The 89503-nt window shown below is 64.2% G+C and carries 79 protein-coding genes, 1 tRNA gene and 1 pseudogene; 39 read left to right on the forward strand and 42 right to left on the reverse strand.

The window, feature by feature from the left end:
• Positions 1 to 22 precede the first annotated feature (22 nt).
• Positions 23 to 940: an iron-sulfur-binding ferredoxin reductase gene (locus tag N5D48_RS04270; RefSeq protein ID WP_279881396.1), complete on the forward strand. Its 918-nt coding sequence runs from the start codon at positions 23 to 25 to the stop codon at positions 938 to 940.
• Positions 941 to 1080: 140 nt separating this feature from the next.
• On the opposite strand, the gene pyk is transcribed toward N5D48_RS04270, so the two are convergent.
• Positions 1081 to 2535: a pyruvate kinase gene (gene pyk / locus N5D48_RS04275; protein ID WP_279881398.1), complete on the reverse strand. Its 1455-nt coding sequence runs from the start codon at positions 2533 to 2535 to the stop codon at positions 1081 to 1083.
• Positions 2536 to 2847: 312 nt separating this feature from the next.
• On the opposite strand from pyk, the gene N5D48_RS04280 reads away from it, so the two are divergent.
• The 3 genes from N5D48_RS04280 (at position 2848) to sbcB (ending at position 5206) form a co-directional block, all read left to right on the forward strand.
• Complete coding sequence (locus tag N5D48_RS04280; protein WP_279881400.1) at positions 2848 to 3231, forward strand: tetratricopeptide repeat protein; 384 nt, start codon at positions 2848 to 2850, stop codon at positions 3229 to 3231.
• Positions 3232 to 3354: 123 nt separating this feature from the next.
• Positions 3355 to 3714 (forward strand): PilZ domain-containing protein, encoded by a 360-nt coding sequence (locus tag N5D48_RS04285; protein WP_279881402.1) that lies wholly within the window; start codon positions 3355 to 3357, stop codon positions 3712 to 3714.
• Between the two features lie 61 nt (positions 3715 to 3775).
• Positions 3776 to 5206: an exodeoxyribonuclease I gene (gene sbcB / locus N5D48_RS04290; protein ID WP_279881404.1), complete on the forward strand. Its 1431-nt coding sequence runs from the start codon at positions 3776 to 3778 to the stop codon at positions 5204 to 5206.
• A gap of 73 nt (positions 5207 to 5279) precedes the next feature.
• Here sbcB and mvaT read toward each other — a convergent pair whose 3' ends face one another.
• The gene (gene mvaT / locus N5D48_RS04295) at positions 5280 to 5657 is read right to left on the reverse strand and encodes a histone-like nucleoid-structuring protein MvaT (RefSeq protein WP_279807705.1); all 378 of its coding nucleotides are present in this window, start codon (positions 5655 to 5657) and stop codon (positions 5280 to 5282) included.
• A 295-nt stretch (positions 5658 to 5952) separates the two neighbouring features.
• On the opposite strand from mvaT, the gene purU reads away from it, so the two are divergent.
• Together purU and N5D48_RS04305 are read left to right on the forward strand one after the other, a co-directional pair.
• Complete coding sequence (gene purU, locus N5D48_RS04300; protein WP_279881406.1) at positions 5953 to 6804, forward strand: formyltetrahydrofolate deformylase; 852 nt, start codon at positions 5953 to 5955, stop codon at positions 6802 to 6804.
• Between the two features lie 15 nt (positions 6805 to 6819).
• Positions 6820 to 7053, forward strand: coding sequence for a hypothetical protein (locus N5D48_RS04305; protein WP_279881408.1), 234 nt, complete (start codon positions 6820 to 6822; stop codon positions 7051 to 7053).
• Here the strand turns inward: N5D48_RS04305 and N5D48_RS04310 are convergent.
• The 4 genes from N5D48_RS04310 to N5D48_RS04325 all read right to left on the reverse strand — a co-directional run bounded on the left by N5D48_RS04310 (position 6959) and on the right by N5D48_RS04325 (position 11956).
• Entirely contained in the window at positions 6959 to 7951 is a 993-nt protein-coding gene (locus tag N5D48_RS04310) for a lysylphosphatidylglycerol synthase transmembrane domain-containing protein (RefSeq protein WP_279881410.1), read from the reverse strand. The two genes, N5D48_RS04305 and N5D48_RS04310, sit on opposite strands and share 95 nt — an antisense overlap.
• Complete coding sequence (locus tag N5D48_RS04315) at positions 7948 to 8712, reverse strand: polysaccharide deacetylase family protein (RefSeq protein ID WP_279881412.1); 765 nt, start codon at positions 8710 to 8712, stop codon at positions 7948 to 7950. Before N5D48_RS04315 ends, N5D48_RS04310 begins: the two co-directional genes overlap by 4 nt.
• Positions 8705 to 9826: a glycosyltransferase family 1 protein gene (locus N5D48_RS04320; RefSeq protein WP_279881414.1), complete on the reverse strand. Its 1122-nt coding sequence runs from the start codon at positions 9824 to 9826 to the stop codon at positions 8705 to 8707. Before N5D48_RS04320 ends, N5D48_RS04315 begins: the two co-directional genes overlap by 8 nt.
• Before the next feature lie 255 nt (positions 9827 to 10081).
• The gene (locus tag N5D48_RS04325; protein ID WP_279881416.1) at positions 10082 to 11956 is read right to left on the reverse strand and encodes a methyl-accepting chemotaxis protein; all 1875 of its coding nucleotides are present in this window, start codon (positions 11954 to 11956) and stop codon (positions 10082 to 10084) included.
• 175 nt (positions 11957 to 12131) lie between these two features.
• Here N5D48_RS04325 and N5D48_RS04330 point away from each other — a divergent pair, with 175 nt between their 5' ends.
• A complete protein-coding gene (locus N5D48_RS04330; protein ID WP_279881418.1) occupies positions 12132 to 13607 on the forward strand; it encodes a helicase HerA-like domain-containing protein in 1476 nt (491 codons plus the stop codon).
• Positions 13608 to 13749: 142 nt separating this feature from the next.
• Here N5D48_RS04330 and N5D48_RS04335 read toward each other — a convergent pair whose 3' ends face one another.
• The gene (locus tag N5D48_RS04335; RefSeq protein WP_279881421.1) at positions 13750 to 15222 is read right to left on the reverse strand and encodes an inorganic phosphate transporter; all 1473 of its coding nucleotides are present in this window, start codon (positions 15220 to 15222) and stop codon (positions 13750 to 13752) included.
• A 47-nt stretch (positions 15223 to 15269) separates the two neighbouring features.
• Between N5D48_RS04335 and N5D48_RS04340 the strand changes: the two genes are divergently transcribed.
• The gene (locus tag N5D48_RS04340; protein ID WP_279881423.1) at positions 15270 to 15452 is read left to right on the forward strand and encodes a hypothetical protein; all 183 of its coding nucleotides are present in this window, start codon (positions 15270 to 15272) and stop codon (positions 15450 to 15452) included.
• A 79-nt stretch (positions 15453 to 15531) separates the two neighbouring features.
• Here N5D48_RS04340 and N5D48_RS04345 read toward each other — a convergent pair whose 3' ends face one another.
• The gene (locus N5D48_RS04345; protein WP_279881425.1) at positions 15532 to 15732 is read right to left on the reverse strand and encodes a hypothetical protein; all 201 of its coding nucleotides are present in this window, start codon (positions 15730 to 15732) and stop codon (positions 15532 to 15534) included.
• Positions 15733 to 16293: 561 nt separating this feature from the next.
• Here N5D48_RS04345 and pcaR point away from each other — a divergent pair.
• The 9 genes from pcaR to pcaC all read left to right on the forward strand — a co-directional run bounded on the left by pcaR (position 16294) and on the right by pcaC (position 26009).
• Positions 16294 to 17163, forward strand: a complete 870-nt coding sequence (gene pcaR / locus N5D48_RS04350; RefSeq protein ID WP_279881427.1) for a pca regulon transcriptional regulator PcaR — start codon at positions 16294 to 16296, stop codon at positions 17161 to 17163.
• 438 nt (positions 17164 to 17601) lie between these two features.
• Positions 17602 to 18948, forward strand: a complete 1347-nt coding sequence (locus N5D48_RS04355; RefSeq protein WP_279881429.1) for an MFS transporter — start codon at positions 17602 to 17604, stop codon at positions 18946 to 18948.
• Between the two features lie 168 nt (positions 18949 to 19116).
• On the forward strand, positions 19117 to 19977 hold the full coding sequence (locus N5D48_RS04360; RefSeq protein ID WP_279881431.1) for a CoA transferase subunit A: 861 nt from the start codon (positions 19117 to 19119) through the stop codon (positions 19975 to 19977).
• Positions 19974 to 20753 carry a CoA-transferase subunit beta gene (locus N5D48_RS04365; RefSeq protein WP_279881434.1) on the forward strand — a complete coding sequence of 260 codons (780 nt, stop codon included), beginning with the start codon at positions 19974 to 19976 and terminating at the stop codon, positions 20751 to 20753. Before N5D48_RS04360 ends, N5D48_RS04365 begins: the two co-directional genes overlap by 4 nt.
• Complete coding sequence (gene pcaF / locus N5D48_RS04370; protein ID WP_279881609.1) at positions 20750 to 21955, forward strand: 3-oxoadipyl-CoA thiolase; 1206 nt, start codon at positions 20750 to 20752, stop codon at positions 21953 to 21955. The genes N5D48_RS04365 and pcaF overlap by 4 nt, the downstream gene beginning before the upstream one ends.
• Before the next feature lie 186 nt (positions 21956 to 22141).
• Positions 22142 to 23431: an MFS family transporter gene (locus N5D48_RS04375; protein WP_279881437.1), complete on the forward strand. Its 1290-nt coding sequence runs from the start codon at positions 22142 to 22144 to the stop codon at positions 23429 to 23431.
• 9 nt (positions 23432 to 23440) lie between these two features.
• Positions 23441 to 24793, forward strand: a complete 1353-nt coding sequence (locus tag N5D48_RS04380; RefSeq protein WP_279881439.1) for a 3-carboxy-cis,cis-muconate cycloisomerase — start codon at positions 23441 to 23443, stop codon at positions 24791 to 24793.
• Positions 24794 to 24805: 12 nt separating this feature from the next.
• Positions 24806 to 25597: a 3-oxoadipate enol-lactonase gene (gene pcaD / locus N5D48_RS04385; protein ID WP_279881441.1), complete on the forward strand. Its 792-nt coding sequence runs from the start codon at positions 24806 to 24808 to the stop codon at positions 25595 to 25597.
• A gap of 10 nt (positions 25598 to 25607) precedes the next feature.
• Positions 25608 to 26009 (forward strand): 4-carboxymuconolactone decarboxylase, encoded by a 402-nt coding sequence (gene pcaC / locus N5D48_RS04390; protein WP_062572960.1) that lies wholly within the window; start codon positions 25608 to 25610, stop codon positions 26007 to 26009.
• A gap of 78 nt (positions 26010 to 26087) precedes the next feature.
• Here pcaC and N5D48_RS04395 read toward each other — a convergent pair whose 3' ends face one another.
• Positions 26088 to 26612, reverse strand: coding sequence for an Mpo1-like protein (locus N5D48_RS04395; protein WP_279881446.1), 525 nt, complete (start codon positions 26610 to 26612; stop codon positions 26088 to 26090).
• A gap of 92 nt (positions 26613 to 26704) precedes the next feature.
• Here N5D48_RS04395 and N5D48_RS04400 point away from each other — a divergent pair, with 92 nt between their 5' ends.
• On the forward strand, positions 26705 to 27391 hold the full coding sequence (locus N5D48_RS04400; RefSeq protein WP_279881475.1) for a Crp/Fnr family transcriptional regulator: 687 nt from the start codon (positions 26705 to 26707) through the stop codon (positions 27389 to 27391).
• Here N5D48_RS04400 and N5D48_RS04405 read toward each other — a convergent pair.
• From N5D48_RS04405 to ttgA, 5 genes are all read right to left on the reverse strand, one after another.
• Positions 27291 to 28274 (reverse strand): LysR family transcriptional regulator, encoded by a 984-nt coding sequence (locus N5D48_RS04405; RefSeq protein ID WP_279881478.1) that lies wholly within the window; start codon positions 28272 to 28274, stop codon positions 27291 to 27293. The genes N5D48_RS04400 and N5D48_RS04405 overlap by 101 nt on opposite strands.
• A gap of 203 nt (positions 28275 to 28477) precedes the next feature.
• Positions 28478 to 29731: an OprD family porin gene (locus N5D48_RS04410; RefSeq protein WP_279881480.1), complete on the reverse strand. Its 1254-nt coding sequence runs from the start codon at positions 29729 to 29731 to the stop codon at positions 28478 to 28480.
• A gap of 374 nt (positions 29732 to 30105) precedes the next feature.
• A complete protein-coding gene (locus N5D48_RS04415; protein ID WP_279881482.1) occupies positions 30106 to 31551 on the reverse strand; it encodes an AdeC/AdeK/OprM family multidrug efflux complex outer membrane factor in 1446 nt (481 codons plus the stop codon).
• On the reverse strand, positions 31548 to 34700 hold the full coding sequence (gene ttgB / locus N5D48_RS04420; protein WP_279881484.1) for a multidrug efflux RND transporter permease subunit TtgB: 3153 nt from the start codon (positions 34698 to 34700) through the stop codon (positions 31548 to 31550). The genes N5D48_RS04415 and ttgB overlap by 4 nt, the downstream gene beginning before the upstream one ends.
• 3 nt (positions 34701 to 34703) lie before the next feature.
• Positions 34704 to 35858 (reverse strand): toluene efflux RND transporter periplasmic adaptor subunit TtgA, encoded by a 1155-nt coding sequence (ttgA, locus tag N5D48_RS04425; RefSeq protein WP_279881487.1) that lies wholly within the window; start codon positions 35856 to 35858, stop codon positions 34704 to 34706.
• Positions 35859 to 36116: 258 nt separating this feature from the next.
• On the opposite strand from ttgA, the gene ttgR reads away from it, so the two are divergent.
• Positions 36117 to 36749, forward strand: coding sequence for an efflux transport transcriptional regulator TtgR (ttgR, locus tag N5D48_RS04430; RefSeq protein ID WP_279881489.1), 633 nt, complete (start codon positions 36117 to 36119; stop codon positions 36747 to 36749).
• Between the two features lie 242 nt (positions 36750 to 36991).
• On the opposite strand, the gene N5D48_RS04435 is transcribed toward ttgR, so the two are convergent.
• A complete protein-coding gene (locus tag N5D48_RS04435; protein WP_279881491.1) occupies positions 36992 to 38443 on the reverse strand; it encodes an MDR family MFS transporter in 1452 nt (483 codons plus the stop codon).
• A gap of 403 nt (positions 38444 to 38846) precedes the next feature.
• On the opposite strand from N5D48_RS04435, the gene N5D48_RS04440 reads away from it, so the two are divergent.
• A complete protein-coding gene (locus tag N5D48_RS04440) occupies positions 38847 to 39716 on the forward strand; it encodes an oxaloacetate decarboxylase (RefSeq protein WP_279881493.1) in 870 nt (289 codons plus the stop codon).
• A gap of 6 nt (positions 39717 to 39722) precedes the next feature.
• On the opposite strand, the gene N5D48_RS04445 is transcribed toward N5D48_RS04440, so the two are convergent.
• Entirely contained in the window at positions 39723 to 39896 is a 174-nt protein-coding gene (locus tag N5D48_RS04445; protein WP_279881495.1) for a hypothetical protein, read from the reverse strand.
• A gap of 69 nt (positions 39897 to 39965) precedes the next feature.
• The gene (locus tag N5D48_RS04450; RefSeq protein ID WP_279881497.1) at positions 39966 to 40877 is read right to left on the reverse strand and encodes a LysR family transcriptional regulator; all 912 of its coding nucleotides are present in this window, start codon (positions 40875 to 40877) and stop codon (positions 39966 to 39968) included.
• A gap of 103 nt (positions 40878 to 40980) precedes the next feature.
• On the opposite strand from N5D48_RS04450, the gene N5D48_RS04455 reads away from it, so the two are divergent.
• Both N5D48_RS04455 and N5D48_RS04460 read left to right on the forward strand, forming a co-directional pair.
• Positions 40981 to 41856: an MBL fold metallo-hydrolase gene (locus tag N5D48_RS04455; protein ID WP_279881499.1), complete on the forward strand. Its 876-nt coding sequence runs from the start codon at positions 40981 to 40983 to the stop codon at positions 41854 to 41856.
• 28 nt (positions 41857 to 41884) lie between these two features.
• Positions 41885 to 42499 carry an NAD(P)-dependent oxidoreductase gene (locus N5D48_RS04460; protein ID WP_279881501.1) on the forward strand — a complete coding sequence of 205 codons (615 nt, stop codon included), beginning with the start codon at positions 41885 to 41887 and terminating at the stop codon, positions 42497 to 42499.
• Positions 42500 to 42532: 33 nt separating this feature from the next.
• Here N5D48_RS04460 and N5D48_RS04465 read toward each other — a convergent pair.
• Positions 42533 to 43393, reverse strand: a pseudogene (locus tag N5D48_RS04465) (LysR substrate-binding domain-containing protein); the annotation flags it as partial.
• A gap of 112 nt (positions 43394 to 43505) precedes the next feature.
• On the opposite strand from N5D48_RS04465, the gene N5D48_RS04470 reads away from it, so the two are divergent.
• Positions 43506 to 45143 carry a 5-guanidino-2-oxopentanoate decarboxylase gene (locus tag N5D48_RS04470; RefSeq protein ID WP_279881504.1) on the forward strand — a complete coding sequence of 546 codons (1638 nt, stop codon included), beginning with the start codon at positions 43506 to 43508 and terminating at the stop codon, positions 45141 to 45143.
• A 100-nt stretch (positions 45144 to 45243) separates the two neighbouring features.
• On the opposite strand, the gene N5D48_RS04475 is transcribed toward N5D48_RS04470, so the two are convergent.
• Positions 45244 to 46164: an AraC family transcriptional regulator gene (locus N5D48_RS04475; protein ID WP_279881507.1), complete on the reverse strand. Its 921-nt coding sequence runs from the start codon at positions 46162 to 46164 to the stop codon at positions 45244 to 45246.
• A 202-nt stretch (positions 46165 to 46366) separates the two neighbouring features.
• Between N5D48_RS04475 and N5D48_RS04480 the strand changes: the two genes are divergently transcribed.
• Positions 46367 to 46660 carry an antibiotic biosynthesis monooxygenase gene (locus N5D48_RS04480; protein ID WP_279881510.1) on the forward strand — a complete coding sequence of 98 codons (294 nt, stop codon included), beginning with the start codon at positions 46367 to 46369 and terminating at the stop codon, positions 46658 to 46660.
• 42 nt (positions 46661 to 46702) lie between these two features.
• Positions 46703 to 46936 carry a hypothetical protein gene (locus N5D48_RS04485; protein ID WP_279881513.1) on the forward strand — a complete coding sequence of 78 codons (234 nt, stop codon included), beginning with the start codon at positions 46703 to 46705 and terminating at the stop codon, positions 46934 to 46936.
• Here the strand turns inward: N5D48_RS04485 and N5D48_RS04490 are convergent, their stop codons facing one another.
• The 7 genes from N5D48_RS04490 to bglX form a co-directional block, all read right to left on the reverse strand.
• Complete coding sequence (locus tag N5D48_RS04490) at positions 46937 to 47542, reverse strand: flavin reductase family protein (protein WP_279881516.1); 606 nt, start codon at positions 47540 to 47542, stop codon at positions 46937 to 46939.
• A gap of 118 nt (positions 47543 to 47660) precedes the next feature.
• Positions 47661 to 47948, reverse strand: a complete 288-nt coding sequence (locus N5D48_RS04495; protein WP_279881519.1) for a hypothetical protein — start codon at positions 47946 to 47948, stop codon at positions 47661 to 47663.
• A 354-nt stretch (positions 47949 to 48302) separates the two neighbouring features.
• Complete coding sequence (locus N5D48_RS04500; RefSeq protein WP_279881522.1) at positions 48303 to 49472, reverse strand: Fic family protein; 1170 nt, start codon at positions 49470 to 49472, stop codon at positions 48303 to 48305.
• Between the two features lie 106 nt (positions 49473 to 49578).
• On the reverse strand, positions 49579 to 50880 hold the full coding sequence (locus tag N5D48_RS04505) for an MFS transporter (protein WP_279881612.1): 1302 nt from the start codon (positions 50878 to 50880) through the stop codon (positions 49579 to 49581).
• Between the two features lie 276 nt (positions 50881 to 51156).
• On the reverse strand, positions 51157 to 52491 hold the full coding sequence (locus N5D48_RS04510) for a sigma-54 dependent transcriptional regulator (RefSeq protein ID WP_279881525.1): 1335 nt from the start codon (positions 52489 to 52491) through the stop codon (positions 51157 to 51159).
• Positions 52485 to 54242: an ATP-binding protein gene (locus N5D48_RS04515; protein ID WP_279881528.1), complete on the reverse strand. Its 1758-nt coding sequence runs from the start codon at positions 54240 to 54242 to the stop codon at positions 52485 to 52487. Before N5D48_RS04515 ends, N5D48_RS04510 begins: the two co-directional genes overlap by 7 nt.
• Before the next feature lie 118 nt (positions 54243 to 54360).
• Positions 54361 to 56652, reverse strand: coding sequence for a beta-glucosidase BglX (gene bglX, locus N5D48_RS04520; RefSeq protein WP_279881530.1), 2292 nt, complete (start codon positions 56650 to 56652; stop codon positions 54361 to 54363).
• Positions 56653 to 56852: 200 nt separating this feature from the next.
• Here bglX and N5D48_RS04525 point away from each other — a divergent pair, with 200 nt between their 5' ends.
• The 4 genes from N5D48_RS04525 to N5D48_RS04540 all read left to right on the forward strand — a co-directional run bounded on the left by N5D48_RS04525 (position 56853) and on the right by N5D48_RS04540 (position 59766).
• Positions 56853 to 57461, forward strand: coding sequence for a TPM domain-containing protein (locus N5D48_RS04525; protein WP_279881533.1), 609 nt, complete (start codon positions 56853 to 56855; stop codon positions 57459 to 57461).
• A gap of 151 nt (positions 57462 to 57612) precedes the next feature.
• Positions 57613 to 58833 (forward strand): SAM-dependent methyltransferase, encoded by a 1221-nt coding sequence (locus N5D48_RS04530; RefSeq protein WP_279881535.1) that lies wholly within the window; start codon positions 57613 to 57615, stop codon positions 58831 to 58833.
• A gap of 166 nt (positions 58834 to 58999) precedes the next feature.
• On the forward strand, positions 59000 to 59272 hold the full coding sequence (locus N5D48_RS04535) for a hypothetical protein (protein ID WP_279881537.1): 273 nt from the start codon (positions 59000 to 59002) through the stop codon (positions 59270 to 59272).
• Positions 59272 to 59766: a DNA-binding protein gene (locus N5D48_RS04540; RefSeq protein WP_279881539.1), complete on the forward strand. Its 495-nt coding sequence runs from the start codon at positions 59272 to 59274 to the stop codon at positions 59764 to 59766. Before N5D48_RS04535 ends, N5D48_RS04540 begins: the two co-directional genes overlap by 1 nt.
• Positions 59767 to 59799: 33 nt before the next feature.
• On the opposite strand, the gene N5D48_RS04545 is transcribed toward N5D48_RS04540, so the two are convergent.
• From N5D48_RS04545 to N5D48_RS04560, 4 genes are all read right to left on the reverse strand, one after another.
• Positions 59800 to 62352, reverse strand: a complete 2553-nt coding sequence (locus N5D48_RS04545; RefSeq protein ID WP_279881543.1) for a TonB-dependent hemoglobin/transferrin/lactoferrin family receptor — start codon at positions 62350 to 62352, stop codon at positions 59800 to 59802.
• A 112-nt stretch (positions 62353 to 62464) separates the two neighbouring features.
• Positions 62465 to 63418: a FecR domain-containing protein gene (locus N5D48_RS04550; protein ID WP_279881546.1), complete on the reverse strand. Its 954-nt coding sequence runs from the start codon at positions 63416 to 63418 to the stop codon at positions 62465 to 62467.
• Positions 63415 to 63951, reverse strand: coding sequence for an RNA polymerase sigma factor (locus N5D48_RS04555; protein ID WP_279881549.1), 537 nt, complete (start codon positions 63949 to 63951; stop codon positions 63415 to 63417). The genes N5D48_RS04550 and N5D48_RS04555 overlap by 4 nt, the downstream gene beginning before the upstream one ends.
• Positions 63952 to 64027: 76 nt before the next feature.
• Complete coding sequence (locus N5D48_RS04560; protein WP_279881551.1) at positions 64028 to 65044, reverse strand: DUF4917 family protein; 1017 nt, start codon at positions 65042 to 65044, stop codon at positions 64028 to 64030.
• 141 nt (positions 65045 to 65185) lie between these two features.
• Here N5D48_RS04560 and N5D48_RS04565 point away from each other — a divergent pair, with 141 nt between their 5' ends.
• The 5 genes from N5D48_RS04565 to N5D48_RS04585 all read left to right on the forward strand — a co-directional run bounded on the left by N5D48_RS04565 (position 65186) and on the right by N5D48_RS04585 (position 71870).
• The gene (locus N5D48_RS04565) at positions 65186 to 66259 is read left to right on the forward strand and encodes a glycerophosphodiester phosphodiesterase family protein (protein ID WP_279881554.1); all 1074 of its coding nucleotides are present in this window, start codon (positions 65186 to 65188) and stop codon (positions 66257 to 66259) included.
• A gap of 82 nt (positions 66260 to 66341) precedes the next feature.
• The gene (locus N5D48_RS04570) at positions 66342 to 66878 is read left to right on the forward strand and encodes an RNA polymerase sigma factor (RefSeq protein ID WP_279881556.1); all 537 of its coding nucleotides are present in this window, start codon (positions 66342 to 66344) and stop codon (positions 66876 to 66878) included.
• A complete protein-coding gene (locus tag N5D48_RS04575; RefSeq protein WP_279881558.1) occupies positions 66871 to 67851 on the forward strand; it encodes a FecR domain-containing protein in 981 nt (326 codons plus the stop codon). Before N5D48_RS04570 ends, N5D48_RS04575 begins: the two co-directional genes overlap by 8 nt.
• Before the next feature lie 52 nt (positions 67852 to 67903).
• On the forward strand, positions 67904 to 70267 hold the full coding sequence (locus N5D48_RS04580; RefSeq protein ID WP_279881560.1) for a TonB-dependent receptor: 2364 nt from the start codon (positions 67904 to 67906) through the stop codon (positions 70265 to 70267).
• Between the two features lie 7 nt (positions 70268 to 70274).
• Complete coding sequence (locus N5D48_RS04585; RefSeq protein WP_279881562.1) at positions 70275 to 71870, forward strand: alpha/beta hydrolase-fold protein; 1596 nt, start codon at positions 70275 to 70277, stop codon at positions 71868 to 71870.
• A gap of 8 nt (positions 71871 to 71878) precedes the next feature.
• On the opposite strand, the gene nadS is transcribed toward N5D48_RS04585, so the two are convergent.
• The 7 genes from nadS to N5D48_RS04620 all read right to left on the reverse strand — a co-directional run bounded on the left by nadS (position 71879) and on the right by N5D48_RS04620 (position 77015).
• Positions 71879 to 72166, reverse strand: a complete 288-nt coding sequence (nadS, locus tag N5D48_RS04590) for a NadS family protein (protein ID WP_279881565.1) — start codon at positions 72164 to 72166, stop codon at positions 71879 to 71881.
• Positions 72163 to 72483 (reverse strand): type II toxin-antitoxin system RelE/ParE family toxin, encoded by a 321-nt coding sequence (locus tag N5D48_RS04595; RefSeq protein ID WP_279881568.1) that lies wholly within the window; start codon positions 72481 to 72483, stop codon positions 72163 to 72165. Before N5D48_RS04595 ends, nadS begins: the two co-directional genes overlap by 4 nt.
• A gap of 129 nt (positions 72484 to 72612) precedes the next feature.
• Entirely contained in the window at positions 72613 to 74313 is a 1701-nt protein-coding gene (locus N5D48_RS04600; RefSeq protein ID WP_279881571.1) for a SulP family inorganic anion transporter, read from the reverse strand.
• A 209-nt stretch (positions 74314 to 74522) separates the two neighbouring features.
• Positions 74523 to 74596 (reverse strand) — tRNA-Gly (locus N5D48_RS04605).
• Positions 74597 to 74712: 116 nt separating this feature from the next.
• Positions 74713 to 75597, reverse strand: coding sequence for an alpha/beta hydrolase (locus N5D48_RS04610; protein ID WP_279881574.1), 885 nt, complete (start codon positions 75595 to 75597; stop codon positions 74713 to 74715).
• A gap of 471 nt (positions 75598 to 76068) precedes the next feature.
• A complete protein-coding gene (locus N5D48_RS04615; RefSeq protein ID WP_279881576.1) occupies positions 76069 to 76761 on the reverse strand; it encodes a pseudouridine synthase in 693 nt (230 codons plus the stop codon).
• 32 nt (positions 76762 to 76793) lie between these two features.
• Positions 76794 to 77015, reverse strand: a complete 222-nt coding sequence (locus N5D48_RS04620) for a cysteine-rich CWC family protein (protein ID WP_279881579.1) — start codon at positions 77013 to 77015, stop codon at positions 76794 to 76796.
• Positions 77016 to 77215: 200 nt separating this feature from the next.
• On the opposite strand from N5D48_RS04620, the gene N5D48_RS04625 reads away from it, so the two are divergent.
• Positions 77216 to 77626, forward strand: coding sequence for a hypothetical protein (locus tag N5D48_RS04625; protein WP_279881582.1), 411 nt, complete (start codon positions 77216 to 77218; stop codon positions 77624 to 77626).
• A 163-nt stretch (positions 77627 to 77789) separates the two neighbouring features.
• Here N5D48_RS04625 and N5D48_RS04630 read toward each other — a convergent pair whose 3' ends face one another.
• A complete protein-coding gene (locus N5D48_RS04630; RefSeq protein WP_279881585.1) occupies positions 77790 to 78896 on the reverse strand; it encodes an enoyl-CoA hydratase/isomerase family protein in 1107 nt (368 codons plus the stop codon).
• A 128-nt stretch (positions 78897 to 79024) separates the two neighbouring features.
• Between N5D48_RS04630 and ung the strand changes: the two genes are divergently transcribed.
• From ung to N5D48_RS04650, 4 genes are all read left to right on the forward strand, one after another.
• On the forward strand, positions 79025 to 79717 hold the full coding sequence (gene ung, locus N5D48_RS04635) for a uracil-DNA glycosylase (RefSeq protein ID WP_279881588.1): 693 nt from the start codon (positions 79025 to 79027) through the stop codon (positions 79715 to 79717).
• A gap of 101 nt (positions 79718 to 79818) precedes the next feature.
• Positions 79819 to 81417: a hypothetical protein gene (locus N5D48_RS04640; protein WP_279881591.1), complete on the forward strand. Its 1599-nt coding sequence runs from the start codon at positions 79819 to 79821 to the stop codon at positions 81415 to 81417.
• Positions 81418 to 81502: 85 nt separating this feature from the next.
• Positions 81503 to 83548: a hypothetical protein gene (locus tag N5D48_RS04645; RefSeq protein ID WP_279881594.1), complete on the forward strand. Its 2046-nt coding sequence runs from the start codon at positions 81503 to 81505 to the stop codon at positions 83546 to 83548.
• An 840-nt stretch (positions 83549 to 84388) separates the two neighbouring features.
• Positions 84389 to 86020 carry an autotransporter outer membrane beta-barrel domain-containing protein gene (locus N5D48_RS04650; protein WP_279881597.1) on the forward strand — a complete coding sequence of 544 codons (1632 nt, stop codon included), beginning with the start codon at positions 84389 to 84391 and terminating at the stop codon, positions 86018 to 86020.
• On the opposite strand, the gene N5D48_RS04655 is transcribed toward N5D48_RS04650, so the two are convergent.
• The 4 genes from N5D48_RS04655 to N5D48_RS04670 all read right to left on the reverse strand — a co-directional run bounded on the left by N5D48_RS04655 (position 86008) and on the right by N5D48_RS04670 (position 89485).
• A complete protein-coding gene (locus N5D48_RS04655; RefSeq protein ID WP_279881600.1) occupies positions 86008 to 86394 on the reverse strand; it encodes a thioredoxin family protein in 387 nt (128 codons plus the stop codon). The genes N5D48_RS04650 and N5D48_RS04655 overlap by 13 nt on opposite strands.
• 90 nt (positions 86395 to 86484) lie before the next feature.
• Positions 86485 to 87516 carry an AbrB family transcriptional regulator gene (locus N5D48_RS04660; protein WP_279881603.1) on the reverse strand — a complete coding sequence of 344 codons (1032 nt, stop codon included), beginning with the start codon at positions 87514 to 87516 and terminating at the stop codon, positions 86485 to 86487.
• Positions 87509 to 89023, reverse strand: coding sequence for a tripartite tricarboxylate transporter permease (locus N5D48_RS04665; RefSeq protein WP_279881606.1), 1515 nt, complete (start codon positions 89021 to 89023; stop codon positions 87509 to 87511). Before N5D48_RS04665 ends, N5D48_RS04660 begins: the two co-directional genes overlap by 8 nt.
• Before the next feature lie 3 nt (positions 89024 to 89026).
• Entirely contained in the window at positions 89027 to 89485 is a 459-nt protein-coding gene (locus N5D48_RS04670; protein WP_279881615.1) for a tripartite tricarboxylate transporter TctB family protein, read from the reverse strand.
• Between the last annotated feature and the right edge of the window lie 18 nt (positions 89486 to 89503).

Consider the following 89503-nt stretch of genomic DNA (forward strand, 5'->3'; position numbering starts at 1 on the left):
TTGCATTTGGAGATGAACTGACATGCCCGAACTTTGCGTGGGCGAACGCCGTTGGTGGGTGCCCGCCGACAGCAACCTGCTCGATGCGCTCAACGACGCCGGTTGCGCCGTGCCCTACAGCTGCCGCGCCGGCAGCTGCCACGCCTGTCTGGTGCGTTGCCTGGACGGTATGCCCGTCGACGCGAAACCCGAGGCGCTGGCGGCGGACAAGCGCGAGCAGGGCTGGCGCCTGGCCTGCCAGTGCTCGGTCGCCAGCGACCTGCGGGTGGCGCTGTTCGATCCCCGAAGCGATGGACTGCCGGCAACCGTGATCGGGTTGGACTGGTTCGCCGAGGTGCTGCGCCTGAGGCTGCGAGCGGAGCGGCCACTGCGCTACAAGGCCGGGCAGCACTTGGTGTTGTGGAGCGGCGGCGTCGCGCGACCCTACTCGTTGGCGAGCCTGCCGGGCGAGGACGACTTCCTGGAGTTCCACCTGGACTGCCACCGTCCCGGTGCGTTCTGCGATCAGGCAAGGCAGCTTCGCTTGGGCGATGTGCTGAGGCTGGGCGAGCTCAGGGGCGGGGCGTTGCACTACGATCCGGACTGGCAGACACGGCCGCTCTGGTTGCTGGCCGCAGGCACCGGGCTGGCGCCGTTGTGGGGCATCCTGCGCGAGGCGCTGCAGCAAGGGCACCTGGGGCCGATCAAGGTGCTGCATGTGGCTCGTGAGCATTACCTGGCCGAAGCTTTACAGGCGCTGGCTGGGGAACAGGTGAGTGTGGAACTGGTGGCGAGCGAGGATTTCGAGGAGGCGTTGGCGGGGTTGCGCTTGGCGTCGCGTCAGACGGTGGCGCTGGTGTGCGGGGCGCCGGGGCGGGTAGAGCAGTTTGCTCGGCGGCTATTTATAGCGGGGATGCCCAGGGGGCAGTTGTTTGCCGATGTGTTCAGTGAGCATGCCTGAGAGAACAGGGAGGGCTTTGCCCTCCTTTCGCGACGCAAGGCCGCTCCCACAGGTTCCCCGCAACCCTGGAGCTGCGCGGTAGTTGTGGAAGCGGCCTTGTGTCGCGATAGGGCCGCAAAGCGGCCCCAACGGGAGCAGGATCAACCGATCAGCGGATCACCCACGTGCAGGATCTTCATGCCGTTGGTGCCACCGATGGTGTGATAGCTGTCGCCCTTGGTCAGGATCACCCAGTCACCTTGCTCGACCAGACCGCGCTTGAGCAGCTCGTCGACCGCTGCCTGGCTCACCTTGTCGGCCGGCAGCGAGGCCGGGTCGAAGGCGATCGGGTAGACGCCGCGGAACATGTTGGCACGGGCCTGGGTGGCGCGGTGCGGCGACAGGGCGAAGATCGGCACGTGCGAGCGCAGGCGCGACATGATCAGCGGGGTGTAGCCACTTTCGGTGAGGGCGATGATCGCCTTGACGCCCGGGAAGTGGTTGGCGGTGTACATGGCCGCCAGGGCGATGGATTCGTCGCAGCGCTCGAAGGTGGTGTGCAGGCGGTGGCTGGACTTCTGGCTGGTCGGGTGCTTCTCGGCGCCCGAGCAGATTCGGGCCATGGCCTGTACGGCTTCGATCGGGTAGGCGCCGGCGGCGCTCTCGGCCGACAGCATCACCGCGTCGGTGTTGTCGAGCACGGCGTTGGCCACGTCGGACACTTCGGCGCGGGTCGGCATCGGGTTCTGGATCATCGACTCCATCATCTGGGTCGCGACGATCACTGCCTTGTTGTTGCGGCGGGCGTGCTGGATGATCTTCTTCTGGATGGCGATCAGCTCGGCGTCGCCGATTTCCACGCCCAGGTCGCCACGGGCGACCATCACCGCGTCGGAGGCGGCGATCAGCTTGTCCAGGGTCTCGTCGTCGGCGACCGCTTCGGCGCGTTCGATCTTGGCCACCAGCCAGGCGCTGCCGCCGGCTTCGTCACGCAGCTTGCGCGCGTATTCCATGTCGCTGGCGTCGCGCGGGAACGACACGGCCAGGTAGTCCAGGTCCATTTCCGCGGCCAGCTTGATGTCGGCCTTGTCCTTCTCGGTCAGGGCCGGGGCGGTCAGGCCGCCGCCTTTGCGGTTGATGCCTTTGTGGTCCGACAGCGGGCCACCGATGATCACCACGCAGTGCAGGGCGTCCGCCGTGGCGGTCTCGACGCGCATGACCACACGGCCGTCGTCGAGCAGCAGTTCGTCACCGACGCCGCAGTCCTTGACCAGGTCGGGGTAGTCGATGCCGACGATGTCCTGGGTGCCTTCGGTGAGCGGGTGGGCGGTGGAGAAGGTGAACTTGTCACCGATCTTCAATTCGATGCGCTTGTTGGCGAACTTGGCGATGCGGATCTTCGGACCCTGCAGATCGCCCAGCAGCGCGACGTGGCGGCCGTTCTTGGCGGCGATGTCGCGGATCAGGCGGGCGCGGGCCTTGTGCTCGTCCGGGGTGCCGTGGGAGAAGTTCAGACGTGCCACGTCCAGGCCGGCGAGGATCAGCTGTTCGATCACTTCCGGCGAGTTGCTGGCGGGGCCAAGGGTGGCGACGATTTTGGTACGGCGGATGGTCATGCACAGACTCCTATAGTGAAGCGCAGCGAAAGGCTACTCCTCAATTGCGCTGTAGTCATTGTTCCGTTGCACTACCGGCACGCAAGGCAGGGTTGCGTTTGAACGGTCGGCTCGGCGGCAGCGATAAGCTACAAGCGGCAAGCTACAAGCTACAAGTAAGGGGCGGCGTACAACCACTTGCAGCTTGCAGCTTGCAGCTTGGAGCTTGGAGCTTGCAGCTTGCAGCTTGCAGCTTGGAGCTTGGAGCTTGCAGCTTGCAGCTGAAGAAACCCGGCAATGCGCCGATACACTGCCCATCAAAGGAGAATTCCCATGCGCACCCTGATCGTTTTGACCATGGCGGCCAGTGTCGTCGGCTGCACCCGCTGGTCCATGGACCATCACCTGAACAATGCCTATCGGGCCTACGACCGTGGCGACTGTGCCAAGGTGATGCTGGAGCTGTCCCAGGTCGACCGCACCAGTCGCGCCCGTCCGTTCATCCATCCGGAGGTTTCGCTGCTGCGCGGCCAGTGCCTGGAGCGACAGAAGCTCTATGTCGACGCGGCACAGACCTACCAGTACCTGATCCAGCAATACCCGCGCAATGAGTATGCCTACCGCGCGCAGGCGCGCCTGCAGACGCTGGAGAAGCTTGGGCACCTGCGTGGCGAAGCGGCAATGGCCACGCCTGCGAACACTACACCTTGGCGTTAATGCCAAGGTGTCGATGATTTCATGTAGTCCGTCCGTCGGTTTGGACTAATCTGTTAAAGCGTTGTAACGATCATCGCCAGTACCTTGTCTTCCTGGCATCAGGTACAGGACCTCACTGCGACCATGTTCATCGAGCGACACATCGAACGCCATCAGTTGCCTTGCGTGCTCAAGGTGTTCAACCGCTTCACCGACCAGCAGATCGGCTATCTGGGCAATGCGTCCGAGGATGGGTTGATGCTGATCAGCCAACTGCCGGTGCTGGCAGGGCCTGATTTCGAGCTGCAATTGCGCGTGCCGTTGGCCGGAGGCGGGCTGCAGTTCATCAACCTGACCGCCAGTTGCCTGTGGTGCCGCGAAGACGAAACACCTGGGCACTACGATGCCGGCTTCATGCTGCTGCAGGCGCCGCAGGAATACGACGACTTCGTGCGTTCCCTACGCGATTTCTTCACTTTCCGCCCCGCGAACGCCTCGGTCTGAGGCTGGCCTGGGCAACGCTTGGACCGCTAGACTCTGGACGACCTTGTTACAGGACGACCCCGTGAGCTCCAGCATCTTCTGGCACGACTACGAAACCACCGGCATCAACCCGCGCTGCGACCGCCCATTGCAGATGGCCGGCGTGCGCACTGACCTCGATCTCAATGAGATCGAGGCGCCGATCAGCCTTTACTGCCGCCCCTCCGACGACATTCTTCCGCACCCGGCGGCTTGCCTGGTGACCGGCATCACCCCGCAGCAGCTGGCCAGCCATGGGCTGTGCGAAGGCGAGTTCATGACCCGGGTACATGAGCAGCTGGCCAGGCCTGGCACCTGTGGCGCTGGCTACAACACCCTGCGTTTCGATGACGAAGTCACCCGCTACAGCCTCTATCGGAACTTCTTCGACCCCTACGCCCGTGAATGGCAGGGCGGCAACAGCCGTTGGGACTTGATCGATGTGGTGCGCACCGCCTATGCCTTGCGTCCAGAGGGTATCCAGTGGCCGCAACAGGATGGGCGCACCAGCCTGCGCCTGGAGCTGCTGAGCAAGGCCAACGGCCTGGATCATGGCCAAGCCCACGAAGCGCTTTCCGACGTACGGGCGACGATCGCCCTGGCGCGTCTGATTCGCGAGAAACAGCCGAAGTTGTACGACTGGTTGTTCCAACTGCGCAGCAAGCACAAGGTCATGGAACAGGTTCGCTTGTTGCAACCGCTGGTGCATGTATCCGGTCGCTTCTCGGCCCAGCGCAACTATATCGGGGTGGTGCTGCCGTTGGCCTGGCACCCGCGCAATCGCAATGCATTGATTGTCTGTGATCTGCAGCAGGATACACAGCCACTGCTCCAGGAAAGTGCAGAAGCCTTGCGTCAGCGTTTATACACACGACGTGAAGACATGGCCGAAGGCCAACTACCAGTACCGCTCAAGTTGGTGCACATCAATCGCTGCCCGGTATTGGCGCCACTGTCGGTACTGCGCCCTGTCGATCAGCAACGCCTCGGCATCGACTTGTCGGCGTTGCAGTCAAGTGGCGAGCAATTGGCTAATCAGCAGGACCACTGGCGGGACAAGTTGCCTGTCATTTTCCAGGAGGAAGGGTTCGCGCCAAGTGAAGATCCGGAGCAACAGCTGTATGACGGATTCCTGGGTGATCGGGATAAGCGTCTGAGCGAGCAAGTGCGCGGCATGGACCCCGGACAATTGGGCAAGCAGCACTGGATGTTCGATGACGCGCGGCTGCCGGAGTTGTTGTTCCGTTACCGTGCGCGCAACTTCAGCGATACCCTGGATGAACAGGAGCGTGCGCGTTGGCATGGGTTCTGCCAGCAGCGCCTGATGGATCCTGGGTATGGCGCGCCGACGACGATCGCTGACTTCGAACTGGCATGCCAGAGCAGTTGGGACGCTGCGAGCGAGGCGGGGCGGCAGGTGCTGACGGCCTGGTCGGAACATATCAGGCAGTTGAAGGCGAACTACCAGCTTTGAAATGAGCGGAAAACAAAAAACGCCGGCAAGTGCCGGCGTTTTTCATCTTGAAACCAATGCGCAGTACGGCGAATCAGTCCAGCAGGGTAGCCCAGCTTTCGACGACGTCGCCGCCCCACTTGGCTTTCCACTCTTTCAGGGTCTTGTGGTTGCCGCCCTTGGTTTCAATGATCTCGCCATTGTGCGGATTCTTGTATTGCTTGACTTTGCGCGCACGCTTGGTGGCGGTGGTCTTGACAGCGCCGCGCGGTGCCTTGCTCAGTTTGCTTTCCGGATCGAGCAGGGCGATCACGTCACGCAGGGACTTGGAGTATTCACCCATCAGGGCGCGCAGCTTGCCTTCGAATTCCAGTTCTTTCTTCAGCTTGTCATCTTGCGACAGGTTGGCCAGACGGGCTTGAAGTTCCTTGATGGCTTCTTCGGTGGCGCGGTATTCGTTGATCAGGGACATGGTGTGTTCCTTAATGCATGTTCAGAGAGACAGTGCCGGCAATAATAGACAGGCCAAACTGGCAAGTAAACAATTAAAAGGCATGAGTCAATTAATAGCAGAGGGAAAATTCCTCGCTATTAGGTTAAAAAAAATTACATGTTGACGGGGCGCTGGCCACAGCCGCTTGAATCGAAGGGAATTTAGCAAGCCAAATTGCGCGTGCAAGCGACAGGGCACGGGCGTAGATGATTACTGCGTTTTTTCCGCCAGGCCGCTAGAATACGCGCCTTTGCGAAGTTCTGGAGTCTCTCTCATGCGCACCTATCGACTGGTGATTGCCTGCCCCGACCGCGTCGGCATCGTGGCGAAAGTCAGTAATTTCCTGGCCCTCTACAATGGCTGGATCAACGAAGCCAGCCACCACTCCGACGAGCAGAGTGGCTGGTTCTTCATGCGCCATGAAATTCGTGCCGAGTCGCTGCCGTTCGGTATCGAGGCTTTCCGCGAGGCGTTCGCGCCGATCGCCGAAGAGTTCTCCATGACCTGGCGGATCACCGACTCCGCCCAGAAGAAGCGTGTGGTGCTGATGGCCAGCCGCGAATCGCATTGCCTGGCCGACCTGCTGCACCGCTGGCACACCGATGAACTGGATTGCGAGATTCCCTGCGTGATCTCCAACCACAACGACCTGCGCAGCATGGTCGAGTGGCATGGCATTCCATTCCATCATGTCCCGGTCGATCCGAAGGACAAGCAGCCAGCCTTCGCCGAAGTGTCGCGCCTGGTCGAGGAATATGCTGCCGACGCGGTGGTACTGGCCCGTTACATGCAAATCCTGCCGCCACAGCTGTGCCAGGCGTATGCCGAGAAAGTCATCAACATCCACCACAGCTTCCTGCCGTCGTTCGTCGGTGCCAAGCCCTACCACCAGGCGGCCCTGCGCGGTGTGAAACTGATCGGTGCAACCTGCCACTACGTCACCGAAGAGCTGGATGCCGGTCCGATCATCGAGCAGGACGTGGTGCGTGTCAGCCACGCCGACAGCATCGAGGACATGGTGCGTTTCGGTCGCGACGTGGAGAAGATGGTGCTGGCCCGCGGCCTGCGCTACCACCTGGAAGACCGCGTGCTGGTGCATGGCAATAAAACTGTGGTGTTCAACTGAAGCAAGGGCCTGTGCATGGCGGATCCACGTGACAAGGCCGGCGCCTCGGCGCCGCCGACCTTGGGCGAGGGTTGCCTGGCCCGTTTCGATCCCGATGCGTTGAGCGACGACGACGGCACCGAATTTCCCGGTGCCGCCGAGCTCTGGCAGCGCTTCAATGCGTCTGGCGACGCCGGCGCGCCAGCAGCGGACCTGCCACCAGGCATAGAAACACCGGCCCGCCAGCAAGCAGATAGAAGTAGAACGTGACCGCACGCCAGATCAGGATCGCCGCGGCTGCCGTCGACGATCCCACCAGTGGCGCCAACAAGGTCGCCGAGGTCACCTCCGCGGCTCCCGCGCCACCCGGCAACAGGCTGAACTGTCCGGCGCTGAGCGAGAGCATCTGCACCAGGAAGCTCGGTATCCACGCCAGTTCCACCCCCAGCCCTCTCAACACCAGGAACAGCACGCTGTAGCGCAGGCCCCAGTGCGCGCAGGTGAGGGCGAACACCAGCGCCAGGGTAGGCTTGGGCAGGCGCCAGGTGTCGGCCAGGGCATGGAGGAAGCGCAGCAGCTTGCGCGCCCAGTGCCGTCGACGCGCGGGGGCCATGCCCAGTCGCCGTAGCAGGCGTCCGTTGCCGCGCATCACCGAGCGCCGGGCGCGTAGCAGCCCGACGATCCCTCCCAGTGCCGCGCACAGCAGCAGGGCACTGCCCAGCAGCATGCTTTGCTGGTTGTGCCCAAGGCTGTGGAACAGGGCGTAGGCGGCGATCGCCAGCATCGCGCAGAAGAAGAACACCAGATCGTTCAGCTGATCCATGGCGAATACCGCACCGCTGCGCGAGGCGGCGATGTGCTCACGCCTCAGCAGTGCCATCAAGGTCAGTGGGCCGCCGCTGCCTGCGGGCGTACTGCAGATGGCGAACTCGGTGGCCATGACCACGCCCAGGCTGCGTACCCGGCCCAGTCGCGCGCCCTGTTCGCCGAGCAACAGACGCAGGCGTGCGGCATTGAGGGTCCAGCACAGCAGGATCATCCCCAGAAGCGGCAGCATCAGGTCGGGGGCGAAGGTGCGCAGGCGCGGCAGCAGCTGACCGCCGCCGAGCAGGGCCGGGACCAGCAGTGCCGGCAGCAGCGCCAGGGCCAGCCAGCCCAGGCGCTTCATGGGGGCAGCTGGCGATCCAGCCAGGCGGACTTGGTCAGCGGTTCGCGACCCTGTGCCAGCAGGGTGTGCAAGGTGTCGAGCCAGTAGTTGCGTGCGCTGGCATGGCGCATGTCCACCGGGTGTAGCCCCAGGCGCAGGGTGTCGGCCTCGTGCCAGCGTCGACATTGCCACTCGCTGACGACTCTCGACAAGCCGCGGCGCCAGGCGCTGCGCGCGCTCCACACCAGGCCGGGGGCGGCGACGGCGGTGAAGTCCGGCAGGCGATACAGGTGCTGGGGCGTGCTGGTGTAGCGCAGCGGCAGTTGGCGAAGCGCTTGGCGCGTGCCGTCGCTCATCAGCCAGGCTGGGGCGACGAAGCCCGCCACTGGCCAGCCTTGCTGCGCGAACAGCGCCAGCCCGGCCTCCAGCCGTTGCCGCGCGCTGGCCTGGTCGAGCCCGTAGAACTCGCCTTCGTGGGTATACAGGCGGCGCATGAAGTATTCGGCCGGCCCGCGAGGTGTCGGGCCGTCGTCAGCATGGTAGTAACCGTGCAGGGCCAGCTCGTCGCCGCAGGCCAGGCGTCGCTCGAGCAGGCGACAGAAAGTCGGTGAGCGTTGCAACGCGTTGCGGTGATGGAAATCCGGCACCACCAGCCAGGTCATCGGCACGCCGCCCAGCGCATCGATGGCCTGCACGAAGGGCTGGTAGTCCGGCCAGGTTTCCGGCGCGACATCGTGCAGCACCAGCATCAGGCTGCGTGGGCCGCGATGCAGGTCAGCCATGGGCGCGCGCCCAGGGCTGGTGACCGAGCACCGCCTGGTAATGCACGAGCAGGCCGTTGACCACGGTATCCCAGCTGTAGTGGCGCTCGACATGGCGACGGGCCTGGACACCGAGCGAACGTACGCCGGCCTCGAACACTTCGCGAACCGCTGCGGCCATGGCCGGGCTGTCATTGGCTCGGCACAGGCGACCGCATTGTTCGCCGACGATTTCGCCGAAGGCCCCGGCGCGCACCGCCACTACGGGCGTGGCGCTGGCCATGGCTTCGAGAATGACCAGGCCGAAGGTTTCCTGATCTCCGGCATGCACCAGCAGGTCGGCGCTGGCGAGCAGACGGGCTACTTCCTGAGGCGGGCAGAAATGATCGATCACGCTGACGTTGTCCGGCACATTGGCCGGCATGTTGGACCCCACCAGCAGCAGGTGATAGTGGCGGCCCAGGATGCGCATGCAGTCGAGCAGCACCGGCAGGTTCTTCTCGCGCGAGCCGCGCCCGGCGAAGACCAGCAGACGGCTGGTGTCGGCGATGCCCAGTTGCGCGCGCAGGCCGGGGTCGCGGCGTTCGGGGTGGAACAGTCCCAGGTCGACGCCCAGGCGCTGTACGTGGACATTGGCGACACCGAGCCTGCGCAGCTTGTCGGCCATCGCCTGGCTGGGCGCCAGGACCCGGTCGAAATGGCCGTACAGTTTGCTGACGTAAGCCTCGACATTAGGGGTGAACCAGTGGCCCATGCGGTTGCTCACCAGCAGTGGCAGGTCGGAGTGGTAGAAACCGATCACCGGGACGTCGAGCTTGCGCCGTGCCTCCAGCGCGGCCCAGGCGGTGAGGTAGGGGTCACCCACCTCGATCAGGTCGGGCCGCAGCCCCCGCAGCACGTTGCACCAGGGCGCCAGGCGCACTGGGAAGCGGTAGCCGTTGCCGAATGGCAGGGGTGGGGCGGGAACGTGGTAGATGCCATCGGTATGGCTGGCGCTGGCGCCGGGGATCAGCAGGCTGTGGCGAACGCCGGGCATGGCGTCGAGGCGGCGGTGTTTGGCATCAAGATAGGTTCGCACGCCGCCGCTGGCCGGGGCGTAGAACATGGTGATGTCGGCGATGTGCACGATCAGCATCCCTCCGGGATCGTCCTCGGGTGTGCCATCGGCGGAGAATGAGCCGCCGATGACGCGCCTGAGGGTTGACCTACCTGAAGGATAGTTTGTTCGATCGGGTTGGGGGGGCTGCAAGCCGCAAGCTGCAGCCGCAAGCTGCAAGCTGCAGCCGCAAGCTGCAAGCTGCAAGCTGCAAGCTGCAAGCTGCAAGTAAAGGCAAGAGCGTGCGGCCCTGTTTTTACTTGTAGCTTGTAGCTTGTAGCTTGCAGCTTGCAGCTAGATGCGGAAGCTGCCGACCAGCTGCTTGAGGCGTCCGGCCTGCTGCTCGAGGTCCGAGCAGGCACGCAGGGTGGCCTGCAGGTTCTCGACGCCTTCCTGGTTGAGCATGTTGATCTCGTTGATGTCCATGTTGATCGAGTCGACCACGGCGGTCTGCTCTTCGGTGGCGGTGGCCACCGACTGGTTCATGCCATCGATCTCGCCGATGCGCTGGGTGACGCTGCCCAGGCGCTCGCCCGCCTGGTTGGCGATCTCCCGGCTGTCCTGGCTGTGGCGCTGGCTCTGGCCCATGGTCTCGACCGATTCGCGGGCACCGACCTGCAATTCCTCGATCATGGTCTGCACCTGTTGCGCCGATTCCTGGGTGCGGTGCGCCAGGTTGCGCACTTCATCGGCAACCACGGCGAAACCACGCCCGGCCTCGCCGGCGCGGGCTGCCTCGATGGCGGCGTTGAGCGCCAGCAGGTTGGTCTGCTGGGAAATGCTGGTGATCACCTCGAGGATCTGGCCGATGTTGACGGTCTTGTTGTTGAGGGTCTCGATGTGCGCGCTGGAGTCGACGATCAGGTCCGACAGGCGATTCATCGCGTCGATGTTGCGCTGCACCACCTGCTGACCTTCTTCGGCCAGCAGGCGGGCGGAGCTGGCATGCTGCGAAGCCTGGGCAGCGTTGCCGGCGATTTCCTGGGCGGCGGCGCCGAGCTGGTTGATGGCCGCGGCGACGCTGTTGGTGCGATTGGACTGCTCGTCGGAGTTGCTCATCGACGAATTCGAGGCACTGATCACCCGCAGCGCCACCTCGTTGACCTGCTCGGTGGCCGAGGACACCTCGCGGATCGAACCGTGGATGCGCTCGACGAAGCGGTTGAAGGCGGTGCCAAGGATGCCGAACTCGTCGTGGTTGTGGATCTGCAGACGGCGGGTCAGGTCACCTTCGCCCTCGGCGATGTTCTCCATGGCGCGGGTCATGGTGTGCAGCGGTTGCAGCAACACGCGAATCAGCAGGCCGAGCAGGGCGATGATGATCACCACCGCCACCAGCGTGGCGATCACCGCCGAGGTGCGGAAGGTGCTGAGCATCGAGAAGGCCTTGTCCTTGTCCACCGACAGGCCGATGTACCAGTTGGCCGAGGGCAGCCCCTTGACCGGGGTGAAGGTGACCAGGCGGGTCTGGCCGTCGAGCTCGACTTCGGTCAGCTCGCGGGTCAGTTTCGGTGTGTTCTGTGGGAACAGGTCCGACAGGGACTTCATCACCAGGTTCTTGTCTGGATGCACCAGGACCTTGCCCTGGTCGTTGACCAGGAAGGCGTAGCCCATGCCGCCGAAGTTCAGCGAGTTGATGATGTCCACCAGGCCGTCGAGGGCCAGGTCGCCGCCGACCACGCCCACCGAGCGCGAGGCGGTGCTGATGATCGAGATGACCATCTTGTTGGTGGCCATGTCGATGTAGGGCTCGGTGAGGATCGGCCCGCTGGCGTTCAGCCCGTCCTTGTACCAAGGCCGTACGCGGGGGTCGTAGCCATCGGGCATCTTGGTGTCCGGACGCACGGTGAAGGTGCCGTCGGGCTGGCCCAGATAGATGGTGAGGAAGCTCGAGGTCAGGGCGTTCTGGCCGAGCAGGGTGCCGGTGTTCTGTGGGTACTGGGCCAGGTTCTGGGCGACGTTCTCGACCAGCTTGATCCGCCCTTCGAACAGGTTGCGGATATTGGTGGAGGTGGAGTCACCCATCTCGGCCAGATAGTTTTCCAGGTCCGCGCGAATGGCATTACGCTGGAGGTAGTCGTTGTAGAGGGTGAACAGACTGAAGGCGAGGATCACGATCAGTGATGCCGCCAGTAGAATCTTGTGGCTGAAACGAAGGCTTTTATTCATAACGTGATCGTGTCCGCTAAGGTTTTTATCGGGTCGTTCGCACAAAGCACGGCGGGAAAACAGTGCAACAATTCCCGTGGGTCCTTTTCGGGGTGTTCCTGTCTTTCTTTCTGGGAAGAATCATTTTGAAATATCGGCCGTTCAGTGGCAGAACTTGAGCAGGGGACAAAGCAATATGTCGGATTCCTTACGAATGGTCATAGGCGCAGGTCCGGATGGCCAGCCGGTATCCCAGGCCATGCGCCTGGCCAATCGCCATGGATTGGTGGCAGGTGCCACTGGTACGGGCAAGACCGTCACCTTGCAGCATCTGACCGAGCTGTTCAGCGATGCCGGCGTGGCGGTGTTCGCCGCGGACGTGAAGGGTGACCTGTGCGGCCTTGGCGCTGCCGGCGCGCCCCAGGGCAAGGTGGCCGAACGCATCGCCGGTATGCCCTGGCTGAACCACAGGCCTCAGGCCTATCCGGTGAGCTTGTGGGATATCGCCGGGCAGTCGGGGCATCCGCTGCGTACCACCTTGAGCGAAATGGGCCCGCTGTTGCTGGGCAACCTGCTCGAACTCACCGACAGCCAGCAGGCGGCCTTGTATGCCGCCTTCAAGGTGGCTGACCGGGAAGGCCTGCTGCTGCTCGATCTCAAGGACCTCAAGGCGCTGCTCGCGCATCTGAAGGACAACCCGCAGTTGCTCGGCGAGGACAGCGCGCTGATGACCAGCGCCTCGACCCAGGCCCTGCTGCGCCGCCTGGCGACGCTGGAGCAACAGGGGGCCGAGGCACTGTTCGGCGAGCCGGCGCTGCAACTGGAGGACCTGCTGCGCCCGGACAGCGATGGGCGTGGGCGCATCCACCTGCTGGACGCCAGTCGCCTGGTGCACGACGCGCCCAAGGTCTATGCGACCTTCCTGCTGTGGCTGCTGGCCGAGCTGTTCGAGCAGTTGCCCGAGCGCGGCGATGCCGACAAGCCCGTGCTGGCGCTGTTCTTCGATGAAGCGCACCTGCTGTTCAATGGCACGCCCAAGGCGTTGCAGGATCGCCTGGAACAGGTGGTGCGGCTGATCCGCTCCAAGGGCGTGGGGGTTTACTTCGTGACCCAGTCGCCGGGCGACCTGCCCGACGCGGTGCTGGCGCAGCTGGGGCTGCGGATCCAGCACGGACTGCGGGCGTTCACCGCCAAGGAGCAGAAGTCGTTGCGCGCGGTGGCCGATGGCTTCCGCCCGAACCCGGCGTTCGACAGCCTGGCCGTGCTGACTGAGCTGGGCATTGGCGAGGCATTGGTTGGCACGCTGGAGGAGAAGGGCACGCCGGCCATGGTCCAGCGGGTACTGATCGCACCGCCACAGTCGCGGATCGGTCCGTTGACGGCGAGCGAACGTGCCGCGCTGATCACGGATTCCCCGCTGGCGGGTCGCTACGACAAGCCGATCGATCGCGAGTCGGCCTATGAGCTGCTGACCCAGCGCAAGGGTGAGCCGGTCGAGCCCGTGCCCCAGTCCAAGGCCGATGACGACAGTTTCGCCGACAAGGCTGGGGAGTTCCTGCAGAGCGCGGCGGGACAGGCGATCAAGTCGGCGGTGCGCCAGGCGGCCAATCAGCTTGGGCGGCAATTGGTGCGCGGGTTGATGGGCTCGTTGCTGGGCGGCAAGAAGCGCTAGGTCTTTCGCGGGTAAACCCGCTCCCACAGGCCCTTGAGCCTGGCTCCTGGCCTGTGGGAGCGGGTTTACCCGCGAATGGGGCGGTACAGGCAGACACGAAAAAGGCGCCCGAAGGCGCCTTTTTCAATCCCGCGAAAGGGGATCAGCCAATGGCCTTGGACGCCAGCCAGAACAGGCCGGCCGCCAGGCTCATCGAGGCTGGCAGGGTGAGTACCCAGGCCAGCAGGATGGTCTTCACGGTACCGCCTTGCAGGCCGCTCTTGTTGGCGACCATGGTGCCGGCCACGCCCGAGGACAGGACATGGGTGGTGGACACGGGCAGGCTGAACACGTTGGCCATGCCGATCGCGCACGCCGCGGTGATCTGCGCCGACATGCCCTGGGCGTAGGTCATGCCTTGCTTGCCGATCTTCTCGCCAACGGTCAGCACCACGCGCTTCCAGCCGACCATGGTGCCCAGGCCCAAGGCCAGGGCGACGGCGACGATCACCCAGAACGGGGCGTACTCGGTGGTGGCGGTCAGGTCCTTGCGCAGCTTCTCCAGGTCGGCCTTTTCACGGGCCTCCAGGCCTGGCAGCTTGCCGACCTTCTTCGCCGTGTCGTCCAGGCACAGCAGGTAGCGGCGGACTTCGACGCGCTTCTCGGCGCTCAGCGCACGGTAGTCGGTCACGCCGGCGAGCGAGGACTGCAGCGCGGCGATGGTCGGCTCGGTCTGCTGCGGGTTGCAACTGAACTGCTCGGGCAGGTCGCTCGCCTGGGCCTTGCCCAGCGCCAGGAACTCGCCGAGGGTCGCGGCGTTGCGCTGGTAGAACTGGCTCAGGTGCAGGGTGGCGTCACGGGTACGCTCGATCTGGTAGGTGGTGCTGTTCAGGTCGAGCACGAACTTGGCCGGGACGATACCGATCAGCACCAGCATGATCAGGCCGATGCCTTTCTGGCCATCGTTGGAACCGTGCACGAAGCTCACGCCCATGGCCGAGATCACCAGCACCAGGCGGTTCCAGAACGGCGGGTGCTTCTTGTCGTCGAGCTTGCGACGCTGATCCGGGGTCTTGTGCATCTTCGACAGCGGGCGCCACCATTTCAGGCCGATCAGCACCAGGGCCGCCACGGCGAAACCGGCCATCGGCGAGAGCACCAGCGACATGGCGATGTCGATCGCCTTCTGCCAGTTGACGCCGTCACCCAGCGGAATGTCGCTGAGCAGGGCATTGGCCAGGCCCACGCCCAGAATAGAGCCGATCAGGGTGTGCGAGCTGGAGGCCGGGATGCCGAAGTACCAGGTGCCCAGGTTCCAGGTGATGGCCGCGGCCAGCAACGAGAAGACCATGGCCAGGCCGTGTCCGGTGTTCACATTGATCAGCAGTTCCACCGGCAACAGGTGGACGATGGCATAGGCCACCCCGACACCGCCGAGCAGCACTCCGAGGAAATTGAACACACCGGAGAAGAACACGGCCAGGTGCGGCGGCATGGCTTTGGTATAGATGACGGTGGCTACCGCGTTGGCGGTGTCATGAAAGCCATTGATGAACTCGAATGCGAGCACGAAGGTCAGAGCGAGCGTCAGGCTCACGACAACCCAGGCATCCAGTCCGCTGAATAAATCGATCATGAAGGTTTTCTGGCGGTCTTAGGGGGGGCGGATTATGCCAGAAAACCATGGCAATCGATGCACCTGCCGCAGACCGATGGCAGCCCAGCATCTGCCAGCCCGGCGCCGATGGCAGCGTGAAAACAGAGAAAAGTCATCGCAAAATGTCGTTAATTTTCTTGAAAAACAACGATTTGTGCGAGTTCTCAATGCTCGGCTGCGATTCAAACGCTCGTATGAAATTTGTGTGATTCCATTTCATCCGTAGCAATTTGACCAGGGCTCCGTCGGTTCCTGGCAGCGACGAGCGAGCGGCGGGACCGATTCGACTCAGGTCTCGTCGGCGCGCAGGTCCTTCTCCATCTTCTCCAGTTCCTGGGCAAACGCCTGGTCGAGGAGGCTGGCGCGCTTACGCCAGGGTTTGCGTTCGGGTTCGGGTTGAGCGGCGTAGGTGGTGACTTCACCACCGTAAACATCCTTGTAACGTTCAGCCTGGCGCTCAAGTTCTGCGCGCAGTTCTTCTTTCGTCACAGTAATACCTGATTGGCGTTAAGTTGAGCGCGGGCTTTGCAAGACACATCATGTGTGTGGATATCCGCGCGGATATATCGTCGCGATGAATTGACCTGCAAGTGTCCACGGTCGTTCGAAACCGCACCGGCAAGCCGCGGCCCATGCCATGAGTGGGCAGGCCATGAGGCGACGAAGGTGTAATGATTGGATCCGCTATACATCTCATGCATCCAACGGGTCGAAGTATAGCAATCGGCAACTGGAAGGCTATGGTTCTTTACCGAAGATTGATCAAGACCGTGAAGTTGAGATGAGCGTAGATATCGCTTGGTCCGACGAGTAGATGAGAAGTTCAAGTTTCCCGTGTGAAGGTTCACTGTTAGCTGTCGGAAATGAAAACGGCCTCGCTGGTGGGCGAGGCCGTTGCCTGGGACTTCTACGGTGGGTACCTGACCAGTCTCTCCAAAGAAGCCACATGTGGCAGGGGAAAGGTATAAGTAAAAGTGTCAGCGGTCAATTGCGATTATCGGTCGTTCGTTCGATAATCGCACAAAGCGACCGATTTTTTGAGGCATGCCCATGAGCGAAGAAAACCGTGGCCCGCAAGTGACCGAGCCGACGCGCAACACCAGCCCCGCGTTGGCGCCGCCGATCGTGGCGTCGGCGGCCAAACGCATCCAGGCGTTCACCGGCGACCCGGACTTCATGACTTCGCTGGCCCGTGGCCTGGCGGTGATCCAGGCGTTTCAGGAGCGCAAGCGGCACCTGACCATCGCCCAGATCAGCCACCGCACGGAAATCCCACGGGCCGCGGTGCGTCGCTGCCTGCATACCCTGATGAAGCTGGGCTACGCGACCACCGACGGGCGCACCTACTCGCTGCTGCCCAAGGTCCTGACCTTGGGCCATGCGTATCTGTCGTCCACACCGTTGGCGGTATCGGCCCAGCCGTACCTGGATCGCATCAGTGACCAGCTCCACGAGGCGGCCAACATGGCCACGCTGGAGGGCGACGACATTCTTTATATAGCGCGCTCGGCCACGGTCGAGCGGCTGATCTCGGTCGACCTGTCGGTCGGTGGGCGGTTACCGGCCTACTGCACCTCCATGGGACGCATCCTGCTGGCGGCGCTGGATGACGCCAGCCTGCACGAATACCTGGACCGCGCGGACCTCAAGGCGCGTACCAGCCGCACCCTGCATGACTCGGAATCGCTTTTCGCCTGTATCCAGCAGGTGCGCGAGCAGGGCTGGTGCGTGGTCGATCAGGAGCTGGAGCAGGGGCTGCGTTCGATCGCCGTGCCGATCTATGACGCCTCCGGGCAGGTGCTGGCGGCGTTGAATGTCAGCACCCATGTCGGTCGGGTCAGCCGTGGCGAGTTGGAGCAGCGCTTTCTGCCGATCCTGCTCGCGGCCAGCAGAGACCTGTGCCATCAGCTGTTTGGCTGAGCTACGCAGGTGCCACTCATCCCTATGCACAATGCTGTGGGGGCAACTGTCTTGTGCTGCCTGGCACCGGCTTCGCCGCTGTTCGCGGCTAAACCCGGCCCATAGGGATCGCGCCAGATCGAGGAATCTTTACAAGGCTGTGCTCCCACAACGGCATGGACGCTTTGTGTTCGATAAACGCACAGTGTCGTTCCCGACGAATTGCGTGGTCCCCGCCTGCTGATTAATGTCTGTCGCACGAGTCGGCTTCGCCGACCGGACAATAACAACAGGCCCGAGGGCATCCCCATGAATACCTTCCCTTCGCTGTCGCGGCCGCACCCGCGCACGGTGCTGCTGCACTCCGGCTGAGCCAAGGCCGTCGCATTCGCTGTTTCCTGTTCCTGCGTATCCCTGATGCGCGGTAGCCTGCCTGTGCCCAACTCCCGGATAACAACAATGAACAATCCGCAATCCGCTGTCGGCAACTGCCTCGATGTCCAGTCATTGATCAATGACCAGCCCCTGTCCCGTTACCAGTGGCGGGTGGTGATCCTGTGCTTCCTGATCGTCTTTCTCGATGGGCTGGATACCGCCGCCATGGGCTTTATCGCCCCGGCACTGTCCCAGGAATGGGGCATCGACCGCGCCAGCCTTGGCCCGGTGATGAGCGCCGCGCTGATCGGCATGGTGTTCGGCGCGTTGGGCTCCGGGCCATTGGCGGACCGCTTCGGGCGCAAGGGGGTACTGGTCGGCGCGGTACTGGTGTTCGGTGGCTTCAGCCTGGCCTCGGCTTACGCGACCAATGTCGATGAACTGCTGGTCCTGCGTTTCCTTACCGGCCTGGGCCTGGGCGCTGGCATGCCCAATGCCACCACGCTGTTGTCCGAGTACACACCGGAACGTCTCAAATCGTTGCTGGTGACCAGCATGTTCTGTGGTTTCAACCTCGGCATGGCCGGTGGTGGTTTCATCTCGGCCAAGCTGATTCCCGCTTATGGCTGGCACAGCCTGCTGGTGATCGGTGGCGTGCTGCCGTCGCTGCTGGCGCTGGTGCTGCTGGTCTGGCTGCCGGAGTCGGCGCGGTTCCTGGTGGTGCGCAATCGCGGCACCGAGAAGGTACGCAAGACCCTGGCGCCGATCGCGCCGGCGCTGGTGGCCCAGGCATCGAGCTTCAGCGTGCCGGAGCAGAAAGCCGTGGCAGCGCGCAACGTGTTCGCGGTGATCTTCTCGGGTACTTATGGCCTGGGCACCGTGCTGTTGTGGCTGACCTACTTCATGGGCCTGGTGATCGTCTACCTGCTGACCAGCTGGCTGCCGACGTTGATGCGTGACAGTGGCGCGAGCATGGAGCAGGCCGCCTTCATCGGCGCGCTGTTCCAGTTCGGCGGGGTACTCAGCGCGGTGGCCGTGGGCTGGGCCATGGACCGCTTCAACCCGCACAAGGTGATCGGCATCTTCTACCTGCTGGCGGGTGTGTTCGCCTACGCGGTAGGGCAGAGCCTGGGCAACATCACCTTGCTGGCCACGCTGGTGCTGGTCGCCGGCATGTGCGTCAACGGCGCGCAATCGGCCATGCCGTCGCTGGCGGCGCGCTTCTACCCGACCCAGGGGCGCGCCACCGGGGTGTCGTGGATGCTCGGGATCGGTCGCTTCGGTGCGATTCTCGGTGCCTGGAGCGGGGCGACGCTGCTCGGGCTGGGGTGGAACTTCGAACAGGTGCTGACCGCGCTGCTGGTGCCGGCGGCGCTGGCCACCGTAGGCGTGGTGGTGAAGGGGCTGGTGAGCCACGCCGACGCGACTTGAGGCGATAGGGGCGCATATAAATAGCAGAGCAACAAATGGTTCGATAATCGCACAAAAGTGCGATTATCGGATTGTAACCACCCTGGCAGTCTCCGTAATCTGGGCCCATCGCAGCGACGCAATGGCCCGCTGCTCACTGACTCGACTCGACCTGACCAGGAGTCTCCAATGGCAGCAATCCTCTCGCTTCACGAGGCCGTGAAGCAGTTCATCCAGGATGGCGACAGCGTCGCCCTCGAAGGTTTCACTCACCTGATCCCCACCGCCGCGGGCCACGAGATCATCCGCCAGGGCAAGCGTAACCTGACCCTGGTACGCATGACCCCGGACCTGATCTATGACCAGCTGATCGGTGCCGGCTGCGCGCGCAAGCTGATCTTCTCCTGGGGCGGCAACCCGGGCGTGGGGTCGCTGCACCGTCTGCGTGACGCGGTGGAGAAGCAGTGGCCGCACGCCATCGAGATCGAGGAGCACAGCCATGCCGACCTGGCCAACGCCTATGTCGCCGGCGCTTCCGGACTGCCCTTCGCGGTGTTGCGCGCCTACGCCGGCTCCGACCTGCCCAAGGTCAACCCGCTGATCAAGAGCGTCACCTGCCCGTTCACCGGTGAAGTGCTTGCCGCCGTGCCGTCAGTGCGCCCGGACGTTACCGTGATCCACGCGCAGAAGGCCGATCGCAAGGGCAACGTGCTGCTGTGGGGCATCCTCGGTGTGCAGAAGGAAGCGGCCCTGGCGGCCAAGCGCTGCATTGTCACCGTCGAGGAAATCGTCGATGACCTTCAGGCACCGATGAATGCCTGTGTGCTGCCGACCTGGGCGCTCAGCGCGGTGTGCCTGGTGCCCGGTGGCGCCCACCCGTCCTACGCCCATGGCTACTACGAGCGCGACAATCGCTTCTACCAGGCCTGGGACCCGATCGCCCGCAGCCGCGAATCGTTCACCGCCTGGATCGACACCTACATTCGCGGTACCCAGGATTTCACCGACTACCAGGCCAAGCTGGCCAGCACCGCGGAGGCCGCGCAATGAGCTACTCCACTTCCGAAATGATGACCGTCGCCGCGGCCCGTCGTCTGCGCAACGGCGCCGTGTGCTTCGTTGGCATCGGCCTGCCGTCGAAGGCCGCTAACCTGGCGCGCCTGACCTCGTCGCCCGATGTCGTGCTGATCTACGAGTCCGGCCCGATCGGCGCCAAGCCCAGCGTGCTGCCGCTGTCGATCGGTGATGGCGAGCTGGCCGAGACCGCCGACACCGTGGTGCCGACCGGCGAGATCTTCCGCTACTGGCTGCAGGGTGGGCGCATCGACGTCGGCTTCCTTGGCGCCGCCCAGGTCGACCGCTTTGGCAACATCAACACCACCGTGGTCGGTGACTACCACGCACCGAAGACTCGCTTGCCGGGCGCCGGCGGCGCGCCGGAAATCGCCGGTTCCGCCAAGCAGGTGCTGATCATTCTCAAGCAGTCGCCGCGCGCTTTCGTTGACAAGCTCGATTTCATCACCTCGGTCGGTCATGGCGAAGGCGGCGATTCACGCAAGCGCCTAGGCCTGCCGGGTGAGGGGCCGGTCGGGATCATCACTGACCTGTGCATCATGGAACCGGAGGCCGGCACCCACGAATTCGTGGTCACCTCGATCCATCCGGGCGTCACCCGCGAGCAGATCATCGCCGCCACCGGCTGGTCGATCCGCTTCGCCGACGACGTACAGGAAACCGTCGCGCCGAGCGAGGTGGAGCTGTCCGCCCTGCGCGACCTCGAGGCGCGCACCGCCGCCGCCCATGGCCAGTCGGCAGGAGAAGCCTGATGCGTGACGTATTCATTTGCGACGCCATTCGCACCCCCATCGGCCGCTTCGGCGGCGCCCTGGCCGGCGTGCGCGCCGACGACCTGGCGGCAGTGCCGCTCAAGGCGCTGGTCGAGCGCAATCCGCAGGTGCAGTGGGAGTTGCTCGACGAAGTGTTCCTCGGCTGCGCCAACCAGGCCGGCGAGGACAACCGCAATGTGGCGCGCATGGCGCTGCTGCTGGCCGGCTTGCCGCAAACCATTCCCGGCGTGACCCTCAACCGTCTGTGCGCCTCGGGCATGGACGCCATCGGCAGCGCTTTTCGCGCCATCGCCAGTGGCGAGATGGAGCTGGCCATCGCCGGTGGCGTCGAGTCGATGTCCCGCGCGCCGTTCGTGATGGGCAAGGCCGAGAGCGGTTACTCGCGCAGCATGAAGCTGGAGGACACCACCATCGGCTGGCGCTTCGTCAACCCGCTGATGAAGGCGCAGTACGGCGTGGACGCGATGCCTGAGACCGCCGACAACGTCGCCGACGATTATCGGGTATTGCGCGCCGACCAGGACGCTTTCGCCCTGCGCAGCCAGCAGAAGGCCGCCGCCGCGCAGGCGGCCGGTTACTTCGCCGAAGAGATCGTGCCGGTGCGCATCGCCCACAAGAAGGGCGAGACCGTGGTCGAGCAGGATGAGCACCTGCGTCCGGAAACCACGCTGGAGGCGCTGAGCAGGCTGAAACCGGTCAATGGCCCGGACAAGACGGTTACCGCAGGCAATGCTTCGGGCGTCAACGATGGCGCCGCCGCACTGATCCTGGCCTCGGTCGAGGCGGTGAAGAAACATGGCCTGACCCCACGGGCCCGGGTGCTGGGCATGGCCAGCGCGGGTGTGGCGCCCCGGGTGATGGGCATCGGCCCGGTGCCGGCGGTGCGCAAGCTGACCGAGCGGTTGGGTGTGGCGGTGGCGGATTTCGACGTCATCGAGCTCAACGAGGCGTTTGCCAGCCAGGGGCTGGCGGTGCTGCGCGAGCTGGGCGTGGCGGACGATGCGCCGCAGGTGAACCCCAATGGCGGCGCCATCGCCCTCGGGCATCCGCTGGGCATGAGCGGCGCGCGGCTGGTGCTGACGGCGTTGCATCAGCTGGAGAAGGGCGGTGGACGTAGAGGCCTGGCGACGATGTGCGTGGGGGTTGGTCAAGGGTTGGCGCTGGCCATCGAGCGGGTCTGACCTGTACCGGCCTCTTCGCGGGTAAACCCGCTCCCACAGGGAATCACGTACCTCCTGTGGGAGCGGGTTTACCCGCGAAGAGGCCGGACCTGTAAGACACAAGGCTAATGGTCAATGCTGTGGCGGAACAAGATTGTTACTGGGTATGTCTAGACTTTGCAGTGACCTCCCAGGAGTAAAAACACCATGACTTCCAGCTATTACACCGGTGAAGAGCGCAGCAAGCGGATCTTCGCCATCGTCGGCGCATCGTCGGGCAACCTGGTGGAATGGTTCGACTTCTATGTCTATGCCTTCTGCGCGATCTATTTCGCCCCGGCGTTCTTCCCTTCCGACGACCCCACGGTCCAGCTGCTCAACACCGCCGGGGTATTCGCCGCGGGCTTCCTGATGCGCCCCATCGGCGGCTGGATCTTCGGCCGCCTGGCCGACCGCCATGGGCGCAAGAACTCGCTGATGATCTCGGTGCTGATGATGTGTGGTGGCTCGCTGATCATCGCCTGCCTGCCGACCTATGCCAGCATCGGTGCCTGGGCGCCGGCGTTGCTGCTGCTGGCGCGGCTGATCCAGGGCCTGTCGGTGGGCGGCGAGTACGGCACCACCGCGACCTACATGAGCGAAGTGGCGCTGCGCGGCCAGCGTGGCTTCTTCGCCTCGTTCCAGTACGTCACCCTGATCGGCGGCCAGTTGCTGGCGGTGCTGGTGGTGGTGATCCTCCAGCAACTGCTCAGCGAGGAGGAGCTGCGGGCCTATGGCTGGCGCATTCCGTTCGTGGTCGGGGCCATCGCCGCGCTGATCTCGCTGATGCTGCGCCGCTCGCTGAAGGAGACCAGCAGCGCCGAGACTCGCCAGGACAAGGACGCCGGCACCATCAGTGGACTGTTTCGCAACCATGCCGCCGCCTTCGTCACCGTGCTGGGCTACACCGCCGGTGGTTCGCTGATCTTCTACACCTTCACCACCTACATGCAGAAGTACCTGGTCAATACCGCGGGCATGAACGCCAAGAGCGCCAGTTTCGTGATGACCGGCGCGCTGTTCCTGTTCATGATCCTGCAGCCGGTGTTCGGCATGCTCTCCGACCGTATCGGCCGGCGTAACTCGATGCTGCTGTTCGGCGCCCTGGGCACGCTTTTCACCGTGCCGCTGCTGATGGCGCTGAAGACCGTGAGCAGCCCGTTCATGGCGTTCGTGCTGGTGAGCCTGGCGCTGTGCATCGTCAGCTTCTACACCTCCATTAGTGGCCTGGTGAAGGCCGAAATGTTCCCGCCGCAGGTCCGTGCGCTGGGCGTGGGGCTGGCCTATGCGGTGGCCAACGCGGTGTTCGGCGGCTCGGCCGAGTACGTGGCGCTGGGCTTGAAAACCTTGGGCATGGAGAACACCTTCTACTGGTACGTGACTGCGATGATGGCGGTGGCCTTCCTGTTCAGCCTGCGCCTGCCCAAGCAGGCGGCCTACCTGCACCATGATCATTAAGGACGTTGCATGAGCAACCAGCTGTTCGATGCCTACTTCACCGCGCCGGCCATGCGCGAGATCTTCTCCGACCGTGGCCGCCTGCAGGGCATGCTCGATTTCGAGGCCGCCCTGGCCCGCGCCGAGGCGGGTGCCGGGCTGGTGCCGCACACGGCGGTGAGCGCCATCGAGGCGGCCTGCAAGGCCGAGCGCTACGATGTGCGCGCCCTGGCCGAAGCGATCGCCATCGCCGGCAACTCGGCGATTCCGCTGGTCAAGGCCCTAGGCAAGGTAGTCGCCAGCGGCGTGCCTGAGGCCGAACGTTACGTGCACCTGGGCGCCACCAGCCAGGATGCGATGGACAGCGGCCTGGTGCTGCAACTGCGTGACGCCCTGGCGCTGATCGACGGCGATCTCGGCAAGCTGGCCGACACCCTGGCACGCCAGGCGCTGCAGCATGCCGACACGCCGCTGGTGGGGCGCACCTGGCTGCAGCATGCGACGCCGGTGACGCTGGGGATGAAGCTGGCCGGTGTGCTCGGCGCCCTGACCCGTCATCGGCAGCGGCTCAAGGAGCTGCGCCCGCGCCTGCTGGTGCTGCAGTTCGGCGGCGCTTCGGGCAGCCTGGCGGCGCTGGGCAGCAAGGCCTTGCCGGTGGCCGAGGCCCTGGCCGGGCAGTTGAAACTGTCCTTGCCCGAACAGCCGTGGCATACCCAGCGTGACCGCCTGGTGGAGTTCGCCTCGGTACTGGGCCTGGTCGCCGGCAGCCTGGGCAAGTTCGGGCGGGATGTCAGCCTGCTGATGCAGACCGAGGCGGGCGAGCTGTTCGAGCCCGGCGCGCCGGGCAAGGGCGGATCCTCGACCATGCCGCACAAGCGCAACCCGGTGGGCGCGGCGGTGCTGATCGGAGCCGCCACCCGCGTACCGGGTCTGCTATCGACACTGTTCGCCGCGATGCCTCAGGAGCACGAGCGCAGCCTCGGCCTGTGGCACGCCGAATGGGAAACCCTGCCGGAAATCTGCTGCCTGGTCTCCGGCGCCCTGCGCCAGGCGCAGCTGATCGCCGAGGGCATGGAGATCGACGCCGTCCGCATGCGCCGCAACCTGGATCTGACCCAGGGCCTGGTGTTGGCCGAGGCGGTCAGTATCGTGCTCGCCCAGCGCCTGGGGCGCGAGCGTGCCCATCACCTGCTGGAGCAATGTTGCCAGCGCGCCGTGGCCGAGGGGCGCCACCTGCGTGCCGTGCTCGGCGACGAACCGCAGGTCAGCGCCGAACTGTCCGCTGACGAACTCGACCGTCTGCTCGATCCTGCTCACTACCTCGGCCAGGCCCGCGTCTGGGTGGCACGCGCCGTGGCCGAACATCAACGATTCACTGCCTGAAAGGAGACTGCTGTGGCGCACCTGCAACTGGCCGATGGCGTACTGCATTACCAACTCGATGGCCCGGACGATGCGCCGGTGCTGGTGCTGTCCAACTCGCTGGGCACCGATCTGCACATGTGGGATGTGCAGATCCCGGCATGGACCGAGCACTTCCGTGTGCTGCGCTACGACACTCGGGGGCATGGCGGTTCGCTGGTCTCCGAGGGGCCCTACAGCGTCGAGCAACTGGGTGGCGACGTGCTGGCCCTGCTCGATGCGCTGGATATCGAGAAGGCCCACTTCATCGGCCTGTCCATGGGTGGCCTGATCGGTCAGTGGCTGGGCATCAACGCGGGAAACCGCCTGCTCAGCCTGACCCTGTGCAACACTGCCGCGAAGATCGCCAACGACGAGGTGTGGAACACCCGCATTGGCACCGTGCTCGCGGGCGGTCGGCAGGCCATGGCCGATCTGCGTGATGCTTCCATCGCTCGCTGGTTCACCCCGGCGTTCGCCGCCGCCGAACCGGAGCGGACCCTGCGCATCTGCCAGATGCTGGCGCAGACCTCGCCCGAGGGCTATGCGGCCAATTGCGCCGCCGTGCGCGACGCTGATTTCCGTGACCAGCTCAATCATATCCAGGTGCCGACCCTGATCGTCGCTGGCACCGCCGATGCGGTGACCACCCCCGAGCATGGCCGTTTCATGCAGGCCGGCATCCTCGCTGCCGAGTACGCCGAGTTCCCGGCGGCGCACCTGTCCAATGTCGAGATCGGCGCGCCGTTCAGCCGCCGCGTGCTCGACTTCCTGTCGAGCCGCTGAGGAGCACACCATGGACGAGAAACAACGCTACGAGGCGGGCATGCAGGTGCGCCGCGCGGTACTGGGCGATGCGCATGTCGACCGCAGCCTGGAGAAGCTCAACGATTTCAATGGCGAGTTCCAGGAGATGATCACCCGGCATGCCTGGGGCGATATCTGGACCCGCCCGGGGTTGGCGCGGCATACCCGCAGCCTGATCACCATCGCCATGTTGATCGGCATGAACCGCAATGAAGAGCTCAAGCTGCACCTGCGCGCCGCCGCCAATAATGGCGTGACGCGCGAAGAGATCAAGGAGGTGATCATGCAAAGCGCGATCTACTGCGGGATCCCGGCGGCCAATGCCACGTTCCACCTGGCCGAGTCTGTGTGGGATGAGCTGGGGGTGGAGTCGCGCACCCAGGTGACTTGAGAGATTGCCGGGGCTGCTGCGCAGCCCATCGCGACACAAGGCCGCTCCTACAGGGACTGCGCATGCCTCGAGGTGGGGTCAGATCGCCGCTTTCTTCTGGCGGATGGCCACCGGCCCGGCATTGGCCTCCACGGCTTTTTTCAGCTCAGGGCACAGCCCGGCCATGAACGCCAGCTCCGCCACCACGAACAGCGGCCCGATGATCAGCCCGCTCAGGTCATCGACGAACGCCGGCTTGCGCCCTTCGTACCAATGGCCGACGAACTGGATGATCCAGCCCACCACGAACGCTCCCAACCCGGCACTCAGCCACACCCCGGTGCTCTGTACGGCCAGCGCCTGCCCGGCCCACAGGCACAGCCCCAGCAGCAGGCCCATGACCAAACCAAAGCGCAGGTCCAGGCGCAGGTAGAACCACACCGACCAGCCCGCCAGCAACAGCGCTGGCGACAGCCAGACACCGGCCAGGTCCCATCCGGGGCGCGATAGCAGGATGGTCACCGCCAGCACGATCAGCGGAATGCCGATGAAGTGGGTGGCGATGTTGCGTGGATCACGGTGGTAGGCCGCGTATTGACTCAGGTGCTCGACGAGGTTTTTCATTGTTGTTCCTCCATCAGGGGTGAGCGCAGCTTGCCCCTGTTCAGTCACCGTCGTCTGTCGCCTGGCCGACAGAGTTCGTTTTGCGAGGCACCATGCACGACCCGCGTACCCAGCTGTTGCATGGCCAGTGGTTCCGGCAATTGCCCGCTACCGTTCAGGATAGCTTGCTGGCCCTGGGCCGTCCGCGTGAGCTGGCAGCGGGGCAGTGCCTGTTCCAGCGCGGCGATGCGCCCTGTGGCCTGTATGCGGTGCTCGAGGGCGCGATGCGGGTCGGCGCGGTCAGCAGCGAGGGCAAGGAGGCGCTGTTGACGCTGGTCGAGTCGCCTCACTGGTTTGGCGAGATCAGCCTGTTCGACGGCCAGCCGCGCACCCATGACGCCTATGCCGAAGGGGCGACACGTCTGTTGTGGATCCCCCAGGCGCCGCTGATCGAATGGCTGGCACGCGAGCCCGTGCATTGGCGCGACCTGGCCCTGTTGATGAGCCAAAAACTGCGTTGGGTGTTCGTCGCCCTGGAACAGCAGAGCCTGCTGGCCGCCGCGCCGCGGGTGGCGCAGCGCTTGTTGCAGATGGCCGAAGGCTACGGTGAGCGCGATGTCGCCCAGTGGCGGCTGCAGGTGTCCCAGGAACAGCTGGCGCTGATGCTGTCGCTGTCACGCCAGACCATCAACCAGATCCTCAGGAGCCTCGAGCAGTCCGGCGTGGTACGCCTGGGCTATGGCGAGGTGGAGATTGTCGATGCCCCGCGTCTGCGGGCGATGGGGCAGCATCCAGGCTGAGCAGGGTATCGATCATCGCCCGCGCCGCGGGTGACAGGCGATAGCCGCTGCGGCTGACGACCCCGCAGCGCACGCTGAGCACTTCCAGGGCCGGTGGCAGGTTGCGCCAGTGCAGGCGTACCAGGTGGCCGGCGACGAGGTCTTCGCTCACCGCTTCCTCGCTGGCCGTGCCGATGGCATCGCTGGCCAGCACCACGCTGCGCAGCACCGCCAGGTGCTCGGTCTGCAGGTGCGGGGTGAAGTCGCTGCGCCCGCTGAGGTTGGCCAGGCGCTTGCGCACCCCAGGGGCGAGCAGGGCGCTGGCCAGCGGATAGGCGAACAGGTCGTTGGTCGACAGGCTGTCCTTGGCCAGCAACGGGTGCCCGGGACGGCAGAAGAACAGGCCCGGGCGCGGGGTCAGCGCTTCGGTGTGGAAGTTCGGGTCGGCCTCGAAGGGGCGTATGTCATCGACGAAGAACTCGATCTGCTCGCGCCGCAGGGCTTGGCCCAGGCGCTCGGCGTTGTCCACCAGCAAGGAGGTGCGAATGCCTGGATGAGCCGCGATGAAGTGCTGCAGCGCGTCGGGCACCAGGCGCACGGCCAGCGCCGGGCCGCTGCCGAAATGCAGCTCGCCGGCATCGAGTTTGGTCATCTGCAGCACTTCGTTGTTCAACTGGGCGGCGCCCTGCACCAGGCGGCGGGCGTGTTGCAGCACCACCTGGCCCTCGGGCGTGGGCGGCAGTGCCTTGCTGGCGCGATCGACCAGGACGCAGCCGAAGGTCTGCTCCAGATTCTGGATGGCGCGGCTGAAGGCGGGTTGGGTGATGCCCATGGCCTCGGCGGCGCGGACGAAACTGCGGTATTCGGTGAGGGCGATGAAATAGCGCAGTTGGCGGAGGTCCATGCTCGGGCTCTGGTGCGGGGATCGGAGCTTGGTTTTAGCGACTTGTTACATATAGCGTCAAAGAATGTTATTTGATTTAAATATGTCTTTTGGTTATTTGAGGTCGGCTGGCCTAATCGCGGGACAAGCCCGCTCCCACGTTGCTCCCACGCCGTTCCTGGTTTGTGCTGGCGGCGTGGGAGCGGGCTTGCCCCGCGATGGCATCAAAGAAGATTGAGCGGATAGCTCACGATCAACCGGTTCTCGTCGAACGCGTTGCTGCTGAAATCCCGGCGCATGGTGGAGTTGCGCCATTTCACCGACAAGTCCCTGAACGTCCCCGACTGCACCACATAGGCCAGCTCCGTTTCTCGCGCCCACTCCTTGCCATCGTCCACCGCACTGGTGTGCACGTTGTCGCCCTTGATATAGCGGTTCATCAGGGTCAGCCCGGGAATGCCCACGGTGACGAAGTTGAAGTCATGGCGCAGCTGCCAGGAGCGTTCCTTGGCATTGTCGAAGCTGGCGTTGTAGCTGTCGTTGGCCAGGGTGCCGCCGCTGGTGCCGTTGACCCGCATCCAGGCATCGTCGCCGCTGACCTTCTGCAGGCCGATGTAGAAGGTATGGCCCTGGTAGCGCGCCGAGAGCATGGCCGAGGCCGTGCGGTTGTCCAGGTCGCCGGCGCGGGCGCTGCCATCCTCCTTGCCCAGGAAGTAGCCAAGGTTGGCGCCCAAGGTCCAGTCGCCCAGCGGTTGGCTGTGCACCAGGTTCAGGTATTGCTGACGATAGATGTCCTTCAGCCGGGCATCCCACAGACCGACCATGGTGCGCTTGTCGTTGAACGTGTATTCGCCGCCGGTGAAGTTGAAGCGATCGGAGGTCATGCCTGCGCGGCCCTGCATGAACATGTCTTCCATGCTCGCATCGTTGCGCGGGCTGTTGCCGCGGAACTGGCCGGCATAGACGGTCAGGCCGTCGATTTCCCGCGAGGTGACCTGGCCGCCGCGGAAGGTCTGCGGCAGCGAACGACCGTCGTCCGAGCGCAGGATCGGCAGCACCGGCATCCACTCGCCGACCTTGAGCTCGGTCTGCGACAGGCGTGCCTTGAACGCCACGCCAAGGCGGCCGAAGTCATCGGCCGGGCGGCCGTCATCATGCACCGGCAGCAGGTGGGTGCCGGCCGTGCCCTTGCCGCCGTCCAGCTTGACCGAGTACAGCCCCAGTATGTCCACGCCGAAGCCAACGGTGCCCTGGGTGAAACCGGAGCGGGCGTCGAGGATGAAGTTCTGCGTCCATTCCTCGGCCTTGCCCTGGGGGTTGGCCGGGTCGACGAAGTTGCGGTTGATGTAGAAGTTGCGCAGGTTGAGGCTGGCCTTGGCATCCTCCAGGAATCCGCCATCGGCGGCCAGGACGGGCAGGGCGCAGGACAGGGCCAACAGGCCCGGCAGCAGCTGGCGTGCGGGTTGCAAAGTGCTCATCTGTCGTGGATCTCTTGTTTTTATTGGGCGAGCCGGTGCGCTGCGAGTGCGGGCCGCAGGGCCGGGCGTCTTTGAGAGAGAACTTGTGCAACGTTGCGTGGGCGATGGTGCGGGGGAGGGTGGGGGCGAGGCAATTCGTGGAACGCGGAATAGGGCGATTATCGAACGATATGTCTGATCGTGCTGAGGGTGTAGGAGCGGCCTTGTGTCGCGAAAGGGCCGCAAAGCGGCCCCTGCGATCTTTGCATCAATGCTGAAATCCTGGGGCTGCTGCGCAGCCCTTTCGCGACACGAGGCCGCTCCTACAGGGACGGAGTACGGCATCCAACAAAAAGCCCACCGCAAGGGTGGGCTTTTTGTCGTTACCGTTCCAATCAGCCTTTCGGCGTCTGGATCGAAGCCTGCTGCTGGGTCTGCTCGTACCAGCCACCGCCGAGGGCCTTGTACAGGTTGACCTCGCTGACCAGCTGCGACAGGCGATCGCTGATCAGCGCCTGCTGGGCGCTGAACAGGTTGCGCTGAGCGTCGAGGAAGGTCAGGTTGCTGTCGATGCCGATGCGGTAGCGGCGTTCGGCCAGGCGGTAGTAGTCCTGGTTGGCGGCCACCAGGTCGCGCTGGGCCTGCAGCTGCTCTTCGAAGGTCTTGCGCGCGGCCAGGCCGTCCGAGACTTCCTGGAAGGCGGTCTGGATGGTCTTCTCGTAGCGTGCGACGTTGATGTCCTTCTGGATCTTCGAGTAGTCCAGGCTCGCTCGCAGGCTGCCGGCGTTGAAGATCGGCAGGTTGATCTGCGGTTGGAACAGCCAGGTGCCCGAACCGCCCTTGAACAGCCCGCCCATGTCCGGGCTCAGGGTACCGGCGTTGGCGGTCAGGCTGATGCTCGGGAAGAATGCCGCGCGGGCCGCGCCGATGTTGGCGTTGGCGGCCTTGAGCAGGTGCTCGGCTTCCTGGATGTCCGGACGGCGCTGGAGGATGTCGGAGGGCAGGCCCGCCGGCACTTCGGCCAGCTGGTCGGCATTGAGCTCCAGCGGCTTGGGCAGGTTGGTCGGCACGCCGGTGCCGACCAGCACGGTCAGGCTGTTCAGGTCCTGGGCGACCTGGCGCTGATACTGCGACAGCCGGACTCGCGCGCCTTCGACGGCGGTGCGCGCCTGGCTCAGGTCCAGCGCCGAAGCCACGCCCACCTCGTTGCTGCGGCGGGTCAGGTTGTAGCTCTCTTCGTACGTCTTGAGCGTTTCTTCAGTCAGCTTCAGCAGGGCCTGGTCGGCCTGCCAGGTGTAGTAGGCGTTGGCCACGCTGGCCACCAGGCTGATCTGCGTGGAGCGACGCGCCTGCTCGCTGGACAGGTAGGTTTCCAGGGCCTGCTGGCTCAGGCTGCGCACCCGGCCGAACAGGTCCAGCTCGTAGGCGCTGACACCGAGCGTGGCCGAATACTGGCTGCTGATGCTCGCCTCGCCGGTCTGCGACATGTTCGCCGGCAGCCGCTGGCGGCTACCGTTGCCATTGGCGGTAACGGCCGGGAACAGGTCGGCGCGCGCGATGCGGTACTGCGCGCGGTAGGCGTCGATGTTCAGCGCCGCGACGCGCAGGTCGCGGTTGTTTTCCAGCGATGCCTGGATCAGTTGCTGCAGCGCCTGGTCGTGGAAGAACTGACGCCAGCCCTGTTCGGCGGCGGCGACGTTGGCCGATTCGGTCGGCGAATACGCAGGACCTTGCGGCCACTGCGCGGCCACCGGCGCCTCGGGCGTCTGGTAGTCGGGGATCAGCGAGCAGCCGCCGAGGATGAAGGCGGTTACCGCCAGGGACAACAAAGACTTGGTCATTGCCCAGCCTCATAACGTGGAGTTTCAGGGGTGGCGTGTTCTTTCGGCTCTTTGCTGCCGAACAGCGACGACACTGCGACGAAGAATAGCGGTACCCAGAAGATCGCCAGCACGGTCGCGCTGATCATGCCGCCGATCACCCCGGTGCCGATGGCATGCTGGCTACCTGCACCGGCGCCACTGGCGATGGTCAACGGTACCACGCCGAGGATGAACGCCAGCGAGGTCATGATGATCGGGCGCAGACGCATGCGGCAGGCCTCGATGGCCGCGTCGTAAAGGCTGCGCCCCTGTTCGTGCAGTTCCTTGGCGAATTCGACGATCAGGATGGCGTTCTTCGCCGCCAGGCCGATCGTGGTCAGCAGGCCGACCAGGAAGTACACGTCGTTGGACAACCCGCGCAAGCTGGTGGCGAGCAGGGCACCGATGATGCCCAGCGGTACCACGAGCACTACCGCGATCGGGATCGACCAGCTTTCGTACAGCGCCGCCAGGCAGAGGAACACGAACAGCACCGAGAGGGCGAACAGCGCCGGCATTTGCGAGCCGGAGAGTTTTTCCTCGTAGGACATGCCGGTCCAGGAGTAGCCGATACCGGTTGGCAGTTCGCCGGCGATGCGCTCGACTTCGGCCATGGCCTCACCGGTACTGTAGCCAGGGGCCGGGGTACCGAGGATCTCGATCGCTTCCACGCCGTTGTAGCGCGACAGCTTCGGCGAGCCGTAGCTCCATTCGCCCTTGGCGAAGGAGGAGAACGGCACCATCTCGCCCGCGCCGTTACGCACGTACCACTTCTGCAGGTCTTCCGGGCTCATCCGCGAGTTGGGCTCGCCCTGGATGTACACCTTCTTGACGCGGCCACGGTCGATGAAGTCGTTGACGTAGCTGCCGCCGAGAGCGATCGACAGGGTGTTGTTGATATCGGCGATGGTCACGCCCAGGGCGCTGGCGCGTTCGTCGTCGATGGTCAGCTGGTACTGCGGCTCGTCGTTCAGGCCGTTCGGACGCACGGCGCTGAGGATCTTGCTCTGTGCGGCCTTGGCCAGGAACTGGTTGCGCGCTTCCATCAGTTTCTCGTGGCCGACGCCGGCGCGGTCCTGGAGGAACACGTCGAAGCCGGTGGCGTTACCCAGTTCGAGTACCGCCGGCGGGGCGAAGGCGAACACCATCGCGTCGCGGAAGCCGAAGAAATGCATCTGCGCGCGCTGGGCGAGGGCGAACACGCTGTTCTCCTTCGAGCGCTCGTCCCAAGGCTTGAGCATGATGAACGCCATGCCCGAGCTCTGGCCGCGACCGGCGAAGTTGAAGCCGTTCACGGTGAATACCGACGACACGGTGTCGGCTTCGTCCTTGAGCAGGTATTCACGCATCTGGTCGACCACCACCTGGGTGCGCTCGGCACTGGAGCCCGCCGGGGTCTGCACCTGGGCGAACAGCACGCCCTGGTCTTCTTCCGGGAGGAACGCGGTGGGGATGCGGGCGAACAGCCAGATCATGCCGACCACGATCAGCGCGTAGGCCAGCAGGAACGGCACCTTGTTGCGCAGGATGGTGCCGACGCTGCGTTCGTAGCCCACGACGCTGCGGTCGAAGTTGCGGTTGAACCAGCCGAAGAAGCCGCGCTTGGCCACATGGTGCTCGCCCTTCTTCAGCGGCTTGAGCATGGTGGCGCACAGGGCCGGGGTGAAGATCAGCGCGACCAGTACCGACAGGCCCATGGCCGAGACGATGGTGATGGAGAACTGGCGATAGATCACACCGGTGGAGCCGCCGAAGAACGCCATGGGCAGCAGTACCGCCGACAGCACCAGGGCAATACCGACCAGGGCGCCCTGGATCTGCTCCATGGAGCGCTTGGTCGCCTCCTTGGGCGGCAAGCCTTCCTCGGACATCACCCGCTCGACGTTCTCCACCACGACGATGGCGTCGTCCACCAGCAGGCCGATCGCCAGGACCATGGCGAACATGGTCAGGGTGTTGATGCTGAAGCCGGCGGCGGCAAGGATGCCGAAGGTTCCCAGCAACACCACCGGCACGGTCATGGTGGTGATGATGGTGGCGCGGAAGTTCTGCAGGAACAGGTACATCACCAGGAACACCAGGACCACGGCCTCGATCAGGGTGTGGATCACGCCGCTGATCGATTCGGTGACCACCGGGGTGGTGTCATACGGGAATACCGCCTTGACTCCTGGCGGGAAGAACGGTTCGAGGTCGCTGATGGTCTGGCGCAGCGCCTTGGCGGTATCCAGGGCGTTGGCGCCGGTGGCCAGCTTGACCGCCAGGCCCGAGGCCGGCATGCCGTTGTACTGCGCGCTGATGGCGTAGTTCTCGCCGCCCAGGCCGACCGTGGCGACATCGCCCAGGCGCACCTGGGAGCCGTCGGCGTTGACCTTGAGCAGGATCTTCTCGAACTGCTCGGCGGTCTGCAGGCGGGTCTTGCCGATGATGGTGGCGTTGAGCTGGGTGCCCGGCAGTGCCGGCAGACCGCCGAGCTGGCCGGAAGACACCTGCACGTTCTGCGCGGAGACCGCGGTGCGCACGTCGACCGGGGTCAGCTGGAACTTGTTCAGCTTGGCCGGGTCCAGCCAGATACGCATCGCGTACTGGGCGCCGAACACCTGGAAGTCACCCACGCCAGCGGTGCGCGAGATCGGGTCCTGCATGTTCGAGACGATGTAGTTGGCCAGGTCGTCCTTGGTCATGCTGCCGTCTTCGGACACCAGGCCGATCACCAGCAGGAAGTTCTTCACTGCCTTGGTGACGCGGATACCTTGCTGCTGCACTTCCTGCGGCAGCAGCGGGGTGGCCAGGTTCAGCTTGTTCTGCACCTGGACCTGGGCGGTGTCGGAGTTGGTGCCCTGCTCGAAGGTGGCGGTGATGGTCATGCTGCCGTCGGAGTTGCTTTCCGAGGAGACATAACGCAGGTTGTCGATACCGTTGAGCTGCTGCTCGATCACCTGCACCACGGTGTCCTGCACCGTCTGCGCCGAGGCGCCCGGGTAGGTCACGGCGATGGCGATGGCCGGCGGGGCGATGCTCGGGTACTGGTTGATCGGCAGCTTCAGGATCGACAGGGCGCCGACCAGCATGATCACCAGGGCGATCACCCAGGCGAAGATCGGGCGATCGATAAAGAACTTCGACATGGTTTACTCCGCTTTGGCGTCTGCTTTCGCTGCGCTGGCCTGATCGGGGCCGCCCGGCTTCTTGACGTTGGTGGCTTCGCTGACCTTGACCTCGACACCTGGGCGCACGAACTGCAGGCCTTCGGTGATCAGACGGTCACCCGGGTTCAGGCCTTCCTCGATCAGCCAGTCGCTGCCCAGGGTGCGGCTGGCCTTGAGCTGGCGCAGTTCGACCTTGTTCTCCTGGTTGACCACCAGCGCGGTCGGCGCGCCCTTGAGGTCGCGGGTCACGCCTTGTTGCGGCGCCAGGATGGCGTTGGCGTTGACCCCGGCCTTGAGCCGCGCATGCACGAACATGCCGGGCAGCAGGGTGTGCTCGGGGTTGGGGAAGATGGCGCGCAGGGTGACCGAGCCGGTGGTCTCGTCGACCGCGACCTCGGAGAACTCCAGGCGACCCTGTTGCTTGAACAGGCTGCCGTCTTCCAGTACGAGCTGCACCTGGGCGGCGTTCTCGCCGGCCTTCTGCAGCTGGCCGCTTTCCAGGTCACGGCGCAGCTTGAGCAGCTCGGCGGTGGACTGGGTGACGTCGACGTAGATCGGGTCGAGCTGCTGGATGGTCGCCATGGCGTTGGCCTGGCCGTTGCTCACCAGCGCCCCCTCGGTGACCGAGGAGCGGCCGATGCGACCGCTGATCGGTGCCAGGACCTTGGTGTAGCGCAGGTCGATCTGGGCGCTCTTGAGCGACGCATCGGCTTGCAATCGTTTGGCATTGGCGTCGTCGTATTCCTGCTTGGAGACGGCCTGCTCGTCGATCAGCTGCTTGTAGCGCTCGGCCAGCGAGCGGGTCGCCTGCAGGTTGGCCTGGGCGTTGGCCAGGTTGGCCTCGTAGACGGCGGGGTCGATCTGGTAGAGCTGCTGCCCTTCCTTGACGTCGCTGCCTTCCTTGAACAGGCGCTTGAGAATGATGCCATTGACCTGTGGGCGAACCTCGGCCACGCGGTAGGCGCTGGTGCGCCCCGGCAGTTCCGAGGTCAGGGTGAAGGCTTGGGGTTGCAAGGTCACGACGCCGACCTGAGGAGCCTGCGGCGCTGGCGCGGCTTCCTCTTTCTTACAGCCACTGAGCAGGGTTGCCAGGGCCACGGCGGAAACCAGGGCGGTTACGGCTGGCTTGAATTGCATGAGGATCCTCGGGTCGCAGGAGCAGGGGAGCTCAAGAATATAGTGGAATAGTCTTGTAGGAAAAACGCTATCCGGTGGATAAATAGCTTGCTAAGGAATATACTTACATTCATGGTTGTTTGTAAATAGCACAGGTGAGCCGTGATTTTTTCCTCGCGGATCGCCCAAATACACCCGGGAGTGGCCTTCGAAGAGCTCGCCCCGCCCTGATTCCCGCCCGCCGAGCGAGCGTGCGGAGCCTGATGAGGTTGTACTGCCATGGTCCGTCGAACCAAAGAAGAAGCCCAGGAAACCCGCGCCCAGATCATCGAGGCGGCGGAAAAGGCCTTCTACAAGCGCGGGGTTGCGCGAACCACGCTGGCCGACATCGCCGAGCTCGCGGGGGTGACCCGGGGCGCGATCTACTGGCACTTCAGCAACAAGGCCGAACTGGTGCAGGCGTTGCTCGACAGCCTGCACGAGACCCATGATCACCTTGCCCGAGCCAGCGAAAGCGAGGATGAACTGGATCCGCTCGGCTGCATGCGCAAGCTGCTGCTGCAAGTGTTCAGCGAGCTGGTGCTCGATGCCCGTACCCGGCGTATCAATGAAATCCTGCATCACAAGTGCGAGTTCACCGACGACATGTGTGAGATTCGCCAGCAGCGCCAGGGCGCGGTGCTGGACTGTCACCAGAGCATTGTTCTGGCCTTGGCCAATGCCGTGCGGCGGGGTCAGCTGCCGATCGATCTGGATCCCGAGCGAGCGGCCATTGCAATGTTTGCCTATGTGGATGGCCTGATCGGCCGCTGGTTGTTGCTGCCGGACAGCTTCGACCTGCTGGGCGGCGTGGAAAAATGGGTCGACACTGGGCTGGATATGCTGCGCTTGAGCCCGGGTCTGCGCAAATGACACTTTGTGAATGATTGTGAGGGAGTGTTTCCTCCGATGATTAAGCGAGGATTACGTCCCCCCTGTAGGCGCCAGGCTGGCGTCTACAGGCGGTGCAAGGCTAGGGTCTGTACGAAATGTGTCTGCGCGAAGGCCAGACAAGGCGAAACGGGGGGAGGAAGCGCAGTGTACTGGAGTACATGAGCATTCCGAGCCCCGTTTCAACGCAGTATGGGCGAGTGCAGATACATTTCGTACAGAGCCTAGCGCCCGCGCAGCTGGCGGTCCGGCAGTGCCAGCGCAGCCAGCAGCCCGACCAGCGAAGCTCCTGCGCTGGCCAGCAGCAGGTGCCTGAACGTTTCCAGCAAGCGTGCCTGGGTCAGCGGATCCGCCTCGCCGGCCTTGAGGCTGCCCAAGAGCGGGTTGCCGAGCATTTCGAAACCACCTTGATGCAGCAACGCCAGCAGCAGGCTGGACATGCATGCCACCCCCATGGCGCCACCGAGCGAGCGGAACAGGTTGGTGGTGCTGGTCGCCACGCCGATATCCTTGCTGTCCACCGCGCTTTGCGTGCCTACCAGCGAAGTGGGGAATTGCAGGCCACAGGCGATGCCGGTCAGCAGCATGAACAGTGCGCTGAGCAGCCCGGCCTGTGGCGGCGTCAGTGCCATCGCGGCAATGGTCAATGGCATCAGCAGCGCGCCGGTGAGGATCTGTGGCTTGAAGCGACCGGTGCGGCTGGTCATGCGCCCACCGGTGAAGGCGCCGATGGGCAGGCCCATGGCCAGCGGCAGCAGGTGCAGCGCCGCGCTGTCGGCGCCGGCGCCGGTGATGCCCTGGAAGCGCAGGGGCATGAGCATGGTCAGCGAGATCGACTGGAAGCTGGCGAAGAAGATCACGCACCAGCACAGCACCGCGACGCGGTTACCGAACAGGCTCAGCGGCAGCAGCGGCTCGCGGCAACGCCGCTCATGGGCGACGAACACCAGCAGCCCGATCACCGCGCCGCCCAGCAGCGTCAGCACCGGGGGCGACTGCCAGGCATGCCCTTGGCCGACCAGGGTGATGCCCAGCAGAAGGCTGCCCAGACCGATGATCATCAGCAGTGCGCCGAGGTAGTCCACCTGTGCCTCGCGGCGTTTCACCGACAGCCCGTCCAGCGCGCGGTGGATCACCCACAGGGCGGCCAGACCCAGCGGCAGGTTGATCCAGAACACCCAGCGCCAGGACAGGTATTCGGTCAGCCAGCCGCCGAGCACCGGTCCGGCGACGCTGGCCAGGGCATACATGCCGCTGAAGTAGCCCTGGTAGCGACCGCGTTCGCGCGGCGGCACGAAGTCGCCGATGATCGCCTGGCTCACCGAGACCATGCCGCCGGCGCCGATGCCCTGGACGACCCGTGCCAGCACCAGCTGCGGCATGTCCTGGGCCAGGCCGCAGGCCACCGAGGCCAGGGTGAACAGGGCGGTGCCGGTGAGAATCATCCGCCGTCGCCCATACAGATCGCCCAGCTTGCCGTAGATCGGCACGGCGACGGTCATGGCCACCATGTAGCCGGAGATGACCCAGGCCAGCAGGCCGACATCGTTGAACTGGGCGGAAATGGCCGGCATGGACACGGCGACGATGGTCTGGTCGAGGGCGCCAAGGAAGATCGCCAGCATCAAGGCGGTCAGGACGCGGCGCAGGACGGTGGGGGGCAGGGCGGCGGTCACGGTGGATACCTTGTGGTCAGAGCTGGCGCGATCGCGAGGCATCGTGGGAGCGGGCTTGCCCCGCGATGGACTCATTCATGGTGGAGCATTGTAACCTGAGTTACATAGCTACCTATGTACTCCATGCATCCCCTATGCAAGATCGGCATTGGCGCATTCATCCAGCGGCGCATGGGCGCGTGATATCGTGGCTGGGCCGCAGAGGCTGAAATCCGGGGCTTGCACCAGCATGGTGCAGCTGTTTGTCGCAGGGTTTCGCGTCACTGTATGTCCACACCTTCTATTCCTCTGCCTGCATGTCGAGCATGACCGCCCTGATGGCGACGGTTGGAACAGTCAGGTAGACCCGATACAGGGGTCGGTTGTCAGCCGTTCACAATTTCTCATTACCAGCGGAGTGATCATGCCCAAGGCTTCCCACCACGATCTGCGTTTTGCCTTCCGCGAACTGCTTGCTTCAGGTTCGTGCTATCACACCGCCTCGGTCTTCGACCCGATGTCCGCGCGCATCGCCGCGGATTTGGGCTTCGAAGTCGGCATTCTCGGCGGCTCGGTCGCTTCGTTGCAGGTCCTGGCCGCGCCGGACTTCGCTCTCATCACCCTCAGCGAGTTCGTCGAGCAGGCCACCCGTATCGGCCGGGTCGCGCAACTGCCGGTGCTCGCCGATGCCGACCATGGCTACGGCAATGCCCTCAATGTGATGCGCACGGTGATCGAGCTGGAGCGCGCCGGAGTGGCTGCGCTGACCATCGAGGACACCTTGCTGCCGGCCCAGTTCGGTCGCAAGTCCACCGACCTGATCTCGGTCGATGAAGGCGTGGGCAAGATCCGTGCGGCGCTGGAGGCGCGGGTGGATTCGGCGCTGGCGATCATCGCCCGGACCAATGCCGGCGTGCTGAGCACCGAAGAAATCATCGTGCGCACCCAGAGCTACCAGAAGGCCGGTGCCGATGGTATCTGCATGGTGGGGGTGAAGGACTTCGAGCAGCTGGAACAGATCGCCGAGCACCTCAGCGTGCCGCTGATGCTGGTCACCTACGCCAACCCGAACCTGCGCGACGACGAGCGCCTGGCGCGCCTGGGCGTACGCATCGTGGTCGATGGCCATGCCGCCTACTTCGCCGCGATCAAGGCCACCTACGACTGCCTGCGCCAGCAGCGTGGCCTGCAGCACAAGTCGGACAGCCTCGGCGCCACCGAGCTTTCGCACACCTACACCCAGCCGGAAGACTACATTCGCTGGGCCAAGGAATACATGAGCGTCGAGGAGTGATCGGCGTTACCTGACGGCGCTCAGTGTGGCGGTGTGGGGGACGCAGTGTTCGTGCACGCAACTGGCGGCGGCATTGGGTTGGCTGCGCAGCAACTCGACCCGCCAGCAGGCGGAGCCGTAGAGTCCGGCCACCGCGACGAGGGTGAGGGCGATGGCGCAATAGCGGGTTCTGACGCTCATGATGCGAACCTCCTGCTGGTGCAACAGGTGATACTTCAAGCATAGGCTCGCCTGGCCGATCTGCACGGGTTACAGACCCAGTCCTTCATCCCACTCCGGCTCGTCCCTGAATCGCTGCGCGAGAAAGTCCAGCATGCTGCGCAAGGTCGCCGGCATGTGCTTGCGCGACGTATACACCGCATTGAGCGTCAGCTCCCTGGGCCTGGCCTGCGGCAGCAGGCGCACCAGCTCGCCGCTACGCAGCGCGGTGGCCGCCTGGTAGGTGGGCAGCATGGCGATACCGGTGTCGGCCAGCGCGGCTTTCTGCAAGGTCATGGCCTCATTGGCGCTGAGGTTGCCCTGCACCGGTACGGCGACGTTTTGTCCGTTCACCTCGAAATGCCACAGGCTGTGGCCGAAGTAGGCATGGGTCAGGCAGTTGTGCTGGCTCAGGTCTTCCACCTGCCGTGGCGTGCCGTGTTCGCGCAGATAGGCGGGGCTGGCGCAGATCACCGAACGGCACACGCTCAGGCGCCGGGCGATCAGGTTAGGGTCGACATCGTTGCTGGTGCGGATCGCCAGGTCGATGCGTTCGTCCACCAGGTTGACGGTGCGGTCGAGCATCTGCAGTTCCACCTTGACCCCGGGATAGCGTTTGACATAGGCGGCCAGTGCGTCCACCAGCTGGGCCTGGCCGAACGAAGTGCTGACGCTGATGCGCAGTTCGCCGCGCGGGGCGTCGTCCGGTTGGCGCACGGCGTTCTGCAGGTCGCCGGCCAGTTCCAGCAACTGGCGGCAGCGCGGCAGGGTTTCCTGGCCGGCGGCGGTCAGGCTGAGCTTGCGCGTGGTGCGCTGCATCAAGCGCGCGCCGACCCAGTCCTCGAGTTCCGCCAGATAGCGCGAGACGACCGGCCTCGAGAGTTGCAGATGATCCGCCGCAGCCGATTGGCTGCCAAGGTCGACGACGGTGACGAAGACGCGCATGGCGTTGAGACGGTCCATGATTTGCCCGATTTCAGAAACAAACTATGTTGCAGCATCGCATTTTTTGTATTGGATCGGGCAACTAAGCTTGCTTCCATCGTCCCGTACACAGGAATACCCCATGTCGCTCTTCACTCCCCTGCGTGGCCTGCTCCTGGCCTGCATCACCCTGGCCGGCCCGGCCATGGCCGCCGAACCGCTCAAGCTCGATGTCTACAACCCAGGCCATGACGCCATCTTCCCGGTCAGTTCGGTGATCGTCAGTGGTCAGCACGATGCCATCCTGGTCGACGCCCAGTTCGGCAAGGCCCAGGCCGAGCAGGTGGTCGAGCGCCTGCGCAAGAGCGGCAAGCAGCTGACCACCATCTATGTCAGCCACGGCGACCCGGACTATTACTTCGGCCTGGACACGCTCGTCCAGGCGTTCCCCAAGGCGCGGGTAGTGGCCTCGGCCGCCACCGTCGAGCATATCCGCAAGACCATGGACGCCAAGCTCGCCTACTGGGGGCCGCAGATGGGCACCGACAAGCCGGCGAAGCTGGTGGTGCCAGAGGTCCTCGAGGGCAATCGCCTGGAGCTGGAGGGCAAGGCCCTGGAGGTCGTCGGCCTCGATGGCCCGCAGCCTGATCGCAGTTTCGTCTGGATTCCCTCGATCAAGGCCGTGGTCGGTGGCGTGGTGGTTTCCGAGCATATCCACGTGTGGATGGCCGACACCCAGACCGCGCAGTCCCATGCCGACTGGCTGAGCACCCTGGCGCATATCGAAAAGCTGGCGCCGCGCACCGTGGTCCCTGGCCACTACCTGGGTGACAGCAGCCGTTCGCTGGCGGCGGTGCGCTTCACCGCCGGCTACATTCGTGCCTTCGACAGCGAGGCCGCCAATGCTGCCGATGCCGCTGCCCTGATCGCGGCGATGAAGCAGCGCTACCCCAACCTTGGCGAGGAGAGCTCCCTGGAACTGGGCGCCAAGGTCGCCAAGGGCGAGATGAAGTGGTAATCCCTTTCAACCTGTTGGAGTGTTTCCCATGAGCAAGATCGCAATCATCGGCGCCACCGGGCGCGCTGGCAGCCAGTTGCTGGAAGAGGCGCTGCGCCGAGGCCACAGCGTGGTGGCCATCGCCCGCAATCCGTCGCAGCTGCAAGGCCGCGAGGGCGTGACCGTCAAGGCGCTGGACGCCAAGGACAGCGCCGCCCTGCAGGCCGCGGTGAGCGGCTGCGACGCGGTGTTGAGCGCGGCGCACTTCGCCACGATCGAACCCCAGGCGATCATCGAGCCGGTCAAGCTTGCCGGAGTCAAGCGCCTGCTGGTGGTGGGCGGTGCCGGCAGCCTGTTGCTGCCCTCGGGGCAACGGGTGATCGACAGCCCGGACTTCCCCGAGGCTTACAAGGCCGAGGCCAGCGCCGGGGTGCGTTTTCTCGATGCGCTGCGCCAGGAGCCGTCGCTGGAGTGGACGTTCCTGTCACCGTCGGCGGAGTTCGTCGAGGGTGAGCGTAGCGGGCACTACCGGTTGGGCCGGGATCACCTGTTGATCGGTGCCGATGGCAAGAGCTGGATCACCTTTGCCGACTACGCCATCGCCATGCTGGACGAGCTGGAAAAGCCGGCGCATTCGCGGGCAAGGTTCACGGTCGGTTACTGAATCGCGCGGTACCTGTAGGAGCGGCGCAAGGCTTGAGGCTCGCGCCTGCAGCCATTCCATCAACTCGACCAGCCCCGCAGGCATGGTCTTCGACGGGCTCACCAGGTAATAGCCCTTGCCGGTCGTCACCTTCAGCCCGAACGGCATGCATAACCGGCCTGTGCGCAGGTCATCGCCAATCAGCGAGAAATCGCCGATGGCGATCCCTGTCCCTTGGGAAGCCATGGCCATCGCCATGTCCAGCGTCTCGAAGTGCTGCTTCGGCCCCTGGGGCTCGAATCCGGCATTGGCTGTCTGCAACCACAACCGCCAGTCGTGTTCGTCCCTCGATGGATGCAGCAGCATCTGCCGCGCCAGGTCCTGCAACTGCAAGGGGCCGCTCGATAGCGAGGGCGCGCAGACCGGCGTCAGTTGCTCATCGAACAGCTTGCGCACCTGCAGCCCATGATTCGGCGCCGCGCCGTAGACCACGGCAGCATCGAAGCCCTCGCGACGAAAATCCACGCCATGCTGCACCGTGGTGGTCAACTCCACCGGTACATCCGGGCGCAGTGCCTGCCACTCGAGCAAGCGTGGCAGCAGCCAGCGCATCACGCAGGTCGGCGCCTTGAGCTGCAGTGTCGTGCTGCGCCCGCCGACCTCGCGCACGCCTTGCTCGATCAGGGCGAAGACCTGCTGCACCCGGGGCAGCCAATCCTGCCCTTCGCGGGTCAGCGCCAAGCCGCGGGCCTGGCGCTGGAACAACGGATAGCCCAGGTGATCCTCCAGTCCGGCGATCTGCCGACTGACCGCTCCTTGAGTGATATGCAGTTGCTGCGCGGCACGGGTGAAGTTGCAGTGTTGCGCGGTCACCAGGAAGGTATGCAAGGCGGGGAGGGGCGGCAGGCGTTTCATTCGAGTAAGCCATGATGCTGGGTCATGGCTAGTATGTGTTTTTTTGCATTGTCGCGGTAGCCGTCGCTTGGTTCCATGAATGCCGTTTTCAACACGATTCGGGTATTCGACGATGGCAACCTGTGGCGAAGTGCTGGTCAAACTCCTCGAAGGCTATGGCGTGGACCATGTCTTCGGCATTCCCGGTGTGCATACCGTGGAGCTCTATCGCGGCCTGGCGGCGTCCTCCATCCGCCATGTCACCCCGCGCCACGAGCAAGGTGCCGGCTTCATGGCCGACGGCTACTCGCGCACCCGTGGCAAGCCCGGGGTGTGCTTCATCATCACTGGCCCGGGCATGACCAACATCACCACCGCCATGGGCCAGGCCTATGCCGATTCGATTCCCATGCTGGTCATCTCCAGTGTGCAGTCCCGCGACCAGCTTGGTGGTGGCCGCGGCAAGCTGCACGAACTGCCCAACCAGGCTGGCCTGGTCGCCGGCGTGGCGGCGTTCTCGCAGACGCTGATGAGCGCCGACGACCTGCCCCAGGTGCTGGCCCGTGCTTTCGCCGTGTTCGACGGCGCCCGGCCACGCCCGGTGCATATCGAGATTCCTCTGGATGTCCTGGTCGCGCCCGCCGACCACCTGTTGTCCGCCCGCCCGGTGCGCACCAGCCGTGCCGGTGCCGCGCCGCTGGCCGTGCAGCGGATGGCCGCGCGACTGGCCAAGGCGCGTCGCCCGTTGATCCTCGCGGGCGGCGGCGCCCTGGGAGCCGGCGCTGAACTCGCGCGCCTGGCCGAGCATTTGCAGGCGCCGGTGGCGCTGACCATCAATGCCAAGGGCTTGCTGCCGGCAGGCCATCCGCTGCAGATCGGCTCGACCCAGACCCTGCCGGCCACCCGCGCGCTGGTGGCCGAGGCCGATGTGGTGCTGGCCATCGCTACGGAGCTGGCCGAGACCGACTACGACGTGACCTTCAAGGGGGGCTTCGAGATCCCTGGCAGCTTGCTGCGGATCGACATCGACCCGGACCAGACCGTGCGCAACTACCTGCCGGAGCTGGCGCTGGTCGCCGATGCACAGCAGGCGAGCGAAGCGTTGCTGGCTGCCCTGCAGGCGCAGGCGCAGGCACCGCGCGATGCCGGCTGGGGCGCTGCGCGCGCCGCGCGCCTGCGCGAGGATAACGCTGCCACCTGGGATCAACCGACCTTGAGCCAGACGCGCTTGCTGACCGGCATCCTGGAGCGACTGCCCAATGCCATCCTGGTGGGCGATTCGACGCAGCCGGTGTACACCGGCAACCTGACCCTGGACATGGCCCAGCCGCGCCGCTGGTTCAACGCCTCGACCGGCTATGGCACGCTGGGCTACGCCTTGCCGGCGGCGATGGGGGCTTGGTTGGGCAGCGCCGAGGCGCCTGCCGAGCGGGTCCCGGCGGTGTGCCTGATCGGCGATGGCGGCCTGCAGTTCACCCTGCCGGAGCTGGCCAGCGCGGTGGAGGCGCAGGTGCCATTGATCGTGCTGCTGTGGAACAACCAGGGCTATGAGGAAATCAAGAAGTACATGGTCAACCGCGCCATCGAGCCGGTAGGCGTGGATATCCATACGCCGGATTTCATCGGCGTGGCGCGGGCCCTGGGGGCCGAGGCCGAGCACGTCGGCGATGTCGCCCAACTGCAGGCGGCGCTGGGGCGGGCGGTGGAGCGCAAGGGGCCAACGCTGATCCAGGTGGATCAAGGGCAGTGGCAACAGGCGGTGCAAGGCTGAATATTGCCGTGGGAGCGGACTGACCCGCGAAGGTAGCTACTCGGTGCTCGCGGCTGAAGCTCCCACAGGGATTGTGCATACAGCGCTGGATCTGGCCTGCTCAACCCGAGCTGGCGCGCAGGCGTGCCACGTCGCGTATCGGTGGTGCGCCGTACAGGCGGCTGTATTCGCGGCTGAACTGCGATGGGCTCTCGTAGCCCACCCGATAGCCCGCCACCGCCGCCTCCAGCCCATCGTTGAGCATCAGCCGGCGCGCCTCCTGGAGGCGTAGCTGCTTCTGATACTGCAGCGGGCTCATCGACGTCACCGCCTTGAAGCGGTGGTGCAGGGTCGAGGTGCTGAGGTTGACCTCGCGTGCCAGGTCCTCGATTCGTAACGGTTCCTGGTAATGCTGGTTGAGCCAGGCAATGGCCTGGCAGACCCGGTGGGTCTGGCTGTTGGACAGGGCTATTTCGTACAGGCGCCAGCCTTGCGGGCCACGCAACACCCGGTACATCAACTCACGACGTACCAGTGGGGCGAGCACGGCGATATCGCGAGGCGTGTCGAGCAGACGCACCAGGCGCAGCAGGGTGTCGAGCAGCTGTGGATCGCTCCTTTCCACGAACAAGCCACGGCCGGCGGTCTGGCCGGGCACCAGCATCGGCCCGCTTTCGGCGATCAGTTGGCTGATCTGCGCCGGATCGATGTCCAGGCGCACGCCGAGGCAGGGGTTCTCGGGGCTGGCTTCGAGCAGCGCACCGGTGACGGGCAATGTCACCGAGACCACCATGTAGTTCAGCGGGTCATAGGTATAGCGCTCGTCGCCGAGGAACAGGGTCTTGCTACCTTGGGCCAGGATGCACAAGGCCGGTTGGGCCAGGGCGGGCATGCCGCGCACGTTTTCCTCGTAGCGGGTCAGGTACAGGTCGTCGATGGCCGACACCGGGCCGTAGGGGCCGTGGGCGTGGCGCTGGATCAGTCCGGCCAGCTCCTGGCGTTGCTGTTCCAGGATCGGGTCGAGGGGCATGGATGGCGTCATGGCGGGTTTCCTCTGGTGACCGGGGCAGCATAGGTTTGGGCAATGGCCGACGCTAGTCGAAAGCTGCACAGCGATTGCCTGATCCTGCCGCGCTGCAGGATCAGGCAATCGGCCGACAGTAATGACCTAACGTCGCGCGCGGGGTGGCGGCTAACCTTGGCAGCCTGGTTTTCCCGTCCGCAGCGCTTCAAGGAGATCGTTCATGACCCAGCAACAACCGGTCACACACCTGGCTTTCATCCGCGCCAGCAACGGTCGATCCGCAGAGCTTGGCGTGCGCCTGCGCGACCTGCTCGAGCCTTCGCTGCGCGCGCCCGGCTGCCTGAGCTTCAGTGTGCAGCGCTCGCAGGTCGATACCGACCTGTGGCTGCTCAGCGGCAGTTGGCGCGACCAGCAGGCGATGAGTGGCTACTTTGCCTCGCCGACGCTGGCGGTGTTCGGCGAACTGGTGCAGGAGCAGGTGGTCAGCAGCCTGGACCTGCACACCTTCGCCTAGCGTGTAGAATGCCGCCCCTCGATCACACAGGCGGAGTGCAGCATGGCACGTAGAGAATTCCCCCACTTCGAAGCGGTTTCGGCGATGGTCCCGGTGCAAGGTGGCGGCTACCACGCGGCGATCGCCGTGAAGGCCCTGGGCTTGGGCGGCGCGCCGCGTTTTCACAAGGTGCTCGATGGTCAGGTGTTCCAGTCGGCGATCGCGGCCGACGAGGCCGCTTGTGCCGAACTCGAACGTCTGCAGGGCGTGGGCGAGGAAGGCGAACTGATCTTCTGATCAGGCCTGTGGCCGGGCCATCTTGAACAGCTCGCCCAGCGCGAAGTAGTCGGCCGGGCCGCCACCGCGCAGGATCGGTTCGGCGGCGGCGGTGTCGTAGATGCCGGCCTTCAGCAGGTGCTCGGCAATGTGCACCGCCACCACCTCTCCGAGAATCAGCCAGCTGGGAACCAGCTCTTGATCGGCGCGCTTGAGCTGGACGATCTGGCTGACCTTGCATTCGAAGCTCACCGGACTTTCGCCGACACGCGGCACCTTGACTACGTTCGAGGCGGCCGGCGTCAGGCCGCTGAGCGCGAACTCGTCGACATCCGCCGCCACGGCGGCGCAGCTCTGGTTCATCTGCTGTGCCAGGGGACGGGTCGCCAGGTTCCAGACGAACTCGCCGGTCTGCTCGATGTTGTTCAGGCTGTCTTTGCGCCCGACGCTGCAGAAACCGACGATGGGCGGGATGTAGTTGAACGCGTTGAAGAAGCTGTAGGGCGCCAGGTTCAGGCGACCTTCGCGGTCGTGGCTGGAGATCCAGCCGATGGGGCGCGGGCCGACGATGGCGTTGAACGGGTCGTGGGGCAGGCCGTGGCCTTTGGCGGGTTCGTAGTAGTACATCTGCGCAAGGCCGCGAGGCCCTTCCTGGTTGGGAACGAGGCGCCTAGTGTGCCAAGGCTTTGCCCGGCTGGAAATGATCAAGCCCGGCCGAAGCCGGGCTGGTAGCGCGCATCGAGGATCAGCCGATGCGGTGGCCGTTGGTGCGGTCGAAGCCGTCTTCGGCGAAGCGCTGGCCGCCGGTGCGGTCGAAGCCGTCTTCAGCGAAGCGCTGGCCGCCAGTACGGTCGAAGCCGTCTTCAGCGAAGCGCTGGCCACCGGTACGGTCGAAACCATCTTCCGCGTAGTTGGCTGCCTGGGTCTGTACGGCAGCGAAAGTGTGGGCGCCGGTACGGTCGAAGCCGTCCTCGGCGAAGGCGCCGCCAGCCAGTACCGAGAGGGCGAGGGTGAGGATCAGTTGGTTTTTCATGGTCGTTGCTCCGGTGGATTGCGAGGGTTTGTTGTTTCTATGAGGTCAATGCTACGCCTATTAAACTGATTAAAAAGCGCAAAAAATCACACATAAAAATCGATTTATTCGATTTGTTTTGGCGCGGGTTATCTCAGGACACTGCCATTGGCGCCCCAACCACCGTCCAGCACCGTTCCCATCTGTTTCGAGAGGGGCAGGCCGGTGGCAGGGCCATTTCAGAATGGCCCCAGGCAGTTAATTGGGAATTAAGGGAAGAGACGGCTTTTCTCTGGATGGCGACCTGCTGTCGGTCAGTGACACGAGGTGCGGCGGGCGGTCGAGTTGTTCAGGGCGTTCGTCGACCAGCCCCGCTCACGTCTCTTGAGTCGTCACCGTGTAGCGGGTGCTACGCCCACCACCTGGCAGACGGGCCAGGCAGCGCTTGTCCAGCAGGTCGGCAAGGTGCCGGGTGGCAGTGGCCTTGGAAACCTTGGCCAGCGCCTGGTACTGGCTGGCGCTGATACCGGCTTCGAAACCGCGAGGCCCACCATCGAGCAGGCGATTGAGTACCCTGACCTGTTCGGGCAGCAGGCCGTCGCCACGATGGATCAGCCAGAAGCGTGCCTTGGCCAGCACCCGGTCGATGCGCACCAGCGCTTGCTGGAGACTGCGCAGCAAGGTGGCAAGGAACCAGGCCAGCCAGCGCGTGACATCCAGGTCGCCGCGCTGGCTGCTTTCAAGGGCCGCGTAGTAGCCGGAACGATCCTCGAGGATGCTGCTGGACATGGCGTAGAAACGCACCGCCCGCTGCTCGCCCTGGGCCAGTGCCAGGTCTGTGATGGCACGGGTCAGGCGGCCATTGCCATCGGCGAAGGGATGCAGGGTGACGAACCAGAAATGGGCGAGCCCCGCCCGCAGCAGGGGATCGAGTCGCCGATCGTTGCGGCTGCTCTCGAACCAGTCGAGAAACAGCTGCACCTGTTGTTCCAGGCCTGCACGCGGCGGCGCTTCGAAATGCACCTTGGGTTTGTCGATGCGCCCCGATACCACCTGCATCGGGGCGGCGTCGCGCCATTGGCCAACGGGCAGGGCAGGGGCGAGCGAATCGTCATTTTCGGGGAACAGCCAGCGGTGCCAGAGGAACAGCCGCTGCTGATCCAGCGGGCGAACATAGCCCATCGTCGCATCCAGCATCAGCTCGGCCAGGCCTTCGCTGCGTGTCGTGGTCGTCCCAGGTTCGCCAATGCCGAGCCGGCGGGCCAGGGACGAGCGAACGGACTCCACATTGAGCTGTTCGCCTTCGATGGCCGAGGACGTGACAATGTTTTGCAGCAGAGTGTCGAGCGTATCGAGGTTGGCATTGGCCTCGGTCACCGCCCCCGCTCTGCCCAGCAGGCAGCCCTGCGCCTGCACGCAGTCTCTGAGCAAGGTCGTGAGTTGCGACTCGTCCCAACGAAAGTCGGGCCAGTCGGCCTGCTGCCAGACCCAGAAGGTGTCTGCAGAGGTGTGCTCTTTAGGACTCATGAGCCGAATAATAGCCATATTCGGCTCATTGTGTGAGCCGAATACGGCTATTATTCGGCTCACCCACAAAAAAGGGGCGCCTCGTCATCCGGGGCGCCCCCTTTTTACGTTCAGTGAACGAGGATCAGTCAGTGGTGATCCGCGAGTGCTGCTTGGTGTCCTTCATGGTCGCGTACACCAACAGCGAGCAGGCGATGCAGCCGGTGACGTACCAGTAGAAGCCGGTCTCCATGCCGATGCTCTTGAACCACAGGGCCACGTACTCGGCGGTTCCACCGAAGATCGATACGGTCAGCGCGTACGGCAGGCCGACGCCCAGGGCACGGATCTCGGTGGGGAACAGCTCGGCCTTCACCACCGCGTTGATCGAGGTGTAGCCGCTGACGATGATCAGCGCGGCCATGATCAGGAAGAACGCGCCCCACCAGGTCTGGATGGTGTGCAGGGTGCTGAGGATCGGCACGGTGAACAGGGTGCCGAGCACGCCGAAGGCGATCAGGATCGGGCGCCGGCCGATCTTGTCGGACAGGCCGCCGATCACCGGCTGCAGGCACATGAACAGGAACAGCGTGGCCGCCGAGATGGTGGTCGAGTCGCTGATGCTCATGCCCACGGTGTTGACCAGGTACTTCTGCATGTAGGTGGTGTAGGTGTAGAAGGCCAGGGTGCCGCCCATGGTCAGGCCGACCACGGTCATCAGCTCTTTCGGGTGGCGCATCAGGGTGCGCATCAGGCTTTCCTTGGACTTCTCCTTCTTGGTGAAGGAGGCGGTCTCTTCCATGCCGCGGCGCAGGTAGAGGGCGACCACCGCGCACAGTGCGCCGATCACGAACGGCACACGCCAGCCCCAGGCGTACAGCTCCTCGGTAGTCAGCGTGTTCTGCAGGACGATCAGCACCGCCAGGGCGATGAGCTGACCCGAGATCAGGGTCACGTACTGGAAGCTGGAGAAGAAGCCACGGCGTTCCTTGCTGGCCATCTCGCTCAGGTAGGTGGCCGAGGTTCCGTACTCGCCGCCCACCGACAGGCCTTGCATCAGGCGGGCGATGACCAGCAGAACCGGTGCGGCGACGCCGATGGTCTCATAGCCCGGGGTCAGGGCGATGACCAGCGAGCCTGCGCACATCAGCAGTACCGAGGCCATGAGCGCGGCCTTGCGGCCCTTGCGGTCGGCGTACAGGCCCATCAGCCAGCCACCGATCGGGCGCATGAGGAAGCCCACGGCGAAGATCGCGGCGGTGTTGAGCAGTTGCGCGGTGGTGTCGCCGGCCGGGAAGAAGGCTTTGGCGAAGTACAGCGAGAATGCGGCGTAGACGTACCAGTCGTACCATTCGACCATGTTGCCGATGGAGCCACTGAAGATCGATTTGAGGCGGGAGGCGGTGGATTTTTCCGCGGCAGGTGCAACGGCTGCCCCGCTGGGCAGAGTGCTGGCGTTATCCATCAGGGATACCTTCTCGTTGTTTTTGTGGAGCGCGCTCGCGGCGCAGCTTGAGAAGGGTTTTGCAGGAGCTGTGCCAAATGGGGGCGCAGTGATCCGTTTGGGTGCGTCTTGGGCAGTTCAGCTCCCCCGCAGCCCCTGTAGCCTGCGGGTTGTGCAAATCCCTGCAGGAGCGGGCTTGCCCCGCGAAGAGGCACTTCGGAGCATCAATGGATGAGCGGAAATTTGCTTGTTTCGGTGAATGGGTAGGCAAGAATCCGCCTATTCACGCTCGAGAAAGTCCTCCCGAGCCAGCCCATGGCGCTGCATTTTCTCGTTGAGCGTGCGCCGCGGCAGTTGCAGCGCCTCCATCACGCCCTTGATCTCGCCCTTGTGCTGGCGCAGCGCGGCGCGCAGGCACTGGGCCTCGAAGGCTTCCATCTGCTCCACCAGCGATTGCCCGCTCGGTACCGCCGCCAGGTTCGCTGAATCCAGCCCCAAGGTATGGCGTTCGGCGGCATTGGCCAGCTCGCGCACGTTGCCCGGCCAGTCGTGGGCGAGCAGCCGGGCCAGTTGCGCCCCGCCCACAGGTGGCGTTTCGCGTCCGAGGCGTTCGGCGGTGGCGCGGGCGAAATGCTCGAACAGCAGCGGGATGTCTTCGCGGCGTTCGCGCAGGGGCGCCAGGCGCAGTTCGGCGACGTTCAGGCGGTAGGCCAGGTCTTCGCGGAAACGTCCGGCGCGAGCCTCTTCCAGCAGGTCGGGCTTGGTCGCGGCGATGATCCGCAGATCGATGGCAATGCTCTGGTTGGCGCCGAGGCGTTCGAGTTTCTGCTCCTGGATCACCCGCAGCAACTTGGCTTGCTGGGCCAGTGGCATGCTCTCGATCTCGTCGAGGAACACGGTACCACCGTTGGCGTACTCGAGCTTGCCGATGCGCTTGCCCTGGGCACCGGTGAAGGCACCGCTTTCATGGCCGAACAGCTCGGCTTCGAACAGCGTTTCGGGAATGGCCGCACAGTTGAGCGCGACGAACGGCTTGCCGGCACGCGGGCCGAAATCGTGCAAGCAGCGGGCCACGCGCTCCTTGCCGCTACCGGTTTCGCCGCGGATCAGCACGTTGACCGGCAGGCCGGCCAGGTCCAGCACCTGGCGCCGCAGCTGCTGCAGGCCCTGGGACATGCCCAGCAGGGTGCCTTCCAGTTGCGCCTTGAGGTCGGCCCGCTCGTGCAGGCGGCGGTTCTCCAGCACCAGCTGGCGTTTTTCCAACGCCCGGCCAAGGCTGCTCATCAGGTGCTGTGGGGTGAAGGGCTTTTCCAGGAAGTCATAGGCACCGCTGCGCATCGCCTCGACCGCCATGGGTACATCGCCATGCCCGGTAAGCAGGATCACCGGCAGGCCGGGGTCGTCCCGTTGCACGCGCTCGAGCAATTGCAGGCCGGACAACCCGGGCATGCGCACGTCACTGAGGATCACCCCGGGGAAGTTGCGCGGCAACTGCGCCAGGCATTCCTCGGCGCGGGCGAACAGCTGCACGCTGAAGCCCGACAGGCTCAGCCACTGTTCCACCGCGCTACGGATGCTGGCTTCGTCGTCGACGACGATCACTGAGTTCAACATGCAGGCTCCAGGTCGCGGGGCAGGGTGAGGCTGAAACGGGCACCGCCCGGCAGGTTCTCGACCTGCAGGCAACCCCCGGCATCGCTGACGATGCCATAGGAGATCGCCAGTCCCAAACCCAGCCCTTCACCCACCGGCTTGGTAGTGAAGAAGGGGTCGAAGACCTTGGCCAGGTCACACTCGCGGATGCCTCCGCCAGAGTCCAGCACGCTCAGGCGCCATTGCCCATCGTCGGCTTCGATGCGAATCTCCAGGCGTTTGTAACGTTTGTCGGCCATGGCGTCGAGGGCGTTGCGCAGCAGGTTGATCAGCACCTGCTCCAGGCGGATCGCGTCGCCGCGCACCCACGCTGGCCGTGCCAGGTACAGCGCCACTTCTACCGCCTCGGCGCGGATACGGGCATCGAGCAGGTGCAGGGCCTGATCGACCACCAGCGCCAGGTCGAGGCGTTCGCGCAGGCCGCCAGGGCTGTTGCGGGCGAAGGTTTTCAGATGACCGGTGAGCGCGGCCATGCGCGTGAGCATCTGTTCCAGTGGCTCCAGGGCCTGGCGCGCTTGCTCGTGGCGACCATGGTCGAGCAGCAGCCGCAGGGTTTCCAACTGCATGCGCTGAGTCGTCAACGGCTGGTTGATTTCATGGGCCAGCGCTGCCGACATCTGCCCCAGCGCCGCCAGCTTGGCCGACTGCACCAGGCCTTCCTGGGCGGTGCGCAGTTCGCGGGTGCGCTCTTCGACCTGGCGCTTGAGCTCTTCGCGGCTGCGCTGGCGCAGCCGGGCCAGGCGCAGGCGCTGGCTGACGAACAGGGCGGCGAACACCAGGCTCAGCCAGATCGCCGCGGCGGCCAGGGCGGCGTTGCGACCATCCTCCGCGACCTGCGGCTTGCGCAGCAAGTGCAGGGTCCAGCCTTCTGCCTCCAATGGCAGGCTCTCCCAGAGGTATTCGGCAGTGCCGTCCGGGCCTTGCACACGGGTCAGGTGGCTGGTGTCGGTGAAGCGCGTCAGGGCCTGGTGTTGCAAGGGCACCAAGGGTTGCTTGTCATACTGGCGGGTTTCGGCCAGCTCGGCGCGGTCGGCGCCGGACAAGGGGTGCAACTCGCGGTAGCGCCAGCCGTCCTGGTTGGCGATGAAGGTGATGCCGCGGGCGTCGCTGACCAGCAGGATATCGCTGCCCTGGCGCCACTCGCGCTCGAGTTCGGGGAACTCCAGCTTGACCACCATGGCGCCGAGGAAGCGACCCTGTTCGTCGGTCACAGCGCTGGACAGGAAATAACCTGGTACGCCGCTGGTCACGCCGACCGCGTAGAAGCGCCCGCTGCCCTGGCTGCGAGTCTGCTTGAAGTAGGGGCGAAAGCCGTAGTTGGAGCCGACGTAGGTGGTCGGTAGGCGCCAGTTGCTGGCCGCGATGGCCAGGCCGGTGCGGTCGAGCAGTTCCAGGGTCGAGGAATTGGCGGCGCCGTTGATGCGTTCGAGCTTGCGGTTGAGGGCATCCTGCACCGGTTCGGTGACCGGGCCACGCAGGGCGTCGATCAGCTCCGGATCCAGCGCCAGCACAGCGGGCAGGGCACGGTAGCGCTCGATCAGGGTGTGCAGCGCGTTGGCGTACAGGCTCAGTTGCTGGCTGGCCCGGCGAGCGTCGGTTTCCATCGCCTGGCGCTTGGCCTGTTGCATGGCCCAGCCGGCGCTGAGGCCGGTACCGAGCAGGATCAGCAGGATGATCAAGCCCAGGCGCAGGGTGCGGAAGGATGAGGGCATGGGGCGGATCCGGGATCTCGGTTGTCTGTGTCGGCCTCATCGCCGGGCAAGCCCACTCCCACGGGGTTTCGTGCATCCCCTGTGGGAGCGGGCTTGCCCGCGAATCGGCCGGACTTGCTTAGCGCAGCTCGAAACTCTGCTGTTGCACCGTCTGCGAATCGAGCCCGATCTGCACGTCGAACTGGCCCGCTTCGGCAACCCGTTGCAGTTGACCATTGTAGAACTTCAGGTCTTCCTCACTGATGTCGAAGGTCAAGGTTCGCGCTTCGCCGGCCTTGAGCATCAGCTTCTGGAAGTTCTTCAGTTCCTTCACTGGCCGGCTCATCGACGCGCTCTCGTCGCGAATGTAGAGCTGCACCACGGTCTCGCCGTCACGCTTGCCGGTGTTCTTCACGGTCACCTTGGCTTGCAGGGTGGCGCCGCGCTCGAGTGTCTTGTGCGACAGCTTCAGTCCGGACAGTTCGAAGTTCGTGTAGCTCAGGCCGTAGCCGAACGGATACAGCGGGCCATTGGGCTCTTCGAAGTACTGCGAGGTGTAGTTGCCCGGCTTGCCCGGCGTGAACGGGCGGCCGATGCGCATGTTGTTGTAGTACATCGGGATCTGCCCGACCGAGCGCGGGAAGGTGATGGCCAGGCGTCCGGAAGGGTTGTAGTCGCCGAACAGCACGTCGGCGATGGCGTTGCCGCCTTCGGTACCGCTGAACCAGGTCTCGAGGATGGCGTCGGCCTGCTCGCGCTCCCAGGCGATCGACAGCGGACGACCGTTCATCAGTACCAGCACCAGGGGCTTGCCGGTGGCCTTGAGCGCCTTGATCAGGTCACGCTGAACCGCCGGAATCTCCAGGGTGGTGCGGCTCGAGGATTCGTGGGACATGCCACGGGATTCGCCGACCACGGCGACCACCACATCCGATTGCTTCGCCGCCTTGACCGCTTCGTCGATCAGCACAGCGGCTGGGCGTGGGTCGTCGATGATCTCCGGGGCGGCGAAGTTGAGGAAGTTCAGGTAGTCGAACATCGCCTTGTCGCCGGTGACGTTCGAACCCTTGGCATAGACCACCTGGGCCTTGCCGGCAACGGCGCGGGCCAAGCCTTCGCGCACGGTGACCGAGTGCTCCGGGCGACCGTCGGCGGCCCAGCTACCCATCATGTCGATCGGCGCGTCGGCCAGCGGGCCGACCAGGGCGATGGTGCCGGCCTTTTTCAGCGGCAGGGTCTGGTCGCGGTTCTCCAGCAGCACCAGGCTGCGGCGGGCGACGTCGCGTGCGGCGTCGCGGTGCAGGCGGTCATTGCCGTAATACTCCTCGAGGTCGGTTTCGGCCTTGCCGATGCGCACGTACGGATCCTTGAACAGGCCCATGTCGTACTTGGCACCGAGCACTTCGCGCACCGCCTGGTCCAGTTCGGCCTGAGTGACTTCGCCGGACTTGAGCAGGCCCGGCAGTTCCTCGCCGTAGAGGGTGTCGTTCATGCTCATGTCGATGCCGGCCTTGATCGCCAGCTTGGCGGCCTCGCGGCCATCGCGGGCCACGCCATGGCGGATCAGTTCCTGGATGGCGCCGTGATCGCTGATGGTCACGCCCTTGAAGCCCCACTCCTTGCGCAGCAGGTCGTTCATCAGCCAGGTATTGGAGGTGGCCGGCACGCCGTTGATCGAGTTCAGCGCCACCATCACCCCGCCGGCCCCGGCGTCGAGCGCGGCGCGGTAGGGCGGCAGGTAGTCGTTGTACATCTTCGGCAGGCTCATATCGACCGTGTTGTAGTCGCGCCCGCCCTCCACCGCGCCATACAGGGCGAAGTGCTTGACGATGGCCATGATGCTGTCGGGATTGGCCGGGCTCGAGCCCTGGAACGACTTGACCATCACCTGGCCGATTTTCGAGGTCAGGTAGGTGTCTTCGCCGAAGCCTTCACTGGTGCGGCCCCAGCGTGGGTCGCGGGCGATGTCGACCATCGGCGCGAAGGTCATGTCGAGCGAGTCGGCGGCGGCTTCGATGGCCGAGGTGCGCCCGACCTTGGCGATGGCATCCATGTCCCAGGTGGCGGCCAGGCCCAGGCTGATCGGGAAGATGGTGCGCTCGCCGTGGATGGTGTCGTAGGCGAAGAACATCGGGATCTTCAGGCGGCTGCGCATGGCGGCGTCCTGCATCGGCCGGTTCTCGGGAGCGGTGCGCGAGTTGAAGGTGCCGCCGATGCGTCCGGCGGCGATTTCCTCGCGGATCTTCTCGCGGGGCATCTCGGGGCCGATGCTGATCAGGCGCAGCTGGCCGATCTTCTCGGCCTCGGTCATTTGCCCGACCAGGTGATCGATGAACGCCTGCTTGTCCTGCAGGGGCGCGGCGGTGGGGGCGGCAAGGGCCGCCTGACTGGCAAGGCCCATGGCCAGGCCCAGCAAAGACAGTTTCATCATCAATTCCGTTGTCGAGTGTATGCGGTTGATCGAGACGTTTCGCACGCCTGTTGTTGTAAGGGCCGCTGGCTGTTTTTCGGATCATTCTCCAGGATCCGGTGCAGGCGCGGATTATGCCTTATATGGGGCGCTTGTTGAGATACACTCTCGCCACCCGAGTGCCGGGATAACAATGACAAGAACGCTCGAGAGACGATGGCATGACCGAATACGAACAGCGGCAGATCGCCGAGGCGATCGCCCGCGCCGAGCGGCGCACCGACGCGGAACTGGTGACGGTACTGGCCCGTCGCGCCGATGACTTCCCCTACCTGCCCCTGCTCTGGGCCGCCTTGCTGGCCCTGCTGGTGCCGGGTGTGCTGCACCTGTGGCTGGGCGGTATCGGGGTCAACGGCCTGTTGCTGGCACAGATGCTGACGTTCATCGGGTTATGCCTGCTGCTGCGTCACCCGCGTCTGGCGGTCTGGGTTGTGCCGACGGTATTGCGCCGCCGGCGTGCTTCCGGGCTGGCCCGACAGCAGTTTCTCGAGCTCAATCTGCAGCGCACGGCGGGTGCGACCGGGGTGCTGATCTTCGTCAGCGAGGCCGAGCGCCATGTCGAGATCCTGGTCGACGAGGGCATCGCCCGGCACTTGCCCGAGCAAGCGCGAGAAGCGATCGTCGCGCGGTTCACCGAACAGGTGCGCCATGGCCAGACGTTGCAAGGGTTCGTCGAGTGCATCGAGGCCTGTGGCGAGCTGCTCAGCGAGCATGTGCCGCCGACTCATGCGCGCAATGAGCTGCCCAACCGCCTGGTGATTCTCGACTGATCCGTGCCGTGGGCGCGGGGTCGCCCGCGCGGCAGGCCCGCGGCGGCAATCCGACCAGCCCGCTGCCACAGGGGTTCGCGATGAGCCGGCATCGACGTAGAATGCCCCGCATTGCGCATCGCGCCCCCCGCATTTCGAGGCACCCGTTCCCATGTCTTCCCCTTCTTCTGCCCCCTGCGCGCCGGATGCGCGTGCCCAGTTCCTGACTCTGCTGGCCGATGCCCTGGCCGATGGCAGCCTGGGCAAGCTGGTGCTGGCCCGCCACGTCGGCGCCGACCAGACCCTGCAACGGATCATCGCCAAGCCGGTGCAGCTCAAGGGGCAGGCCTGCCTGCAACTGGTCTACCGCCACCAGACTCGCGACATCACCCGCAACCTGCCGTTGGACCAGGCGCAGGCGCTGGTTGCCGAACTGTTGCCGGAGAGCTTTCGCAACGCCCACCTGTTCACCGTCGCAGGCGAAGTGCAGCTGGGTTTCAGCAAGAAAGGCAAGCCGATGTTGCAGCGCCACCTGGCGCAGCAGGTCCAGTCCGAAGCGGCCACGGCCGGACATGACCGGCAGAAGAAGCGCTACCTGGAGCTGTCGCGGCCGTTCCTGCGCGACCTCGGGGTGACCGACGCGCAAGGCGCGCTGATCCCGTCGATGTCGCGCAAGTGGAAGCAGATCAACAAGTTCATCGAAGTCTTCGATCACGCTCTGGCGGGCGCGCCGGTCGCGGCGGACCAGCTGTTGCGGGTGGCCGACTTCGGCTCGGGCAAGGGCTACCTGACTTTCGCCATGCACGACTACCTGCGCAATACCTTGGGACGTGAGGCGCAGGTCACCGGTGTCGAGCTGCGCCCGGACATGGTCGAGCTGTGCAACGCCGCCGCCGCGCGCCTGGAACATCCGGGCCTGGTCTTTGAATGTGGCGATGTGCGCAGCGTGGTGCCCGAGGCCATCGAGGTGATGATCGCCCTGCATGCCTGCGACATCGCCACCGACTACGCCATCCATACCGGTGTTCGCTGCAACGCCGCGATCATCATGTGCTCGCCATGCTGCCACAAGCAGATCCGCCCGCAGATGCACAGTCCTGGCCTGCTGCAGCCGATGCTGCAATACGGCCTGCACCTTGGGCAGCAGGCCGAGATGCTCACCGACAGTCTGCGTGCCCTGTATCTGGAGGCCTGTGGCTACGAGACCAAGGTCTTTGAGTTCATTTCGCTGGAGCACACCAACAAGAACAAGATGATCCTCGCCGTCAAGCGTCGCCAGCCACAGGACAACGCGGCCCTGCTGGAGAAGATCGCCGAACTCAAGGCGTTCTATGGCGTGCGCGAGCACTGCCTGGAAACCCTGCTGCTGGCGGATGGGCTGATCACCGGTTAGGTCAGCTGCAAGCGTTTCCCTGTTTGCGATAGGACGCTTCTGAAGCGCTGGTCGTGGGGCGGATGAATGGTGTGCGCGATCTAGGCTGGGTCGGGATGACGTCTGTCGGCGTCTCTTGGTTGTCACTTGACAACCATGTTCTCATGTCCATACTGGAGCGCAACCGATGGCCCGTCCCACGCACCCCAACAAGGAAGTCGAGCAGACCCTGATACACGCCGAGGCGCAGGGTTGGAAAGTCGTGGTACGAGGCGGCCATTGCTGGGGGCGCATCTATTGCCCCAACAACGATCGCGAATGCCGTTGCGGCGAGTTCTGCATCACTAGTGTGTGGAGCACACCGAGAAACCCGGGCAACTTCGCCCGTCAGTTGCGGCGAATCGTCGACAACTGCACGTCGGCGCGCGGTATCGTCAATCAGCCTGTGGAGCACATGTGATGGAGTATGAATTCACTCTCAAGTACCAGTTGACCGGTGACGAAGATGTCGATGCGCTGATCGAACGGCTGGGGGAGGACGGTTGCGATGACGCCGTGATCGGTATCGGTCAGCCGGGTCGCCTGGCGTTGGCCTTCGTCCGTGAAGGGGCGAGCGCCCAGGAGGCGATGCATGGCGCCCTGGCGGATGTCCGGCGTGTGATACCGCATGCCCGGTTGATCGAGGCCAGCCCTGATCTGGTCGGCCTCACCGACGTGGCTGAACTGGTGGGCGTGTCCCGGCAGAACATGCGCAAGCTGATGCTCTCCCACCACCGCAGCTTCCCGGTACCGGTGCATGATGGCAGCCTGTCGCTCTGGCACCTTGCCGAGATCCTGTCCTGGATGCAGGAGCGCGGCAACTATGCCATCGCCCAGACCCTGCTGGAACTGGCCCGCACGGCGATGCAGGTGAACGTTGCCAGGGCGCAGGAACGCGTGGCAGGAGGACGATGATGCAATCCCTTGCATCATCGTCGCTCGCCGGGCTCAGAAGAACCGGGTCACGCTGATCTTGGCGTTGCGCCCGACGGTATAGGCGTTCTCTCCCGACAGTTCCGGCCTGACAGCCTTGTTGAACAGGTTGTCCACGGTCAGGTTGACCTCGGTCCCTTTCAGGTACGCCTGCTGCGGTTTCCAGTTGGCGAACAGTCCGTGGATCTCGTACTTCTCGTTGCCGAAGTTGTCGTAGTAACGGTCGCCGAGCGCGCTGGCCGGGCCTTCGAAGTACTTGTCGCTGGGCAGGTGGCGGGTGGCGCCGACGAATTGCGCGGTCCAGCCTACACGGGCGTCCCAGGCCGGAATCTTCACCCCCAGGGTAGTGATCCACTTGGGCGCCGGTACGTCCTTGGCCCACACGTCCGGGCCCCACGGGTTGGTGTAGGCGCCTTCATGGCGGCCTTCCATCCAGGCGTACGACACGGCACCGAACAGGTAGGTGGAGTCGTAGAACGTCTCGATCTCGAAGCCTTTGTAGACCACGTCGCCGATGTTGCGGTAGTTGCCCATCAGGCCGCCGCCGCAGGTGTTGGCGATGCTGCCGCCGGTGGCCAACTGCTCCTGGCAACCGACACCGGTGGCCTTGAAGATCTCGTCGGTGATCTTGTTGCGGAACAGCGTGGCGCGCACCTGGGCGCTGTCGCCCTGGGTGAACACGTTGGAGAAGTCGCTGATGCTACCCACGCGCACGCCGGTGATGCGCTCCGGGTCAAGGTTGCGGCTGGTCGACGTGCGGCTGCCCACGCCTTGTACTTCGTACTGTTCATCCAGTACCGGTGCGCGCCAGGTCTTGCTGTAGTCGGCGAACAGCGCGGTCTGATCGCTGACCTTCCAGAACAGCGACAGACGCGGCGACCAGCCGCTGTAGGTCTTTTCGCTGTAGTCGTGCCCAGCCTGCGGGTTGTTGTAGTAAGGCGCCTGGTTGGGCTTGCCTTCGTTGGCGACATGATCGTAGCGCAGCGACGGGGTGATGGTCAGGCTGCCCAGGGTGATGGCGTCTTGCAGGTAGTAGCCCTGGCTGTCGACCTGGCCGCTGGGCATGAAGTAGGGCTGGTAGTGGCCATAGTTGTACTTGGGCACTTCATAGGTCTTGCCGGGCATCCACATCTGCGTGTCGCGATCATGGCGGCGAACCTGCACGCCCGCGGTCAGCGCATGTTCCAGCGGGCCGGTGAGGAAGGTGCTGGTGTTCTTCACATCGAGCATGCGGTCCTTGTACTCGGTGTCCATCTTGCGACCGCCGGTGGCCGGCTGGAAGAACGCCGTGGCTTCGCGCTCGTCGGTCTGCTTGGTGTCGGACTCGGAGTACTTCACCTGCAGGTCGACCCACGGATTCTCGATCGGCTGGTACTTGTAGGTGGCCGACCAGGTGGTATCGGTCGTGGTGCGGTTGGCCAGGAAGCGCTTGAGCGAGCCGTCGTAGCCGTACTTCTTGATGTCCGCAGCGCTCGGTGGCGCCGGGTAGGCCGTGGAGGCGAAGGTGGTCCAGCGTTCACTCTCGGAGCGCGAGTAGGACAGCCCCAGGCTGTGCTCGTCGGTGAAGTGGACATTGCCCTTGAGCAGCACACCGTCCAGGTCCAGGGCGCTATAGGGCACGCGCTTGGGGTTGACCGGCCACTGGTTGTTGGGGTCGGGCAGGTTGTCGGCCATCTTCAGGTTGCCGCCGTCGCGCTTGGTGTAATAGACCAGGCCATCGAAGCGTCCGTCGTCGCTGCGACCGAACAGCGCCGAGCTGTAGATCTGCTGGTGGTCGTTGCTGGCATAACCGTACTTGAGCATGGCGCCACTGTTGCGGCCTTCCTGCAGCAGGTCGCCGGCATCCTTGGTCTCCATGTTGACGCTGCCGCCGAAGCCACCGTTGCCGGTCTTCACCGAGTGCGGCCCCTTGTCCACTTCGATGTGCTTGATCAGCTCCGGCTCGATGAAGATGGTGCCTTGCTGGTAACGCTCGAAGCCGCTCTTGGGCGCGCCGTCGAGGGTCATTGGCACGTCCTCGGCGTCGCCCAGGCCCCAGATGTTGATGGTCTGGCCGCCCGGCTTGGACGAGCCGCCCATGTTCACGCCCGGCAGGGTGGCGAGCACGCTGGGGATGTTGTTCGGCTGGTAGCGGTCGATCTGTTCCTGGTCGAGGGTCGAGCGCCCGACGTTGCCCGGGTCGACCTGCTGGCCGTCGCCGACGATGCTCAGGGCGCCGAGCTGGATGCTGTTGTCGGCGCTCGGATCGTCCTCGCGCAGACGCACCACATACGTGTTGCCCATGCGCACGACATTGAAGCGGCTGCCGATCAGCAGTCGGCTGATGGCCGCTTCAGCCTCGAAGTCGCCCTTGAGTGCCGGGGCCTGAGCCGCGCCAAGCAGGCCTTCGTCGAACAGCAGCTGGACCTTGGCCTGCTGGGCCAGCTGGCTCAGCGAGCGGGCCAACGGTTGCGCAGGCAGGTCGAACGGTACCGGGGCGGCTTCGGCGGCCAGGCTCACGGCCAGGCACAGGGCGAGCAAGGTAGGTCGGGCAGGCAGGCAGTGCAACGGACGCAACGCGGACAACATGGATTCCCCCAAACGGCAAAAGGCCGGAAAAAGCCCGCCATCACGCGGCAGGCGAGGAGGAAGACGCGTCTTTGCGAAAATACCTCACCTGCGAATGATAAAAATTCTCAAATTATTTTGCGCGTCGCTCGATACGCAGACGGCCGTCGGCCAGCAGGGTGGTCTTGACCGGTAACAGGGCGGGCAGGGCGTTGAGCAGCGCGTCGGGGTCATGCACATCGAGATTGCCCGACACCTTGTAGCGGCCCAGGGCCGGATCGGCCAGCACCACCGGGTGCTGGCGGTACAGTCCGAGTTCGTCGACCAGGCTGGCCAGTTCACGGTTGCGGAAGCTCACATGGCCTTCGCGCCAGCCGGCGACTGGCTGCTCGCCCAGCTCCTGGCGAGTCAGACTGCCTTGCGCCAGATCGTAGGTGGCGCCTTGGTGGGCACCGAGCAACAGCGGGGCGTTGCGCTCACCAGGCGTTTCGAAGGCGACCTGGCCGTGGGCGACGGCGACCACCAGTTCGCGGTCGCCGCGACGCAGATCGAAGCCGGTACCGACCACTCGCACCCGACCGCTGCCGGCGTCGACGAACAGCGGGCGTTCCTTGTCGGGCGCGACGTCGATGTACAGCTGGCCATGATCGAGGTGGATCAGCCGGCGTTCGGCGCTGAAGTCCAGGCGCAGGCGGGTCTGCGCGTTCACGTACAGCTGGCTGCCGTCGGGCAATTTCAGGCGTTGCGCTGACTGCACGGCGGCAATGCGCTGGCTGAGCGGCTCGCTGCCGGCGCCTGGGTTGCCGACCACTACCGCGCACAGCAGCGCCGCCGCTGCCGCCAGGGCCGGGCGCCAGCGGGTCGGGCGGCGGACCGGCAGCGGGGTCGGGCGACTGGCCTGCTTGAGTGCCGCCAGATCGTCCCACAGCTGTTCGAACTGGCGATAGGCGCGCGCGTGCTCCGCTACCTGCATCCATTGGGCAAATGCCTTGCGCGCCTCCCGCGAAGGGGCATTGCGGTTGCGACTGAACCAGCTCGCCGCCTGGGCGTCGATCGGGGACGGGTCGAGCTCGTCGGTGGGGGTCATGGGGACTGCTCCGTGCCGGTGTCACTGTCCAGGCGTTGCTTGCATTGCAGCAGGGCGGCGGCGATGTGCTTTTCGACCATGCTGACGGAAATGTTCATGCGCTCGGCGATCTGGGCCTGGGTCAGGCCTTCGAAACGGTGCAGCATAAGGGCTTCGCGCCGGCGCGGCGAGAGCTCGGCGAGCACTTGGCGCAATTGATTCAGCCGTTGTTGCTGCTGGGCGTGGTCCAGCGGGTCGTTCGCCTGCGCAGGCAGCTCGTCGGGCAAGGCGTCTTCGGCCAGCACCACCTGGCGTACCTTCTGTCGCCGCCAGTGGTCGCTGAGCAGGTTGCGCGCCACCTGGAACAGGAATGCCCGGGGCTGCTCCACCTTGGCCCGGTCCCGGTAGCCCAGCCACTGGGCGAACACGTCCTGGGTCATGTCCGCGGCATCGCTGGCATTATCCGTGCGCTTGCGCAGGAAATGCAGGATGTCGGCATAGAAACCTCGGCAGGCTTCTTGTGCGGTGGTGGGGTCGGGTTTGGGGCGCTGCATGCACGCTTTCCGGAGCTGGCAAGAGGAAAGGGTGCGGATCTTATCGAGAATTATTTACATTTGCAAAATAGTACGATCAACGCCGACGGTTAAGTTCGGCGGGCGCCGCAATGGCCAGGTCGAGGCGCCCCAGCGGGTGGCTGGTGGCATCGAAAAAATGCAGTGAAGTTTGCTCAAGATCGGCGAAGCGCTGAGTAAAGTGCTGTTTCTGATTGATGATCGAGGCTTCGCTCAGTGGCCGGACGGCGATGGCCAGATGCTGTGGACGCGCCTGGCGGATGGCATCGAGCAGGTGCTGGTCGCTGCTGTCCAGGTGTTGTCCGAACAGGCACAGCCCCTCTCGCTCCCGGGCAAGTTGCCCCAGGCTCCAGGACAGATAGTCCGAGTTGCGCAGGGCGCGCAGCTTGTCGTCGCTGCGGCTTTCATTGACGAACAGCGGTACTTCGCCAGGGATGTTGACGGCGAAGCCCTCTAACAGTTCGGCCTGCTCGGCGCTGCGCTGGCGCGTGCTGCCATCGGGCAGCTTGAGCAAGTGCATGCCGCCGTGCAGGTGCAGGACACGAATACCGTCGCCTGGTGCACGGCGAACATCGAAGAAACCCTGTTCGTCGAAGACTGTGGCGAAACCTTGCGGGTCCTCGGCGATCGCCCAGGGCAGGATCAGGTCGTAATTGCTGGTGTAGACCGTGCGGTATTGACGCAGCGCCTGGTTGATCGCCTGGCGCGTCGGGACGGCGAACAGCGACCAGGGCAGGTGGACGGCCCGTACCGCATGGATCAGCGCTTCCTTGATCGAGTAATAGCGGTTCAGTGGCGCGGTGGAGTTGATCGCCAGCGCGGCGTTGGCCCGCACGGTGCTGTTCAGGGTGCTGAGCACGGGCTCGAACAGTTCGCTGCCGAGTGCCTTGAACAACGCCTGGTCGCTCACGCCCAGGGCCTTGTGCCTGACGCGTTGTGCTTCCTCGAACAGCGAAAAGTAGCCGAACGGTTTCCACAGCGCGCGACTGGCGCCATTGCCCAGCAGCAGGGCGTTGCAGGGGTGGCACTGGTTGAGGTCGGCCCAGGCGGGCAGGTGGGCGTCGAGTGCGGGCATGACAGGTCCGTGGGCTGCGGGGAAACGCGGGCGACTTTAGCATGTCATGCGTAATGTGCGAGGCTTGCCGTCCAGCGCAATCCATCGCGCATGGCAAGGGCTCTATTGCAGGGCCTGCCCACTCGTACAAGGAACAGTCGAATGAACAGTACTTCCCTCATCCTGAGTCTCGGCCTGAGCACGCTGTTGACCACCGGCCTGGCTTGCGCCGCCGATGGCGCGGCGTTGGCCAAGGCGCAGGATATCCCGCACCCGGCCGTGATCGCCCACCGAGGCGCGTCGTACGATGCCCCGGAGTCCACCACGCCAGCCTACCTGCTGGCCCGTGAGCTGGGCGCCGACTACCTGGAGATGGACCTGCAGCGGACCCGCGACGGGGTACTGGTGGTGGTCCATGACGATGTGCTGGGCCGTACCAGCGATGTCGCCGAACGCTACCCTGAGCGCAAGACCAGCCCGGTCAGTGCCTTCACCCTGGCCGAGCTCAAGGCGCTGGATGCCGGCAGCTGGTTCAACAAGGCTTATCCCGAGCGTGCCCGGGACGCGTTCAAGGGGCAGCGCATCCTGACCCTGGACGAGGTGATCGACATCGCCGAAGGCAATCCCGACCGTCATCCCGGCCTGTACATCGAGACCAAGGAACCTGCCCAGTTCCCTGGCATCGAGCAGGATCTGAAAAAGCGTCTCGAGGCTCGCGGCTGGCTCGACAAGCCGGGCCGGGTGGTATTGCAGACTTTCGATCGCAATAGCCTCGAACTGCTGCACAAGGCGATGCCGCAAGTGCCGAAGATCCTCCTGCTGTGGGTGGCCAAGGGGGCGATCGAGCCGGCCTCGGGCCAGGATTTCGCCGAATCCGGCGAGCAGGACAAGTCAGCCTTCTACGCCCGCCAGCAACCCAAGGACCGCGCCGAGTTCGAGCGCTGGCTCGACCATGCCAAGGCCGGTGGGGCTATCGGCACCGGCCCGTCGGCGACCCGGACGCACCTGGGAGAGCAGAGCTACGCCGACCTGATCCAGCCGTGGATGAATCAGGCCAGCCACGACAAGGGACTGCTGGTTCACGTGTACACCCTCGACGAGAAGGTGGACTTCGACAAGGCGATGAAAGCGGGCGTGGATGGCATCTTCACCAACCGCGCGGGTGAGCTGATGCGCTTCTATGGCCGGCCAGTGCCGCTCAACGAAGGCCAGTTGCTGAAGACGCTCGGTTACTGAATCCAAGCCGAGGCTGGCGATGGCCGAATGACATGTGTGAGAATGATAGGAATTCCTATTATCACCCATCGCCACCTCAGCAATGACCTTTCTCTCCACCGACTGGAGTGCCCGAGCGGCGCTCCCGGCTGTCGTCGATGACCTGCTCGCCCATTACAGCGATCTGCGTCGCTATCTCTGCGGTCGCTTGCGCAACCCCGACGACGCGGCTGATATCGCCCAATCCAGCTTCGCCCAGGCCTACGCCCACGCCCTCAGCGCGCCGGTGATCAATGCCCGGGCCCTGCTGTTCCAGGCGGCGCGCAACCTGTGCATCGACCAGTATCGGCGGCGCAGCACCGAGCTGGCGGCCCTGGAGGACTGGCTGGCGCGGGCAGAATGGCTGAGCCCCAGTGTCGAAGCGATCATGATCGCCCGCGAGCAGCTGCAGCACCTGATCGCCCGCATCGAGCGCATGCCGAAGCTGCGTCGGGAAGTGTTCGTCCGCGTGCGCCTGCATGGTCACAGCCACCGCGAGGTCTGCGAGGCGCTGGGACTGTCGGCCAAGTCGGTCGAGCTGCACATCGCCCGTGCGGTCTTCGACCTGTCGGAACTGCGCCTGGCCGCGCGCCATGACTGAGCCGGCCTCGCCGCGCAAGGTACAGCAAGCCCTGGTTTACCTGGCGGCCTTGCAGGGCGACGACCCCGCGCGCGTCAGCAGGACCGAGGGCCTGGCTCTGCGTTGGCGCAAGCGCAGCGACGAACACGAGCGCGCCTGGCAGGAAGCCGAGCAGCGCTGGCAACTGGTTCATCGCCTGGCTCCTCAGCTACGCGGCGCCTTGCAGCCGCAGACTTGCGACCCTGGTCGTCGGCGTGTGCTGCGCCAGGGCGGCGCGCTGGCGCTGTTGCTGGCCTCGGGCGGCTGGCTGGGCTGGATGTTCACGCGCACCGCACCGTTCCTGCAGGATTTACGGACCGCGCATGCCCAGGCGCCCCATGAGTTGGCGTTGCCCGATGGCAGCCAGCTGCTGGTGGCCGCCGAGAGTAACCTGCGGGTGCGTTTCGACCATGGCGAGCGTCAGGTACTGCTGTTGCATGGCAATGTCTTCTTCGACGTTGCCCACGCGTTGTGGCGGCCGTTCGTGGTCAGCACCCGCCTTGGCCGGGTAGAGGTGCTGGGCACCGCTTTTACTGTCAGTGACCGCGGTGATCGGGTGCAGGTGGCGGTTTCCAGAGGACGGGTGCAGGTACGCGACCTGCAGGGGCGGGAGCAAGTACTGCGGGCGGGTGAGCGCATCTGCCTGGATGGCGATGGGCGCCTGGGCACGCTGCGTGCCGGTGGCCAGTTCGGCCCGGACCTGGCGCATTGGCGGCGTGGCTGGTGGTCGTTCACCGACCAGCCGTTGCGCGAAGTGATAGGGGAGCTGAATGCCTACGTCGCGCAAGCGATCGAGGTCGATCCCGGCGCGGCCGACCTGCGCCTTACCGGGAGCTTCCCCAGTGACCGACCGGATGTACTGCTCGAAGCCTTGCCGCGAATCCTGCCAGTGCGCGTGCTGGCAAAGGGCGGCCAGCAACTGATCGTGCACGCGCGAAATTCGTTTGAGGGGTAAATCACCGCTGCCGCGTCATCAGCTGTGAACCCACCTCTCGCAAGGACCGATCATGTCGCTTCTCTCCTCCCGTGTCCCTGGCACCCTGCGGCGCCTGGCCCTGGCCTGCGCCCTGGGCGGCAGCGGCCTGGCCCTGGCCGATAGCCAGCCGCTGAACCTGGACCTGCCAAGCCAGTCGCTGGAGACCACGGTACATGCATTGGCGCATGCCTCTGGCGTGGCCATCGCCGCTGACAGCCGCCTGCTCGCCGGGCGCGCCGCGCCGGCCTTGCAGGGCCGCTACACGGTGCTTCAGGCCCTGCGCCAGCTGCTGGCCGGCAGCGACCTGGTCGCGGTCGAGGAGCAGGGGGTGATCATCCTGCGCGGCCCTGCCGAGGGAGCCGCCCTTACCCTGGGCGCGACCACGGTCAATGCCTCGGGCTTCAACAGCGACCTGCCGGACAGCTACAGCGGCGGCCAGGTGGCGCGTGGCGCGCGCCTTGGCATGCTGGGCAACCGTGACCTCATGGACACGCCTTTCAGCGTCACCGCCTACACCGCCAAGACCATCGAGAACCAGCAGAGCGGCACGGTCGGTGCGGTGCTGCGCAATGACCCGTCGATCCGCTTCAGCACCGGCGAAGGGCATGCCTACGAGAACTTCATGATTCGTGGTTACGCGCTGGACTCCACCGAGCTGGCGCTGGGCGGCCTGTATGGCCTGGCGCCCGATGGCCATGTGCCGACCGAATTCCTCGAACGTGTCGAAGTGCTCAAGGGGCCCAGCGCGTTGCTCAATGGCATGGCGCCCAACGGCGGCGTGGGCGGTGTGGTCAACCTGGTCCCCAAGCGCGCCGGCGACGCGCCACTGACCCGGCTGACCACCAGCTACGTGTCCGATGGCTATGTCGCCGAGCATATCGATGTGGGTCGACGTTTCGCCGATGGACGCTTCGGTATCCGCTTCAACGGTGTCTACGGCAGTGGTGACACCGGCGTCGACAAACAGTCCAAGGATCGCACCCTGGCCGCTCTGGCCCTGGATTACCGGGGCGACGACTTCAAGCTCGAACTGGACGCCTACGAAAGCCACGAAAAACTCGATAACGGCAGCCCGATGATGGCCGGCTTCACCGGCCTGAACCAGGTGACCCGCGCGCCCAAGCCCGATACCAACATCCTCGAGGGTATCCATGCCCGGCAGATCAGCAAGGCCGTGGTCCTGCGCGGCGAGTATCAACTCGATGACAACTGGAGCGCCTACGCCAGTGTCGGCGGTGCGCGCACTCGCTACGATGGCTTTCTCAACGGTACCCGTGTGGTGGTGAACAAGGTCGATGGCTCGGCCATCGGCGAAACCTACAACCAGGCTGGCTACACCCACAGCCTGTCCAGTGAGGCGGGGCTGCGCGGCAACTTCATGACCGGCCCGGTCAGCCATCAACTGGTGCTCAGCACCACCTTGCTGCACCAAGATATTGGCCGTGCGCCCACGGTCACCGGCCCCAAGTACCCGACCAACATCTACCGGCCCGGCAAGGCAGTCATCGCCGGCAACCATGGCAGCAGCACCAAGACTGGCGACAACACCCTGTCGAGCTTCGCCGTGGCCGATACCCTGGGCTTTGTTGACGAGCGCGTGCTGCTCACGCTCGGCGTGCGTTCCCAGCGCGTCCGTCAGAAGATGAGCACGCCTGCGTACGACGAGCGCAAGCTGACCCCGGCCGTGGGCATCGTGCTCAAGCCCTGGGATGCGCCGGTGTCGCTGTACGCCAACTACATCGAGGGCCTGACCCAGGGTGGCATGGTGACGGATGTGAAGGCGGCCAACTACCGCGAGCAGTTCGCGCCTTATGTCGCCAAGCAGATGGAGGCTGGGGTGAAGTGGGACCTGGGCGATTTCACCCACACGTTGGCGCTGTTCCAGATCGACAAGCCCAGCATGATCTACGACAAGCCCAGCAACCGTTACAACGATGACGGGGAACAACGCAACCGCGGCGTGGAGTGGACGATGTTCGGCGAGGTCGTGCCCAGCGTGCGCCTGCTCGGCGGCGTGACCTACACCCGTGCCGTGCTGAGCAAGACCGCTGGCGGCGTCCTGGACGGCAACACCGCGCGCGGCGTGCCGGCCTGGTCGGCCAATCTCGGGGCCGAGTGGGACCTGCCCTGGGTCGAGGGCCTGACCCTCACCGCCCTGGGCATCCACAGCAGCTCCCAGTACCTGGACTCGGCCAACCAGCTGAAGATCCCGCAATGGACCCGCTACGACCTCGGCGCGCGCTACGCCACCAGGGTGTTGAGCAAGGACGTGACCCTGCGCGCCAGCCTGGAGAACGTCGAGAACCGCGCCTACTGGGCCGGGGTGTTCAACGACGGCTATGCGACGGTCAGCGAGCCGCGCACCCTCAAGCTCTCCGCCAGCATCGACTTCTGAGGTGACCATGCAGCGATTCAAGCGATGGGCCGGCGCCGGGCTGCTGGCGCTCCTATGTTCGAGCGCGGCCGTGGCAGGCGCTGAACTGGAGGTCGGCAGGGCGGTCGCTGGGCAGGTCAGCGAGACTGGCCGGCCTGTCTGGCATTTGGGGCTCAAGGCTGGGGATCTGGTACGTGGGCGGGTCGAAGGCGATGTCAGCCTGCGTCTGCTGAATGCCGAGGGGCAGCCGTTGCGCCTGCTGGTCGACGGTCTTGACCAGCCCCGCGAGTTTCTGTTCGTGGCGGAGCAGGCAGGGCATTACCGGATACGTGTCGAGCCCCTGGCGACCCGTCCGTCCGAGCGGTTCAGCCTGCGCCTGGAGCAGGTGGTGCCGGCTGCCGAGCAACGTCGTTCTCCCGTTCCCTTGGCCAGCCCGGCCTTGCGCAGCTTGCAGCGGGAGCTGGCCGAGGGTGGCGACAGCGAGGCTTTCTGGAAGGCACGTGCCCGTGAGGGAACGCCGTTGGTGGAAGCCATTCCCGGACAGCCTGGGCAGCGCCTGGTGACCTTCCTCTGGCGCGGGGCGCGGGACAATGTGCGGGTTTTCGGGGCTCCCTCAGGCAGCCATGAGCCCTTGGCCCGGCTGGGCTCGAGCGATGTCTGGCACCACAGCTTCGTGGTGCCCGCCGCCACGCGCCTGAGCTATCAGATGGCCCCGGATGTGCCAGTGTCGGACGACCGTCGGGTGATACTGGCCAGCACCCGCCGCGATCCGCTGAATGCAAACACCTTCGCCGATGGCAGTGGCGACCCTTGGTTGTCGCGCTCGCGGCTGGAGTTGCCCGATGCCGCGCCACAGCCTTGGGTCGCCGAGCGGGCGGGCGTGCCCCGTGGTCGTCTGGAGCGCAAGCGCCTGGCCAGCCAATTGCTCGGCAACGAGCGCGACGTCTATCTCTACCGCCCGGTGGGCTGGCGTCCGGGCAAGGCCGACCAGGCCTTGCTGGTGCTGTTCGATGCCCATGCCTATACCCGTCAGGTACCGACTCCGACCTTGCTCGACAATCTGCTTGCCGATGGCCTGATCCCGCCCACCGCGGCGCTCATCATCGCCAACCCCAGCAGCCAGAGCCGTGAGCAGGAGCTGCCGCCCAATCCGCTGTTCGCCCGGTTCATGGCCGAAGAGCTGATGCCCTGGGCCAGCCGCCAGGGGTTGGCGGCCCCGGCGTCGCGCACCGTGGTCGCCGGCTCCAGTTACGGTGGCCTGGCGTCGGCCTATATGGGGCTCAGGCACCCGGAGCTGTTCGGCAACGTGTTGAGCATGTCCGGGTCCTACTGGTGGCCGATGTCTGGCGCCGAGCCTGGCTGGTTGACCCGCGAGTACGCCAAGGCCTCGCGCCAGCCGCTGCGGTTCTACCTGCAGGCAGGACTGTTCGAGGGGCCGAGGATCCTCGACACCAATCGCCATCTGCGTGATGTGCTGCTGGCCAAGGGGTATCGGGTGGAGCAGGTGGAGTTTCCCGCAGGCCATGACTACCTGCAGTGGCGGGGGAGCCTGCCCTGCGGCTTGATCAGCTTGCTCGGGCAGGGTACCCAGGGTGTCGCGCGGGCGTGCGTGCCGCAGGGCTGAGGGGGCGTTCAGTGTGACAGTGCCTTCAGAACATGCTCAGGGTCGTTGTGGATAGCCCGCAACAAGGCCTTGGCCGGTCCGGTGGGCTCCCGACGGCCTTGTTCCCAGTTGCGCAGGGTGGCCACCTGTACATCGATGATTTCGGCGAAACGCACTTGGGACAGGCCGGTCGCCTTGCGAATGTTCTTGACTTGGAGAGCGTCGATTTCGAATTGACGGGAAGGCGGGCGGCGGCCATGGACGATTTCATCCATCTGCTCGACGCTTTCCATCAGTTCGTCGAAGAAGCGGCTCATGGGTGGCTCCAGTGTTCGATGAGGTTTCTCAGCGCAGCGCGTTGTTGTGCTGAAAGGTCTGACTGTTCGTTCTTGGGGTAGATGTACAGCAAGGCGATCTGTGACGCGCTCATGAAGTGGTAGTAGATGACCCTGGCACCGCCGCGTTTCCCATGTCCCTTCGCCGCGACACGTATCTTGCGCAGCCCTGCGGTACCTTCGATGAGGTCTCCTGCATCGGGGCAGATCAGAAGTCGGACCTGAAGCAGTCGGTAGGCTTCTTCGTCGAGCAACGCTTTGACGCGTTTGGTGAAGATGGCTGTTTCGGTGAAGAGCATAGCAGGATATACGCCATTGGCGTACTTTCAGTTGTACGAAACTACGCGGGGAAGATGATCCGCAAGGCTAGCGATGGTCGCTTGCCTTGCTACATCGTTCCCTTCTGGCATTGCTGTAGGTGCCTTCTGTTACCGGTCCACGGCTTCCCGGCCAGTTCTGTTGCGCCACACCCGATATGCCCTAATCCCCGCCCGCACCGAGCCGAACAGCAGTTTCTCCTCCATCTCCCGTGCCATCCCCGAGCGTACCAGCATGCGCAGGAAGGTGCCGCGGGCACGGGCGATGGCGAAATGGATGCCCTGGGCGGCCAGGGTGTCGCGTACCTCGCGCAGGGCGGCGATGCCGCTGACATCGATACTGGTCACCGCTTCGGCATCGAACAGCACCGCCTTTGGCTGAGCCTCGCCTTGCACCGCCTCGAGCAGACGCATCTTGAAGTAGTCGGCGTTGAAGAACAGGATCGCGTCGTCGAAGCGGTACACCACCAGACCCGGTACGGTGCGGGCGTCCTTGTGCTGGCGCACGTCCACCTGGCCTTCGATGCCGGGCACCCAGCCGAGCACCGCGTCGGTGGGCTGGTAGATGCTGTAGAGCAGGCGCAGGATGGCCAGGGTCACGGCGAACACGATGCCCGGCAACACCCCCAGGCCGAGCACGCCGACCGTGGTCAGCAGGCACAGCCAGAACTCGAAGCGGCTGAGCCTGCGGATGGTCTTGAGCGACTTCACATCGATCAGCCCCCAGCCGGCCATCAGCAGCACGGCGCCCAGCGCGGCCTGGGGAATCCAGGCCATGGGCGCGGTGAGGAACAGCAGGATCAGGGCGATCACCAGCGCGGCGATGATGCCCACCAGCTGGCTCTTGCCGCCAACCATGTCGTTGACCGCGGTGCGCGAGTCGGCGCCGCTGATGGCGAAGCCTTGGGAGATCCCGGCGGCCAGGTTGCTCACGCCCAGAGCGACGAACTCGTGGTTGGCGTTGATTGCATAGCCGTGGCGGGCGGCGAAGCTGCGGGCGGTGAGCATGGCGCTGCAGAAACTGATGGTGGCGATACCCAGGGCGTCACGCAGCAGGCTCTTGGTTTCCGCCAGGCTGCTCCGCGGCCAGGCCAGTTCGGGGATGCCCGCCGGGACCGGACCGAGGATCGCCACGCCGTAGCGATCCAGGCCGAACAGTCCGGCCAGGGCCGTGAACACCAGCACCACCACCAGCGCGGCCGGCAGCCGTGGATAGCGGCGCGGCAGCCAGATCAGCAGGCCCAGGCCAGCCAGGCCGATGGTCAGCGTCAGCCAGTGGATCTCGCCCAGGCGCTGGAGGAAGTTGACCAGGCTGAGGATGAAGCCGTCGCCCTCGATCCTGAAACCCACCACCTTGGACAGCTGCCCGGCGATCAGGCTCAGGCCGATACCGTTGAGGTAGCCGATCAGGATCGGTCTGGAGAAGAAGCTGGCGATGAACCCGGCCCGCGCCACCCCGGCAGCGATCAGCATCGCGCCCACCAGCACCGTGACGATCACCGACAGCTCGGCGATGCGTTGTGGGTCGCCCATGGCCAGCGGCGCCACGGCCCCGGCGATCATGGCGCAGGTGGCGGCGTCCGGGCCGACCATCAACTGGCGCGAGCTGCCAATCAGGGCGTAGACGATCATCGGCAGCACGCAGGCATAGAGCCCGTACTGCGGCGGCAGGCCGACGATCTGCGCGTAGGCGATGGCGATGGGAATCTGGATCGCGGCCACCGACAGGCCGGCCTGCAGGTCAGCGTGGAACCATTCGCGGCGGTAGTGCAGCAGGTTGGCCAGGCCCGGTAGCCAGCGGGAGAGAAACATGCGCAGTCCTTTGGAGATGTTTCAGAAAGCTTAGGTGTTTATGCGCTGGAACCGATCGGCTCGCAAGTGCAAAAGGCGCCGGGCATTCAAGCCTTTCAGGCAAGGAATGGCCATGGGCTGGATCAAGAAAGGTGCAGGAACGAAAAAAGGAGCCGAAGCTCCTTTTGACAGCGATGACGTCGCTGGAACGCCATGCGGGGAATGCGATGTGGAGCGGGTAGAGGGAATCGAACCCTCGTCGGAAGCTTGGGAAGCTACTGTTCTACCATTAAACTATACCCGCGTCGGCGCCCGACTTTTTACCAGAACCCCTCGCCAATGAGAAGCCCAAGGGCATAAAAAAGCCTGTCGGCGGCCCATAGCCTGCGGGTAGCGAAGGGCTACAGGTCGCCGATGCGCTCAGAGGGCCAGTGCATGCTGCCCCTGTTCCTGTACGTAGCGTTGACGGGGTTCGCGCACGGTCGGCTTGAGGAAGCCGAGCATCGCGCCGCGGGTATCCTCGCAGGCGCTCTTGTGCTCCATGTCGAGGAAGTGACCAGCATCGCGGATCACGCTGAACTGGCTGCGCTGCACGTGCCGGGTGAATTGCCGGGCATCTTCGACGGTGGTGTACTCGTCACGGTCGCCGTTGATGAACAGCACCGGGATGTCGATGTTGCGCGCGGCCTTCAGTGCCCGTTCCAGGTCGTGCTCGAGCACCTGGTTGATGTGGAAGTGCATCTGCGCGTACTCGTGGCTGTCCAGGCTGCTGACGTGCCGGTAGTTGAAGCGCTTGAACAGCGACGGCAGGTGCTTGCCGATGGTGTCGTTGACCAGATTGCCCACTTGGTAGCGATCGCAGGCGGCCAGGTACTGGCAACCGCGCTCCAGGTAGTCGCGCATCGGTTCGTTGATCACCGGCGAGAACGAGCTGACGATGGCTTTCTTCACCAACCGCGGCTGGTGCGCCAGCGCCAGCAGGGTGCAGGCGCCGCCCCAGGAGAATGACATCACGTGGTCGGCACGGAAGTGCTCGATCAGCTCGAGCAGGATGTGCGCCTCGGTCTCTTTGGTCAGCAGCCGCTCCTGGCGGTTGTGGGGTTTCGACTTGCCGGCGTACGGCTGGTCGTACAGCACCACGTTGAACTGTGGGTGCAGGTTGCGCACTGTCTGTGCGAAGGACGCCGTGGTGGCCAACGAGCCATTGATCAGGATGATCGTCTTCTCGGCGCCTTGCGCGCGATGGAACTCCGTGTAAACCCGGTACTGCCCTTGGATATCAAGTACAGCGATTTCTGGCCTCATGTCATCGACTCCTGGCGCAAAAAGGGTATTCGCGTCACCTGGTGGTTCGCCTGGACGGTTCGCGAGTACGACGCCGAACCGACCGCAGAGGCCATCAGGGTGCACGTGCTTTATGACAGGTAGGCATTCGCCTGGAAGTGAAACCGGTGGGCCCTGGTGTCGATCCTTGACGCTTTCGTCGACGGTATTGTTGTTGCGGGCGATTTGCCGTGCTCCCGCGCATCGAGGCGTTGGATGGCCGGCAAAGGGCGTCTGGGCCGGCAGTGTGACTTGTTGGTCACATGCAGACTGACGATTCGATTCAAGCAGCGAGGCGCGCATCGCGCAAGTGCCGTTCGGGGAAAATGTGACTCGGGGTGCTCGGCGGTCGTGTGGCGGTTTCGCTTGGCCTGATCCGGCCCTTTCGCGGGCAGGCCCGCTCCCACAGGTTTCCTGAGTCTCCCGTGGGAGCGGGCTTGCCCGCGAAAGGGCTCAGACCGTGGCGACTTCCTCGGCCGAAAGCGCCCGAAATGCACCCGGCGCCAACCCCGGATCCAGCTCGATGGTGCCCATGCGCTCGCGATGCAAGCCCACCACCTTGTTCTGGAAATGGCCGAACATCCGCTTCACCTGGTGATAGCGTCCTTCGACGATTGCCAGGCGTGCCTCGCGGGGGCCGAGGATATCGAGCTGGGCGGGCAGGGTGGTGAGGTCTTCGAAGGCGAAGTACAAGCCTTCACGGAACTTGTCGACATAATGCGCGCCGATCTCGTCCTCGGTCTGCACGCGGTAGATCTTCGGCAGTTTGGTGCGGGGCTGGGTCAGGCGTCGCGACCACTGGCCGTCATTGGTCAGGATCATCAGGCCGGTGGTGTTGTAGTCCAGGCGCCCGGCGATATGCAGGCCGTCGCGTAGTCCCTCAGGCAGCAGGTCGAGCACCGTGCGGTGCTGTGGGTCGCGGGTGGCGCTGACGCAGCCGGTAGGTTTGTGCAGCATCAGGTAGCGTGCAGTGCGGCCGGCCTGCACGACCTGTTCGTCCACCTCGACCCGGCTGAACTCACGCACATCCAGCAGCGGATCATCCGTCGCCAGGCCATCCACGCGCACGCGCCCGCTGGCGAGCAGCAGACGTACTTGCTGGCGGTTGTAGCAGGGCAGGTTGCCGAGGAATCGGTCTAGGCGCATGGCAGGCAGGTCACGGGAAAACGGCGCGCAGTCTAGCGGATCATCGCGCCTGACGCTGCCTTGAGCTGTGCATCCACCTGGGCGCAGCGTGGGCAAAGGCAGGCCTTGTCGCGCAGTTCGGCCGGCAGGGCTTCCAGGACTGCCGGGTCGATGCTCACGCTGAAGCACCAGCAGCCTTGCGTGGCGCTGCCTGGGTCGGCCAGGCCGCATTGGTTGAGGGCGCCACAGGCGGGGCAGCGTCGAGGGTCGGGCATGGTCGGTTCCGGGCGTCAGGGGCAGACGCAGTCATGGGCAACGGAGTATATCGGAGCGCGGCAGGACGACCTGTTTCAATTTGTTGCGGAAATGGCACCGAACCCTGCCTCGACGGTCTTATCCAGTGTCGACGAACGCATTGCCGTCGACGTCCGCCAGCGCCGCTGTGCCGGGCACCCTCGCGGTCCAGGAGGCCGCCATGTACCCACGAATCCTGTTGCTCGTCCTGCTTGGACTTCTGACCAGCGGCTGCGCGCCGTACTACGGCAGCGGCGGCTACTACCGTAGTGACTACTACACCTCCGATCGCTATGTGTACCCCGGTTACTACCGCTACGACCGCTATTATGTGGCCCCGCAGCCGCGCTACTACTACCAGCCTGCGCCGCGCTACTACCGGCCGGCGCCAGGGCCGCAGTACCGGCCTTATCCACCACCCGGCGTGCAGCCGCGTTGGCAGGGCAATCCGCGCTACGACTATGGCAATCGCCAGCGCTATGACTACGGGCGCGATCGCGAGCGCAACGATTACCGCAACGACAACCGAGGCGGTCGAGGAGATCGCTGGCATTCCAACGGGCGCGGCGGCGATCGCAACTGGCAGCGCTGACCTGGGGGGTTACCCGCGAAGACCAGGGTGGATTGACCCATGCCTTCGCGGGTGAACCCGCTCCCACAGGATCGCTGATGTATCGGGCATTGCAGGCTCCCTGTGGGAGCGGGCTTGCCCGCGAAGCAGGCGCCGCGGCGTGTGGCACAGGTCACCCTCTGTTTCATCCCAGGTCGGCCAGTGGATGGCGCCCCTCCCAGACTTTGGCGAAATGCGCCTCGACCACCGCCGCCGGCACCTGTGCTACATCCGGCCAATGCCAGTGCGGCTGGTTGTCCTTGTCCAGCAACCTGGCCCGTACCCCTTCGCTGAACTCCGGGTGACGGCAGCAGTTGAGGCTCATGCTGTATTCCATCTGGAACACCTGGGCCAGCGACAGATAGCGCGCACGCCGGATTTGCTCCCACACCAGGTGCGCGGTCAACGGACAGCCTTCGTGCAGGCGCTGGCCGGCCGCCGCCAGCAACGGATCGGCGTGCCGTGCCAGCCCGCTCAGGGCGCGCCAGGCGGCGACCGGATCGGCCACGTCGAGCACTTCGTCGATCACCGTCCGCCGCGCCAGCCACTGGCCCTCGGGCAGCTCGGCGCAGGCCCTGTGCTGCTCGGCCTTGAGCAGGCTGTTGAGCTGCAGGGCGGTCTGCTCCTGCCAGTTCAGCTGCAGCAACTCCTCGATCAGGGCGTCCTGTTGATGCTCGCCCAGGAAACGATCGGCCAGGCCAAGATCCAGGGCATCACGGGCATTGATCGGGGCGCCGGTCAGGCCCAGGAACAGCCCGAGCTTGCCGGGTAGGCGGGCGAGAAACCAGCTGGCGCCTACATCGGGGTACAGGCCGATGCTGATTTCGGGCATGGCCAGGCGGCTGCTGGGGGTGACGATGCGCACGCAGGCGCCTTGCAGCAGCCCCATGCCTCCGCCCAGCACATGTCCGTGGCCCCAGCACAGGAGCGGCTTGGGGTAAGTGTGCAGGCGGTAGTCGAGGCGGTATTCGCTGGCGAAGAACTGCGCCGCCAGCGGCGGCACGCTGCCGGGGTGCTCGCGGCAGGCCTGGACCAGCGCCCGCACATCGCCGCCGGCACAAAAGGCCTTCGCGCCGTTGCCGCGCAGTAACACGCAGACGATGTCGGGGTCGCTGGCCCAGCCGCGCAGGCGCTCGTCGAGCACCTCGATCATCGGCAGGGTCAGGGCATTGAGCGCCTTGGGCGCGTCCAGGGTGGCGATGCCGATACGGGCGCCATCGGCGCTGATGAGTTCCTCGCAGTGAATGGACATGGGCTACCTCATGCAGGTCATCCCACCAGTATGGCTGCCTGGCACGAAGCTGCCGGTCGTCGGTCGGATCGATTGACAAGCCGTCGAGGCTTTCCTAGTGTCGCGCCACTTTGCTATTGGATGCCCCCATGACCGACGACGATCGCATCAAACTCGAACCGAGCTGGAAAGCCGCGCTGCGCGCCGAGTTCGACCAGCCCTACATGCACCAGTTGCGCGAGTTCCTGCGTGCGGAATATGCCGCCGGCAAGGAGATCTACCCGCCCGGGCCGCTGATCTTCAACGCCTTGAATTCGACACCGCTGGATCAGGTCAAGGTGGTCATCCTCGGCCAGGATCCGTACCACGGCCCCGGCCAGGCCCATGGCCTGTGCTTTTCGGTGCAGCCTGGCGTCCCCACGCCGCCGTCGCTGGTGAACATCTACAAGGAGCTGCAGCGCGACCTCAACCTGCCGATCCCCAACCACGGCTACCTGCAGAGCTGGGCCGAACAGGGCGTGCTGCTGCTCAATACCACCATGACCGTGCAACGGGCCAACGCCGCGTCTCACGCGAAAAAGGGCTGGGAGTTCTTCACCGACCGGATCATCCAGACCGTCAGCGAGCAGTGTCCGAACGTGGTGTTCCTGCTGTGGGGTGCCCATGCCCAAAGCAAGCAGAAGTTGATCGACGCCAGCAAGCACCTGGTGCTCAAGTCGGTGCATCCTTCGCCGCTTTCGGCCTATCGCGGGTTCTTCGGATGTGGGCACTTCAGTCGAGCCAATGGCTTTTTGGAGCAGCGGGGCATTACGCCTATCGACTGGCGCTTGCCATCGCTTTAAGTTGTCGTACCTAGCATTTTTACTAGTTTTCGCTAAATTGCCGCTGGCGTAGATTCAAGGTCAAGACGTGGTCTGCTTGAATCTATTCAGGGGCACTCCTCATGACTGTTTACAGTCCAATCCAAGGCGCCAAGCAAAAAACACTGGACTCTGACCCCATCTCGCCAATGTTGCAGGTCGTCAGTGCATTGCCATTGCTGGAAGATGAAGAAGGGATTCATACAATACCGAGAGCGGCTCAATCCAGAGCGTTGACGGTCAGCATTCCGAATGCATGGGATCATTATGAGGACAACTACTTCCCCGGTGCGAAACTGACATTTCAGATCTGGATGAGTTTGGTCGTAGGGAATGGTATTCAGTCGCTCGTGGTGCCGGATACTGAAATGGATATGCCAGCGGATCCGTCGCTATTGTTTCCGATCTCTTTTGACGTCCCCGAGCGTTTCTTGCGAACCGAAGGGGTGTTTCGCCTGTACTACAAGGTCTGGGTAACACAGGATGAAAATGTCTCTCAATCTTTGCCTGTTGATATATTCCTAGATAAAACTGCGCCGAATAACTACAGGCCGGGAGAGCGGGTTGAGCTAAAATACCCAACTGACTTCATCGATGATGAATACCTGGAGCGTTACAACGATGCACTGGTGATTCATATCCCGAAATGGGAGTCCTTCCGCCTTGAAGACGTTGTGGAAATATTTATCGAGCCCACTCAGGGGGCACTGGCTATACCCATCAAGGTCGAGGTAGTCACTGAGCCGTTCAGTGATCTGCTGGAAGTCAGTATTCCTGGCGACAGCATACGCGCCAGGGGCAATGGTCGGCAATTTCTCTTCTATCGACTTATCGATCGGGCTGGCAATCAGGGGGGGATGTCGTACTCCTTGCCGCTGCAGCTGCAGTTGGGTGTCCCCTTCGATCTGCCACTGCCTGAGGTGCCATTGGCGTTAGATGGTCTGATCGATCTGGCGGACGCGCTGAGTGGCGACGTCACAGTGGAGATCCGGGCCATTCCGGAGTTGCTTCCCGGTGATCAGCTACAAGCGTTCTGGAACGGCCGGCCACTTCCGGTATTCGTCGTGGAGAGCAATACCCGATGGCCTGCCAGCATCCGGGTCTCTCACGAGGAAATCTTCAAGGATGGGGCCTCCGACGCGGTGCCTTGCGTGGTGCACTACATCGCACGACATGGTGGTCGCCCGATTCGTTCAGAAGAGATCACGTTCACGGTTGACCTGCGTGAGGCGCAGGGGGCCCTGCAACCAGTGGACTTCCCTGAAAAGAACCTGTGGGGCTGGATCAGCTGCCCGGCGCGTCCATGGGATGGGGTTCGGATTGCCGTGCCGGGGAATCGAGGGTTCTGGTTCCCCGGTGAACATGTGGCGGTTTCCTGGGCGGTGTACCGGGACCTGTTTGGAGAAGGGCGGGTGCTGGTGGAGAAACGCTACCTGCCTTCCATCGTGCTGGGCGACGGGAATCTGGACGGATTCATCACGGCTTTGCCGAAGAGTGATTTTGAATCCTGGTTGGCGATACCGCTGGAAGCTGCGGCCAAGGAGGATGGAGGGGAGTTCAAGTGCAGTGTGATAGTTGATTATCGAATTGTCGGTAGAGACTGGATGAGTTCAAAGAAACGTGTCGTAAAGGTGGATCTACAACTTCCGGGTGGCGCTTTATGCAGAGGCGATGCCGTTTAAAGTAATACTTTGGTTGCGCGGAAGGTGTCGGGATAATCGTGGATTAGAGTGATTTCTCTATAGATTAGCTAATTGGAGATACATGATGACTAGCTTAGAGCGCTTCAGCAAGAAGTCGGCGTACGAGAGCGATTTGAATAAAATCAAGGAGCAAGTTCGTAAATATAATGAAAGCTTGAGGTCAAAGGCTGTGGGCATAAGTAGTCAGGCCAGCGATCCAACGCTCGATGAATTCGGTCTGCCCAATGTACTTCCGCCTGCGGCGGATGGCAAAGAGAATCTCTTCCCGCTGTCGGCTCGTGCCGATGGTTTGTATCTGACCATTCCAATCTGGGAAGACACCGATGGTGTTGCTGGCTCTTTCGACATTGTCCGGCTCTGGGTGAACGGTGCGCCGGTGAACAATGGGGTCAAGGAATACAATGGCGAAAGTTTCCCGTACACCAATATCTTCGACTATCCTACCCAGGAATCTGCTCTTCCTGGTGCTTTCGTCATACCCTACGAAAGCTTGCGGGTAGGTGGTGATGGTTTGAAAGTTATTCATTATACCGTGCTAAATACGGATACTGGTAATAATAACTCATCCCCTCAACAGATCGTGACGCTTGACATTGTCGATCCGGCTGAGGGGGCAAACCCCGATGCGCTGAAATTCTCCGATGAATCCAAGAATGGCAATTTCGATCTGATCTATCTGCAAGATAATGACGGTTTTGAAATTCTTCTTCCATCCTCGGTTGACTATTTCCCGGGAGATACTTATGCGGTGTATTTGGTGGGTGAGGCCAACCCTCTGATCACTGGAGATGTTCCCCCGGAAGGAGAATATGATTCGTATCCGGTGAAAATCGATCTGGCGACTATCCAGAGCCGTTTGCCCAATGGGGCCAGAGGCAAGTTGGTCTATCGCCTTACGGACCGTGCGGGTAATCGTACCGACTCTTCAATTGAAGTCGATGTTGCAATTAGCTTGGTGCCAGCGCCGGATAATCTGCAGGCACCCCTGATGACTTCGCCCGTGGATATCGACGCGCGGACTCGTGGTGTGGAGGCTGTCGTCCCGCCGAATACCTCTTTGCGAAATGGTGACACCATCACCATGACGTTGCACACGACCCCTACGCCAGTCTCTCGATCGTTCACTTGGCCACTCGACCGGACGTCGTTCTCCGGGGATGACTTCGGCGCCATTGGCACTCCACGCTACGATGTAATTCTGAGCTATCAAGTGGAACGGGAGGGGGCTCTGCCGGTGCCGTCTCCAGAGACCACCGTGGTCGTGGACCTCAGCCTGCTGATTCCTGACCCGACTCTGCTGACTCCCGCTCAGGCTGTTGGCCGGCCTTCCGGGGAGGTCGGTTTCATCCGCCCTGGCGATACACAGGCCTTCATCGTCTTCACGCCATTCGCGGGCGCTGCCGCTGGTAACCTGGTTCGGTTCTTCTACGGAGAGCGCGAAAACACGTTCGACTACATTATTAGTGGTACGGAGCCAGGGCCTACTATTGAAGTCCGTATCCCGGATGAAATGCTGACGAGCGCAGGCAATGGTACGATCCCGATCGGTTACCAAGTTCGTGAATCATCGACGCGGGGTAATTTCCAGCCAGCACCCGACGGTTCGGTCGAAGTTTCGCTTTTCGTGGTTGGAATTAGCACGCTTGCCAATTTCACGGGCCGTGTGGGCGGGTTGACCCAAGAGCCGGGGCAAGGCGCCGCATTAGGACGCTTGAACTGTGAGTTGCCTGAGCCGCTGCCCGGTGGTGTGAGCCTGCAGATCCGTGAGCCTGTCGGGATCCTGAAACTAGGTGATGACATCACCATCACCTTGACCTTGAGTCGTGGTGATTTTGGTATTGACCCTCTGACCACCAATACCGAGCAGATCAAGATCACGGTAGATGCCACACAAGAGCGAACCGGGGTTGTCACACCGGTTAAAACGTTGCTGCCTCGAGCATTCTTTGAAGATCCTGATAGGCCGGGAGTCTACATTACCCGGGGTTCCATCCTGGCACAGTGGAACATCAAGCGGGCCACGGGAAATCTGGAGGAGGATTCGCGTGAATCTGCCGTACGATTCGTATTGACAAGAAATGGTGGTCTCAACTGCTTGCCTGCTGTGTGAAGTGAGCGCCAGGGTGCTCGCCTTCGGCGGGCGCCCTGGCTATTTCCTATATGAAGTGATGAATATTCCTACATATCTAATCAATTTTTATACTTATCGTGTGCGGCTTACGTGCTGTGGTCGGACGGCTGCAGGTCTTTATGTTAAGTAGGGACGTTATTGCTTATGGTTCGATATAAGTTGCCGTTTAATGGTCGAGGACTTTTGCCGGGCGCTAATGTTTTTTTTATGTCATTTCTGGTAGTGGCGCCTTGCGCTCAGGCAGCGATCTTGAATAGCGAGGAAAGAACACTCAACGCTGCCGATCCTATTGAAAACTTTATACTGCAAGATGCGTCGACTCTGACAATGACGTCTGGCTCCAATACTTTGGATGTGTATGCGTCACAATCCACGCTTGACGTCGATGGCGGCACCATCTCTGGTGGTAGTTTGACTGCTGTTCAGTTGTTCGGTAGTCGTGCGAGCTTGAACAACGCTACGTTGGTGTCCACGGGTAGTACCGGCTTGTCGATTGCTCGTGAAAATGGTGTCGTATCCAGTGCCTCGGTGAATGGGAGTAGTATCACTGGTGCTGGTATCGGTGTGCGTATCACGAGTGGCAGCACCCTGACGATGAGCGGTTCGACGGTTCAGGCGACCGATCCCGCTGGGAGAGGACTGCTGCTGCTGGGCGGTAGCGCCAATGTGTCAGGAGGCTCGATCACCGGGGGGAGCATAGGGATCCAGATACGTCGAGAGTCCGCGAACACCCCGAATGCTTCCGAACTCGTTCTCGATGGTACTTCGGTATCTGGGCAGACCGGTGCGGCAATACAGGTCAGCAACGATTCCACCGCCATGCTCACGCTGCGCAACGGCGTCGCGCTGAGTGCTGGTAACGGTATTCTGCTGGACGTGCAAGAACGGGGGACGGCGACCGTAGTGGTGGAGACCTCCGGCCTGTCGGGCAATGTGCAAGTGGCTGACGGTGCGGCACTTGATCTCTCGCTCGAGCACGCGGCACTCGATGGCAACATCAGCGCGGGCGCCAACAGCGATGTAAAGGTAGCGTTGAGCAACAGCAGTGGTCTGAACGGCAACGTGGAAAACCTGCAGGTCCTGTCGCTCGACAGGGGATCGAGCTTCACTGGTACTGCGGTCAATGTCGGAAGGCTGTCAGTCGGTGATACGTCCCGCTGGACATTGAACGGCAACAGTAGCGCAACCGACCTGAGTCTCGAGGGGGGGACGGTCGTTTTCGGTGATGGTGCCAGTTTCCATGACCTCACTGTCGCCAACCTTTCCGGTAACGGAAGCTTTCACATGAGCGGCGACTTTGTCAGCGGCCAGGCTGACCAGTTGATCGTCACGGGCACCTCCAGCGGCAACCATGGCCTGCTGGTGACCAGCAGCGGACAGGAGGCCAGCGTCGAGAACATGCGCCTGGTTCAAACGGCCGATGGCGGAGCCCAGTTTCACCTGCTCAACAGCGGCGATAGGGTGGAAGCAGGGGCTTATCAATACGCGTTGAAGCAGGATGGCAACGATTGGATTCTGGACCGCGAAACCCGCACCATCGCGCCAATCACCCTGACCGCCATGGCCCTGTTCAACACCCCGATCACCGTGGCCTACGGCGAGCTGAGCTCGCTGCGCAGCCGCATGGGTGAATTGCGCTACAGCGAAGGCCGCAACGCCGGCCTGTGGATGCGTGCCTATGGCAACCAGTACAACGTCGCCAGCGGCGGCACGGGCACCGGCTACCAGCAGAACCAGCGCGGCATGAGCTTCGGTGCCGACCTGCAACTGGGCGAAAGTGACTGGTTGCTGGGCGTGCTGGCGGGCAGCAGCCGCTCCGACCTGAACCTTGACCATGGCTCCTCGGGCAAGGTCGACAGCTACTACGTGGGCGGCTATGCCACCTGGCTGGATCGCCAGACGGGTTACTACGTCGATACCGTGGTCAAGTACAACCGCTATCAGAACGATGCCACGGTCGGCATGAGCGATCACTCGCGGGCCAAGGGCGACTATGACACCCATGGCCTGAGCGGCTCGGTCGAGGTGGGCAAGCACATCAAGCTCAGCGATGGCTATTTCATCGAGCCGTTCGCTCAGGTGGCCAGCGCCGTGGTGGCCGGCAAGGACTACTCCTTCAGCAACGGCCTGCACGCCGATGGCGACACGGCCAAGTCGTTGCTGGGCAAGGTGGGCGCCACCGTGGGCAAGACCATTGCGCTCGATGGCGGCGGCATGCTCCAACCCTACGTGAAGGCGGCTTATGCGCATGAGTTCGCCCAGCGCAACGAGGTGCAGGTCAACGACAACGTGTTCAACAACGACCTGTCCGGCTCGCGTGGTGAACTGGGGGCCGGCGTGGCCTGGGCGCTGTCGAAGCAGTTCCAGGTGCACGCCGACGTGGAGTACAGCAATGGCAAGCACATCGAGCAGCCGTATGGCGTAAACGTAGGCGTGCGTTATGAGTTCTGACGCGAAGTCTCTTCGCTTGCGTACTTGAGTGAAGCAAGTTCGTGCTGGATGGTGTCCAGGTTGGTCGTGAATATGACCTTGCGTTCCTGGCCAGGGGCGAGAAGTATCTGGGTTGGCAGATACTTCACGTCCCACTCCTGGAACAACAGCGTCAGTTCATCATCCAGTTGCTGGTCATCACCGCAGGTGTCGACATTGAACTCATAGAACTCGCACCCCTGCGTAATGCCGGCTAACGCCACCAGCTTTGGATGGAGCGCCTTGCAGGGTGGGCATTGGTCGGAGTGGATGAGCAACAGAGTGGGCACGCCAGGGTGATCCCGCGTTACCAGGGAGACAAGCGCTTCTAGATCAGTCAACGCAACCATGGCCATACAGTGTGCTCCGATATGTCAGAGGAGCTCGTATTCAACGCCTTGGTCGCTACGCGCGAAACTGGCAAAAATATCAGTTTCTCGAATGGCTCAGACGTGCCCAGCATTCCACCGCCGAAACAACGGCTCGGCCAGAAACAGCACGAACAACAACCGCATCACCTGCAACGCCGTCACCAACGGTACCGACAATTGCAGGGTCTCCGCCGTCAGGCTCATCTCTGCGATGCCACCTGGCATCATCCCCAAGGTCAGCGAGCGCAGGTCCAGGTGCGTAAGCAGGCTCAACGCCCAAGCCGCGCCAGCGGCGATCAGCATGCACAAGCCCGTGGCCAGCAAGGTACGGCCGAGGAACGACGGCGCGCGGCGGAAGAACGCCCGGTTGAAGTGGCAGGCCAGGCCGCTGCCGATCAGCCACTGGCCGATCTGGCTGGCGCCATTGGGCAGGCCGATCTGCAGATTGCCGGCAAGGCTCACCGTGGCCGCCACCAGCAAAGGCCCGAACAGCCACGGGTTGGGTTGACGCAGGCGTTGCCAGATCAGCGCCACGCCCACGCCCAGCGGCGCGATCAGCGCCAGCCAGCCCCAGCTGACGCTGCCGGAATGATTCAGCGGCACGCCATCACCCAGCAGCAGCTTGAACAGCGCTGGCACGCACAGCACCACCGCCAGCACCCGCAGGCTCTGCGCCGCGGCCACCTGGCTGAGCACCGCGCCATTGCGCGCGCCGAGATTGACCATCTCGCCCGAGCCGCCGGGCATGCTGGCGAAGAAGGCCGTGGCGCGGTCTTCGCCGGTGCGTCGCAGCAGCCACACGCTGATCACGCTGGAGAGGGTGGTGAACAGCGCGCCGAAGAAGATCAGCGCGAAGTGGCTGGCTACCTGCTCGATCACCGCCGGGGTGAAGTGCAGGCCGATGCCGATGCCGATGATCCATTGCCCGCACTTGCGGCCATTGGGGATTTCGCTGAGCTGCCACGGCGTCAGGCAGCGCACCAGGATGATCGCCAGCAGCGAACCGACCATCCATGGCAAAGGCCAGCCGACCAGGCTGGCGGCGAAACCGCCAGCGAGACCGACCAGCCCGGTGGCCCAGAACAGTGGCAACGACCGGTCAGGCATCGGCCATGGCCCGGCGCTGCAGGGCACGTTTGCGCCAGATGCGCAGCAGTGGCAGGCTCAGCATGCAGAACACCAGGACCCACACACCCATGCTGATCGGGCTCGACCAGAGGATGCCCAGTTCACCATTGGAGATCGACAGCGCGCGGCGCAGGTTCTGCTCCATCAGCCCGCCGAGGATGAAGCCCAGCAGGATCGGCGACAGCGGGAAGTCCAGCTTGCGCAGGATGTAGCCCATGATGCCGATGCCGACCATCAGGAACAGGTCGAAGGTGGTGGCATGCACCGCGTACACACCGATCGCGGTGATGATCGCGATCACCGGCACCAGTGCCCAGTTCGGCACGGCGAGGATGCGGGTGAAGACACGGATCATCGGCACGTTGAGGATGATCAGCATCAGGTTGGCGATGAACAGCGAGGCGATCAGGCCCCAGACGATGTCCGGCTGTTGTTCGAACAGCAGCGGACCGGGGGTGATGTTGTACAGGGTCAGCGCGCCGATCATCACCGCGGTGGTGCCCGAGCCGGGCACGCCGAGGGTCAGCATCGGCACCAGGGCGCCGCAGCAGGAGGCGCCGATGGCGGTTTCCGGCGCGGCCAGGCCACGGGCGTCGCCCTTGCCGAACTTGCCTTTGTCGCCGGCGATGCGTTTTTCGGTCATGTAGGCCACGGCACTGGCCAGGGTCGCGCCGGCGCCCGGCAACACGCCCATGAAGAAGCCCAGCAGGCCGCAACGGATGTTGACGAAGAACACCGACGCCGCTTCCTTGAGGTTGAACAGCATGCGCCCGGTGGCCTTGACCGCCACGTGACCGTGATGGGTCTTTTCCAGCAGCAGCAGGATCTCGCTGATGGAGAACAGGCCCAGCACCAGCACCACGAACTGGATGCCGTCGGCCAGGTGCACGCTGTCGCCGGTGAAGCGGTACACGCCACTGTTGGCATCGATGCCGACTGCCGACAGGAACAGGCCGATCAGCGCGGCGATGAAGGTTTTCAAGGGCTTGTCACCGGCCATGCCGCCGAGGGCGACGATGGCGAACACCATCAGCACGAAGTACTCCGCCGGGCCGAAGGCGATCGCCCATTTCGCCAGCAGCGGGGCGAACAGCACCATGCCGCAGGTGGCGATGAAGGCGCCGATGAACGAACTCCAGGCCGACAGCGACAGGGCCACGCCGGCCAGGCCGCTGCGGGCCATGGGGTAGCCGTCGAGGGTGGTCATCACGGTAGAGGCTTCGCCAGGGATGTTCAGCAGGATCGAGCTGATCCGCCCGCCGTATTCGCAGCCCAGGTACACGGCTGCCAGCAGGATCAGCGCCGACTCAGGCGGCAGGCCGAGGGCGAAGGCGATGGGGATCAGCAGGGCCACGCCGTTGATCGGGCCCAGGCCCGGCAGCAGGCCGACCACGGTGCCGATCAGGGTGCCGGTGAGGGCGGTGACCAGGTTGTACGGGCTCAGGGCGACGCCGAAGCCCTGGCCCAGGTAGCTCAAGGTATCCATGTGTCAGTTCTCCAGTACGGCGAGCAGGCCGAGGGGCAGGGGGACGTCCATCACGCGGTCGAACAGCCAGTAGAGGAAGACGCTCATGCCCACCACCACGACCGCGCTGTGCAGCCAGCGGCCGCCGTACAGACGGGCCATGGGCACGCCGACCAGAATGGCGCTGAGGATGAAGCCCAGGGCTTCGAAGGTGCTGGCGAAGACGATCAGCAGGCCGACGCAGGCGCTGATCTTGATCAGGGTCTGGCGGTCCAGCTCCGGCTCGTCGTCCTTGCGCACGATGGGCGTGGGGCGGATCGCCAGGTACAAAAGGCCCAGGCTCATCAGGCCGAGCATCAGCAGCGGGTAGGCGCGCGGGCCCACCGGTTCGTAGGAGAAGGCGGCCTGGTAGGGCCAGGCCATCACGGCCAGCACGGCGCACAGCGCCAGCAGGGCCAGGGCGAAGAGGCGTTGCAGGATCATGGAAGAATCCTCATGGTT

The sequence above is a fragment of the Pseudomonas sp. GD03858 genome (assembly GCF_029840925.1).
Lineage (GTDB): Bacteria > Pseudomonadota > Gammaproteobacteria > Pseudomonadales > Pseudomonadaceae > Aquipseudomonas.

Excerpts from the sequence above, each read along its gene's own strand:
- N5D48_RS04650 (WP_279881597.1), top strand. The coding sequence starts at position 84,389 with ATGCTCACGCTGCGCAACGGCGTCGCGCTGAGTGCTGGTAACGGTATT.
- N5D48_RS04310 (WP_279881410.1), bottom strand. The coding sequence starts at position 7,951 with ATGAAGCGCCTGGGCTGGCTGGCCCTGGCGCTGCTGCCGGCACTGCTG.
- N5D48_RS04535 (WP_279881537.1), top strand. The coding sequence starts at position 59,000 with ATGGCCCGTCCCACGCACCCCAACAAGGAAGTCGAGCAGACCCTGATA.
- N5D48_RS04330 (WP_279881418.1), top strand. The coding sequence starts at position 12,132 with ATGTCGGATTCCTTACGAATGGTCATAGGCGCAGGTCCGGATGGCCAG.
- purU (WP_279881406.1), top strand. The coding sequence starts at position 5,953 with ATGCGCACCTATCGACTGGTGATTGCCTGCCCCGACCGCGTCGGCATC.
- N5D48_RS04460 (WP_279881501.1), top strand. The coding sequence starts at position 41,885 with ATGAGCAAGATCGCAATCATCGGCGCCACCGGGCGCGCTGGCAGCCAG.
- N5D48_RS04415 (WP_279881482.1), bottom strand. The coding sequence starts at position 31,551 with ATGACCAAGTCTTTGTTGTCCCTGGCGGTAACCGCCTTCATCCTCGGC.
- N5D48_RS04510 (WP_279881525.1), bottom strand. The coding sequence starts at position 52,491 with ATGTTGAACTCAGTGATCGTCGTCGACGACGAAGCCAGCATCCGTAGC.
- N5D48_RS04530 (WP_279881535.1), top strand. The coding sequence starts at position 57,613 with ATGTCTTCCCCTTCTTCTGCCCCCTGCGCGCCGGATGCGCGTGCCCAG.
- N5D48_RS04375 (WP_279881437.1), top strand. The coding sequence starts at position 22,142 with ATGACTTCCAGCTATTACACCGGTGAAGAGCGCAGCAAGCGGATCTTC.
- N5D48_RS04315 (WP_279881412.1), bottom strand. The coding sequence starts at position 8,712 with ATGGCTGACCTGCATCGCGGCCCACGCAGCCTGATGCTGGTGCTGCAC.
- N5D48_RS04570 (WP_279881556.1), top strand. The coding sequence starts at position 66,342 with ATGACCTTTCTCTCCACCGACTGGAGTGCCCGAGCGGCGCTCCCGGCT.
- N5D48_RS04410 (WP_279881480.1), bottom strand. The coding sequence starts at position 29,731 with ATGAGCACTTTGCAACCCGCACGCCAGCTGCTGCCGGGCCTGTTGGCC.
- N5D48_RS04655 (WP_279881600.1), bottom strand. The coding sequence starts at position 86,394 with ATGGCCATGGTTGCGTTGACTGATCTAGAAGCGCTTGTCTCCCTGGTA.
- N5D48_RS04475 (WP_279881507.1), bottom strand. The coding sequence starts at position 46,164 with ATGACGCCATCCATGCCCCTCGACCCGATCCTGGAACAGCAACGCCAG.
- N5D48_RS04450 (WP_279881497.1), bottom strand. The coding sequence starts at position 40,877 with ATGGACCGTCTCAACGCCATGCGCGTCTTCGTCACCGTCGTCGACCTT.
- N5D48_RS04660 (WP_279881603.1), bottom strand. The coding sequence starts at position 87,516 with ATGCCTGACCGGTCGTTGCCACTGTTCTGGGCCACCGGGCTGGTCGGT.
- N5D48_RS04540 (WP_279881539.1), top strand. The coding sequence starts at position 59,272 with ATGGAGTATGAATTCACTCTCAAGTACCAGTTGACCGGTGACGAAGAT.
- N5D48_RS04565 (WP_279881554.1), top strand. The coding sequence starts at position 65,186 with ATGAACAGTACTTCCCTCATCCTGAGTCTCGGCCTGAGCACGCTGTTG.
- ttgA (WP_279881487.1), bottom strand. The coding sequence starts at position 35,858 with ATGCAATTCAAGCCAGCCGTAACCGCCCTGGTTTCCGCCGTGGCCCTG.
- N5D48_RS04550 (WP_279881546.1), bottom strand. The coding sequence starts at position 63,418 with ATGACCCCCACCGACGAGCTCGACCCGTCCCCGATCGACGCCCAGGCG.
- N5D48_RS04270 (WP_279881396.1), top strand. The coding sequence starts at position 23 with ATGCCCGAACTTTGCGTGGGCGAACGCCGTTGGTGGGTGCCCGCCGAC.
- N5D48_RS04515 (WP_279881528.1), bottom strand. The coding sequence starts at position 54,242 with ATGCCCTCATCCTTCCGCACCCTGCGCCTGGGCTTGATCATCCTGCTG.
- N5D48_RS04395 (WP_279881446.1), bottom strand. The coding sequence starts at position 26,612 with ATGAAAAACCTCGTCGAGCACCTGAGTCAATACGCGGCCTACCACCGT.
- pcaR (WP_279881427.1), top strand. The coding sequence starts at position 16,294 with ATGAGCGAAGAAAACCGTGGCCCGCAAGTGACCGAGCCGACGCGCAAC.
- bglX (WP_279881530.1), bottom strand. The coding sequence starts at position 56,652 with ATGATGAAACTGTCTTTGCTGGGCCTGGCCATGGGCCTTGCCAGTCAG.
- ttgB (WP_279881484.1), bottom strand. The coding sequence starts at position 34,700 with ATGTCGAAGTTCTTTATCGATCGCCCGATCTTCGCCTGGGTGATCGCC.
- N5D48_RS04280 (WP_279881400.1), top strand. The coding sequence starts at position 2,848 with ATGCGCACCCTGATCGTTTTGACCATGGCGGCCAGTGTCGTCGGCTGC.
- N5D48_RS04340 (WP_279881423.1), top strand. The coding sequence starts at position 15,270 with ATGGCAATCGATGCACCTGCCGCAGACCGATGGCAGCCCAGCATCTGC.
- N5D48_RS04545 (WP_279881543.1), bottom strand. The coding sequence starts at position 62,352 with ATGTTGTCCGCGTTGCGTCCGTTGCACTGCCTGCCTGCCCGACCTACC.
- N5D48_RS04440 (WP_279881493.1), top strand. The coding sequence starts at position 38,847 with ATGCCCAAGGCTTCCCACCACGATCTGCGTTTTGCCTTCCGCGAACTG.
- N5D48_RS04305 (WP_279881408.1), top strand. The coding sequence starts at position 6,820 with ATGGCGGATCCACGTGACAAGGCCGGCGCCTCGGCGCCGCCGACCTTG.
- ung (WP_279881588.1), top strand. The coding sequence starts at position 79,025 with ATGACCGACGACGATCGCATCAAACTCGAACCGAGCTGGAAAGCCGCG.
- N5D48_RS04325 (WP_279881416.1), bottom strand. The coding sequence starts at position 11,956 with ATGAATAAAAGCCTTCGTTTCAGCCACAAGATTCTACTGGCGGCATCA.
- N5D48_RS04360 (WP_279881431.1), top strand. The coding sequence starts at position 19,117 with ATGGCAGCAATCCTCTCGCTTCACGAGGCCGTGAAGCAGTTCATCCAG.
- pyk (WP_279881398.1), bottom strand. The coding sequence starts at position 2,535 with ATGACCATCCGCCGTACCAAAATCGTCGCCACCCTTGGCCCCGCCAGC.
- N5D48_RS04610 (WP_279881574.1), bottom strand. The coding sequence starts at position 75,597 with ATGAGGCCAGAAATCGCTGTACTTGATATCCAAGGGCAGTACCGGGTT.
- N5D48_RS04620 (WP_279881579.1), bottom strand. The coding sequence starts at position 77,015 with ATGCCCGACCCTCGACGCTGCCCCGCCTGTGGCGCCCTCAACCAATGC.
- mvaT (WP_279807705.1), bottom strand. The coding sequence starts at position 5,657 with ATGTCCCTGATCAACGAATACCGCGCCACCGAAGAAGCCATCAAGGAA.
- N5D48_RS04615 (WP_279881576.1), bottom strand. The coding sequence starts at position 76,761 with ATGCGCCTAGACCGATTCCTCGGCAACCTGCCCTGCTACAACCGCCAG.
- N5D48_RS04445 (WP_279881495.1), bottom strand. The coding sequence starts at position 39,896 with ATGAGCGTCAGAACCCGCTATTGCGCCATCGCCCTCACCCTCGTCGCG.
- N5D48_RS04670 (WP_279881615.1), bottom strand. The coding sequence starts at position 89,485 with ATGATCCTGCAACGCCTCTTCGCCCTGGCCCTGCTGGCGCTGTGCGCC.
- N5D48_RS04485 (WP_279881513.1), top strand. The coding sequence starts at position 46,703 with ATGGCACGTAGAGAATTCCCCCACTTCGAAGCGGTTTCGGCGATGGTC.
- N5D48_RS04355 (WP_279881429.1), top strand. The coding sequence starts at position 17,602 with ATGAACAATCCGCAATCCGCTGTCGGCAACTGCCTCGATGTCCAGTCA.
- N5D48_RS04495 (WP_279881519.1), bottom strand. The coding sequence starts at position 47,948 with ATGAAAAACCAACTGATCCTCACCCTCGCCCTCTCGGTACTGGCTGGC.
- N5D48_RS04600 (WP_279881571.1), bottom strand. The coding sequence starts at position 74,313 with ATGTTTCTCTCCCGCTGGCTACCGGGCCTGGCCAACCTGCTGCACTAC.
- N5D48_RS04555 (WP_279881549.1), bottom strand. The coding sequence starts at position 63,951 with ATGCAGCGCCCCAAACCCGACCCCACCACCGCACAAGAAGCCTGCCGA.
- N5D48_RS04580 (WP_279881560.1), top strand. The coding sequence starts at position 67,904 with ATGTCGCTTCTCTCCTCCCGTGTCCCTGGCACCCTGCGGCGCCTGGCC.
- N5D48_RS04630 (WP_279881585.1), bottom strand. The coding sequence starts at position 78,896 with ATGTCCATTCACTGCGAGGAACTCATCAGCGCCGATGGCGCCCGTATC.
- N5D48_RS04400 (WP_279881475.1), top strand. The coding sequence starts at position 26,705 with ATGCACGACCCGCGTACCCAGCTGTTGCATGGCCAGTGGTTCCGGCAA.
- N5D48_RS04380 (WP_279881439.1), top strand. The coding sequence starts at position 23,441 with ATGAGCAACCAGCTGTTCGATGCCTACTTCACCGCGCCGGCCATGCGC.
- N5D48_RS04285 (WP_279881402.1), top strand. The coding sequence starts at position 3,355 with ATGTTCATCGAGCGACACATCGAACGCCATCAGTTGCCTTGCGTGCTC.
- N5D48_RS04500 (WP_279881522.1), bottom strand. The coding sequence starts at position 49,472 with ATGGCTATTATTCGGCTCATGAGTCCTAAAGAGCACACCTCTGCAGAC.
- N5D48_RS04480 (WP_279881510.1), top strand. The coding sequence starts at position 46,367 with ATGACCCAGCAACAACCGGTCACACACCTGGCTTTCATCCGCGCCAGC.
- pcaC (WP_062572960.1), top strand. The coding sequence starts at position 25,608 with ATGGACGAGAAACAACGCTACGAGGCGGGCATGCAGGTGCGCCGCGCG.
- N5D48_RS04320 (WP_279881414.1), bottom strand. The coding sequence starts at position 9,826 with ATGCTGATCGTGCACATCGCCGACATCACCATGTTCTACGCCCCGGCC.
- ttgR (WP_279881489.1), top strand. The coding sequence starts at position 36,117 with ATGGTCCGTCGAACCAAAGAAGAAGCCCAGGAAACCCGCGCCCAGATC.
- N5D48_RS04335 (WP_279881421.1), bottom strand. The coding sequence starts at position 15,222 with ATGATCGATTTATTCAGCGGACTGGATGCCTGGGTTGTCGTGAGCCTG.
- N5D48_RS04665 (WP_279881606.1), bottom strand. The coding sequence starts at position 89,023 with ATGGATACCTTGAGCTACCTGGGCCAGGGCTTCGGCGTCGCCCTGAGC.
- N5D48_RS04405 (WP_279881478.1), bottom strand. The coding sequence starts at position 28,274 with ATGGACCTCCGCCAACTGCGCTATTTCATCGCCCTCACCGAATACCGC.
- N5D48_RS04365 (WP_279881434.1), top strand. The coding sequence starts at position 19,974 with ATGAGCTACTCCACTTCCGAAATGATGACCGTCGCCGCGGCCCGTCGT.
- N5D48_RS04595 (WP_279881568.1), bottom strand. The coding sequence starts at position 72,483 with ATGCTCTTCACCGAAACAGCCATCTTCACCAAACGCGTCAAAGCGTTG.
- N5D48_RS04640 (WP_279881591.1), top strand. The coding sequence starts at position 79,819 with ATGACTGTTTACAGTCCAATCCAAGGCGCCAAGCAAAAAACACTGGAC.
- N5D48_RS04585 (WP_279881562.1), top strand. The coding sequence starts at position 70,275 with ATGCAGCGATTCAAGCGATGGGCCGGCGCCGGGCTGCTGGCGCTCCTA.
- nadS (WP_279881565.1), bottom strand. The coding sequence starts at position 72,166 with ATGAGCCGCTTCTTCGACGAACTGATGGAAAGCGTCGAGCAGATGGAT.
- N5D48_RS04525 (WP_279881533.1), top strand. The coding sequence starts at position 56,853 with ATGACCGAATACGAACAGCGGCAGATCGCCGAGGCGATCGCCCGCGCC.
- N5D48_RS04455 (WP_279881499.1), top strand. The coding sequence starts at position 40,981 with ATGTCGCTCTTCACTCCCCTGCGTGGCCTGCTCCTGGCCTGCATCACC.
- N5D48_RS04575 (WP_279881558.1), top strand. The coding sequence starts at position 66,871 with ATGACTGAGCCGGCCTCGCCGCGCAAGGTACAGCAAGCCCTGGTTTAC.
- N5D48_RS04470 (WP_279881504.1), top strand. The coding sequence starts at position 43,506 with ATGGCAACCTGTGGCGAAGTGCTGGTCAAACTCCTCGAAGGCTATGGC.
- N5D48_RS04490 (WP_279881516.1), bottom strand. The coding sequence starts at position 47,542 with ATGTACTACTACGAACCCGCCAAAGGCCACGGCCTGCCCCACGACCCG.
- N5D48_RS04645 (WP_279881594.1), top strand. The coding sequence starts at position 81,503 with ATGACTAGCTTAGAGCGCTTCAGCAAGAAGTCGGCGTACGAGAGCGAT.
- N5D48_RS04625 (WP_279881582.1), top strand. The coding sequence starts at position 77,216 with ATGTACCCACGAATCCTGTTGCTCGTCCTGCTTGGACTTCTGACCAGC.
- N5D48_RS04560 (WP_279881551.1), bottom strand. The coding sequence starts at position 65,044 with ATGCCCGCACTCGACGCCCACCTGCCCGCCTGGGCCGACCTCAACCAG.